Source organism: Algoriphagus terrigena DSM 22685 (genome assembly GCF_000429445.1).
Taxonomy (GTDB): Bacteria; Bacteroidota; Bacteroidia; order Cytophagales; family Cyclobacteriaceae; genus Algoriphagus; species Algoriphagus terrigena.
This window is the reverse complement of record NZ_AUBW01000004.1, coordinates 230,686-345,520: the sequence shown is the minus strand read 5'-3', so window position 1 is coordinate 345,520 and position 114,835 is coordinate 230,686. Positions and strand designations below refer to the sequence as shown.

The window sequence follows — 114,835 nt, the reverse complement described above, 5'->3', positions numbered from 1 at the left end:
ACGCGCGGACCTAGATACTGGTAGAGATCGTACCTCAGACCATAGGAAAACCCGAGTTTTTCGCCCAGCTCAAATTCATGCTGGAAGTGGGAGCTATATTCTTTTCCAAATTCATCCTGCACTTTCTTTGGGAGGATTTCCTCCTGCCCAGAAGGGATCAATTCTCCCGGCTGAATCTCGATTTGTTTGAAGGAACCTCCTGCCGAGAGCTTGTTGGTCGGGCTGAAATTGTAGGAGAAATAGAGCTTTCCCCCCAGGTCCTTGATATTTGAATCGATCGTGAAATCATTGATCCCAGACTCATTGAAGATTCCATAGTCGTAGATGGTGTAATATCCCAAGGCCTCCAGGCTGAGTTTTTCGCTCAGCTTGCTCTTCCACTGGAGCGAATGGGCGGTATTTTTCCAAGAAATGGTGGTGTCTGAGGAAAAAGCAAAATCATCGTAACTGGTGTAGTAGCTGTAGGTGAACTCGTTGTTGTCGGACACCGGAGCATTGATGATCAGATTCCCGTCGTAAAAGTTGGCGTTGGAATTTTTGACGGTAGGATTGCTGAGTGTCTGAAGAAACCAATTAATGTAGGATATTCTGAATCCTCCCAAGATTGACACTTTGTCTTTGATCAGCGGCCCGTTCACCGACACTTTTCCGGAAAAATTACTCACCATCAGGTCTGCTCCCCACTTGTCCACGCTCCCGGCTTTGGGCAGGATGTCAAGAATAGAAGAACTCCGGCCACCATATCGGCTTGGTACCACCGCCTTGTAAAGCGTGACATCATTGACCATTTCGGCATTGAAAGCCGTGAAAAGGCCAAACATGTGAGACGGATTGTAGATCGGTGCTCCACCAAATTGAATCAGATTTTGGTCTACTCCACCACCACGGACATTGAGCCCCGAGGAAGCTTCTCCGACTTGGCTGACTCCGGGGAGTGTGGCGAGGGACCGCACGATATCGACTTCTCCAAGAAATGGAGGCAGCTCCTTGATGGTATTCATGCTCAGCGTGACCGCGCCGATGTCGGTGGATCGGATGTTTTTTTCAGGATCTCTCCCAAAGATCACCACATCGTCCAGCTGAAAATCTTCCTGAATCATCCGGATAGAGACCCTGCCGTCTCCTACCGCAGTGATTGGGTATTCGATGGTTTCGTAGCCGACGTATCGGAATTGGAGGTTGTATTCGGCCCGATCGAGCGTGAGCTCAAATCCCCCGTTGGGATCTGTGACCCGGGTCAGGTTCAGTTCGGGAACGGTGATCGTGGCGCCGACCAAGCCTTCTCCGGTGATCTCGTCGATGATCCTGCCTGAGATTTTGATGCCTTTGAGCTGACCGACGTCCCGCCCGACCACTTCCCGCTTGCTGGGAGTGACGGTCTGAGCCCAGCCTGCTTGTGCGCACAAAAAGAGAAAAAGGAGTAGAATTTTTTTCATAGGCGAGGTCTTAGAACCCATCGGGTTCAAATCGATAAAACTCCATCGGGGCTCCAGGGACGGTCTTCTCCGGCGTGCGTAACAGATATAGTTGGTCTTGATACACGAAGGCCCCGGCGTTTAGGCTCGCTGCTAAGCCAGGAATCGGGTTTTTGGTTTTCCAGGTTTTTGTTTTCATGTCGAGCTCGCGCAAAACAGTGGAGCGGCTAAACAAACCGATATATACCTTGTCACCGATGACCTGCGCGATTCCAAATGCAGTCCCAACGGAGCTGGGCATCTCGGTAAACTTGCTCCAAGAGTCAGATACAGGCTCGTATTCCCATATCAGGTTGAGCGAATCCATGAAGTAGGCTTTGTTTTGATAGGTGAACGTGGTCATGTTGGACTCGAATTCAATAGGAGAGACGGATGATGTGCTCCATGCATTGGTCCTTGGGTCATACTTATGAATGGCGCGAGGGTCATTGCCCCCGCCGGCATAAAACAGCTGACCGTTAGCTTCAAAGGCGAGAGAGTGAAAACTTTCCGTTGGAATGTCCGCCAAGCGTTCGAAGGCGTTTCCGTTTAGTTTCCAAAAGTCTCTTTTGTATTTGAAGGAAGCTTGGGCGACATCAGCGCCTCCACCGATATATCCCCCGGCGGAGAAACCGCCTTTTCTCGTTTCACCGGGAAAATCCATGCTCGACAAAATGCCGGTTTGTGGATCAAATCGTCGAAAACTCGTTAGCGAAGCACCGCTCTTAAGGCTTCCCAAGCCGAAATAGAAGGAATTTTGGTCTTGGAAATAAATATTGTCGTAGATCCTTTCAGCATCGGGAAATTGCGCCAGCAGCGTGTATTTGCCAGTTTGATATTCGAAAGACTGGGTCGATTCTAAGCGTTCATTCTGGGATAATACAATCAGCGGAGTCAAGACTTTTCCCCCAAATTCAGGGATACGTACCGTCAGGCGCGATTCAAAATCCATGTCCAAAATCGTGGCCTCCACATCTCCAAAAAACACCCGGGTATCCGCTGTGAAGTTTCGCCCGATGATTGTCAATTCCTCTCCGGGGCCGGAAAGCAGCGGGCTAAACGAATCAATTGAAGGACTCAGCGTTTCCGTGGCGATCGTTTGCCCAAAGAGTTCGACGCCGTCTACATTGACAAAGGCTCTGACGAAGTAGTTGCGGCTGATCGCCAGACCGTCTGTCTCACCGATAAATCGGCCCGGGCCGTCTTTTTCTCCCAGAGAGATGATCGTCGGATTGGAGAAACTTTCGCTCTCCGAGAGTTGGAATCCGTGATCAGTGGCTTGGAGAGCTTGATTGGTAATCAGCCTGCCTACAACGCGGATCTTTTCTCCGCTTACAAAAATCACTTCTTCTGTAGCGACCACGGTGATTTCCTCACCGTCTTGGGTACAGGACCAGCTTGCCAATAGCATCAGGGAAATGCATAAAACGAGCAGCCGTTGCATAAAGGGCGGAGGAAGGTGGGACTAAAAATATATAAAGGCAGACAATAGACAACCGCTATTAGCCAAAGTGCTCCTTTTTTTCTTCAAAAATCAAAAAAATATACCCTTGACTTTCAGTATCCGAGCAGAAATCCTGAAAGTATCGTGGAATAAGCAGGCGTATAGGTCAGGTTCTCATCTTTTAAAATAAGCTCAACTTCGATCTTGGAAGTGTTAGAAAAAGAGAATCCGCCGATCTCCCGATAGATTGGTTTTTGGGGATTGTCTCTAACCTTGATTTTTTCAAAAAGGAAAAGCTCGGACTTTTCTGCCAAAATCTCCAAATCCTGCATCTGCCTCGGAGGTAGGATTACCCAAAAAGATCCCAAAGGAGACAGCAAAAGCGCTGCCTTTGCGATCAGCTCCTCAAATGACAATTCATCGGTGTGAAGCGCCTTGTTGCGTTTTGAATCCTTTGATTTGAGATGATCCGGGAAAAAAGGCGGGTTACTGACGATCAGGTCGAAGCTTTTGTCGATCGGGAAATCCTGAAATCGACCTTGAAAAAGGCTCAATCTCTCTGCAAATGGGCTTTCACTGAAATTATCCCTAGCCTGACTCGCAGCATCTGAGTCGATCTCAATTGCGGTGACGGCCGACTCCGAAAATCGTTGCGCGAGCATCAATGCGATGACGCCTGTACCGGTTCCGATATCCAGAATTTTTGAAGGAGATTCTGCTTTTGTCAGAGTTGCGAGGAGCACTGCATCGGTGCTGATCTTCATGGCACAACGATCCTGCTGAATGCGAAACTGCTGGAATTGAAACCAGGAATTGCCCATTAATTTCGGGCTTTGCTGAAGAATTTGCTTCTGAAGCCAGAGCGGTCTTCCATGGTGTTCAGATCATCTTCAGACACTCTTTTCACGCTTTCTATGGTGTAGAAGGCTTTTTCGTCAACTTCTTTTACTTTGGAGATGAACTCATGGAGCGTATCGCGCTTCATAACGGTAAAGAGTAAGTTTACCTTGCCGAATCGGCCTTCTCCACCGACGTTGGTGAATCGGTAGTTTTTCTCCTTCATAAACTCCAGCAAATCCGGATGCGGCTCGGGGGTAATCACCCGGACCAGCACACGGCCGATGGCGAGCTTTTCCTCTAGAGTCATCCCGACATAGGTTCCTGTGGCGAAGCCTCCGGCATAGGCGAGATAGGAAATCGGATTGTCGACATTTTGAAAAATCTGTCCAATTGCCAGTAGCCAGATCAAGGCCTCAAAAAATCCCAAAAGAGGAACGATGCTTTTCTTTCCGTTCATCATAAACATGATACGGAGGGTATTCATTGACACGTCGCCGATGCGGGCCACAAAGATCAACAGCGGCATCAGCACGTAGTTGAGGAGGTTGTCGGAGATTCCCAGAGAGTTAAACAGGTCTTGCATGAGGCGTCAAAAATTAAAGACAAATTTACCGTTTTCTTTTGGGAAGAGGAAGCGTCTGACCCATCTCATGACGCCTAAATTATACTCATCAGGGTGTGTAGTTTTCTTTTACTAAACATATAATATTCTGCAAATATTAAAAAACATATCATTTGACGATTAAATGCTTGATTTTATAAAACAATATTCTTACAATTGGTAATTCCAGGCGATGAAGTGCTTTTCGCGTTTTTTGTAAGAAAGCCCAAGGGTAATGATCCACAGATCATTTTTTTAATCAGTAAGGAAAGAGGTTTTTATCTAAGTTTTTGAATTTCAGTTGAGGCGATGCAGCGCTTTTCATTGTATGTCATGCGACAAATGAGCGGCTCGCGATTTTAGTTTTTGATCGAATTCGATTTTTCCACCTATAACTCATAGTACCATGTTAAACTCAAAAACAGTTTTCTATTTGCGCACCGAAAACAAGGAATTGTTTGACGGTGCCGAGACCGGCAATTCGGTCAGGCTGCTCGGGACGATAGACCAGACAGCAAAAGAAAATGAATTCCAAGTCAAAAAGGGCTTTATCGACATCGGGAAGATACCGGCGCTCGAGAAAAGTGACTCATTTACACTTGAAGCTACCATCCAGCCCAAGAAAGTGCAGGGAAGCAGACAGAACATCTTGGAGTCACAGGCTCCTCCCGTCGCCGTCTTTCTTGACGAATCGGGAAAGCTAAACGGAAGTGTCCATACCGCAAAGGGTTGGCAAGTGATCACCTCTCCTACTCCGCTTCCGCAGAACAAATCCTTCAGCATACGCTTTTCCCGCTCTTCCAAAGGCAAAAACACGTTGGAAGTAGACGACAAAGAGGTGGTGTCAGCCGTGATTCCAGGACCTCTGGTGCCGGTGGGTAGTTTGGGTTTCAGAGCTGCAGGAGGCATGGACGGCAGGGCTTTTCAATTCGAGGGAAAGATAGCGGAGATCCAAATCAAGAATGGCCTGGCTTCCGGTTCGGAAATACAAAAGCGGGTGATAGATGCCGCTAAGCTTGAGAAAGCAATCCAGACCAAAATCGGCGCGCGGGCCAAAGTAAGAGTAGTCCCAAGCATGGATGAAAGCCACGCCAGACTACTGCCGATCAAGGATATCATGAATGCGGTTGGCGTCGAGAAGCTGAGTGACTTGGATCAATTGAAGATCAGCACGCCGACCAACATCAGCCGGGGGAAAGTGATCGTCGCTTCGCGAAAAAGAGATAGACTGGTGGTGAACTGGGATCTGGTGGCCAAAGATTTTTCGAAGATGAAATCTGACGAAAAGAAGATCCAACTGGCCAAGTTTCTACCAAATCGCAACAGCAGCCAGGTGATCTTGGCCTCTGCCCAAAAGGCAACGACGGCTGCATCAAGCGCTTCAAAACCAGTGGTAAGCGCGGCTGCCACTCCAAAAACTACAGTCTTGAAGGTCAGCACAGCAGGTAGTATTCTGTTGGCAAACCGAAATTTGGGAACCCGGCTGGACATCTTAACTTCGGATGCAAGAACCGGGGTGAGAATTCCCAAGGCGGTGATCGCTTCAAGTCCCACATTGGAAGCAAGTCGGGTTTCACAGCCTATCGGTGCGGCTGTCGAGCTCGATACCAAGCTTCTGGCGGTCAAAGATCCCGAGGTTGCGAGTCGTCTGGTGAGCAAAAAGCCCCAAAACTGGCCCGTTTTGAGTAATCAGGTTCAAGTAATGTCCCTGACCACCCTTCCCGTGAATCAATCCGTCATCATCGCCGGAACGCTGGATCTGACCAATATCCGGCTGAGTGTGGATGCAAATGTGGAAAAGCTGATCATCATCGCTGAGCAAATCATATGCGGGGCAAATGCGGAGATTACCTGGAAGAAGCCCGGCGGCTCTACGCCAGGCCGGTTGGGGGACCCAGCACTGGACGGCCGAGGATGGTCGGGAATCCGCACCAACGGTGATAACCGACACGGCCTAAACGGCGAAGATGCCAGATCCGGTACAGCAGGGATAGGCGGAGCCAATGGACTCCACGCTCCAGAGCTGGAGATTTGGGTGAAAAACTTGACCAATATCCCGAAAATCAACCTGAGTGGAGAAGACGGAATCATCGGAGGAAAAGGTCAAAACGGTGGACGTGGAGGCGACGGCGCAGACGGAGAAGGCGGTAAATGGGCTTGGTTTTTTGGAAAACACTGTGTGTCTGATCCAGGAGATGGCGGAGACGGTGGAGATGGGGGACGAGGAGGAAATGGTGGCCGGGGCGGTAACGGCGGCAATGGTGGAAAGATCGTGATAGGAGTCTTGGATGGGACGCTAGCCCAGACTGTCACCGCCAATGCTTTTCGATTAAAGAATGAAGGCGGCCGGGCTGGAAGAGGAGGGCCTGGAGGAAATGGCGGCTTTGGCGGAAGCGGCGGAAGAAGCGGAAATGGAGAAGTTTGTCATGACGCCCGAAATGGGACGAACGGTGCCCAAGGTCAACCTGGAGCGGTTGGTCAGGATGGGACCAGAGGAGGGATCGACGCTACCAACGAGTTTTTTCAATTTAGCGAGGATGCCTGGGACGAATTGCTGACGCGACCTTTCATCACAGAGCTTAATCCGGTGGAGGTTTTTCCAGGCAATACGATTACGATCCGAGGAAGTCGGTTTGCAAACAACGACCGAGTGGTGATAGAGGGCGGAATTACGCTGGTTCCTACCATCAATGCAGATGAGAGCATCTCCGTGACCATCCCGAGCACCATTCCCGGTGGTCAAAAGTCTCTTTTCCTTCGAAGAGCCTTTGACAATACCGAAAGCAACAGATTGCTTATCCGAGTCAAGCCACAACTGGATAATCTGCCGGCTGTTCTTCCGCCGATGACCACAGTCGAGATCACCGGAAAAGCATTCATCAATGGAGCTTCCGCCATCGTCGATGGGAAGGCGGCGCCGGGTACTTTTATTTCCCAAAACAAAATAAGCTTTGTGATGCCCGGTACAAACGGAACGGGCTCAGCTGGAGGCAGTGTCTCTATTCAGGTGAGAAACCCCGATGGACTACTCAGCAATTCAAGAACTGCCACCAAACCCAGAATCTTGGAGATTCCATTTACTTACGGCGTTCACAACCTACCCTTCGACAATTTCACAGATGGGATTCCATCCTGGGATACTTTTGAAGATACCTTCGGGGCTGCCGAGGTATGGCATGAGCTTTTGGATCCGGTATTTGGGCATCCGATCTTGACGGGAGCGTTCTATATCTTTTATGAGCATTTTCTGAAAGGGGAGGCGAATGGCGGCCTTGCTACCGGATTTTGCACCTCGCTGGCTAGTGTCGTGGCTGATAAGCTTTGGACCGGAGATACTAACGCAATCACTACATCCAAGGCCAGTATTCACAAGATGCTGACGGCGATTCACGGCAGACTTCTCAGCCGGGAGAGCCTGATCCATTTCCACGACCAAAGCCGGGAGGGGATTCCAAGAGTGGAAAAGACGGCCCGGGCGATCGAGCGGATCTTCATGACCGGTTGTGATCGGCACAATGCACCACTCTTGTTTTTTATCCCAGCGGGAGCTATCTGGGATGCAGGATACATGGACGGACTCAGCTCCTCGCATTGTCTCATGCCATACCGGTTTGTCTATCCCGAAGGGCACACCGGGCCACAGCTGCATCCTCTCGGCACCACGACAATCTCCAGCTTGGACGGAGTAGAGATGTACTGCTGGGATTGCAACAAAGCCGACAATGCGAATTGCAGGCTCAAGTTCAAGCTGATCGGAGGCGTGCTCCACTACGACTATTTCAATGGAGGCGACTCCATTCAGTTTTGCAGCGAGGACAATGTATCTCTCGGGATCATGACCAATGGGGACTATCTGCTCTCGGATCACGATTTGCCGTTCAGTGGGCCGTTTGGCTTGACGAGCTTTATTCTGGATTTCCTCCTTAGCCCGGCCGAACTGGAAATTACGGATGAGAATGGTCTGCGGGTGGGGACATTCGATGATAAGATCTTCAGCGAAGTGCCTGATTCACATCCTTGCTATTTGGTCAAAGGAGCGTATTTGCTGCCGCTCAACCGAAATTACACCAGACGAATCGTCGGCAATGGTGCCGGAAAATACTCCTACAACAGTATCATGCCAGATGGAACGACCATTCGTGTGGAAGGCGTCGATACCCAGCCCGGTCAGGTTGATACGCTGATTGTCAATGCGGATGCAAGTTTGATCCGGTTTACTCCACAGATCGAGAAGCAGTTTACCATGACCTTCTCAAGATTTGTAGGCAACCAGGTCCGGTCCCTGTCCTTCAGTGGCATAGGAGGTGGTCCCGACGCGGAGACCGATATCACGGTCAGTCCGGATTTGAGTATCCTTCGGTTGGGAAATAGGTCGACACTAAAAAATGTGCAGGTAAAAGCCTTCTCGGTTGACAAGTCGACCAACAATCCGATTACGACGAGTTCGTCCATCCAGCTTCCTCAAAATCACGATTTGATCGTGACTGTTGCCAACTGGAACAATGCCCAAATGGATCTTTCCACCTTGGATTTTTGATTCGATCCAACTTTTCAAAAAGACTGTTTCATTTTTTGGAGCAGTCTTTTTTTTGCCCTTCGGGGAAAATTCGCCGAGAGTCAGCTTGCCTACTGGATTTTTTTGTCTCTGCCGGCAGGCAGTCCGAAGAAAAGGAACTGAACTGTCATGAGCAGCAAAAACCAGATCAGAAAATTCCAGTTGCCAAACATGTCCATGGAAATGCCAAAGATCAGCGGTCCCAAAGCAGCCAAAACATACCCTGCCGACTGAACCATTCCGGAGAGCTTGGCAGTGGTCAGATCCTCCGCAGAGCGAAGTGAAATCAACGTGTAAGCGATGCTCAAGCTGGCGCCGCTACCGATCCCGATGATCGTTAACGCTGCGAAAGTGATCACTTCATTTTGGATGAAAAGTGCGCCATATCCGAAGATGTACCCGATGCCGACGATCAGAATCACGTTGGATTGTTCCTTGAGTCGGATCAATAAGCCGGGGATAAAAAACGTCCCAATCAGTGAAATCAACTGCATGTAAGAAAGCGAGATTCCGGCTTTGACAGGGGTCATTCCTCTGGCGATCAGCATATCGGGCAGCCAGGTGATCATGGTAAAATACATGACTGACTGAGCGCCCATAAAAAGTGTCACTTGCCAAGCCAGTCGTGATTTCCAGACATTTTTTGCGGGAAGGAGTTTAATCTGATTGCCCGATTGATGGGGTCTCAGTTGCGGAATCCAGGCCACCAGTGCCAAAATCATCAAAATGCTCCAAGATGCAAGCGAACCCCTCCATCCCCAGTCTAAGTCTACTGCCATTGGCACGCTGATTCCCGATGCGATAGCAGCGAAAAGCGACATGCCGGTGGTTAGGATCGCAGTCATCAGGCCAATCTTTTCGGGGATTCGGGCTTTGAAAAATGGAATCATCAGCACGTTGGCGATGACAATGCCAATCCCGGTCAGCGCGGTGCCGAAGTAGAGAAGCTCAATTCCCCCAAGAACGCGGATGATCACGCCAATCACCAAGAGAAAGATCCCCAGAAAGATGGCTTTTCCATGTCCCAGCCGCTTTCCAATCGAAGGCGCAAAGAGAGAGAAAATGGCAAATGTCAGCAGGGAAAGCGTCGTCAGAAATCCCGCCAGACCATTGGAGATTCCCAGATCTTCCCGGATGAAAGGGATCAGCGGCCCCACCGAAGCAATCGACGTCCGAAGGTTTATCGATACTAGGATGATGCCGAGGATGAGGAGCGTTTGACGGGAGGACTTGGACACTTGTAAAGAAGTATTGAGACGCTAGATACAAGAATTTAGACTGGAGAATCCAACGCGGTTAAAGTCCACAGCACCGATTCCTCAATTTCGAATTTTGGATCAGGAAGACCTTGACTCCACCAGGTTCTTCACACATTCCACCCAGGTATCTTCAGAGTTTAAGCTAGGTATCAGGTCCCATTCTTCTCCTCCCGCTTCCAAGAATTTGTCCCGGTATTCACCAGCCACTTCGACGGTTGTTTCCAGGCAATCGGCGACAAACGCCGGAGAAAATGCCAGCACCTTTTTGACGCCCTGAGCCGCTAATTCAGTGATGACTTCGTCTGTATAAGGCTTTACCCAAGGGTCTTTGCCAAGTCTGGATTGGAAACAATTGACGGTTTTTTCTTCCGGAATGCCCATCTCAGCTGCGATCAATCGGGTCGTCTCGAAGCACTGTGCCCGGTAGCAGTAAGTATTCGAGGGGCCATATTTATTGCAGCAGGCCCCGAGCTGACAATATCCGCCAACCGAACCTTTGAGAATCTGCCGCTCGGGCAATCCGTGGTAGGAAAACAGGATTTTGTCGTAGTCTTTCTCCTTGATGAGCGCGTTGCCGCGCTCAGCCCATGCGGCTATAAATTGCGGATGATCCAGGAAATTGCTGATGAAAGAAAACTCCGGAATGATTTGCCAGCCTTGCGCAATCTCCATCACTTTGTCGATCACTGAGCCGGTAGAAGCGGAGGCATATTGAGGGAAAAGAGGCAATACGATGATTTTGCTGACCTTTTCTTTTCGCAGTTCTTCCAATCCTGATTCTATGGATGGGCTTTGATAGCGCATCCCGATGCTGACGACATACTTTTTGGGATCGAGTTTTTCAGTCAGTTTTTCACGGAGATCCACGGTATGAAAAAGCAAAGGGGAACCTCGATCAGTCCAAAGTTTGCGGTATTCGTGGGCAGATTTTGGGGCTCTAAAAGGCGCAATGACGAAGTTGATCAGCAACCATCTGGACAGAAAAGGAATGTCGATCACCCGGGGATCCATCAGGAACTCCCGAAGGTATTTTCTCACATCACCTGTCTCCGTGCTGTCTGGAGTCCCTAGATTCACCAGCAAGACGCCGGTTTTCGCTTTTTTCAATGCCATGGATTGCTTTCAGATTTCCTTTGGAAAGCCCAAAAATAGCGGCTTTGTTTATATTCTCCCGATTGATCTTTTCAAAGGCCGATTGAAAGGAAAGGCGGCCAAAGAAATCTTGGCGAAAACTGGTGAAGGAAAACGCTATCCGGGACTCTTTCGCAGGGACCATTTCATCAGCGGTCCGGAGGTCATCGAAGTGACCAAGGCCATCACGACCAGTGCGACAAAGAGCGTTTCGTTAATCAGTCCGTTGTCCAAAGCGATCAGGCCAAGGATAATCTCCATCGCACCACGTGCATTCATGCCGAATCCGATGGCCATTGCGTCTTTTTTTGCAAAGCCGGAGCGGAGCGCGCCAAAACCGCTGCCGATGATTTTGCCCGCAAAAGAGATAACAATGATGGCCAACACCAGCCAAAGGTCGAAGTTGGTGAAGAAGTTGATCTTTAGACCGATGGAAACAAAGAAGAGCGGAGCGAAGATGTTGTTGATGAACTGATGGATGATTTCTTTGGCCTTTTCGGACAGGTGATCTGAATCTCCCAAAGCCACGCCAAACAAGAATGCGCCGAAGATGGCATGGATTCCGAGCCATTCGGTAAACGCCGCCAGCAGGAAGCAGAAGGCCATGGACAAGGACAAAAGTCCACCCGGCCAGGCCAGATTTTTATTGATCCAGGGAAGAACTCTATTAAGCAGGCCTTTGCCCAGTGTCAGCATAAAAACCGTGAAAAGCAGCGTAATTCCGATGGTGCTCATCAGAGATAGGTTACCGCTCTTGCCCATAAAGGACAGAATCACGGAGAAAATCAACCAGCCTATGATGTCATTGACCATGGCTCCCGCCACGATGACCATTCCCATCTTGGTCTTGAAGAGGTTCATATCCATCAGGATACGGACGACCACGGGTAGGGCTGTAATCGACATCGCCGTGCCCATGAAGAGTGAAAATAGGATCTTGTCCCCATCTGCCAGTCCAAAAAACGTCGGAAAGAAATAGGGGAAGGTAAAGCCAAGCACAAACGGCACCACCAATCCCATCAGACTGATGTTGATGGCAGACTTGCCCTGCGCCCATACCAGGTGGAGTTCGACCTCTAGACCGGCGATGAAGAGCAGGAGGATGACGGCCATCTGGACGATTCCATCCAGCGCGAGATTTGCTGAGGGATTGCTTTGGAACAGATAGGTAAACGAGTCTGGGCTGATCATGCCCAAGATGGTGGGTCCCAATACAATGCCTGCAAGAATCTCCCCAACTACGGCCGGTTGCTTGAATTTCTGCGCGATTTCGGCAAACACCCGCGCCGAGAGCAGCATGGCGGCCAGTTGCAGAAGTAAGTTGATAACTTCTTTGTGTTCTAGGCTTTCCATGTCTTACTTGACGATTAAAAGATTGCAGGGGAGATCCGAAAGAATCTCCTCGAGATCGTGGGGAAAGAGCCGGTCAATGAAGGTGTAGCCGTGTTCATCTCCCATCACCAGGATATCAGCATTGATCGCTTCACAATACCTCACGAGCTCTATTGCCCATTTTCCAGCGGTGACTTTGATGTTGATCTTCAGACCACTTTGATCCAGGCCGTCTAGGATTTCTTGGACGTATTTGATTTCGTCCTGCACGAGTTTTCTCCGGGTTAGGTTGACTTCATCTTCTGAGCCTTCACCTGCTGTCGCCATTTGCAGCCCATACAACTTGATTTCGTTGAGAATATGGATTTGCTGAGCTCCCTCTGCCTGGCAAAATTTCAGACCTTGGGCGATCACTTTGGGAGTGACCTCCAGTTGGGTTCCATTGATGACGACTTTTGAGAATTTTGTGGGAGTCGCCTGTGGATCTATCAAGGTCAGCACGGAGCAATGCGCCTTTCGGATCACTTTCCTGGCGACCGATCCGAGGTAATAGGTGAAGATGCCCTCCTTTTTCAAAGCTCCCAGCATGAGTAAATCTACCTTTTCTTCTTCGCATGCTTGGAGGATCATTTTCGCAGGTTTTCCCTCTTTCCAGATGGTCTTTACCGGGGTCGTTTTCAGTCCCTTGGCCTCAAGAATTTCGGAAAGTTTTGCTTCGAGCTCGGGTTGTTTTAACCCCACATGGATCAATACGAGCTCGGATTCAAAGATCTCGATCAATCTCTTGGCTTCGGCTATCAAGGCTTCCATCCTGGGGGAGAAAGCGATGGCAAGGGCAATTTTCTGATACATGGGAACCTGCTTATTTTTCTGAAATACGCGAATTTTTGTCAAAGGGCAAACCTAAATCTGAATCCACGCCGCTTGTCCAACGCGGTATCCGCTTGAGGCTGATTTCTTTTTCCAAAAAAATCCAGCCTTAAAGTCTTACCTTTTTTCGCTAAACTTCCCTACAGTTTTCAATCCATTTGTTCAGTAAAAACCCGAACCATTCCTTATGAGAAAATTCTTACTCACAGGACTGTTGTTGGGGAGTTTGATTTGCGGCAATGCCTTTGCGCAAGCAGACTATCCCACAGGCAGTCAGATCACCCAAAGGCTCCAAAAACTCGGCGGCAACGCCTCCGTAGAGCTGAAATCACTCACCAAGACAGCTGGTGGCAAAGACATCTACGTACTCAAGATAGGCAGCGGTGCCAAAGATGAGAAACCAGCAATCGCCGTAGTCGGTGGTGTCGAGGGATTTCATGTCTTGAGCGTCGAGCTGGTGCTGCAGTTTGCTGAAAAGCTCGTGACCGAAAATGCCGCCGCGCTGGAGAAGACGACGTTTTACATCTTTCCCAACATGTCGCCGGATGCCTATGAGCAGTACCACGCTGCACTGAAGTATGAGCGCCGCGGCAATGCCGTATCCATGGATCATGACCGTGACGGCAAAGCTGGCGAAAGCGGCTACTCCGATCTCAATGGAGACGGGATGATCACTTGGATGCGTGTCGAAGACCCGATGGGAGACTGGATCGCTTCCATAGAAGACGAACGGGTGCTGGTCAAAGCTGATCGGGCTAAAGGGGAAGCGGGGAAATACAGCCTCTACAAGGAAAGCAAGGATGATGACAAAGACGGCAAATTCGCAGAGGATCTGAAGGAAGGTGTGGCCTTCAATAAGTCTCTGACTTACAAGTTTCCGGTTTTTGAGCCTTTCGCTGGCGACTTGGCGGTGTCTCAGGCGGAAAGCCGGGCGATGCTCGACTACCTGTTTGAGCAGTGGAATATCTTTGCATTCGTCACTTTCTCCCCTTCCAACAACCTCTCGAGTCCCCTAAAATACAGCGCGGGAGATGCCAAGAAGCGCGTGGTCACTTCCATCTTGGAAAAAGACCAGGCGATCAACGCGATGGTTTCGGAGATTTATAATGAGACAGTTCCAGCAAAAGCTTTTCAGCAAACCAATCAGGGAACGGACGGCGACTTCTTCCAGTGGGCTTACTTCCATTTTGCCCGATTAAGCTTCTCGACGCCGGGCTATTGGACGCCTGAGTTCAAGGGAAAAACCAACGCCGAGGCCAATTTGCTCGCTTGGTCAGATTCTTTGGGGCAAGAGTCTTTCGTGCCCTGGACTGAGGTGAAGCATCCGGATTTTCCCAACCAAAAAGTAGAAGTGGGCGGTATCAAGCCATTTTTGACCACCAATCCAGCTTTCGACAAAGTTGATTCGATCGCCATCGCGCAAACGACTTTTATCCTAAAACTGGCCGAAATCCAGCCGAAATTGGAGTTTCACAACCTCAAGACCGAATCTTTGGGAAATGGACTGACCAGGGTGACGGTTGATCTGTACAACAATTCACCGCTTCCGACCCATTCGGAGATGGGCGCCAGATCCCGCTGGCTGAGAAAAATCCGGATAGATTTGGACGCTTCCGCGGACAAGATCGTCTCCGGTGACAAGATCAAATTGGTGGATTCAATAGATGCATTTGGAAAGGAAACTTTCAGTTGGATCGTCCGAGGGACTGGATCGGTGACGATCAAAGCCGGAGCTGCCCACGCAGGATTTGCCACTCAAACTGTAAAACTCTAAGCCATGAATACTATGAAAACCAAAAATCTGATTGTAGCCCTGGCTTTGGGAGCAAGTAGTTTGTTTGCAATAGATGCCCATGGCCAGCAGGAAAATTACTTCCGCGCCATCGGTTCGCCGCATAAACCAAAAGTCGAAATCGCTTGGAACCGCTATTACAGCGCCGAAGGACTTTGGGACTGGATGAAAAAAATCGCCGCTGCACATCCCGATTTGGCCAAGGTCGAGTCTATCGGTAAGTCTGTGGAAGGCCGGGAAATCCTGACCTTGACGATCACGGATTTTTCCGCAGGAAAAGACACCGATAAGCCAGCCATGTGGATCGACGGAAACATCCACTCCAATGAGGTTCAAGGGGGCGAATTTTCGCTCTACGTGGCGTGGTACCTGACCGAGATGCACGCTGACAACGAGTTTGTGAAGCAGTTGCTGAAGGACAAGACCTTCTACATCACGCCGACGATTAATCCTGACGCCAGAAACAACTTTTTCAAAGAGCCAAACACGGCCAACTCTCCGAGATCAGGCATGCTGGTCCTGGATAACGACGGAGATGGGCAGAACGGGGAAGACATGATGGATGATCTCGACGGCGATGGTAACATCACGATGATGATCCGTCAGTCTCCGACCGGTAGGTTTATCAAAGATCCGTTGGATCCGCGCAAACTGATCGCTGTGGGGCCAAATCAGGTCGGCGCCTACGAAATGCTCGGTCAGGAAGGAACGGATAACGACGGCGACGGCCAAGTCAATGACGATGGCATTGGCTACTATGATCCCAACCGGGATTGGGGATGGAACTGGCAGCCGGACTACATCCAAAGAGGTGCGCTGAAATATCCATTTACCCTGCCGGAAAACCGCTCGGTAATGGAATTTGTGATGAAGCATCCGAATATTGCGGGGGCGCAGAGTTTCCACAATTCAGGCGGGATGATCCTTCGTGGGCCAGGCGCCGAGGAGGATTTGAATACATACAACCAAAATGACATCCGGATCTATGACGCGATCGCCAAGAAAGGTGAAGAGATGATTCCCGGCTATCGCTATCTGACGGTTTACAAGGATCTATATTCTGTGTTTGGCGGGGAGTTGGACTGGTTCTATGGCAACCGCGGTGTCTTCACGTATTCCAACGAACTGATGGTTTCCTACCTGTATTTTCATCAACAATCCGGCGGAAGAGGCGCCCAGGATGAACAATACAAGGTGGACGAACTACTGACTTTTGGAGATGCGTTTGTCAACTGGAAGGAGTTTTCGCATCCACAATTCGGGGCGGTAGAGATCGGTGGGTTTAAGAAGACCTTTGGTCGCGCTCACCCTGGATTCTTGCTGGAACAGGATGCGCATCGAAACGCTGCCTTCTCAATCTATCACGCCTATCACACTCCGAAGCTTTCGGTCAGGGATGTGAAAGAGGAGGATCTCGGAGGAGGATTGAAGTCGATCACAGCGACGATCTTCAACGAGCGGATGATGCCGACCCACGCCAGCCAAGACTTGAAATACAAGATCGAGCGTCCAGACTACGTGACGATTTCCGGGGCCAAAGTGGTAGCTGGATTTATCGTAGAGGATGCGGATATGAAGAAGTTCAGCGAGCAAAAAAACTCTCCTGACCGCATCGCTGTCGAAAATATTCCCGGCATGAGTGCGGTGAAAGTGAAGTGGATTGTGTCTTCTGGTTCCGGATACAGCATCACGGTAGACTCTGCTAAAGGCGGCAAAGCCAGCTGGAAGAAGTAATCGAATAGGATCTGTTCAGTCCAACAATCCCGCTGAGATTTCTCAGCGGGTTTTTTTTGAAGTTTGACAGAGGTGTAGGCGGTAGCCTTAATTGATCTTGTGATTGGAGAATCTAAAATCAGAGCTTTTGCAGCCAAAACATTGGAAATATTATTAAAACTGGCTGCAAATGAATTTGGTTGCAGCCAGAAACGGATATTTATATCAATTTCTGGCTGCAAAATATTTTATTTACAGCCAAAAAGAGTATTTTTAATATAGTTTTGGCTGTAATCAAATAAATTATGGAAAATCCAAATCTGATCGGGCGAAAGAAACCAAAGGAGCGATTCCAGAAATTGTTGGAAAGCAAGAAGTCTGAGTTTCTGGCAGTGTACGGACGGAGACGGGTCGGAAAGACCTATCTTATCAAGGAATATTTTAGCTATCAGTTTGATTTTTTTATCACTGGAATGGCTAACGCGACTACCGCGCAGCAACTTTTCAATTTCGATACGGAGATGAATCGGCAGTCAAATCTTGTTTTCGATTCCCCTTCGGCGAATTGGCTGGAGGCTGTCCAACGTTTGCGGGAGCATTTGGAAAGTAAAAAGAAAGAGGGAAAACTAGTCATTTTCATAGACGAACTGCCATGGATGCATACGCATGGCTCTGATTTTTTGATGGCTTTGGAGCATTTTTGGAATGCGTGGGCCACGCATCGCAAGGACGTTTTGCTGATAGTATGCGGTTCTGCCGCTTCCTGGATGCTGACCGAAGTCATCAACAGCACCGGAGGTCTTCACAATAGGGTCACTGGCCAAATGAAAATTGAACCCTTTACTTTAGGGGAAGCTGAGGAACTGTTGAAATCAAACAACTGTCACCTCGATCGGTACCAACTCATCCAGCTGTACATGTGTATGGGTGGAGTGCCTTACTATTTGGATGCGGTGGAACCTGGGAAAAGTGCTGCTCAAAATATCCAGGATGTGTTTTTTGAGAAAAGTGGCCTGCTTCGCAATGAGTTTCACAACCTTTATCGGGCGCTGTTCAAGCGACACGAAGTGTATGAAAAGGTTGTGGAGGTGCTTTCGACCAAACCCTACGGGATGGCAAGAAATGATGTCATCAAATCTTCCGGATTGCAGTCAGGTGGAACCTTGAGCAAAGTGTTGATCGATCTGGAGGAAAGTGGATTCATCACTTCATATCCGGCATTGGACAGAAAGAATAAAAACACTATTTACCGTCTTTCAGACTATTTTACGGCTTTTTACTTCCGCTTTCTTCAGAAGCCCCAAGGAAGTGACTGGCTTCAGTTGATCGATCAGCCCACACATCGGGCTTGGCAAGGATTTACTTTTGAGCAGGTATGCCTGGATCACGTCCCTCAAATCAAAAAAGCCTTGGGGATAAGCGGGATACAAGCTGAGCAAGCGGCCTGGCGAGGTGCTACTGAAGACAAAGGAGCCCAGATCGACCTACTCATCGACCGGCGGGATCATGTCATCACGATCTGTGAATGCAAATTTCCCTTGGACACTTATACCATTAACAAGGAATATGCGGATCAGTTGAGGGCAAAGCTCTCCGTTTTCAAAGAAGTTTCAAAAACCAAAAAGGCGGTTCATCTGGCATTTGTAAGCAGCTATGGTTTGCATCACAATTCCTATAGCGACCTGCTGGTGCAAAACCAGGTGACGATGGATGCCTTGTTTGATGAAGTTTGAGCGGATATATATTTGAGTTTGGACTGAAATTGTCCTGAGTGGATTCCTTCGCAGTATTTTATTTTTCCATCGGAAAGAGTACATTGGTAGAACTCTGATTTTCAAATTTTTAACAATCCTTTCCAAATTTCAATCAACCTTCGTATGGAACAAACCGAAATCAACAAAGAACTACTAACCAAGAAATGGAGTGGATCGAGTGTCAGTGAGCGTGAAGGTCAGGCCTGGGACAAGAAAAAGGAGATGGACTTCACCTATACCAACATTGACAAGTTTATCCGAAGCAGTCTGGGTGAAAATGCCGTGTTCAGTAATGCGATGTACGAAGGCGATTTTTCCCTCACACTCGAAGAAGCCCAGCGGAGAAAGCATGAATTTGTCGCGAAGGATTTGGGGATCAAGAAAGGAAGCCGGGTGCTGGACTTGGGATGTGGCTGGGGAGGCTGGCTCAAATACCTGAGAGATGTGGTCGGGGCGGATGGGATCGGCGTCAACCTATCCGATGGCCAGGTGAATGCCTGCCGGGAAAACGGCCTCAATGCCTACATCAAAGATGCGAGGTTCGTGAAGCCGGAAGATTTTGGGACATTCGATGCCGTGACTGCTTTTGGAAGCTTTGAGCATGTCTCGTCTGTCAAAGACTACTTGGAAGGCAGGCAAGATGAGGTGTATGAAGACTATTTCCGTCATGTGGCCAACCTGCTTAAACCCGGCGGAAAGTTCTACATGCAAACCATGACTTTCGAAAAGAATGTGATGCCATTTGATCAGATTGACATCAATGCGCCAAAAGATTCCGACAGCTATTTTCTGGCGCTTTTGCTCAAGCATAACCCTGATTCTTGGGTGCCTTATGGCTATGAGCATGTCGTACGTACGGCCAGCCCATTCTTCAAAAACACCTACTACAGCGATGGAAGGTTGGATTATGTGAAAACCAACCGGGAGTGGACGAAGCTTTTCTATAAGTTTAGCTGGTCAAAATACCTGTGGTTTGCGTCGCTGGTTCCGAAGTTATTCACCGACAAAGAATTCAGACACCAACTTGCCATCCTCCGCGTGCGTCCTAACAGGGTCTGCTTCGAAAGAGAGATCATGGGGCATGCTAGATTGGTTTTTGAGAAGCTTTAATAATTATCCGCAGCGAAGTCAGTAACGCTTTAATTGAAATGAGCTGGAGGAATAAAACCCTTGGAGTCGTGAAGACTTCAAGGGTTTTTGCTTTTCAAACCTAAGCCCCAATCCAGATAGTCTCCGGAATGGATGGTTTGAGGTTAAGATTTCGGCAGCGGTGGTTCTCTCATATCTAAATCTGGATTGGTGTAAGGCGGCTGGTCAGCTATGGAAAGGGGACTTTCTTGCTTTGCAAAGAATCGGAAATGATGAATTGTACCCAATAGCGCTGCGCTTCTTAAATATTCCACCAATACGTGAATTTCAGCACCAGTGATCTGTTTTTCACATTGAAAGGGTCCGGCAGGTAGTTGTCGGTATAGACCAGATAGATGTCCGAGGCTGGCTTGAATCGCCACTGAAAGCGGGTGTTCAAGTTGATGTTGTCGATCTGCTCATTGTACTGGACAAAGGCTGTGAAGAACAACGTATTGGTCATCGTGACGTCTATCCTCGGGCCGATCAAGAGGTAATCTGTGGTGCCCCAAGGCTCGGAAAGCACGATCTTGTTGTAAGTCGTACTCAGTGCGAGACTCACATAGGGCTGAAAGCGATAACCCAAATCTGTCGTCAGCGTGTACAATTCCCCGTCAGCGTAATAGCCTCCGAGTCTGGTCGTAAAGCCGTAAGTAAATACACTTTGCGGTTTGGAGATGTACTCGGTTCTCCAGCTGAATGCATAGTGATCGGATCCCACGGGAAGTTTCTCATTGCCGGAATTGGTCGGGTCAAAAGGGGCCTGAAGCTTCACAAAGTCGTAAATCAGATAACTTGAAAGGTTGCTCTGGCTTCGGAAGCGGACGTTATAAGAGATGAAAGAGTTGTTGTCGGTGTGAACACCCTTCGTGTTGTAGAAAAGAGTCATGCTCGCATCAGGCCCGTGACTGAGGATTTTTTGACTTTTCGGAAACCAACGATAGCCAACAAAAGGATTGACTTTGTAGAAACCCCGGCGTGGGACATAACCGACTTCGGCGGTGTAGTTTTCGGACACATACTCGTGTTGCCAGCTCCAGGTCAGGTTTCCGGCGGTGTATTTGAGGTTGGCGGCATGGACGAAGCCATTGCCGGAATTGTCCGGAGCGAAGCTTTGGAGCATCATGGCCTTGCCAGTCCAGATGTTGTTGGCCGAAGCAAGATTATATTCCAGTCCGACGTTTCTGTTGAACTGGGAGTAGACTGGGTTTTCTGAAGTCGTGTCGGGATTGTAGTTGAGAGACTGCTTGTTGACAAAGATCGCCCCGATGTTGGATCTCGCGCCGACCTGCCGCTGGAGGGCCATCACGGTGAAGTTTTGGGAAGGTAAAGCGGTCTCTTCGACATCACCGGTCTGCATGTTCATCGCGCCGATTCGCCAATCTTTGTTAATCTTACCACTTAGCCTCGCCCCAAATTGGATTGGGGCATTCAGCCCGATTCTCCTGGAGAAAAAAGGCCTGATCGTCGTGTATCCGAAACCCGCGAACAGGTCCCCATTTTCCAGGAAAAACTGCCTTCGCTCGGGGAAGAACAGCTCAAAACGGTCCAGATTCGTCACTTGTCGATCAACTTCTACCTGGGAAAAATCTGGATTTACGGTCAGATCCAAATTGAGCGAGGAGGTCAGGGAGATCTTTGCATCTACGCCGACTTCGCCACGGGTATCTGTTGAACCTCCGTTTTGAAAGTCTTTGCTCACGCCACCCAGAGCATAGGGAATGATTGAGATATTTGCTCCGGCATCTGGCGGAGAATTGTCCCAGACGAGTGTGCCAGTGTAAGCCAAGGAGGCGGATGGAAATTGACGAGGGACCGGTGCCCAGCCGGATTTTTCAGTGGTCTTCAGATCAAGTCTGGAAAAGTTGATGCCCCACTCGGTGATCCCTTTTTTGTAGCGAATGGACTTGAAAGGAATTGAAGCTTCGAAAACCCACTTGTCTTCGTAGTTTTTGACTTTAGATGTCCACTTGTTGTCCCAGCTGAGGTCGACCGAACCGCCGTTGTACATCTGTCCGTCCCACTGCGCGCCGGCCGCATTCGCGCCGAAGGAAAACCCATTGGTGAGATCATCGAAGGGGTCCATGAAGAGGAGGAAGTTGTCATTTTTTCCGAAAGAAAAATCTCTTCGCAAGGACTCCACCATGTACGGACCTTCCATCGCGTGATGGTTGACCACGATCAAGTACAGATTTTCGTCGTCGTAGCTCATACGCACATCTGTCTTCACCCGTGCAAAGCTGGTATCCATCGGCGTGATCATGAAAAAATCGGTCGCCACGTCTGCTTCTTCCCAGGCTTTTTCATCTAAAACACCATCAATCAGGATCGGCGAACTCGCTTTTTGGATGGTCAATCGGTATCCCGCATTGATTTTTTGTGCGGAAAGCGTGCAGGCCAGCCCGAGAAACAGAAGGGAAAAAAGAAGGGCTGAACGCATGGGTGGAATTACGCTTTCGGAGTCAAAGAAAACCAGTCAAGAATCGGATGGCCTGGGCTACAAGATAGACTATTGCTTGATCCTGTAGGCAAAAGTCAAGTTGGTTTGTCTTCGCAGCATTTGCGATTCGCCTTCGGTGAAGAAGTTGTATCCTTCGGAGATGAAGCGGTTGATACGTGAATTGAAGATGTCCGTGACATTCAGGACGAGCGTTCCCCGGTCTTCGAGAATCCGCTTGCTGGCGGACAGATCCATGAAGAAGATCCCTTTTCTGAAGCCCTGAGCGGTTTTTTGCTTCGCGTCGTAGTTGGCACGGACTTGAATGTCCCAACCTTTGCCAAAGGTAAATCTGGAAGTCTGGCGGAAGAGCCAAGAGTAGGTTTTTCTCAGTTCGGTTTGTCCGATGTTACTGGCGTCGATTCGGGCATGGAAGAAGTTGGCGTTGAAGTCCAGCTTCCACCAATCCTTGATGCGATAGTCCCCGCTGAACTCAACACCGACGGACTCTTCGCCGGTCAGATTGTAAGGAGCGGTCACCGAAAATCCGTCTTCGTTGACTTGGCGGATCCGCTCGATCTTGTCCACGGTATTTCTGAAATAGACGGTGGAAAATAGGGTCGCTTTGTCGAAGTATTTAATATACCCCAACTCAAAGGCGTCGGTGTATTCGGGATTCAGATCGGGATTGCCGCTGAAGAAGTTCCGCTGATCTGAGAAGGTCACATACGGGCTCAGATCGTTGTAGACAGGCCTTCTGATCCTTCGGCTGTAGCTCAGCTGCAAGGCATTTTCCTCGGAGACATTATAGGTCAGATGTGCTGATGGGAAGAAATTAAGATAGTCCCGCGGGTTGTCTTCGTTGGTTTCGACAAGGATAGTCTCTACGTCCGTGTGCTCGGCGCGAAGGCCACCTTGGTAGCTCCATTTCCCGGTTTCGTTGCCGACGATGGCATAGGCCGCCAGGATGTTTTCATTGTACAAGAAGATGTTGTCCAAGCCCGGAATGGTCACGAAGTCGCCCGATTCGTCCTCCTCCTGCACCAGGTAGTCGTTTTCCATCTCTCTGAAGCTAGTTCTGAGACCGGTTTCTATCTTTCCCTTGGTAGCAAAAGGCTTGACGTAGTCCATCTGGAGCAAATACTGGTTTTCGTATTCGTCGTTGAGGGACGTCTGGACGAGGTCTTCAGCCGGCTCGGGTGTGCCTTCGGGAGTGAATGAACTTTGGGTAAAGAGCTGATTGGATCTTTCCCAATAGTTGAGATAGGTGAATGATGCCGTGAACTCGTGGCCTTTCTGGGCAAAAGTGCGCTTGTAGTTGAGGATTGCTTCCTTGTTTGGTTCGTCTTCAGTCTCGTCTTGGCGACGGAGTGAATAGCCCAAGTAGTTATCAAAGCTATTGAGGTAGTCGTTGTATCTGATATCTGTAATCCGGTGCGCATCGCTTCTTCTCCAAAGGTACGAAGCGGTCAGGATGCTGTTTTCGTTGAAATAATAATCCAAGCCACCCCGCAGGTTGTTGTTCAATCCAGTGACGGTGGAGGAGTTGTTTTGGCTCAGGATCGACGTTGTCCCGTCTTCATTGTACACCTCCTGATAGAGTTCGCTCACGCCCGGTTGCTCACGGTAAGACAAGCCGTAGTTGACAAACCAGTTGATCCGGTTGTGGCGGTAGTTGAGATTGGCGGTGAATCCTGTATTCAGCGGGTATCCGGCGATGACTTCGAATGACCCGTTAAATCCCTGCTTGCTGTCTTTTTTAAGGATGATGTTGATGACGCCGGCCATGCCTTCTGCCTCGTATCGTGCCGACGGATTGGTGATGACTTCCACACGCTCGACCATGTTTGCCGGAAGCTGACGGAGCCCGGCGCTTCCCTTGAAGCTTACGAGGCCGGAAGGCTTGCCGTCGATCAGAATCCGGACGTTAGACGAACCACGCAGGCGGACATTTCCATCCGGATCCACGGCCACGGAAGGCAAGTTCATCAAGATGTCAGAAGCATTACCGCCAGCATTGGCGAGGTCTTTTCCCACATTGAAAATCCGCTTGTCGAGCGATAGCTCCATGACCGTCTTTTCGCCCTGAACTACCACTTCATTGAGATCGGAAGCGGTCGTGGAAAGCTCCGTTTGGCCTAGATCCAGGTTTTGTTCCTCTCTGGAGAGTGTGAAAACTTTTGTTTTTTGGGATTCAAAACCCATAAACTCGATCAAAGCGTAGAATTTCCCGAAAGGGAGATCCACGGAGTATTTGCCATTTTCGTCAGAAATGCCGCCGCCGACCAAGCTGTCTTTTTCAGTATAAACCCCGATTGTCGAAAAAGGGAGCGGCTCAGAATTGGATTGGTCGAGGATTGTCCCTCTGATTTTGCCTTTGTTTTGCTGCGCAAAAGAGCATGTAGCAGCAAACAGGCAGAATAGAATCGAAAGAACAAAAAGGTTTTTTTGGGTAAAAGGCATGATAGGTTTGGGTTATTGGGGCAAATCAAAAATTAATTCGAGATCACCGTTGGAAATTTAGAATGAATCCAAGTTTGGAGCACGCTTAATTTGACAAATGGCAAAAAAAATGGTTTCCGCTGTGGAAACCATTTGATTTTGAGTGTGGTATCGTTTAGAGTTCCGCGCTCACCAGATAGCCGGTGTACCCGAGATATACGACCAACAGTAGTATTGCTTCCCAGCGGTCCAATCGGTGTCGCTTGCCGGTAAACATCGCTAAAAAGAGAAAAATCGTGCCGCCTGCCAAAATGTACAAGTCGGTATTGAAACTCGCATTGTAGGCCAAGGGGCGAATCAATCCGCTGACTCCCAAGATGAGAAAGATGTTGAAGATGTTTGATCCAATGATGTTTCCGATGGCGATATCAGTGTTTTTGCGCATGGCTGCCACCACGGAAGTGGCGAGTTCTGGCAGGGAAGTACCCGCAGCGACGATCGTGAGTCCGATGATTTTTTCACTGACTCCCAAGGACTGAGCCATGGCGACGGCATTGTCTACGACGAGTTTCCCGCCGCCGACCAATCCAGCCAGTCCGAGGAATATCAGAACCCATATCTTCAGAGTGGAGTAGTCTTTCACCTCGAGGATCTCAGCGCTGGGATCGGTTTTGAGCTGAGTGGCCACGTAGTAGAGGAATACCAAGAAGAGACCCAGAAGTATCGCCGCATCCAGTCTGGATAGTCCCTCGGAATTGCCGATGAGATAGTTGTTGGCTAGGAAAAAAATCAGGATGGCTGCGAAAAGCGAGTAGGGAATTTCTTTCCAGACGGTGCTGGACTGCACCGAAAGCGGAATGATCAATCCGGAAATTCCCAAGATAATGAACAGGTTGAAGTTGTTGGATCCGATGATGTTGCCAAAGACAATGTCAGGATAGTTGCCAGATGCGGCGACGGCATTGACGACCAGTTCTGGGGCAGAGGTACCGAAGGCCACGATGGTCAATCCGATGGCCAAGTCAGAGACATTTTTCTTTTTTGCCAAAACGGAGGCGCCATCCACGAGCCAGTCCGCACCTTTGACTAACAGCACCAAGCCGACTAAAAGAAGAGCAATTTGAATGATCATAAAGTGTATATGTTCAGGATTTGGTAGGTTTTTCTCTCAAAATTCTTCAAAAGTAGCCCTAAAAATGGTGCCCAGAGGGCTTCAATGAGGGAATATTTTTTTAATAACGGATAAAGGATTAAAGAGATGGGTAGTTCATCAAGTCCAGTCAACGGGACAAAACCGATATTTCTCACAGCTGAGCGAAAGGGCAGCGATCTGATTGTCAGAATTTATTTTGTACTTGGAGTATCAATCCAACCTAACAGACCTTATGAAAAACCTTTTGTTCTTTTTTAGTTTCCTGCTGATCTCGAACCTCGGGATGGCCCAAATGACCATGCCCGCTCACATCAAGGAAAAGATGACGTATCCGGTCTTGGATTTTGCGCCGTGGGTGGGAGTGGTGCCGATTTCCAATGCAGTGATGCCTTATGATCCGAGTCTGACTTACAAGATTGCGATCGATGTGTACGGCAGCTTAAAGGACTCCACCAAGATCCATGAACCCTTTACCGAAATTGCCCGGACCTACAATCTTTTCATTGCCAACGGCGTGCCCGCTGACAAAATCAAGATTGCAGCGGTCATTCATGGGGGGCTTTCCAAGGCTGTGGTCAACAATGAGGCCTACCGAAAGAAATATGGCGTCGATAACCCGACCCTTCTGGCTCTTCAGGAGTTGAAAAAAGTCGGCGTCGAATTTTATCTCTGTGGCCAAAGCATGTCTTTTCTACAGATTCTACAAGAAGATGTCACTCCTGAAGTGAAATTGGCTCTTTCGGCCAAGACCACGTTCGTCGCGCTGGATCAGATGGGCTACAGCTTCTTGGATGTGAGTGGAAACTAGCGAGTCAAGGAAATCTATATCAAGGAAAAAGCCCCAAAAACATCGCGTTTTTGGGGCTTTTTCTTTTCTAGTCAATTTTTGTAGGCTCGTCTAGCTTTGGTAGCGTTCCGGGATCTTCCCCTTTGAGATAGGTCGGAAGATTAAGCCCGGCCATGTTGAAGAGGTCATTGAGCGGAGGGACGGTTTTCATCATGCCCGAGACGAAGTTGGCTGTGGAGTTATTTCCATTTTCGCCTTGTCCGGAATCCCATACCGTGATCTTGTCGATCTTGATGTTTTTGACAGCTTCCACCTGTGTTTTGACCAGTTCCGGCAGCTTCTCGATCAATAGGAGCTGGAAGGCTTTGGTCGGATCACCCCCTGCAGCGCTGACCACCTCGCGATAGCCTTCTGCCTGCTTGGTCAGGATTTCGTAGAGACCCTTTGCCTCGGCTTCCATCTTGGCAAAGATCGCGTCCGCTTCTCCTTTTGCCTGCTCACGGATTCGTTCTGCCTCAGCCTGAGCTTCGATGATTGCTCGTTGCTTGGCGATTTGGGCAGGGATTACGATGTTGGCGTTTTGGGTAGAGCGCTCTCTTTCCGCGCGGGCGGTTTCGGCTTTTTGCTCGGCTAGGTAGGCTTCTTCCAGCGCTCTGGCTTGTTGGACTTTTTCGGAGGCGAGGGCGGTTCTCAGAGCTTCCGCTTCTTTCTCTCTTCGAAGGGCGTCCGACTGTGCGATGGAGATTTTTGCTTCATTTTCCCCTCTGATCGCTATTGCGTTTGCTTCGGAGGTCTTGACACGTGTGTCCCGCTGGGCTTCTGCTTTTCCAATACTTTCTTCTTTTTGTGCCAGGGCTATACTCACTTCCCGATCCTTGAGAGTCACGGCGATTTTCACGTCCCGTTCCCGCTGGGTGTCGGCGATTTGCACATCTTTTTCCCGGTCGGCCAGGGCCTTTCCGGTTTCCCCGATTTTCTCCTGCTCAGCTACAGAGATTTTGGCTTCGTTGATGGCCTTTGCTGCAGCTTCTTTGCCCAATGCCTCGATGTAACCTGACTCATCTTTGATGTCGGTGACGTTGACGTTGATCAACTTCAAGCCGATCTTCTTCAGTTCGGTATCTACGTTTTTCGAGATATTGTCCAAAAATTTGTCCCGATCGGAGTTGATTTCTTCGATGGTCATCGTGGCAATCACCAGACGCAGCTGACCAAAAAGGATGTCCTTTGCCAACTCCTGAATCTGCTCGTGAACTAATCCCAGCAAACGCTCGGCAGCGGTATTCATCGTATCTGCATCGGTGGAGATTGCGATGGTAAATCGGCAAGGCACATCCACGCGGATGTTTTGCTTGGAGAGTGCATTGGTCAGGTTGGCGTCAATGGAGATGGGCTTCAGGTCCAGAAAAGCATAGTCCTGGATTACCGGCCAGATGAATGCGCCTCCTCCGTGGATACAGTTGGCAGAGGTGCCACCGGTTTTGCCATAGATGACGAGGATTTTGTCCGAAGGACACCGCTTGTATCTGGAGATCAGCGCGATGATCGTCACAAAGACCACAAAGGCTCCTGCCAGGATGAGAATTAAAGGATCCATAAAAGAAATAGAGGTTAGATTTTTTCGACGATTAAGAGGTTTCCTCCTTCGATTCCGATCACCTTGACAGCGGCACCTGTTTCGATTCGCTCTGAGAGAGAGATTGCGCTGAGTTCCTTTTGCGAACCCTTCACGCTGATGGAGATTTTGCCCGCGCCTTCTTTATGGCCCGGAACGGATAGGTAAACAGTACCCGATTTGTGTAGCGTGTCCTCGAGCTTAAAGGTGTTGTTTTCGGCCAGTTTGACGATCTGCTTGATGATGAAAAAGAACAACCACACAAAGCCCAAGCCCACGCAGGTGGCAATCATGAGTAGAAGTGTGTAACTGCCGATGGAGTGGTAAAAGGTAATCGCGGTCCAGCTGAAGCCCAACAGGAAATTGATCAGATTGCGCAGTGTGAAGAGCTGAAAAGGCGCCTCGGCTCCCTCCAAGTTTCCGTCAAAATCTGCGTTGATCCCATCTCCAGAATCAGAGCCTATGAAGGTCAAGATCGTCTGAAGGAGGAAGATCAGCGAGGTAGGTAGGGCGATGTACCAAAGCGCCCGAAGCGAGGGTTCCATTTCTGCCAAAAATTCCATATCGGGATCCTTTAGTTAAGTAGCCTGTAATTGTAAAGCAGTATATCCTTAATTTTTAAGAATAGCAAAACCACTAGCTATCGCGTTGTGATTTTCCGTATGATCGAGTGACTGAGGATGGTTTTTTAAAAAAAAAATCCCCCGATTTTTTCGCTCGGGGGATTTCTTATCGGCCATAAGGCACCTCACTCTTTATCTGCTATTCATCAAATCAGAATGCCCGCTCGTCCAAGTGATCTCCCAACTGGAGTCTCGGAACCCCCTTGGTCATCCAGTCCGGAGCAGCTTCACCTTTCAGATGGTGGTCAAAGAATTCCATCATCCGCACGGAATAGTCTTTTCGGTTTTCAATTTTCCCCAAACCATGGTTTTCACCAAGGTATTGAACCATAATGACCGGTTTTTTCAACCTGCGGAGTGCGTTGTAGTATTCTACGCCTTGAGTGAAATCCACCGCTCCGTCTTTGTCATTGTGGAGCAACAGGAGCGGAGTTTGGACGTTTTTCACATGATAGATCGGGCTGTTTCGCTCATAGGCTTCCCAATTTTCCCAAGGGGCTCCACGGAATCTTCCCTGAGAAGCCTCGAAGATGGACATGTTTCCACCGCCTGAATTCCAGTAGATCAAATCATACATGGAGATCATGTTGGTCAGCGGGGCTCCGGCAGCCGCAGCCTTGAACCGGTTGGTCTGAGTGATCAGGAAAGAGGTCTGATAACCTCCCCAGCTGTGTCCGTGGATGCCCATCTTGCCTTCGTCGATCACGCCGGTTTTGAGCGCGGCGTCTACGGCGGGAAGTACCGCCCAGACGGCAGACATGCCTGGATCGTCCATCTTGTACACGATATCCGGGATCAAAACCGCGTAGCCGTTGCTGGTGTACAAGGAAGGATTCCATCCGGTGCCACCGTAGCCTGGATTAGCCCAGCTGTGTAGCGTCTGGGAAAGCTTCTCGTAATAGTAGATGACGGTCGGGTACTTTTGACCCTCCACATAGTTAGCGGGAAGGAAGAGAGCCGCCTGCAGCGAGTCTCCTTTGTCAGTCACGTAGTCCACCAATTTTGCACCGGATGACCATGCGAATTTCCCGGCGTCGGGAGCATTCTCGGTGACCTTTTTGGCATTGGCCAAGGTGGCGTCAGCCAAATAAACCTGGGTCGGCTCGTTGGATTTCTCTTTTGTAAAGGTGTAAGTCTCTGCTTTTTCGGCTTTTCCAAGTCCAGAGATCATCGCGTCTTCCCAGAGTAAGACTTTCGCTCCCGGAGCCAGTCCGCCTTTTTTAGCGGGAGTCAAAGTTGCAATCCCACTTTTCTTGGTGTTTTCACCATAGAGCCGGATGTAGTTCGTTTTGCTCAGGTCGATGCCCTTTTCCTCCGGATCCAGTATGAATCGGTATTGGTAGCGGATCTTTTCTGCTCTGCCGTTTTGGGTCAGGTTGACCGCGCTTTCTTTTCCTACCAAGGGAATCTGCCAAATATCCCACTCATCCCGAAGCAGCACATATTTGCTGTCGCTGCTCCAGCCCAACGGGCTCATGAGTGGTTTGGTCACGTTGTGATCATCCTCCGTGTCGACAAAAGTTACCGGAAGCCCTTCAGTGAGGTTGGTGTGGGTCTTGGCCACGATGTCATAGACGTAGAAGTGGCCGTCTTTGCCATAGAGCAGCTTCGTGCCGTCCGTCGAAGGTCGCGGATATGACCCGAAAGAAGGCTGATAGAAATTCTCAAAAAGTGATGTTTTCGCCCCGGACTTCAAGTCTAGGATGTAAAAATCCCGATAGGATTGCCCATCCAGATTGCCTTGCAGCTCATACTTTTGGATATCAGAGCCCAATGCGTACAGTTGATGTGGCAAGATGCCCAAGTCCCTCATTGTGCTGTCCTGAAGTGCGACATGCTTCTTGGACACGATGTCGTACATGGCGCGGAAGCTGAAGTTTTTGTCCATGTTTTCCAGCACCTGTTGGCGGGACTGGAGTCTGCTGTCATTCCAATGCCAGATGGTCATTTCGGGCTTTTTGGACTCATTTTTCTTGGCAGCGGCTTTGGCGGTATCCAGCTTGGCGATGGCTTTTTGAAGGTCAGAGATCGATTTGATCGTGGTGTCGGCCATGATCTTGGTGAGTTTCTCCGAATCGGCCAATGCCAGAGAGTCTTTGTTGACTTCTTTCTTTGGAGTTTCTTTTTCTGCCAAGACCAGCGGATGGATGCCGTAGAAAATCCTCGTCAGGTCATCACTCCACTCCGGCTTGCGGTTGGGGCTGATGGTGTATTTCTGATCGAATCCTGTCGAATCTTTGGCAGGCTCGTAAAGTGTCACCTGCGGGTTAGAGAGGTTTTTTACGCCTAGCACAGTTCCGAGTTCTTGCTTGTACTTTTTGTCTTTTTTTAGCTTCAGCGCAGCAAAGGCGTCACCCTTTTCTGTCCAGCCGATGCTCTGATACCCTGCTTCGTCTGAGTCCAACACTTGCGTGGAGTTGTTGGCCAAAGTCAGGAGGTAAAGGCCATTCCCTTGGGAATTGGCAGCATCCACGGTGTAGGCGACATGCGTTCCGGCCTTGTTGACGGCGTGCTCCCGGACATTGCCGAGGTTTTGGGCTTTGCCGGACGCGAGATGGTAGATCAGTAGATCCGATCCTTTGATATCGGCATTTCCTTCCTTGGGCAGATTGATGATGAGGTGGGAGGAAGCATCGGCGTTGAAGCTGAATCCGCCTGCGTTTTCGAAAGCCTTCTTGTCGTCGGTTCCAAGCTTTATCAAGTGAACTTTTTCCTTCAGAGGTTTGCCCTTGGACTTCTCGTTGGCCTGTTTTTCTGAGAACTTTGGAGACTCCTTAAAGGCGAGCCACTGGCCGTTTTCACTGAATTCAAAGCTTGGGAAATTGGTGTTTCCAATTGGAAAGGTCTTTTTGCTGTCCGGGTCGGAGACTTTCTGTAAAATCAGCTCTCCGTCGGCTTCGAGACCGATGATGCCGTAGGCGAGCCATTGGCCATCCGGAGAAAGCTTGAAGCTGCCGTTGGGCATGTATTTCCAGGTGGCGACATCCTTCCAGGACATGGGTTTGGTGTCCTGGGCTTGAGCTACCAGTGTAGCCAGGCAAAACAGCCAAATTAGGAGTAACGATTTTCTCATGAGTTAAAAGTTTATTGGGGAGGGAAAATAGGGAAAAAACACGAAGTCTACGGTTGCTAGTTGTTCAGCCTTGCTTGGAGTAACCTAATGGCAAAGACCTTCGAGGTTTCGTTAAAACCTCAAAGGTCGGTGAACTGCCTACCGCTACTGAGCGCTGTAAACGATTTTTCCTCCGACTACCGTCATCGTGACTTTGGTTTGCAAGATGTCATTCTCAGGAATCTCCATGATATTTTTGTCAAAAACGGTGAAATCAGCAGCTTTTCCCACCTCGATGGAACCTTTGAAATCTTCTTCAAATTCGGCAAAAGCGCCATCCAAGGTGTAGGATTTCAAGGCCTGCTCACGGGTCATTTTTTGATCGCCTTCATATCCGCCTTCCGGTAAGCCTTGCAGGGTTTTGCGAGTTACGGAAGCATAAAAAGATGGAATCGGATCGACTGGTTCGACGGGAGCATCAGTTCCGTTGGTGACAATTGCGCCGGTCTTGATGAGACTTTGCCATACATAGGCGCCGTCGATGATGCGTTTTTCTCCCAATCTATCAATCGCCCAGGGACGATCCGAACTCAAGTGAATCGCCTGCATTGCGGCAATTACGCCCAGCTCACCAAATCTTGGGATGTCATCCGGGTGGATATGCTGCGCATGCTCAATGCGGAAACGGAGGTTTTTGGAGTCTGGAAATTTGCCAAAAGCTGTCTCATATCGATCCAAAATCTCCTGATTGGCGCGGTCGCCAATGGCGTGAGAGCAAACCTGAAAACCTGCCGGAATGGCTTTTTCCGAAACTTCCGATACGACTGACATCGGCAAAGTCTCATGGCCACGATGCCCCGGACGATCTGAATAATCCTCCAAAAGCCAAGCTCCGCGGGAACCCAAGGCTCCGTCACAATTGAGCTTGATGGCGCGGACGGTCAGCATGTGATCCGCTGTGTCGATCATCGGACCTTTTTGATACCATTCTTCCAAAAGTGCCGGCTGCGTGCCGGTCAGCATCACATACTGGCGAACGGTCAGCTTGTCTTCATCCTTGAATTTTTGAATCAGATCGATGGTGCTTTGGGGTGCTCCCGCATCGTGAAAGCTGGTGATGCCTTTCTCGTTGAGTTCTTTCAGCGCTAAAGTCAAGGCTTCTGCAGCCCGCTCCGGCGTCTCGGCCGGGATCAATCTTGAAACCAGGCCGGAGGCTTTTTCAGCAAGGATTCCGGTTGGGTTGCCGAGGTCATCGACGAGGATCTCACCGCCCGTCACTTCTGTGGGTCTTTCTCCTTTTAAATTGCTGATTCCTGCCAGTTCGAGCGCTTTTTGGTTTACAAAAGAAGCGTGACCTGAAGCGTGGGCAAGATAGACCGGATTGTCGGGTGTGACTGCACTGAGGGCTTCGTGCGTCGGGAATCCCTGGACAGTTTCCTTCGGCATTTCGATCCATTTGTCCTGATGCCAGCCACGGCCCGTGATCCAGTCACCAGGCTTTGCTTTGGCGGCGGCCTCAGCCACTTTTGCGACCAGCTCGTCGTAGGTTTTGACATACATGAGGTCGAGCTCCAGCTTGTTGTAGCCAATTCCCATCAGGTGAGCGTGGGATTCGATCAAGCCGGGAGTCATGGTCTTGCCCTGAAGGTCGATCACCTCTGTGGCTTCGCCGACATAGCCTTGGATTTCCGCAGAGGTGCCGACTGCGAGAATCAGCCCGTCTTTGACTGCGACTGCTTCGACTTTTGGATTTCCGTCGTCAACCGTGTACACGATTCCATTGAGGTAAACCTGATCGGCGGGATTTTCAGGGCCTTTGGTACAGGCGAAAAGCAAGGCGACAAGGCCTAGGAAGTAAAGTGATCTCATGAGCTTCGGTTTATTGACCGAAACTACCGGTTTTCCTTCAGAGGTACAAAACCGGTCCTGTAATCAGCGAATGAGGATTTTTTTGGTCAAAACCTCCCGGTTTTCCGACTCCAATTGTAGAATGTAAACGCCGGGGCTGAGGGTTTGGGCTTGGATTTCCACCACCTGATTGGCGGGGATTTCAATTTCTTCCAGGATGATTTGTCCCAAAGTGGAGATCAAGCGTCCGGTAGCAGGAAAATTGGAAACTACAGAAAAAGGTCCTGACGTTGGATTGGGGTAGATTTTGGTCTGAAATCCGTCAGCATCCGGCTGGTCCGAAGAAGCGGACTTGAGATAAAGAATCCCTCCGCCCCGACTGCCCAAGATCAAGTCCACCTGACTGCCGAGGGCAGGATTGACGGTCGTGATCCAGGTATTTCTTCCCAGTTGTAGAGTGAGGTTTTGATCTCCGATTTTAACCAATACTTCTTCGCGGGTTTCTGAATTCATAAAATCCTGAATCAGGAAAATCCTTCCGGTCTGATCTGCGGAATAGAGATCGGGTTTGTCACCCAAAGTGACCGCTACGCTGAGATTTCGATTCGCTGGATTGTCTTGGAAATCGAGAAAATTGGCTGTTTTCAGCGTTGCATTGAGGTTTTTCAGATCTACTTCGTACAGTGTCAGACTTCCGTTTTGCGCAGCGACGAGCAAGTGGTCTTTTCCTTCAAAAGGAAAGAAAGTCAACTGATCGCCAACCCGGAGCGTCAATCCTGCCAAGGAAAATTCAGCCAGATTCGCGCCTTGGACTCGATAGATTATCGGAGTTGGAACGCTGTTTAGCGTTTTGGTACCCGAAGCCAGTTGAAAATGCGGACCCTGGCGGCTGGTGTAGTCGATGAGCTGAATGTCCAACAAGCCGAGGGAAGAAAGTCCTAGAAAATCGGTATCGAAGAGTGTGAAGGTCTCGCCGGAAAACCCTAATCGCGTGGCCTGACCGAGGACGTCGGTGCTGGTCTTTAGATTGGATGCCAGCCACAATTCGCCTGAAAGGGAATTTCCCTGAAAGAGCGGGCGCACATTTTCTCCCAAATCAAACAGTTGGTCCTGGAGAATCGGACTCGACCCGCTTCCATTTGCGTCCATCGTAGCCACCGAATGAGCGAAATCGATGCCGTAATTCGCCGAGGCTTCGTTGGTGTTCAGACTGATTACGAGTTGCTCATCAATCAGCTGTCCGATATGGAATCTCGGGAAGTTGGGAAGCTCGCCGAAGGAAGGTAAGCTGGTAGAAAATTCGGTGAATTTGGGTTGGTCGGAAGTACCCGAGTTTGGCAGAAAATAGAGCGTGTTGCACTCGTCACGGCCCAGAAGCAAGTCAGGAATGCCGTCTCCTGAAAAATCCCGATACAGGATGCTATGACCCCCAGCGTGTAGGATTCGGTCATTTTCGTCAGGGTTTATTCTAAAATCGATCGGGCTTTCGTCGCATCGTTTGCCAAAGGCAAAGTCGCCACAGCCACAGAAAACGAAGTCCCCCCAGTAGTCCACCGGAAAAGCAAAACCATCGATATCCGGCGTTCCCTTTCTCTCCACGGAAGTGTTGCGGAAAAACTCTAAAAAGTCCCCTTGGGCAAAATTGAAAAGCACCAGATCCAGATCTCCGTCGCCGTCGAGGTCCTGAAGCAGCGGCGTGTCCAGATTATTTGCGGGGATGTTGTTGGCACCATCCAGTTTGAGGAAGTTTTGCGCCAAAGTCCAAGAGATTTGGCTGCCTTGGGAGGTGTTTCGATATGCCCTGATGCCGAGCGGTGTGGAGGTGAAGAGATCCTTTTTGCCGTCCCCATCAAAGTCGACCAAAACCAGAAAGCCGCTGACTTCCGCTGGGAAATAGTAGGCCAATTCGGGTAGAATCTGAAAGCTTTCACCTTCTTTGGCGAAGACTTGAAGCTGTCCGGAATTTATGTCCCAGATCACCCATTCTTCCTTTCCGTCCCCGGTCAGGTCGATGGTTTGGATCTGGGCAGAGTTGATTCCCTGAGAAAAGGGAATGGAGACGGGACCGCCGTTGACTTGAATTGATTTTTCCGAATCCAGCTTGAAAACCGCCTGAGAAAAGGCTTGGGAGAAAATCAGCGTAAAAAGTAGCGTAAGGGTTTTGGACATGGAAGGTGGATCAAACACCAAAATAAAACGAAACAAGCGTCCCAAAGATGTAGATCATTGCGTTATTTTGGGTACAAATTTTCGGCAAAAAATGAATTTGGATATTCTTTACCAGCTCTTCCTCAAAAGTACCGGCGTCAGCACAGACACGCGGAAAATCAATCCCGGCAATCTCTTTTTTGCACTGAAAGGACCGAGCTTCAATGCGAATGACTTCGCCGCCAAGGCTTTGGAGATGGGTGCATCCGCGGTGGTGATCGATGAAGCGGCGTATTTTGTCGAGGACGATGAGCGGTATTTTATCTGCGAAGATGTCCTGACGACCTTGCAGCGGCTGGCCAATCACCATCGCCGACAGCTGAATATTCCTGTGATTGGACTGACCGGATCAAATGGAAAAACCACCTCCAAGGAACTTTTGAATGCAGTTTTGAAGCAAAAGTTCAAAACAGTCGCCACCGTTGGTAATCTGAATAATCATATCGGCGTGCCGCTGACTTTGCTTACGATTGGAACAGATGCTGAGATCGCGATCATTGAGATGGGAGCCAACAAACCCGGAGACATAAAGGAGCTGTGCGATATAGCCGAGCCGACTCATGGATTTATCACCAATATTGGTCGGGCGCATCTTGAGGGAATGGGAGGGCCGGAGGGAGTCCTACGCACCAAGACGGAGTTGTTTCAGTTTTTGAGAGAGAATCAGGGGACGGTTTTCATCAATTCTCAGGATCCGATCCTGGCCAATCTTGCGAAGCGATTTGAAAAGCCGATACTTTATCCAGCCAAGGGAGACTTTTGCGAAGTCACTTTTGTCGAAGCTAACCCTTTTGTGAAGCTTGTTGCCGAAGGGGTAGACGGTGAGCAATTGACTTCTCTGATCGGAGCTTACAACTTTGGGAATATCGCCTCTGCGTTGACTATAGGCAAGTTTTTTGGTGTGCCAATGGAAAAAGCTGTTCAGGCAATCATCGACTACAAGCCGGCAAATATGCGCTCTCAGTTGGTCGAAAAGCGGAGCAATCTGATTATACTGGATGCCTATAATGCAAATCCATCCAGCATGGAAGTGGCGATTCGGACTTTCGGACAGATGACCGGGAAAAAGCACAAGATGCTCATCTTGGGCGATATGTTTGAGCTCGGAGATCATGCAGAAGCGGAGCATCGTCGGCTTGGCGAGATCGTCAGCGAATACCCGATCGACAAGGTTTGTTTCACCGGAAAGCTGATGGTTTCTGCTTTGGACAAGGCCCCAAAAGCCCTGTATTTCCCTGATCCTTTTTCCCTGAGAAACTGGCTCGAAGACAGCAAGCTGGAGGATTATTTAATCCTGATCAAGGGCAGCCGCGGGATGAAACTAGAGGGTTTGGTGGATTTTATTTGAAAAGCGCCAAGAAAGATTCCGGAGTGTAAATTGCCAGTTGAGATTTTCGGTAATCGGCGGTGTTTCGGGTGATGATGCCTTTGATTTGCGGTTCCTGCAAAGCTGTGAAATGTTGGACGGCATCCTCGAAATCGGGAAAACCACTTTTCATTGCAGAGAAGATTTCTTTTTCTCCTACTGAAAGAATTTTAACCAAATCTGTCAACTCCTCTAATAGAAGTAGGCTTTCTTCTTTGCCGACTGCCTTCGTACACATGTAATGCACATTGGCAATTGCCAAAGACGATACAAAAACTTTTACTCGGTTGTTGAAAGACAGTTGGAAAATCTGTTTGGCACCAATGTTAAATGGCGCTCTTTTCAACAAAAAGTCTAAGATGATATCAGAGTCTAAAAAATAACTATCGGCCATATTTTTCCATCAAGGCCTTGGTAAGTTCTTCTTTGTAATCAAACTCTTCGCCTTCCTTTTTTAAGATTCCTTCAAACCGGAGGAAACTTTCGGGGAGAGGCTTTAGATCCTTTTTTTGTAAAGGCTCCTTATCGATCATGGAAAGATGCTTGAAATAATTCTCCACCAACGAGGAAAGACTTTGACCCTGTCTCGCTGCAAATTCTTTGGCCTTTTCAATCACATCTTTTTCGAGGGTAAGTGTTAATTTCGTATTCATCGCACGTGTAGGTTTTCCAATTTCAACACGTGTAAAATAGAGAAAAAGTTCAACATTGCGGTCAGTTTTGTCGCTGTTTTTTACCAGGATCTAAACTCCCTTCGATTTTATGGGGTTAGATAGATTCATTAATTTCCAATTCATAATTCTCAATTCCCTATGCGCCCCTACCTCGCCTTTCTCTCCGCCCTCGCCGAACACAATTCCAAAGAATGGATGGATGCCAATAAGAAATGGTATTTGGACACGAAGGAGGAGTTGCTGGAAGACGTGGCGACGATGCTGAAACAACTCTCCGAGATGGAGCCGGAGCTGTTGGCTTTCAAGCCTAAGGATTGTGTCTTTCGTCAGAACCGGGATGTTCGCTTTTCTGCAAATAAAAATCCGTACAAAACCAACTTCGGGATGTATTTTGCCCCAGGAGGGAAGAAGTCTCTTGGGCCGGGATATTACGTGCAGATCCAGCCTGGCAATTCATTTTTGGCGGGAGGGATCTGGATGCCGGAAGCAGATACGCTGAAGAAAATCCGCAAGGAAATCGACTATAGCGGAGCAGAGCTGGAGCAAATCGAAAATGATCCCCAGTTTAAAAAGCTGTTTTCAAAAATCGAGGGAGAAAAACTCAAAACAAGTCCCAGAGACTACGAAGCGGATCATCCGTATATCGAATACCTCAAACTCAAAAGCTACACCGTCTCGCATCCGATCTCCGACAAGGCAATTGATTCGGGCGTTTTTATCCAGTTTGCGCTAGACGGCTTTCGCAAGATGAAGCCCTTCAATGATTTCTTAAGTCGGGCGATTGAAGAAGTAGAGGACGGTTCCGGGATTTTGTAAGATTCGAGACCTTAGAATCAAGAGACAGCCCTTCGACTCCGCTCAGGACGACAATCGTGTCAGACTGAGCAGAGTCGAAGTTGATCACAAAAAACCTCAAATCTCGACGCTCAAACTCAGGATCCGCTCCAGGGTTGCAGCTACTCCATCTTCTTTGTGGTGCAGCGTGACCTCTTTGGCTACCGCTTTTACTTCCGCTCGGGCATTACCGACGGCGACTCCCCAACCCACGCTTTGGAGCAAGTCGATGTCGTTGTAGTTGTCACCAAAAGCAATGACCGACTCCATGCCGAAGTCGTATTCATGGGCAAGGATTTTTCGCAGACCGGTAGCTTTGGAAATCGCCCTCGGAGCGATTTCGAGATAAGTGTCGCTGGAACGATACAGGTGCAAATCCTTCGCGTGCTCGAAGTGAAGTTCACCAAACAGCCAGGCGATTTCATTGGAATCTCCCATGCACATTACCTTGTGAGCGCCAGAGTTGCCCTTAGACCATAGGCTGAGGACGTCCTCAGCCCGCATCCAGGTATAGTTTACTTTGGTGTGTTTCACTTCACGCTGCGACCAATAGTCGTCCTTCTCCTCGTACCAGTTTTCCCCCTGATAGAGGCTGATGTGAATGTCCGTGCCTTTGGTGATTTTCAGGATTTTGGCGACCAAATCTACCGGGATGCTCACGTCCTCCAAAACTTCTCCCGTCGAGCTCAGCACAAACCCGCCATTGTAGCTGATCAGCGGTTGTGAGCTGCGCCCCAGATCTCTCACCAAATGCCGCATGGCGTCGGGCATGCGCGAGCTGGCCAAGATTACAGGTGTCTGAATGGGGAACTGGCCGACGATAGATTTGATTCTCGGAGAAAGATCCCGGATGGAGTTGAGGAGAGTTCCGTCGATATCGGAACAGAAAGCTTTAAAATTCATCAGTTTAGGGAATGCAAATGATAGGGTAATCAAAGGCTAAGTAAAAGGGGCTGACTTTATTGCAATTCATGCCAGAATCAAAAATCTTTTACATCAAACGTATATTCTTGCATCGCGATATTTTTCGGATCGGAAGGATCGGATTGAAGAAATTGGATGGTGATTTTTTGATATTCAGCGGAGTTCTCGAAGTCTTTGAGATAAAGCTCGGCACATTTCCGCGCCAAGATCTCGGGCTGATTTCCCAAAATGGCAGGATCGCCGTTTTCTAACTTCAGGAAAATTGTACTCTCGACTTCTTCATCAGTGGTCGACTGGCTTAGGTTTACGCTCATCCCCTGAAATCGCCCGATTGCCCGAATTTCCTCTGAGGGCATAAATCCGGCGCCCATGACAGTCTCCATTCCTTTGAAAGCAAAAGAAGCAATATCTTCCGGCTCACAGGAGCAAGAGGTGAAAGCCAAGGTGACAAGAATCGTGAAAAGTCGGTTTCGCATGGTGGAAGTAGATCATGCGAAAATAAGAATTCTCAGTTAGATCTTTTGGAAATCAGCAAAATGGCTCGCTGGGCTTGCGACTGGTCCGGATTGGAAGAATCGGGGTAGGGAAGTACGTCGATCAGCTTTACGGTATATTCTGCCGTAGAAAATTGCCCCGGGAATCCACTTGCGCTTTGATTGGTGCTGAGCTTGAGGTCAAAATCTTCGGCTTCGATCTTAAGTTTCCCCTCAATCACGATCATCCCACCCCAAATGCAAATTAGATCCGCTGGACACCGGGAGTCCTCAATTTTCAAAAGCGTAACAGAGATGTTTTTGGGGCAATTTTCCAGGGTTTCGTTCAATCCGATCTTAAACTCTTCTCCGATTTTGAATCCACGGCATTCGTCATCACACGAAGTGAGGAAAGAAACAAGCAAGAGGAAAAGCAAAAAGTGTTTCGTTCGAATTAGATCAGGATCCATATTAGAAAAGCTGCGAAAACGAAGTCAAGACGGATTGGAGGTTTAGAATGCTACTGAGGGGCATAACATTGATGTAAAGGCGCTCTAGCCGCCGAAAATTCTAAAAAGAAAAGGGCCTGCATCTCTGCAAACCTTTGAAAGTGGAGGATAACGGATTCGAACTGATAGACTTCCCGCTCGCTAGCGGGACGCCCTAGGCAACTAAGTTGGGGAGGGATGGAATGAAAAAAGCCTCACATTGCTGTGAAGCTTTCAAGTGGAGGATAACGGATTCGAACCGATAGCCTGTCCCGACGAATGAAGGGAACTTTCCGGAATGCCTTCGAGAAGCTCTAGCCAACTGATCCAGTTGAAGAAATGAGCCACTCGATGTATTTCCGACTTTTTTTGCGCTTGATTTCGAGTTCCCTTTTGAGAGCCAAGGACCGGTTTTCAAGTGTTTGGGAGTATTTGATGGTCCATTCGGGCGCGCCGGCTTTGGTGGAAGGAGTAAGCCCGGAGTTGTGGTGTCTTAGTCGGGAATCAAGATTTTCGGCTGATCCGACGTAGTAGTTTCCTGTTTTAGAAGAAAAAAGGATGTAGACAAAATACATGGCCCAGACTACAAAAGGTCAAAAAAAGAAAGGCAGTCCGAAAACTGCCTTCGAAGTGGAGGATAACGGATTCGAACCGATGACCTCTACACTGCCAGTGTAGCGCTCTAGCCAACTGAGCTAATCCCCCATGTATGTCAATTTCTACGGATTCGAAGCGATAATCTCCCCGAATGCCTTCGGGACGCTCTAGCCAACTGAGCTAATCCCCCTTGTCCGTTCAGGGCTTTTCCTGAATCGGAGTGCAAATATAGAACGGGAATGGTTCCTCGCAAATAAATCTTTTAATCCTGAGCGTAATTTATTCTTGTCAGGATACTTCTGCCGAGCGTAACCTCGTCTGTAAACTCCAATTCTCCGCCTACGGGGATGCCTCTGGCGATCGTACTTACTTTGACGCCGCTTTCTTTCATCCTTTTGCACAAATAGAAAGACGTGGTGTCGCCCTCCATGGTCGCGGAGAGCGCCAAGATAATTTCTGAAACTTCCCCCTGCGAAATTCGGTCCAGCAGTGTTTCAATTTTTAGTTCTTCCGGCCCAATGCCCTGAATCGGAGAAATCACCCCGCCCAGCACATGATAAAGCCCCTGATATTGGTTCGTGTTTTCGATGGCTAGGACGTCGCGTATATCCTCTACGACACAGATGATGGCCCGGTCTCTCCGGTGGCTTTTGCAGATGCTGCATTCCTCCTGATCGGAAATATTATGGCAGTGCTTACAATAGCGGATCTCGTCCCGCATCCGGGTCAGTGAGAGCGCCAGTGCCTCGGTGACGACTTCATTTTGCTTCAACAGATGGAGCGCCAAGCGCAAAGCAGTCTTTTTTCCGATTCCCGGTAGGCGGGAGATCTCGGTGACAGCATCTTCAATTAACTTGGAGGGGAAATTCAACTGACTTGAAATTAAAGTATTGCTGCCTGGATTCCGGCGTCAAGGATGGCTTCACACATGGGTTTGAGTTCTTCCTTTGAGCCTCTTTTTACCGCACATTTTCCTCGATAGTGGATTAGCAGCGTGCATTGTTCGGCTTGTTCATGGGAATGCTTGCAGACTTTCATCAGCACCGCGGTGACATGCTCGAAGGTATTAAAATCGTCATTAAAGACCACCAGATCAAGAGCTTCCTGATCGAGTAAATCCTCCAGAAGGATTTCCGACTCCTCAATGTAAGGGAGGGATATGCTAAGTTGATTCATTTTGCAAAATTAAGAATATTGGACAACTTAGCGACCCACTCGCTGCTCTTTATGAATCCCCAAGTCGTTTTGTTGGTCATTTCGGCCTATTTTATTTTACTTTTTTTGATTTCCTGGTACACGTCGCGCAAAGTAACCGCTGAAACGTTCTTTACCGGTGACCGTCAATCGCCTTGGTTTTTGGTGGCCTTTGGGATGATCGGAGCTTCCTTGTCGGGAGTGACTTTCATCTCCGTCCCAGGTGAGGTGGGAAACACAAATTTTTACTATTTCCAGGTGGTGCTCGGGTATATCGTGGGGTACTTTACGATTGCCAAGGTCTTACTTCCGCTTTATTATCGGCTAAATCTGATTTCGATCTATTCTTACCTCGAGGACCGCTTTGGCTTTTGGTCGTACAAGACAGGTGCTTTCTTCTTCATTCTATCCCGTGCTTTGGGCTCTTCGCTTCGGCTGTATCTGGTTGCCAGCGTCCTGCAGTTGATTCTTTTTGATTCGCTGGGTGTTCCTTTTTGGGTGTCAGTGTTGATCACGGTCGGATTGATCTGGCTTTACACGTTTAGAGGAGGGATCAAAACCGTGGTATGGACGGACACACTTCAGACCGCGTTTATGCTGGCTGCGGTCGTGATCACTATTTTCTTCATCGGCAACGAACTCGGGCTGAAAAGCCTCGGAGATTACATTTCGTCAGTGGCGGACGACAGCCGATCGGAGATTTTCAACTGGGACTGGAAAGCCGGCACCAACTTCTTCAAGCAGTTCGTCTCGGGAGCATTCATCACCATCGTCATGACCGGCTTGGATCAGGACATGATGCAGAAAAACCTGACCTGCAAAAACATCGGAGACGCACAGAAGAATATGTTCTGGTTCACGATCATCTTGGTGATTGTCAACTTGCTGTTTCTTTCACTCGGAGTCATGCTTTACTTGTACGCGGAAAGCAAGGGGATTTCACTTCCAGCCAAGACAGACCAGCTTTTTCCATTATTGGCGACCGAACATTTCTCAGCTTTTACGGCGATCATTTTTGTCTTGGGGATTATTGCGGCGGCATATTCCAGCGCGGATTCCACGCTGACTGCGCTGACCACTACCTTTTGCATTGATTTTCTGGAAATTGAAAGGAAGTACGCGCCCGAAAAGCGGGTGCAAATCCGCAAAAAAGTACACATCGCGTTTACCGCTTTGTTTTACCTGCTGATCTTGGCGTTCTACTGGCTCAACGATCAAAGTGTGATCAACTCGGTTTTCATCATCGCAGGATACACTTACGGGCCACTTTTGGGACTTTATGCTTTTGGTCTTTTCACGAAGTGGAAAGTCAAAGACAAGTGGGTGCCTTATCTCGCGGTGCTGGCTCCACTGCTGACTTTTGCTGTCGCTTCTAATTCCGAAAGATGGCTATGGGGGTACAAATTCGGCTTTGAAGCGCTGATTTTGAATGGGTTGCTGATGTTTATCGGGTTGTATCTCCTGAGGAGAAAAGACTAAATCCCCAGCTCCTTATCCGGATCCCAGAAGACCTTGTCAAAGTCCTGAACCCGGTCGTTTTCGACCCGCACTCCATCCGCTTCCAAGAGCTCCTGCATCTTCGTGGGCGTTTCAAAGTGTGCCTTCCCTGTCAAGAGCCCCTGTCGGTTGACCACGCGCTGGGCAGGCACGTCGGGCATTGTGTGAGCGGCATTCATGGCATATCCGACCATCCTGGCGCCGCTTTTTAGCCCCAGATAATGCGCGATGGTGCCGTAGCTGGTCACTCTTCCTCTGGGGATCTCTCTCACCACCTGATAGACCAGGTCAAAATAGTTAGGCTTTTCGTTGCTCATGGGTCCAGTCGATCAGGGCTTGGTTGATTTCTTTTTTAAGTGAGATCTCTGCTGCTTTCTCTCCCGTTTTGATTGGGAACTGGAATCTCACCAGCACGGTGTCGGCTTTTCGTTCCAACACATTCAGCTGTGCGCCTTCCGGGCGGGCGGTGTCTTTTGATTTCTGGAGAATGGATACGAGTTTTTCTTCCAATGGCCCCAGATGGATTTCATTGATTGCTGACATCTCTACGTCGAAGATGACCTGATGTGTATTGTTTTTGGAAAAGTTGACTACATCCGAAGTCAAAGCCATGTTATTTGGGATCAGGATAATTTCGCCCGAGTCACTTTTCAACACGAGATTGATTAAGGTGATGTCGCGGATAAAACCGGTGTGTCGACCTACCTGGATTTTGTCCCCGATCTCGAGTTGATCCGAAAACATCATGATCAGTCCATTGACGATGTTGGTGATGTAGTCTTTTGTCAACAGTGCAATCGCAGCTGCGACGATCGTGATGCTGGTGAGAAACTCAAGTGGGCGAATCCCAAAGGCGAGCATCAAGCTGATCAAAAGCGCGATGCTGTTGAGTATTCCCGCTATCCGATCCACGCCAAGAATGAAGTTTGGCTGTAGTTTGTAGTCGTCCCGCTTTCGCAGGTAAATCCTCAGCGTGAGGAATCCCCCAAGGGAAACGATCAGGTTGGCGCTGAGCAGGAAAATGAGTGCTCGGATGATGTGATTCAGTGATGTGTACTCATCCAATATGGGTCTCATGATGGTTTCTCCACCGTAGAGAAATCCCAAACCGAGCAACAGAATAAGTTTTATTGCAAAATTCCTTCTGCGGACATTCTCCTTGTCCTGAATACTGCTTTTGAGGTGATTCATGTTCCAATCGAAAAATAAAACCTAATTTTAGCAATTATCGGAATGAAATCAGACCATACATGAGTAGAAATATTATTGTGACGGGTGCTGCTGGAGGTCTTGGCAGGGCAGTGGTAGACAAATTCAAGCGGGAGGGATATCATGTAATTGCGTTGCTGAGACCCGGACATGAGGAGGCGGTGGAGGAAGCCGACGCCAACTATGAAGTCGACGTGACCAGCGAAGAAGCTGTGGCTGAGTTTGTTCGGGAATACCAGATGCAGTATGGCGAGCTGGATGCGATAGCGATGCTGGTTGGCGGATTTGCGATGGGCAATGTGGAACAAACCACGCAAACGGAGCTGACTAAGATGTTTCAGCTGAATTTTTTCAGCGCTTTTCAGATGGTTCAGGGATTTTTGCCGTTGGTGAAGAAACAGCAAAAGGGAACGTTCCTTTTTGTCGGTGCCAGACCAGCACTTCAGCTGCAGGATGCTACCGGCTCTTTGGCTTATGCGTTAAGTAAAAAGATGGTGATCTCTCTGTCGGAGATTTTGGCCGAAGAGATAAAAGGCACCGACATCCGTACCCACGTATTTGTGCCAAGCATCATTGATACTCCGGCTAACCGGGAAAGCATGCCCGATGCGGATTTTGGCAAATGGGTGAGTCCTGCCGAGATCGCCGAAGCAATGCACTACGCGGTGAATACACCTTCGCTGCGAAATATGACCTTTAAACTCTATGGAGGAGTCTGAGCTATGAAAAAGACAATCCTGTTATCAGTAATTTTGTGCTGCGTGCTTTGTTTTTCCGCATTTTCGCAGTCGGAAGAGAAAGAAGTGGAAGCCGTGATCAAAAGTTTGTTTGACGGCATGCGGGCAAAAAATGCCGAACAGGTTGCAGCGGCGTTTTCAGCCGATGCAATCATGCAGACCATCATCTCCAAGCCGGAAGGCAATTCGGTCGGTACCAACTCAGTGGGTGATTTTGCCAAAAGAATCGGATCTACTCCGGCGGAAACGCAACTTGATGAGCGAATCTCCGACTATCAAATCAAAGTCGATGGCGCGATGGCCACAGCCTGGACTCCCTACAGATTTTACCTCAACGGAAATTTCAGCCATTGCGGAGTCAATTCCTTCCAGCTGGTGAAAATGGCCGATGGCTGGAAGATCGTGTACATCATCGACACCAGAAGAAAAGAACCTTGTGAAGAGTAAATTTTATGAATGAATTCAAAGCCAAAGTCTATCAGACGGCAATTACCCAGTTGAAGGACAAAGAAGCCCTTCTCAGTACGGAGCGCAAAAACATCATCGAAAGCATCCTCGAAGATGAGAAAAGCAGCGCCGGAGACAAATTTGAGACGGGGAGAGAAACCATGACCCAAGATCTCAACACCATCGAAGGACAGATCAAGCAGGGAAAAAATGACCTGGAGGAGCTCTACAGATTACACACGATCAAAGACACTCCGGCAAGTGTCCAGGAAGGCGCTTTGGTCAAGCTTGGAGCGGATTGGTTTCTGATCGCTGTAAGCATTGGAGCGGTCAAAGTGGACGACTCCAAAGTGTTTTTGATGAGTAAAAATTCCCCCTTGGGAGAATTGTTGATCGGCAAGAAAAAGAAAGATCAGGTGAATTTCCGTGGGAAAACGCACCTGATCGAGGAATTGGTCTGATCCGATTCTAATCTATTTTGGGAGAAAAGCTCATCAGCTCGGTGGTTCCATCCATCAGGATGAGCTTTTCTTTTTCAAGCTTGAAATTCTTGGCTTTTTCAAATTCAGCTAAAAATTCATTCTCTCCATTTCCCGGACAGGCTTTTCTGGTCATCGCACCTGGGTCAAGTTTGATCGCACTCGGTTCTCCCAGCTCAAACTCTCCCGAGAAGTTGTTGCATCCAGCAAAACCGGAAAGCCTGCCACCGTCCAGAAAGCTCAACGTCGGAACTCCCGCGCTGAACTTGCCGAGGTCAGGTTCAGCACCCAAAAAGGAGGAAAGCACCCAGGGTTTAGCTGTAAGAGTGGAGAGTGGATTTAGGTTTGCGGTACTGCCGCATCCGCTAAAAAATAGGATCAAGAGACCCAGTAAAATACCATGGAACTGTTTCATAAGAATAGGATTAGCCTTTCTGGAAGTTAACGAAATCCTCCGAAAATCGACTAGCCGCCATTGAGGCAAAGGTTGTCGTCTGCAGACGAGCACATTGTCAAAAGGTTAAATTTTCACTACTAACAATGAATAAATTCTATAAAAATCGACAAAGTCTGTGGTTTTGTTTGGTCAAACGGTTTTTTCGCTGTAACCTTGCCACGTCAACTATCCACCCATGGTACTTGCAGCTAATTCATTTTTATTCGATAAAACACGTTCCCAAAAAGGAATGTGGGCTGCTGTTTTTTTTACCACGACTACCGGTATGACCACGATGATTACGGGGTGACCCGTTATAATCATTAGTGCTCGCTCCCCGAGGCCTATATTTGGGCCAGTTTTAAGTTTCCAGAATTTATTCCAGTCTTTTATGAAATCCAGCATGAAGCAAGTTAATTCCAGTGAGATGGTTTTAAATCATGCGAGATTCTCCCGATCCGCCTCGGCGCACGGGACAGGCAATGAGACCCTAAAAAATATTTTAAACACATGAAAATCATCAAGTTTGGAGGTTCATCCGTAGCGAACCCCGAGAATATCCGAAAGGTATTTGCAATCCTTCAGGACAAGCTGAAGCATCACGAAATAGCCGTCGTTTTTTCAGCTTTTGGCGGAGTCACGGAAAGCCTCCTGACGATTGCAAGACTGGCGCGGGAGGGCGACCAAGCCTACCGGGATCTGCTCCAGACTTTGGAAGAGAAGCACCTGGACATCGTGCGCCAGCTGATCTCTGTGCAAAATCACTCTTCGGTGATGACCTATGTCAAGGTGAGGTTCAAGGAGTTGGAAGACCTCTTTCACGGCATTTTCCTGATCAAAGAAAATTCAGCCCGGACGCTGGATTATGTTGCCAGCTTCGGAGAGCGTCTTTCGGCATTCATTCTTTCGGAAGCCATGGCTGGCAAAGGCATCAAAACGCAGTTTGTCGATGCGCGTGACCTGATCCGTACCAACGACCGCTTTGGTCAAGCCAGAGTCGACTATGAGGTGACCAACTCGCAGATCAAAGAATACTTTTCGAAGAATGACGGGGTGAAAGTCATTACCGGCTTTATCGCCTCGACTGTCAAAGGCGAAACGACCACCCTGGGCCGATCTGGCTCGGATTACACCGCTGCCATCTTCGCTGCTGCTCTAGAAGCGCAGGATCTAGAAATTTGGACAGATGTGTCGGGGGTTTTGACCTCCGATCCGAAGCTCGTTTACACCGCTTTTACCATTCCTCAGCTGAGCTACAACGAGGCGATGGAGCTTTCGCACTTTGGTGCCAAAGTGATCTTCCCCGCCACCATGCAGCCGGCGATGAAGAAGAGCATCCCGATCTACATCAAAAATACATTCGAGCCGGAAAACCCCGGAACACTCATCAATGGCGAAGTAAGCCATGGAGCTCTGATCAAAGGGATCAGTTCCATGTCCAACATTTCAATCGTGACCGTCCAAGGTGCAGGATTGATTGAGGGTGGAGCCACGGTGAGCCGCGTTTTCAAAGCCTTGGCAGAGGCCAAAGTTAACATTGTATTGATTTCCCAGGCCTCCTCAGAGCACAGCATTTGCCTGGCCATCAAGACTCACGAGGCCTATCTGGCCAAAGAGGCGATCGAAAAGGAATTCTACTACGAGATCAAATCCGGGGAGATGGATCAGGTTTCTCTGCTTCAAGGTCTGGCCACGATTGCTGTGGTGGGAGAAAACATGAAGCAAAACCCAGGCGCTTCCGGACGGATGTTCCGCGCTTTGGGAAGAAACAATGTCAATGTAGCAGCGATTGCACAGGGAAGTTCCGAGTTGAATATCTCAGCGGTAATTCCCCAGGTTGACTTGCAAAAGGCTCTCAACGCGCTCCACGAGGCATTTTTTCTTTCAGAAAACAAAGTATTGCACGTCTTCTTGGTAGGTACCGGACTCATCGGTCAGGCGCTGATGAAGATGATCGCTTCGCAGCAACACAAGTTGCTGAAGGACAACGAGCTCGATGTACAGATTCACGGCTTGGCCAACAGTCGTTTTATGGCTTTCCATGAAGATGGGTTTGACTTGAAAAATCCGCATCAGTTGAGCGAGGTAGACGAGCCAACGAACCTGGAGAAATTTGTCCAGAAGATGGAAGAGATGAACTTCTCCAACTCGGTATTTGTCGACTGTACGGCGAGTCAGGAAGTGGCGGATGCCTATTCCAGAGTGTTGGAAGCCAAAGTCGCTATCGTGACGCCAAACAAAAAGGCAAACTCCAGCTCGATGGAGCAGTATCGTGCGCTGAAAAAGATTGCGAAGCGCCGCGGAGTCAAATTTCTCTATGAAACCAATGTCGCCGCAGGACTTCCGGTGATCAATACCCTTCAGGATCTGATGCTTTCTGGCGACAAAGTGATCCGAATCGAAGCGGTGCTGAGCGGCTCGATGAACTTTATTTTCTCAGAACTCGAAAACGGAGCGCCGTTCTCTGAGGTCGTGAAAATCGCCAAAGAAAAAGGCTACACTGAACCCGATCCAAGGGACGATCTGTCTGGGATGGACGTCGCGAGAAAGATCCTGATTCTCGGCCGTGAAGCTGAGCAGGAGCTGGAGTTTAGCCACATTACCATCCAGAGCATGGTGCCGGAGGATTGCCAGGAGATGCCATCTGTTGATGTCTTTTTTGAAAAACTTCAAGGTCATGATGCGGATTTTGCCAGGCTTTTGGCAGATGCCAAAGCCAAAGGCGAGAAGCTCCGATTTATGGCCACGCTGGAAGATGGTGTTGCCAAAGTGGGGCTGAAGTCTCTACCGGAATCACATCCTTTCTCCAGCTTGAAAGGTTCTGACAATATGATCCTGCTGACTACCGATCGCTATCATGACCGCCCGATGATCATCCGTGGCCCGGGTGCCGGAGCCGACGTGACCGCCGCCGGTGTGTTTGCAGATGTGATCCGAATCGGTAACTATACCCGGGAGTGATGCAGTCAGTCAGAGCGTTTGCGCCAGCCACCGTTGCCAACGTGTCCTGCGGATTCGATATTCTCGGATTTGCGATCGATGCGATGGGCGACGAGGTGGAGATTCGACTAAAAGACGAGCCGGGACTGGTCGTGATTTCTATCGAAGGAGATCACGGGAGACTTCCCTATGAGGTGGAGAAAAACACCTGTGCCGTAGCCATTCAGTCCATGCTCGACGAAATGGACAAGCAGGTGGGAATGGAGATTTACCTGAAAAAGGGCCTTCCCTTAGGTTCAGGCATGGGCTCCAGTGCAGCGAGTGCTGTGGCCGCTTTGGTGGCTGCCAATCGGCTGTTGGGCGAACCTTTCGAAAAGAAGGGCCTGCTTCCATTTGCCATGGCTGCTGAAAAAGTCGCCTGTGGAGCGGGACATGCGGACAATGTTGCCCCGAGTTTACTCGGAGGTTTTGTGTTGATTCGCGACTATCATCCTCTGGACGTGATCAAATTGCACGTGCCGGAAGGCCTGCATTGCACGCTTTTGCATCCGCACTTTGAGTTGAAAACCTCGGATTCCCGGTCTGTTTTGCGTGACAATGTCTCACTGAAGCATTCCACCATCCAGTCTGGAAATGTGGCGGGACTAATCGCCGGTTTGTTTCAGGAGGATTTCGAATTGATCGGCCGCTCGCTCAGAGACGTGATCGCTGAGCCGTATCGGGCGACTTTGATTCCTGGTTTTTATGAAACAAAAGAAGCAGTGAAACTAGCTGGGGCGCTGGGAATGGGGATTTCGGGTTCTGGTCCCACGATGTTTACGCTTTCCAAAGGCGAAGAAAAATCCCAGGCTATCATCCAGGCTGCTCAGCAGGTCTATGACTCGATCGGACTTGGAGTCGATGCCTACCATTCTGCGATCAATACCCGCGGAGCCTATATTCTTGAAGAAAAATAAGTCATGCAGTACTTCAGTACCAATAACCCCAACCATAAAGTTTCGCTTTCTCAAGCAGTCATCAAAGGTCTCGCGCCGGACAACGGCCTGTACATGCCGGAGCGAATTCCGGTTTTGTCGCAGGAGCTGATCGAAAGCTTCTCCGACAAGAGCTTCCAAGAGATCGGCTATGATGTGATTGGGGCGCTCTTTTCGGAGGATTTGAGCGAAAGCCAGATCAAAGAACTGGTCGATCATACGCTGACTTTTGATGCGCCGCTGGTGCAAGTGGAGGAGGGTGTGTACAGCTTAGAACTTTTTCACGGGCCGACTTTGGCGTTCAAGGATTTCGGGGCGAGGTTTTGCTCCAAGCTGATGAGCATGCTGCACGGTAAAAATGACAAAACCGTGCGAGTTCTCGTTGCGACTTCTGGAGATACAGGAAGTGCGGTGGCGAATGGATTTCTCGGAGTGGATGGAGTTGAGGTGATTATTCTGTTTCCGAAAGGCAAAGTCAGTCTGCTTCAGGAAAAGCAGTTTACTACCTTGGGACAAAACATCACAGCCCTGGAAGTAGAAGGAGTTTTTGATGACTGTCAGATTCTGGTTAAACAGGCTTTTTTAGATCCGGAATTGAATCAGAAACTATTGCTGACCTCAGCGAATTCCATAAACATCGCCCGCTGGATTCCCCAGTGTCTGTATTATTTCTATGCGTATTCCCGATTGCCGAAAGACGGGAAAAAGGTCGTTTTTGCAGTGCCAAGCGGGAATTTTGGAAATGTTGGCGCGGGGATTTTGGCGCAGCAGATGGGCCTACCGATCGATCGCTTTGTGGCGGCAACCAATGTGAACAAGGTCGTGCCCGACTATCTAAAGGGCGAAGCTTTTGAAGCAAAGCCGTCGATTCAGACGGTTTCCAACAGCATGGACGTGGGCAATCCAAGTAATTTTCCCCGCCTACTTGCGCTCTATGGAGGCGACGAAGCCAAGTTCCGGGAGAACGTCAGGGGCTATTTCTACGCCGACGAAGAGACCGTCCAGGCCATTCAGGCTGTCAAGCCATTAGGCTATACCCTGGATCCGCACGGGGCAGTGGGATATTTAGGCCTGAAAGACTTTATGTCTGAGAATCCGGATTATGTGGGCGTATTTTTAGAAACTGCTCATCCTGGCAAATTTCGGGATGTGGTTGAAGAAGCCTTGGGCGAGGAACTGGTCTTGCCGGAGCGATTGGCGGCTTTCCTCGATGGAGAGAAGAGCGTGATCCCGATGGGAAAAAGTTTCGAGGGGTTTAAGGGGTTTTTGGAGGGGTTGGATTAAGAAGGTTATTGATGATAGTATCATATGATAATATTATCAAACCACCTCCCATGGCTCAAAAACAGCGACTTGACTAGACTTAAAATCTTTCTTGTTCCTCGTGATGATTCCTTCAAGTCCGGCAATGCTGGAAGCACAAAAATGTTGGACACCATCTTCCAAGTCTTTAAAATCCGAAAGTAAGGCTTGTTCGATGTGAGCTTTTCGAGTCGGTTGAATTTCCAGAAAATTGAGAAGACGAGTGATTTTGGCTCTACTCTCGCTTTCCCCGATTTCTTTGGAAATGATATAATAGCTGGTCAAAATCGAATTGTCCGAAGTCCAAAGCTGCCATTCCCTTACTCTGGATTTATCTAGGATTTCTAAGGCATATTTTCCAAAAGGTAGACGGTTGCCCAAAAAGTCCAGGAGAATATTGGTATCTAAAAAGTACTGCTTCATCCGAGGTGTTTTTCACTTAGAATTTTTCTAATCGCCTCTTTTTCATTTAAATCTGAGGATAATTTGACTGAACCAAAAAGCCCTCTGAACTCTACAGGAAGTTTGGACTTCTCTATTTCTTGTGCGGCAAGTTCTTTTTTTAGATAGGATTCTACCAAATCCGAGAGACTTTTCCCCGAATTACTTGCGAATTCCTTGGCTTTCTCAATGGTCGATTTTTCTATGGTAAGAGTAAGCTTGGTTTTCATCACACGTGTATTTATTCTAAATATACGTGCAATTCCACTTTTTAGGTTTTTTCAAATAGAATTTTTGAAAATTATGGGAGTTAACTATATGTCTTTTTGACCAAAAACTGAATCTCCCGATTGATTTCAGCTACTTTTTCTTCAGCTTCCTCCATCGACAGCCCTTCTGGAATTCCCGGCCTTTGATGACCTGTTTTGCTCAGCCAAGCCAGTTTCAGAATCTCCTGACGCTGTTCGATTAAGTCTAAAACCTGCTTGCCATTGGGGAAAGGTGCAAGCAGTTCTTCAATGGTCTTTGCTTCGGTCACTTGTTCGCCAAGGCCCAGAAGGATGATTTTGGCAATCAAAAAGTGTCCAGCATCGTCGGGATGAACTCCATCTTTGGCAAAGGCAAATTCAGGATCGATCTCCCGCAGGTCTTCCAGCTGCTTTTTCATTGGAAAATGAAGGTCAATCACTCGCCAGTCGGCTGTGTAGCAACGGCTGATCAACCAATCCGAATAGAGATCCAACACGTTGGCGTAGGCCGCGCCTTTTATTTCGTCATAGATAGGCGGCGTCACGTGGGTGATCTCTGCCCCTGAGTTTTCGACCGCTTGATGCAGCCAATCCATCCCAGCTTTGAACTGGTCAAAACGTTCCTCGTCAAACGGCAGATAGATCCCGTCGTTCATGCCATAATTGGCGATCACCAAATCCGGCTTGAGCTGAACCAAAACCCGCTGAAGCCGCTCGCGAAGGTCTGGCCGGGGGAATTTGCCATCGGCATGATTGGGTTCGGATAAGCCTGAGACTGTCTCGCTGGGCAGGCCTAGATTGATGATTTCCAGCTTCCTTTCTGGATAGCGAAGTGTCAGGTAGGCATCGACGTAGGCGACAAATTTACCGCTGTAGGTGATGCTGTTGCCCAGAAAGACAATGCGCTCCGTTTCTTCGGGTATGGCATAATTTTGTGCGAAGCTCAGGGTATTTAGCAGCGTGGCAAGTAAAAAAACAGGTATGTATTTAACCATGATAGGATTTAAAGCCTTGTGGATCATGCTCTTGTTTAATGTAAATATTCCTGTCAAAGTCAGGAGATTATTTTGATTTTGAAATAAATCTGTCCTTTTATTACTTAATTTGATCAAAAACCTAATCTAACTCTACCTATTATTCTATGAAAATCCCAACTCAAAGAACCCTGTTTTTTGGACTCTTGATCGCTTTGCCGCTGGCTTGCTCTGCTCCAAAACAGGAGGAAGTTGCAGAAAAACCAGCAGAAGACACCGTTGCTGGGAAGTACAATCATCAGCCTCTGGTCACGGATCTTTACACCGCCGATCCGTCCGCCCATGTTTTTGATGGGAAGATCTACATCTATCCCTCACATGACATCAAAACAGACGTGGCTCAGGATGACATGGGATCACATTTTGACATGAAGGACTACCATGTCTATTCCATGGAAAAACCAGGAGGACCGCTGACCGATCACGGCGTGGTGTTGAAGTTGGAGGATATTCCATGGGCTGGGAAACAGCTTTGGGCACTGGACGCAGCAGAAAAAGACGGGAAATACTATCTCTATTTTCCTGCTAAGGACAAGGAAGGCATCTTCAAGATCGGGGTTGCTTCCTCAGACAAGCCCAGCGGGCCATTTCAGCCGGAAGCAGAGCCTATCCAGGGTACCTTCAGCATCGATCCGAGTGTGTTTCAAGAGGGGGCCGACTATTACTTAATGTGGGGCGGCATCTGGGGTGGACAGTTGCAGTGGTATGAGGATCAAAAACTCGTGCCGGGGAGAGACGGCCAACTCAGCGGATTGCCAGAAGGCGATGCGCCAGCATTGGTTCCCTACATGGCAAAGCTAGGCGGAGACATGAAGTCACTCTCCGAAACACCAAGAGAACTGGTGATTCTCGATGAAAAAGGTGATCGGTTAAAGGCCAGTGATAACGACCGACGGTTTTTCGAAGCTGCGTGGATGCACAAACTTGGCGATACTTACTATTTGTCTTACTCTACCGGCGACACGCACTATATCGCCTACGCCACCGGCGACAATCCTTACGGTCCGTTTACCTATCGGGGCAATGTGCTGAATCCGGTCGAAGGTTGGACCAACCATCATTCTATAGTCGAATTTGGAGGTAAATGGTACTTGTTTTATCACGACACTCAGTTGTCTGGGGATACTCCGCTCCGAAATATTAAGATGGCTGAGCTGACTCACAATCCAGATGGGACGATTCAGACCATCGATGCGATCAAAAAATAAAAAAGTAAACCCGTCAGATTCTTGGCGGGTTTATTTTTTTCGCTCGATCGTGTAGCTCACCAAGTCGCTGAGCGAGGTCCGATAATCTGACTCAGGAAACCCCTTCAAAATGTCCAAGGCCTCTTGGTAGAATCCGTCCATTTTTTCTTTGGCGTAATCCAACCCACCACTTTTCTTGACAAAATCAATCACTTCATTCACCGCTTTTTTGTCTTCGGAGCGATTGCGGATGAGGTAAATAATCTTCTTTTTAGTTAGCCAATCAGAGTTTCTCAGGGCATAGATCAGCGGGAGCGTCATCTTTTTTTCCTTGATGTCGATGCCCACCGGCTTGCCGATCTCGTCGTCGCCAAAGTCAAACAAGTCGTCCTTGATCTGGAATGCCATTCCGACTTTTTCTCCAAAAAGCCGCATTTTCTCGATGGTTTGGACGCTATTTCCCGCGCTGGAGGCCCCAACGGAGCAGCAGGAAGCGATCAGACTTGCTGTCTTTTTGCGGATAATATCATAGTACACTTCCTCGTCCACGTCCAGCTTCCGGGCTTTGTAGCTTTGCAGCAGTTCGCCTTCAGACATTTCCTTGACGGCATTGGAGACGATGCGGAGTAGGTCAAAGTCTCCGTTGTCCACACTCAAAAGTAAACCACGGGAAAGAAGGTAGTCACCGACCAGGACGGCAATCTTGTTTTTCCAAAGCGCATTTACGGAGAAAAAGCCCCTGCGGTAATTGGCGTCGTCCACCACATCATCGTGCACCAGCGTGGCGGTATGCAGTAGCTCGATCAAAGCGGCTCCGCGATGGGTAGATTCGTTGATTTGTCCACAGACTCCTGCCGTCAAAAAAACGAACATCGGCCGCATCTGCTTGCCTTTGCGCTTGACGATGTAGTTGGTGATGTGGTCGAGGAGCTTGACCTTACTTTTCATAAAGTCCCTAAACTTGTGCTCGAAGACAGCCATCTCGGCCTCAATGGGGACTTGAATTTGTTTTAGGTCTGGTTTCATCAGGTAACGCTGGCGTAAAAATAATACCCTTTAGCTCATGGGCAAATGATTCTCTGTCTGGCGGGTAATCAAACGGCCAATCGGCGGATCGTTTTGATGCTTTTTGTGTATTTTGTATGAGTTGCAGTTTTGTCAAACTCAAAAACAAGCCACGAGCTATGAAAAACGTCAGAATCGAAATCAAATGGGGTGTGCTGTTTATCCTGGTCGGACTGATTTGGATGGTCGTCGAGAAGACGATGGGCTGGCATGATGTACACATCGATAAGCATGCAACTTACAGCATGATCTTCGCCCCGATTGCCATTGCGATCTACGTTTTTGCGCTGATTGACAAAAAGAGAAACTTCTACGGTGGGCGGATGAGTTTTAGTCAGGGATTCATTGCCGGGCTGGTTATGACCCTTGTGGTCGTGATTCTGAGTCCACTCAGCCAATATATTACGAGTACTTATATTACACCCGATTATTTCGGCAATGTCATCGCGTATTCCGTTTCCTCCGGCGCGATGGAGCAACTTGCTGCTGAGGAATATTTCAACCTGAAAAGCTACATCATCCAATCGACCATCTTTGCGGCTGTGATGGGTTTGATCACCTCGGCAGTGGTGGCTTTTTTTCTCCGTTCAAAATGAGGAAGACCCACGCGATCCAATGTTTCGCATTCGAGAGGGCATTTTTCCTATCTTTGAGATCTTTTTAAAAACCAGGTTTCCACTTTGGAAGAGAAATACATCAAGCACCGGTACGATCCGATCATCCCCAGCAAGAATGAATGGCCGGTGGTGAAACTGGCTCGCGAGCGAAGGGAATTTGTGAAGAAAGTGGCTGATCTGGCGGAATCCAGAGTCTTGGGACTGACGGGCAAGAACCCTGAGATTCTAAAGGAGGAACTGGAGACGACACTTTACAGGGAAAAACTTCGAATCAAGCAAAATCCCTGGGCGGTAGATCCGAAGGACGAAGACTCGTTTTGGAACGAGGTGAAAACCTCTTTGCTCCAAATCAATACCGATACAGCCTTGGACAAAGGCAAAAGGTTTCAGGCCTATCAGGGAGTGTTGCATCGAATTACCTCGCGCTATGCGGAGGAGATTGCATCCAATTTCAAGGCCTCCCACTATAAGTTCACCCGAAGGATGGTGACTTACGGGTTTGCCCGCCTGCTTAACGCAGCACGGGTAAAAGGCATCAAGTCTATCTTCAGTACGCAGTACACGCTGCAGGATAAGATCCAGATTACCGGGCAGACCGACCAGATCCGTGACTTGGCGACCAAGGGGACGATCGTCATGGTGCCGACGCACTTTTCCAATCTGGACAGCGTGCTGATTGGTTGGATCATTTCGGTGCTCGGAATGCCGCCGTTCATCTATGGAGCGGGTTTAAACCTTTTCAACATCTCCATCTTTGCGTACTTCATGAATGCGCTCGGAGCGTACAAAGTAGACCGCAGAAAGAAGAATTTAATGTACTTGGAGACGCTCAAGACGTACTCCAAAGAGGCAATTCAGTTCGGTTGCCACAGCTTGTTCTTTCCGGGAGGCACGCGCTCCCGAAGCGGGATGATTGAGTCCAGGCTGAAGCTGGGGCTGTTGAGTACGGCTATTGAAGCGCAGCGGGCAAACTTCCAAAATGGGCTCAACGATATCTCAGGCAAGGTTTTCATCGTCCCGGTGACGATCAACTATCACTTTGTGCTCGAAGCACCGATCTTGATTCAGGAACATCTCAGTGCTACGGGACAAGAGCGATACTACAAGGAAAACGACGAGTTTTCCAACTCCTATAAGATCTCCAAGTTTCTCTTCAAGTTCTTCACTAAGGGCTCGGACATCTCCGTGTCGGTAGGTCGGGCGATGGACGTGCTTGGAAATTATGTGGATGCCGAGGGGAATAGCCTGGACAAGCGGGGAAGAAAGATTGACACCCGGGACTATTTTCTTTCCGACGGAAAAGTGACCATCGATCACCAGCGTGAAGAAGAATATACCAATATGCTCGGCAAGCGGATCGTGGAGGAATTTCATATTATCAACCGCGTATTTAGCTCCCATTTAGTGTCGTTTGTGGCCTTTGAGATCATCAAGCAAAAGAACAGCAAGCTGGATTTATTTGATTTGATCCGATTGCCGGAGGAGGAGATTTCCATTCCTTATCAGGAATTTAAGGCGGCCTGTGAGCTGGTTTTGGCCAGGATTTTTGAGCTGAAAGCTCAGGGGAAAATCGACGCGGCGCCTCACCTGAAGCGGACCATGGATGAGATCATCGCGCATGGGATTGACAACGTCGGGATGTACCACGCCAAGCATCCGCTTGTCAGGGATAAGGCTGGGGACATCGCGACCGAGGATATGAGTTTACTTTATTTTTATCACAATAGACTGCACGGATATGGCCTTGAAAAACTCTTCTAAGAGCAAGAAAATCGGCGTAGTCGGCGTGGGAAGTTTCGGGGCTGCGATTGCCAATATGCTTGCAGAAAAAAGCGAGGTGATGGTCTATGCCCGCAAGGAAGAAGTCGTAGCCGAAATCAATACTTTCCATACCTTATCTGGACGGGAGTTTAATCCGACGATCCGCGCGACCACTGATCCGAGTGGGCTGTGCCGGGACTGCGACATTCTGTTTTTTATGGTGCCCTCTTCAGGGTTTTTGGAAGTGGTGAGAAATTTCGCCCCATTCCTCTATCCCTACCATGTGATTATTCACGGCACGAAGGGTCTTGCCCTCAATCTTGGAAAGGGCGAAAGTCTGGATACCGTCCAGAAACTAAAGCGCAGCCAGATCTTGACCATGAGCGAGGTGATCCTGCAAGAGACAGTTGCTGTCCGGGTTGGCTGTCTTGCCGGCCCAAATATCTCCAAGGAGCTCAGCCTCGGTCATCCGGCAGCGACCGTGATTGCAAGCAAATACAACGAGGTGATCCTGGAAGGCCAGCGCTTGCTGCGCTCTGAGCGATTCCAGGTGTATGGCAATTCCGACATCATCGGCGTGGAACTGAGCGGAGTATTGAAAAATATCATTGCTATCGCGTCCGGAGCTTTAGCGGGTTTGGGATTGGGAGAAAATGCCAAAGGCCTCTTGATCTCAAGAGGAATGGTAGAGATGGTTCACCTGAGCAAAGCACTTGGTGGCAGCGTCCAATCGGTGATGGGGCTGGCGGGAGTCGGCGACTTGGTGACGACTTGTAATTCGGTGGATTCGAGAAACTTCACTGTTGGGTTTCGCTTGGCAAAGGGAGAAACCTTGGATCAGATCTTGGCAACCATGGACGAAGTAGCCGAAGGAATCAACACCGTGCGAATCGTCGATGCCTTCATCAAAACGGCTGGAATCCGTGCGCCGATCACCGAAAACCTTCACCGTGTGCTGTTTGAGGACCTTTCTATCTCCGAAGCACTTCAGGCTTTGATGAAGTATCCGTTCAGTGTGGACGTGGATTTTGTGTAGAGTTCAAGGTGTTTTTTTTGAGAAAAAATCTAAATTCAGGATATGGAGATTCGGTTTTTGACTAAAGAAGAAAGCAACAAAATCAGAGAGCAAGAGTTTTTGCTACTTTCTCCTGCTGATAGATTAATGGGGTTTTTGGCTCTCAGTCGAAAGATCCTGAGAGATTTTCCCAGCGAGTCAACGTTCGAGGAAAGATCAAAAAGCAATTTCGTCTTGATTAAAAAATGAAAGCTCCCCGTTTTGGAGAGCTTTCTGTGTTTTAGTTCACTGGGATAATTTTTATCAGTAGTCCCGTTCCTTCTGTGATGGCGTAGATATAGCCATCGGGACTTTCGGCAATCTGGCGTACCCTGCCGATGCCAGGAAGTAATTTCTCTTCAACTGCGAGTTTGTTGTCTTTCAACACCACTCTGGCGATGTGCTGCTTGGCAAGCGCGCCGACCAAGATGTTGCCTTTCCATCCCGGATATTTATCAGAGTTCACCACGATCATGCCGGCGGTAGCTATAGACGGAACCCAGTAATGGATTGGCTGCTCCATGCCTTCCTTTTCAGCTGATTCAGCGAGGATGGTTCCGTTGTAGTTGATGCCGTAAGTGATGATCGGCCAGCCATAGTTCTTGCCTTTTTCGATGACGTTCAATTCGTCACCACCTTTAGGACCGTGCTCCGTTTCCCAAAGTACATTGCTCGCTTTGTCAAAGTAAAGTCCTTGCGGGTTTCTGTTACCATAGGTCCAGATGGAAGTCACATTGCCCAGCGAATCAGTGAAGGGGTTGTCGGTTGGGATCGTGCCGTCATCCTTGATTCGGTGGATTTTTCCGTGGGCGTTGTTCAGGTTTTGAGCCTTCATCGGGATCTTTGATTTTTCTCCGTTGGAGAAAAAGAGATAGCCGTCATTGTCAAATACAATCCTTCCACCAAAGTGCTGGCCGCCTTTCCAAGGAGGCCCGGCAGAGATCAAATCCTGTTTTTCCACTGCCGTGTTGCCATCCAGCTTGAATCGCATGATCGTAGTCGCAGCCGCGCTATCCTCAAACATCTTGGCGTAGGCGATGTAGATCCAGCCGTTTTCATCATACTTCGGATGAGCCACTACATCAAATAGTCCAGCCTGGCTTACTGCAAATACTTCAGGCAGACCCTGGATGGTGTCACCGGTAAGCTTGTCGTCTTTGAAGACCAAAATTTTGCCTTTCTTCTCCGTGACAAGCATCCTTCCATCGGAAATCCAGGTAAGTCCCCAAGGGGATTTCAGTTGATCGGATAGCGTGTCGACCTTGAAGACCAACTTTTCACTTTGCGTAGCAAAAGTCTCTTCAACTGGCTCCACGGCAGGCTCCTTGGGCGCGCAGGAAGTCCAAAGAGACACGGCACCCGCCAGAAAGAGAATAGGTAAATAATGTTTGTTTGAGGACATATTAGATGGGTTTTTCAGCAGGTAAGTTAAGCTGAAAGATTCTAATTCAGAATAAAATCTTGTTTAGTGGCTGATTCCGGTGATTTCAGATTCTGATACTCGGATCACCTGCTCAGCTTCCTCCACCAGCTGTGCCGAGCCGATCAGGAGCGGGGTTCTCTGGTGGAGACTCTCCGGCTGGATATCCAATATTCTCCTTTGTCCGTCACTGGCTCTTCCCCCGGCTTGTTCGATGATAAATGCCAAAGCATTCGCTTCGTACAGGAGACGAAGCTTGCCATTTGGATTCTTCTGAGTGGCGGGATAGAGGTAAATGCCGCCTTTGAGGAGGTTTCTGTGGAAGTCAGCCACAAGACTCCCGATGTAGCGGGCTTGAAATTTCCGCTCCTTGCAGCCACGGACATAGGAGGATATACCCGGCTGCCACTCCAGTTCCAGCCCTTCGTTGATAGAGTAGATCATTCCGCTTTCCGGCGCTTGAATATTGGAATGGGAAAGAAAAAACTCACCCAAACTTGCCTCATAAGTGAACCCGTTGGTGCCGAATCCAGTCGTGTACACAAGCATCGTCGACGATCCGTACAGCACATATCCTGCCGCAACCTGTTGATTTCCAGGCTGCATGATGTCAGCGGTGGTGATCGGACTTCCTATTGGGGTCTTTCTCCGATAGATCGAAAAAATCGTCCCGATGCTGATGTTGACATCGATATTGGAGCTGCCGTCCAACGGATCGATCGCGACCACATATTTGCCGGATTTGTTTTGCAGGTCGATCACTTCGTCTTCCTCTTCGGAAATAATGGCACAGACTTCGCCTCCCTTGCTGAGCGCGCGCGTAAATCGGATATTGGCGATGACGTCGAGTTTTTGCTGCTCCTCGCCTTGGATATTGGTTTGGCCAAAAGCACCGCCGATATTAGAGAGACCGGCACGGTTCGTCTCGCGATTGACAATCTTCGCTGCCAGGGCGATGTCTCTCAGCAGCTGGGACAGTTCCCCGGATGCGAAGGGAAAGTCGCTCTGTTTGAGTTTGATAAATCGGTCTAGCGTAACCCCGACCGAGTAGGCCAGGTTACTTTGATCAGGTTGATACGGGGATGTTTTCATTCTAGGAAAAGTACAATATTTGGGTTTTACCCATGAAAATTAAGAATAAATCTCAATGGCAAAAACTTTGATTTACAAATTTGGCGGTGCTTCAGTCAAAGATAGCAATGCGATCAAAAACTTAACTGAAATTCTCCGTAATCGATTGCGTAGTCGACAGGTAATTGTGGTTTCAGCGATGGGGAAGACGACCAACGGATTGGAATCCATCCTTTCAAAAAAGCTCGCTGGGGAATATTTTTCTGAGAATAGTTCAATTCTGAAAGCTTATCATTTAGAGATTTGTCAGAAACTGTTTCCCGAGGGCCATTCCGTTTTCGCGATGCTGGAAAATTTGTTTCTCCAATTAAGCAATCAGCTGGAGCAAAAACTCACTCGGGAAAATTACGATGAGTTCTATGATAGTATTGTGGGTTTTGGGGAGCTGATTTCCTCCCGGATTGTCGCGGAATACTTGTGCGCCCAAGGCTTGATCGTACTGTGGCAAGACGCCAGGGACGTCATCCACACCAATTCAGACTTTCGCTTCGCAAAGATCGATTGGGAGAAAACCAGAAAATCCTGCCAATCCAACTGGAAGCCGGTCCTTGAGAATTTTCCTATTCTGACACAGGGGTTTATCGGTTCGGATCCCAAAGGCCGCCCGACGACGCTGGGAAGGGAAGGCTCAGATTTCACGGCGGCGATTCTTGGGACGGGTCTGGGTGCCGCCTCAGTGACAATCTGGAAGGATGTCCCTGGCGTGCTCAATGCTGACCCCAAGATTTTTCCAAACACCAAGAAGTTTGACGAACTCGGCTATCGGGAAGCGGCGGAGATGACCTATTTCGGCGCTTCGGTCATTCATCCTAAGACCATCAAGCCTCTGGCAAATGCAGGAATTCCGCTTTTCGTAAAGTCCTTTCTCGATCCCGAGTCGACGGGTACGAAGATCCACGAGAATGCTGCCGCACACGAGGTGCCGACGATTGTGCTGAAAAAAGACCAGATTCTGGTCAGCTTCAAAGTCACGGATTTTACCTTCATCGAGGAGATGCACATTCATCGGGTTTATGAGCAGCTTCAGGCGTTGAAACTTCGCGTAAATATGCTCCAACTGTCAGCGATTAGTATTTCGATCGTCATTGACGCACAGCTTTTCAAATTGGAACAGCTGCTTGACAGTCTGAAATCCGAATTTGAGATCCGCTACAATGACGGCTTGGAGCTGCTGACTATTCTACAGGCAAAGCAAGATGAGATCCCTGCTTTGCTTGAAGGTTACGAAGTGCTGCTGGAGCAGGCTTCCAGAAATACCTTCCAGGTGGTCAGGCGGAAAGTTTAATCCCTAGTCCCCCTTTATTTAGGTGCTGTGGTTATTCCCTTCGATATTTTTTTAAATTCAAGAAATCAAAACCCTCTAACCTATCAAACCGATGAGCACCCGAAGAATTTTTCTCAAAAGAGTGGGACTTTCCACATTAGCCTTGGGCATCCCGATGGCTGAAACACTAAAAGCTATGGAGAACACAAAGGAAGATAAGGTCCTTCGAGTCGCCATCATGGGACTCGGAAGCTATGGAACCCGTGTGGCCGATGCCATGAAGGACTGTAAACGGGCGAAATTAGTAGGGGTGGTCAGCGGCACACCGTCCAAGATCACCGACTGGCAGAGCAAGTATGACATTCCTGCCAAGAACTGCTATAACTACGAAAACTTCGACCAGATCAAAGATAATCCGGACATCGATATAGTCTACATGACTACACCAAACTCCCTGCACAAGCCCCATTGCCTCCGTATCGCAGCGGCTGGCAAGCATGTGATCAGCGAAAAGCCGATGGCACTCAACGCGGCCGAAGGCCGGGAAATGGTTGCCGCATGTAAGAAGGCGGGAGTTCATTTGATGGTTGGTTACCGCATGCACTTTGAGCTGAAAACGCTCGAAGTCGTTCGTATGCAACGTGCCGGAGAATTGGGTAAAACCTTGTTTTTTCAAGGACTGAGCGGATTTATCATCGGTGATCCGACACAGTGGAGGCTAGATCCCGCACTTGCAGGAGGCGGCGCCATGATGGACATCGGAGTCTATTCGATCAATGGGGCGCGGTATATGTTGGGCGAAGAGCCGACTTGGATTACCGCTCAGGAGGTGAAAAATGACCCCGTGAAATTCAAAGAAGGCGTGGACGAGACGATCACGTTTCAGATGGGCTTCCCTTCCGGAGCGGTCGCATCCTGTCTGTCAACTTACAGCCTAAATAATCTGGATAAGTTTTTCCTGAACGGCACCAAAGGCTTTGCTGAGATGCAGCCATCCACCGGCTATGGGCCGATCAAGGCCTGGACAAACAAAGGCCCGATCGAGCGGGAGCACGTGACCCACCAGACGGTGCAGATGGACGAAATGGCTGCCATTATCCTGGACGGGAAAAAGCCCATGATTCCTGTGGACGGAGAGGAAGGTCTGAAGGATCTGGTGATCGTGGATGCGATCTACGAAGCAGTGAAGACGGGACAAAAAGTAACGTTGAGCTAGGACACTGGTCTAGACCTTGGTGGCAGAATTACCGTTTCTCCACCGAGGTCAACTCCAGTTGCATAAAGACCAGGGTCAGCCATTTGTTGAACTTGAAGGCGACGTTCGGAAAGCGGGCGACTTCTTTGAATCCCAATCTTTCGTGAAAGCGATAGCTGCTGAGATTTTCCGAATCCAGCCCAGCAATCATCACATGGTGGCCGCGGTCTCTTGCCATGCCGATCAGTTGAGACATAAACTTCCCGCCTAGTCCTTGGTTCTGGGCGGCTTTGGTTAGGTAGATGGAGTGCTCCACGGTACCGTCATAGCCAGGTTTGGCCCGGAACTTTCCAAAGGTTGCATAGCCAGCCAAGATCCCATCGCTTTCGGCAATCAAGACAGGGAAACCATCCCTGATTTTCGCAGCAAAGAGCGCGATGACGTCCTCCAACGTCTTCGGATCGTAGTCATAATTATGGAACGTATTCAGGATCGAGTCATTGATAATGTCTCGGATAGCAGGCGCATCTGACTCTTGGTAAGGACGGATCTGAAAGTTCATTATTGAAAGTGTTTGACGATTTTTTCGATTCCCGGCAGGTAAGCTGTGCCAAATAAATTCAAGTGAACCAGCAAGGGATAGAGATTGTAGATGCCCATCCTGCTGTCAAAATCCGGCTCCAGCGGCACGATGGACTCGTAGGCGTCATAGAACCTGGAATCGAATCCGCCAAACAGCTTGGAGAAGGCCAGATCCATCTCCCGATGTCCGTAATAAACCGCCGGATCGATAAGACAAGGTTGGCCTTCTTTGTCGCAGATCACATTACCCGACCAAAGGTCCCCATGAAGTAAGGCTGGACGTTCTTTTGGAAAGATGGAAGCAAGTTTTGAATAGATGGATTGGAATTTTTTCAAAAAATCCAACGGGATCAGTCGGTCAAAATAGGCTTTTCCCAGCATCGGCTCCAGCCGCTGCTCGATGAAAAAGTCCGGCCAGTTGTCGAATTGATGGTTTTTTTGATGAAGTGACGCAATGTAGTTGTCGGACTCGAAGCCGAACTGCTTGGAGGTATTGAGGTGCAGTTGAGCCAATCCGAGTCCGAGATTTTCCCAATAGTCGAGTTGCTGTCGGGAGGAGGGAACGAACTCAGAAAGCAGGTAGTTGTAGTCCCCGATTCTTCCGTGTCCGTGAGTAAGCGGGACTTTGAGAAATGTGCATTTTCGAAGTTTCTGAAGACCTTCGGCTTCCTTTGCCAGGATGCTTCTCTCGTGATCGAAGTTAAGCTTAAGAAAGAAAATGCCGGCTGAAGTTTCCAGGCGAATGCCCTGATTGTGATTGCCGGCAGCGACTAAACTGGCAGATTTCAACTCGGCCATGGGGCCCAGAGTTTCTGAAACTACCTGCTCGTAGAGCTCGTGCTGGTCAGGCATAGAGTTGATGGGCTTCCTGGATTTTGGTTAAAAAATTATTGATTGATTCATCCAGGATCTGGAAAATCTCGTCAAATCCCTCTTCTCCTCCATAATAAGGATCTGGCACGGGAAGTCCTTCGCAGCCGGGCACGAAATCCCGCATCAAATAGATCTCTTTGCCTGCGAATTTGTATTTGTCCCTCAGAGTTTGGAGGTTTTTCTGATTGCTGTCGTCCATCGCAATGATGTAATCGAAATCCCTGAAATCGGTGCGGTTTACCTGCCTTCCCCGATGACTTATTTTGAGCCCTTTCCGCTGGGCACATTGGATGGATCGCTCGTCGGGAAGCTCGCCAATGTGGTAGTCTGAAGTGCCTGCACTGTCTGATTTGAACTTGCGTGACAATCCCATGGCCTGGACCTTGTGGTTAAAAATGGCCTCGGCAAGCGGAGAACGACAGATATTACCCAAACAGACAAATAAAACTTTAATCATAGGTAAAGAGCAACTTGGGCTGTTCGAAGGTTGGTGATTAAACAGGACAGCATTGAAATTAAATATTTTTCAGGGTTTTTGCACGGACGAAATTTCAATTTTATCGACTTTTTTGCGCATTGGATTTTTTATGTCCCTCCTGATTAAGAAAAAAAGAGGATTTGGGATTGAATGGCTATTTTTGAAGATGAATTTACTTTACCGCCTGTTTTTCTTTTTGATTCCGGGTATTTTGTTTCTCATCAAGCCATTTTCGGCCAAGCTCAGTCATTTTTTGGAAGGGAGAAAATTTGGCTTTACAAAGTTGGGAAAATTTCGTGATTCCTACCCAGGTGCATTGGCGTGGTTTCATGTGGCGTCTTTGGGAGAATACGAACAGGCCCGCCCTGTCATCGCTTCCTTGAAAGCGAAAAGGCCTGATTTGGGTATTGTGGTCAGTTTTTTTAGCCCTTCAGGTTACGACAACGTAGTCAAAAAAGCCCAGCCTCACATCGATTTCATTACTTACATTCCACTGGATCGAAAGCGTTGGGCGGAAAAGTTCGTAGCCCTTCTCAGGCCAGAGCTTACATTCTTTGTCAAGTATGACCTTTGGTTCCATCATATTCAAGCGTTAAAAGCACAGGGGAAGCCGGTCTTTCTGATTTCGGCGAGCTTACGGGAGGATCAAAGTTTCTTTGGGCCTTTTGGGGCTTTTTTCCGCCAAAATCTTTTTGCGATGGACTGGATTTTCACACAAAACCAAAAGAGCCTAGAGCTACTCAAGGGGATTGGATATTCCAATGCCTCGCAGGCTGGAGACACGCGTTTTGACCGGGTTGCGGCGACCGCCAACGCCCCCAAGGTTTTACCTGAAATCAGAGAATGGGTGGGAGATGCGCCGACAGTTGTCGTGGGTTCCGCCTGGGATGAAGACATGGACTTGCTGATTCCCCTGATCAATTCCCGGCCAAACTACCGCTGGATCATCGCTCCGCATGACTTGAGTCCCGAGCCGATGGAGCGCTGGAGTGCAAGGATAGCGCTGGAGTCGAGGCGGTTTTCCAAGTGGAATTCCTCGGACACCAACTCAGTTCTGTTTATCGACAACATCGGGATGCTTTCCTCCTTGTATCAGTTCGCCGGGATCGCTTATGTGGGCGGAGCCTTTGGCAAGGGCCTTCACAATATCCTGGAGCCGCTGGGTTTTGGGGTGCCGGTGATCTTTGGAAAGGTGAAACGGGCGTCGCGATTTCCTGAAGCGGAGCAAAGCCAATTGGAAGGTTGCGGTTTTTCTATTGAAGATGGAAAGGCACTTTTCGAGACATTCGGGAAGTTGGAGCAGGTTGATTTTTACAATAAATCAGCCGAATCTGCCCGAAATTGGGTAAAATCAAACCTTGGCGCGGCAGACAGAATCGTAGAAAAAGTCGCCCAACTAATCCCTTTAAAATGAAAGGCAGAGTCATCAAATCAACCGGAAGCTGGTACGTCGTTCAAGTCGGAGAAAAGGTCGTCTCTGCCCGGCTGAAGGGTAAGTTTAAGCAAGAAGAGCTGAAGCTGACCAACCCCATCGCGGTCGGGGATTGGGTAGAGATGGAAGAGGAAGCGGGTCAGGCGACTGCGGTGATCTCGGAGATTCTTCCCCGGGAAAACTATGTGATCCGTAAATCCACCAGAAACCAGCATTTTTCCCACATCATCGCCAGCAATCTCGATCAGGCGATCTTGGTCATCACCATGAAAAAGCCGAGAACCTCGCTGGGATTTATTGATCGGTTTTTGGTCAGCACGGAGAGTTTTCGGATCCCTGCGATCCTGGTCGTCAACAAGATGGATCAGCTGGACGGCGCGGTGGAGGAGGAATGGCTTCAGGATGTGCATGAGATCTATGAGCCCCTTGGATATACGGTATTGGAGGTTTCCGCTTTGACAGAGCAGGGTTTGATAGAAAAGTTTTTGCCCCTGATCCGCGGCAAATCAAGTTTGATCGCCGGGCACTCAGGTGTGGGAAAATCCACGCTGCTGAATGCGCTGATACCCGCAGCCCGGCAGGAAACGAAGGAAATCTCGGGGTACAGTGCAAAGGGTGTCCATACGACGACTTTTGCGGAGCTTTTCGCCCTTCCTGAGGGGGGCGACTTGATAGATACGCCGGGGATCAAGGAATTTGGGATTTTGGATGTAGAGGAGAATGAACTTTCGCATTACTTTCCTGAGATGAGGAAGTATCTCGGGCAATGCAAATACAACAACTGCACCCATATCAATGAGCCGGGCTGTGTGGTCCTTCAGAAAATGGAAAAGGGCTACATCCATCCCTACAGATACCAGAGCTACGTGAATATTCTTCATGAGGAAGACAGTCACCGTTGATCGGCTTTGAATCCAAGCCAAATTGGCCTAATTTTCATTTTTCAAAATCATCCTATGAGCGAAGTACTCAATCATAAGCAAGTCGGGCAGAAAATCACCCGAATGGCTTTCGAAATCTATGAGCGTAATCTGAATTCAGCCGGAGTCGTATTTGCCGGAATCACCGGGATGGGCATGACGCTGGCCAAGCTTTTGGCCGATGAGCTGAGACGGATCTCTCCCATCGAGGTGGACGTGCTGGAGGTGATTTTGGATAAAAAAGACGTCGCCAAGTCTGAGATTGAGCTTTCGCAAGCGATAAATCTGAGCAGCAAAAACATTATTTTGGTGGATGACGTCCTGAACACCGGCAAGACGCTGGTCTATGCCATGAAGCCATTTCTCGATCGGGAGATCCAAAAGATGGAAATCGCCGTGCTGGTCAATCGAAGCCATGGACTCTTTCCGCTCAGACCGGACTACACCGGCTTTGAGCTTTCGACCACGTTCAACGAGCACATCAAAGTCGATGTCTCAGGTTCCCACCATTCCGTCCAGCTACACTAAGTCCATGTCTGTACACTCTTCTGCGAATATCAAGCGCATCACGACACATACCCTTCAGGAGATGAAACTCCGCGGGGAAAAAATCTCCATGCTCACCGCCTACGATTACTCGATGGCGAGGATCGTGGACGAAGGCGGTATTGACATTATCTTGGTCGGAGACTCGGCTTCCAATGTGATGGCGGGTCATGAGACGACGCTGCCGATCACACTGGATCAGATGATCTACCACGCGTCCTCTGTCGTAAGGGGCGTGAAGCGTGCTTTTGTGGTAGTGGATCTACCTTTTGGAAACTACCAAGGGAATAGCTCTGAGGCGCTGCGATCTGCCATCCGCATCATGAAGGAGTCAGGCGCACATTCTGTCAAAGTCGAAGGAGGCTCTGAAATTAGGGAATCCGTGACACGGATTTTGAGTGCAGGCGTCCCGGTGATGGGACACTTGGGGCTTACTCCCCAGTCGATCTATAAATTTGGAACCTACACCGTCCGGGCTAAGGAAGAAGCGGAAGCGCAAAAGCTCCTCGAAGACGCGAAGGTGCTGGAAGAGTGCGGATGCTACGCCATTGTCTTGGAGAAAATTCCTGCTGCCTTGGCCAAAAAAGTCGCTGAGACGATATCCATCCCGGTGATTGGAATCGGAGCAGGCGGAGGAGTGGACGGTCAGGTCTTGGTGGTACACGACATGCTGGGAATCACTCAGGAATTTAAACCCCGCTTTTTGCGCCAATATGCCGACTTGCAGTCGGTGATGAAGGACGCAGTCAGAGGCTATGTCGCCGATGTCAAAGCCAAGGACTTTCCCAACGAGTCGGAGAGCTATTGAATAGATGCTACCATCATTTCTAAGCGCACCTTTTCGGAGGTGCTTTTTTTGTTCCCACAAATACGGCAAACGACGTATTCCCTCCAGTCTGTGAGGAAGGTAGTTTTGATGAAAAATATTTTTCTCATGAAAACACTAACAAAACTCACTCAGATGGTGATGCTCATCGGCCTCCTGGCGATGGCTTCGGCGGCCGCGTACAATCAGGGATATGTTGGAAATAACACTTCTTTGGGTAAGCAATACGGCAATCAGCGGGAGTTTTTCGAAGATATGTCCGGAGCTTTTGGCGATGTGGCAAATCAACGGTTCAAAGCCTCAATGAATAGGGGCGTCTATTCCTTCATCCTGACCGATGTAGGAGAGGGTGTGGGCTTGGTCAAAGTAGACAAGGTGAGCGGCAAAGAGGAAGGCAAAATTGTACTGAATGACAAAGAGCCGATCTACGATTCAGATCCTGAGAATGGAATGATCTTCTACAAGCCGACCAAGAAGGAAGTCTTTGGTTACGTTTTCTAATCCCAGATATTTCTAAACAAAAAAATCCCAGTCACTGGGATTTTTTTGTTTAGAAATTTTCAGCTTCAAAAGCCATCCACACAGCTGTTTTTCAGCTCTGGAGTTCTGATTTTTTTTGCTTTACCCGGAGCATGAAGTCGCTGAGTACATTCATGAAATTGATGAATGCATCGTAAGGCGTGTCGTACGGGCTGAAGTATTCGTGAACAGATCCGTCAGAGAAGAACTTGGTACACATGTAGTAGAAGTGATCCGAGGTCTGGAGGTAACCCCAGTCACGTTTGATTTCCGGATCATCCAGGTCTTTGACGAGTTTTTCCAGTTCATACAATCGGTCAAAAGCTTCATCTTGCATGTCATTTCCCAGCCAGGCGGTCAAATCCCGCTCTTCATCAGCCCAGGATATCGGCACCGGCACGTGGATCTTGCTCACTGCCGCCGCATTTGCAGCTACTTCTGATGGCGTAGAAAAGCCGAAGTTGGAATGATTTAGAACCGCATCCGGAAGGTGTCGCATAAATTCGAAAATCCCGGTCTCTGCCCATTGGTGCTCCCCGAAGGTTTCATAATCCATAAACAGATTCAGGACTTGCTCTTCCTTGGGAATGGCATTGATCCACTTTACGAACTTCTCAGTCGTCAGCGGATAGTCAGCCCAAGTCTTATTGCTAAACCGGAAGGCGATGTCATCGGATAGCAGGAAGTTTTTGAGCAAAACTTTCAGCTTCGGTTCGATGGCGTTGGAGTAGACGTAGTTCGGGCTTTTCCAACCCAAAACGTGTTTTGCCCCTTCGGTCAACACTGCCTCATATCCGAGTTCGGCCACCATTGCGCCGATCTGATCGGAGTAGATCAATTCGGTGTTTCGAAAGACTTTTGGGGTATAGCCATTGAAGAGTTCTTTGATGCGGTCTTGGTGCTTTTTCACCAGCGCGTGAAATTCCTCCTTGCTCTTCAGCGCCGCCAGCGAGTGGGTGTAGGTCTCATTGAGCAATTCTACCTGGCCGGTCGCGACGAGCTTTTGGAAGCTTTCGAGCACATCCGGAGCATAAGCTTCCATCTGATCTAGAAAGGTGCCGGAGAGCGAAAAGGCAACTTTGAATTTGCCATTGTACTGATGGATGAGATCCAGCAGGAGGGCATTCATAGGCAAATAGCACTTCTGGGCTACTTTGCGGATCACATTTCGATTTAAGAAATCATCCCAATAGTGGTGGTCTTCTCCAATATCAAAAAATCGGTACGGTTTCAATCGAAAAGGCTGATGCACCTGAAAGTAAAAGCAGATGGTTCTCATGATCGTTCGGCTAAAGTTTTTTCATAAACAGTTACAAGCTTGGCAGCGACATGCTCCCACTTTAATTTTTTGAGTTCCTCGCTTCCCAGCTCTTTGAACATTCGGGAGATCCCATCGTAATGAAGCAGCGCAAAAATCGCATCTGCCATCGAATCGACATCCCAGAAATCCACCTTGATGGCATTTCTCAGCACTTCGGCGACGCCTGATTGCTTGGAGATGATCACTGGAGTATTATGCCTCACTGCCTCCAGAGGTGCAATGCCGAAAGGCTCCGACACGGATGGCATCACGTACACGTCAGAGATCGCATACATGTGATCCACATCGTCTCCTTTGAGAAATCCCGTGAAGTGAAATCGTGTGGCCATGCGCAGTTCCGCGACCCGATCAATCATCCTGTTGAGAAGATCGCCCGAGCCAGCCATGACAAACCGGACATTCGGATCGCGATCAATCACTTTTTTTGCGGCTTCGACGAAGTATTCAGGGCCTTTTTGGAAGGTGATCCTTCCCAGGAAAGTGACGATTTTCTCAGGTACTTTCTTCTCGTATGCTGACTTGATGATGCTGGCGTCGAGCACTGCATTGTGAAGTACGGTGACTTTACTGGCGGGAATCCCGTATTTCCGGATGATGATGTTTTTGGTCAGCTGGCTTACTGCCACGATATGGTCGGCCGCATGCATTCCCGCACGCTCGATGTCATAGACCGGTTGATTGACGGTCTCGCCAGACCGGTCAAACTCAGTCGCGTGGACGTGGACTACGAGTGGTTTTCCACTGATTTCTTTGGCTGCAATGCCAGCAGGGAATGCCAGCCAGTCGTGCGCATGGATGATGTCGAAGCTGTTTTTGTCCCGGGCGATCTGAGCGGCGACCAAGGCATACCGCGAGACTTCCTCCATGAGATTTTTGCCGTATTTGCCACTGAATTCAAACTTGTTGGAAAAGATACTCTCGTCCACGTCCGTACGGTCATGGATGGCATAGTCGGTGAATTTCTTGAATTCTTCAGGGCCTAAGTAGGGCACCAGAAAGCTGCTGACTTCTAGATAGGTAAGGTTTTTCCAGAATTTCTTAAAGCGTTTTTCCCGATAGTCTATCCTGACGTCACTTGCATTGACGAAGTCGGCCAAAGGCTCCTCATCACCCCAAAGTTTGGGCACCACAAAGATGACCTCCTGGTTATGGTGGTTCATTCCTTTGACCAAACCATAGCAGGCTGTGCCTAGTCCCCCGGAAATATGCGGCGGGAATTCCCACCCAAACATTAACACTTTCATAAAAAAGTCATTTTATATCCTGTTGACTAAGTCCATCATTCTGAGCAGTTCTGCTACGCTCCAAGCTTGGGAAATGGAGCCCTTGGGTCGGTGAGGAGGATCGCCGTCGTATATCTCTGCCACCGTTCCTACACCATATTGAGTCATGACATCGTCAAAACCTTTGATTATTTTCTGGACGAAGTTTTTGGAGGCTTTTCCATGCAGCTTTAGATAGCCTTCGGCAAAATGGCCCAGAAGCCAGGCCCAAACTGTGCCGTTGTGATACGCTTGATCTCTGCTGTTTTGATTTCCAAAATAATAGCCTTTGTATCCCGGGTCGTCTGGAGAAAGCGACCGAAGTCCTCGTGTGGTCAATAGTTTCGATTTGACGATCTCCAGGATTTTGTCGTTTTTCTCCTCACTTAGCATCATGTAAGGAAGTGAGGTCGCAAAGAGCATGTTAGGTCGGATTGACCAGTCTTTTTCCTCCCCGTTGACGACGTCCGCCAGATAGCCTTCGTCCTCGCACCAAAACTCCCGGTCAAACGACTCTTTCACTTGTGAAGCTAAGGCAGCATAAGCCCCCTCTCCCGTCAGTTCATGGAAGAAGCACAGCGCATTGTACCAAAGTGCCTGAATCTCTACCGGGCAGCCGATACGTGGAGTCACGGGGCCGTCCGAAGTGATTGCATCCATCCAGGTCAGGGCGACATCTGGACGGCCTCCCCAGATCAGACCGTCCGCCTGCATGTGAATATTGTAGTCAGTTCCTCGCTTGTACCCCTCGATGATCCCGCGGAGCTTTTCCAGATAGCGGTCTTGAATGGTTTTCTTGTCACCTGTGTAGACGATGTATTGCTGCAAGGTCCAAAAGAACCAAAGCGGAGCGTCTATTGAGGTCATGTTAGTGAAGTCGCCGCTGCCGATGTTTGGGAAAAGTGGTCCCTGCAGGTCTCTGGCCATAGTATCCATGATCTCCAGAAAAGTCGCCGTGTCGCCTCCCGACAGCGTCAGTCCCGGTGCCGCAAGAAAGGTATCTCTTCCCCACCAGCCAAACCAAGGATATCCGGCGATGATCCGGGTGTCTCCATCCCGACGGCGGATAAACTGTCCTGCGGAGTTTCTCAGGCAGTTTTCAAAATTATTTCTGGGGATTCTTCTGGAAATTTCTTTGTCAAAGGCATTTTGGCGGGTCGAAGGATCCGCTTCTGTCAGACCTGCTGAAAATATGACAGACTCGCCTTTTTCTATGTCAAATTCAAAGTAGCCCGGTACAAAAAGGTCTTCTTGGTAATCGTAGCCCCGTTCACGTTCCTGGATGTACTCAATATTGTGATACCATTCGGGCTTAGAGATGAACTCACCCTTTTTGGAGAGCTGGAGAAACAGCGGGTCATATTGTGGGTACAGCTTGAAACTCACGCCATTTGGCGCTTTCGCAAAATTCTTGTCGATCCGGTCGTTTTCTTTTATCAGACTGTGATAGCCTCTGAAAGCAAGGAATGGCTGGATCCGGACTTTAGTTTTGGAATTGGCCTCCAACAGGGTGTACCGGAGCATCACTCTGTCGCGGTTGGTGTCGAGGATCAGCTCTTTCTGCAGCACGACCCCTCCGACGCGATAGGTCAGTTTTGGAATCGGCTCCGAGTCGAAATCCTCCAAATACTTGTGCCCTCTGGGAGAGTAGTTGCCCGGAAACTTGCTGATGCCGAGGTTAAAGCTCGCGCCGTGCTGGATGACCGTCTCATGGACGGTAGACAGCATGACGTGGTTTTGCGAATCGATCTGCGGCTGCGGCACGACGAGGAGGCCGTGGTACTTTCGTGTGTTACATCCGATAATAGTAGTACTGGTGTAGGCACCTGACCGATTCGTCCGAATTGTCTCCCTCTCAAGAGAGTAATTCAGATTGATTAATTGGGTTTTATCAAAGTGGATATAACTCATAGGGGAAAAATTGTAAGAATTTAAAAATAGAGCTTTGCATCGATAAGAAAAATTATGCGGAAAAAATAAAAGGTTATGTTTCCATAACCTTTCCTAATGCAGAAGTAAAATGTTTCAGGAGTGAATCGCTTCCCGCTGGATTTCTTCAAAAATCCTGAGCGATTCTTCAAATTTCACGAAATAATTGTGGACGAGCCGGATATTTACGGGCTTCACCACCGGGAATTTGGGGGAGGATTTGTACAAAGTAAACATCTGAGTGTGGTTTAGTTTTTTCTGTTTTGTCAAATGCTGTGCCAACTTGCACCTAGTATAAAAAGCAAAAACCCCTCTATAAGAGGGGTTTGGGTGAAAGACCGGGTTCGAACCGGCGACCTCTGGATCCACAAACCAGCGCTCTAACCAGCTGAGCTACAATCACCGTGTGGACTATTTGAAAAGGTTATTCTCAAATGGTCTGCAAAAGTAATAATTATGACTACTTGGCGCAATACCAGTTTCAATTATTTCTCGAAAAAGTGATTCTTTCCCCTTTCTTTTCCTCGTGAAACTCGCCCTCTTCGTACACCAGATGTCCGGAAACGATCGTGTGGGTGACTTTGGAGCGGAAAGTGTGCCCCTCGAAGGGTGACCAACCGCATTTCGAGAGGATGTTTTCCTTCGAAACGGTCCAGGGAGAATCGAGATCTACGAGCACTAAGTCCGCAAAATAGTTTTCGCGGATGTAGCCTCTTTCACGGATTTGAAAAAGGACGGCCAGATTATGAGCCATTTTCTGGGCGATTTTCTCCAGGCTGATTTTTCCTTTTTGATAGAAATCCAGCATCGCTACCAAGCTGTGTTGATTCAAGGGGCCGCCGGAAGGAGCTTTCAAGTACGAAAGGGATTTCTCCTCCAAGGTATGAGGCGCGTGATCCGTTGCAATCACGTCGATCCGGTCGTCGAGCATGGCCTGAAAGATTTGATCCCGGTCATTTGCCGTTTTGACAGCGGGATTCCATTTGATCAGATTGCCTTTGGTGGTGTAGTCCTCCTCCGAAAACCACATGTGGTGGATGCAGGCTTCTGCTGTTACGCGTTTTTCTTCCAGAGGAATGGAATTGTCAAAAAGCTCCAGTTCCTTGGCAGTGCTGATGTGGAGGATATGAAGCTTGGTTCCGTACTTTTTGGCCATGGCTACCGCACGGCTGGAGGCATCGTAGCAAGCCTCTTCCGATCGGATTTTTGGGTGGAATTTAACCGGGATGTCCTCGCCGTAGATCGCTTTGAACTCTTCGAGGTTGGCCTTAATGATGTTGTCATTTTCGCTGTGGATGGCGATGAGCGTTTTGCATTCCTTGAAGATCTGCTCCAAAACCTCTGGATTGTCCACCAGCATATTGCCGGTCGAGGAGCCTTGAAAGATCTTTACTCCACAGACGTTTTCGGCGTCCACTTTCAAAATTTCTTCGAGATTGTCATTGGTGGCGCCAAAGAAGAATGAATAATTAGCAAGTGACACTTCGGATGCGCGGGTGTATTTTTGCTCCAAGAGATCGATCGTCACCGACTGCGGCACCGTGTTGGGCATCTCCATGAAGGTAGTCGTCCCACCGGCAACTCCGGCTTTGGCCTCCGTATAGATCTCAGCTTTATGTGTCAGGCCGGGCTCGCGGAAGTGTACCTGATCATCGATCACGCCTGGGAAAAGGTGTTTGCCCCGTCCATCAATGTGGATGTCAGCAGATTCGCTGCTCAGGTCTGCTCCGATCTTTGCAATCCGGCCATCCCTGACCAAAACATCGCCCGGGCTAATCCGGCCTTCATTGACTATATTTGCGCCGGTGATCAGGATACTTTTCATCGTTTCTTTCTTTTTCGATTACAGATTTCTCTCCAAAAATAACAATCATGAGTGATGAGGCCTTAGGTTTTGATGCTTTTAAGCTAAACAAGCAATTGCTGGATGCGGTGGCTTCTGCGGGCTATACCGTTCCGACACCGATTCAGCAGAAAGCCATTCCTCTGGCTTTGGCCGGACACGACGTGCTCGGTGTAGCACAAACCGGGACCGGGAAGACCGCTGCGTACATTTTGCCACTCCTGATGAAAGTGAAGTATGCGCAAGGACAACATCCCCGCGCGTTAATCTTAGCGCCGACCAGAGAGCTGGTGATGCAGATCGAGGAAGTTGCCAAGCAATTGGCTCAGAACACAGACCTCAGGATCGTCAGCCTATATGGAGGATTGGGGCCCAAGACTCAGATTGAGAATATCACTGCCGGCGTAGATATCATCATTTCTACCCCGGGCAGGTTTATGGATTTGTACCGAAAAGGGAATATCCTGCCCAAGGAGATCAAGACTATGGTCTTGGATGAGGCGGACAAGATCATGGACATGGGTTTTATGCCTCAGATCCGGTCGATCTTGGAAGTCATCCCGAGCAAACGACAAAACCTGCTTTTCTCCGCAACCTTCAGTGCCCGAGTCGAAACCCTCTCTGCCGAGTTTTTGGAGTTTCCTGAAAAAGTGGAAGTCACTCCCTCTGCGACCACTGCAGAAACGATTGCTCAGGTCAAATACCACGTGCCCAACATCAAGACCAAGATCAATCTTTTAGCTCATTTGTTGGAAAATGAAGAGATCAACCGCGCGATAATTTTTACCAGAAGCCGGAAAAATGCCGAGTCCGTGTTTAGCTTTTTGGAAAGAAAGAACATGGGCGAGATCCGCGTAATTCACGCCAACAAGGGCCAAAATACCCGGATCAACTCCATGGAGGATTTCAAAGGCGGCGAAGTCAGGATCTTGGTGGCAACCGACGTCGCCTCGAGAGGACTGGACGTGACGATGGTCTCCCACGTGATCAATTTTGACGTGCCGCTAATCTATGAGGATTATGTTCACCGAATCGGTCGAACCGGCCGTGCAGAGAATGAAGGCAAGGCCATCACTTTTGTCAATCCTGCCGAGATTTATCACTTTGAATGCATCGAAGATATGATCCGGATGCAGGTAGACCTGTTGCCGATTCCTGGCAAGGTGGACGTCCCTGAGACTCCTTTTGAAGAAAAGCAAGGCTACGCGAGAGAACTCGATCGACTGAAGCAGCGGGACAATCCGGATTACAAAGGGGCATTTCATGAGAAAAAGGCGATCCCCCCAAAAGCTAATATTGGCAAAGGAGAAAAAGTGAAAGCCAAAAAACACACGAAGAAGCCGAACAGAAACCAGCTGAAGACGAAGAATCAGAAGAATAAAGGCAAATAGAAAAGGCTCCCGTAATCATTCGGGAGCCTTTTTTTGTTATCTGTCTGTTCTTGTATTACTGCCGTCCACAGGAGGTTTTTGCTCGCGGTTGGCGAGATCCCAAGTGGTGTGGAAGATCAGCTGCGCCCGCTTGGTCATCAGCGGAAACTCGATCTTGTCCACCGTGTCAGTCACCTGGTGGTAGTCGTCGTGCACGCCGTTGAAGAAGAAGATCACGGGGATGTTGTGCTTCGCAAAGTTGTAGTGATCTGAGCGGTAGTAGAATCTGTTCGGATCGTCTGCAGCATCGTAGCGGTAGTCCAAGGTCAGGTTGGTGTAAGTGATGTTGTTGTATTCGTTGATTTTCTTGAGGTGAGAAGAAAGCATCTCAGAGCCGATCACGTACACGTAGTCTTTGTTTTCCTCTTTGTCGTATTCGTAGTCGATACGGCCGACCATGTCGATGTTGATATTCGTCACGGTGTTTGCCAGCGGGTAGATCGGGTTTTCTGAATAGTATTCCGATCCTAAAAGGCCTTTTTCTTCACCGGTCACATTCAGGAAGAGGATGCTTCTTCTTGGTTTGACGCCATCTTTGGCAGCCAAAGCAAATGCCTCAGCAATCTCCGTTACGGAGACTGTGCCGGAGCCATCGTCATCTGCACCGTTGAAGACTTCGCCTTCGCTGCTCACGCCCACATGATCGTAGTGCGAGGAGATGACGATTACTTCGTCTTTTTTGTCAGTTCCTTCGAGATAGCCCATCACGTTGTAAGCCTCCACCGGAGTTTTGGTTTTCACCACTTGGTAGGTAGCTTTTTGCGAAGCGATGGTTTCAGGAGTTGATTTGGCGGCTTCTTTTAGCGTCTCCACTGGAGTTCCAAAAAGCTGGCCCATCTTATCTGAGCTGACCATGTAGATTGGTCTTTGCTTGGTTTCCTCATCGAATCCGATTCTGCCTTTGTCTGACAAGGTCTTGTATCTGCCGGCGATCCGGTCAAAGTTGGCCTGGCCTTCCATCGATACGATCACGATGCCGGCAGCACCTGCGTCCATCACTTTGGTGACCAGATCATTGCTGCGGACACCGACAGCCCAAAGGCCGACAAGTTTGCCTTTGATATCTACTTTTGCCAGATTTTCATCGGTCACAAGTCCTAAAAAGACCAATTCGGTTTTTGCGGCTTTGGCCATATCTCCGTCGCCTACAAACACGAAATCTTGGTTTTCAACCAGTTTCGCTTTGCCGACTTGAAGGGTGACTTTCGTGTATTTGGAGCTTACCAAAGGAACAGCTTGAAGGTAACTGCCATTGACAGGCGCTGCAAACCCGAGGCTTTTATAGAAGTCGGCAAGGTAGTTTGCTGCAATCTTCCCCTCTTCCGAACCGGTATCGCGGCCTTTCATTTCGTCGGAGGCGAGATAGGTCAGTCTTTTGGTCAGATCTTCCACGGTGATCGTGTTGGCATACTTCACTTGCGCTGGTGCCTGGGCAAAGCTTGGCAGAGCCAATCCTACCGCCAAAGCGCCACTTAGAATTAATCCTTTGTTCATACAATTTTGTGATTAGGGCGCTAAACTAGGTAAATTTTTAACCCTTGGAAAAACCGCCCGTCAATAAGGTGTCGGACACAGGAAAATATTAGCCTGCCTCAAAGGCTTTTGCTTGGAGAAATCGTACCTTTGCGCTCTTAAAATCAGGATGATTTCAAACCCAAATACGTCACTCTACCCAAACGTACTTTATGCAGATCAATCTTTCTAACGCTGTCAAATTTGAGAACAGACACAACGGCCCGACAGAAGCGGAAATCGCTGAAATGTTGGAGAAAATCGGAGCCTCTTCCCTTGAGGAATTAATTAACCAGACCGTCCCGGAATCGATTCAATCCAAGCGTCCACTGGACCTTCCGAAGGCGAAGCTGGAGTCCGAGTTTTTGGCTGATTTCAAGAAACTGGCTTCCAAAAACAAGGTCTTCAAATCATTCATCGGTTTGGGCTACTACGACACCATCGTACCTGGGGTCGTGCTTAGAAACGTATTGGAAAATCCAGGATGGTACACAGCATATACGCCTTATCAGGCCGAAATCGCCCAAGGTCGTTTGGAAGCGCTGATCAACTTCCAGACTGTGGTCATGGAATTGACCGGAATGCAACTCGCGAATGCCTCGCTTTTAGATGAAGGAACCGCTGCTGCAGAAGCGATGAACATGCTTCATGCGGTCAAGCCGAGAGAGAAGAAAAATGCCCATAAGTTTTTCGTCGACGAAAAGGTATTCCCTCAGACCAAGGCTGTATTGTCTACCAGAGCGGAGCCGATCGGAATTGAGCTGGTTGTTGGATCATTGGCCGATTTGGATTTGACCGATCCCGAGTTGTACGGGATCTTGATCCAGTATCCCAACTCTGACGGAGCTGTTTCCGACTACTCGGCCTTGGTAGCTTCCGCAAAAGAGAACAAAGTCACTACCGCATTTGCGGCGGATTTGTTGGCCTTGACATTGCTGACCGCTCCGGGAGAAATGGGAGCAGACGTGGTCGTAGGTTCAGCGCAGCGATTTGGCGTACCGATGGGCTATGGCGGACCGCATGCTGGATTTTTCGCAACCAAAGACGACTACAAAAGACAGATTCCGGGCAGAATTATCGGGGTTTCCCTCGACCGTGCCGGAAACAAAGCTTATAGAATGGCTCTCCAGACTCGGGAGCAGCACATCAAAAGAGAAAAAGCAACCTCCAACATCTGTACCGCTCAGGTTCTTTTGAGCGTGATGGCGAGCTTCTACGCGGTTTATCACGGGCCTCAGGGATTGAAGAATATCGCCCTTAGAGCACACGGTTTGGCTAAATTGACCGCTCAGGCGCTCAAGCAAGTTGGTCTCAATGTGGCTGAACAAAGCTTCTTCGATACTATTCAAGTGAAGATGAGCGATGTCGCTAGAGAGCGGGTGAGAGGCTTGGCGCTTGGCGCAAAGATGAATTTCCGATACGACACGGATTCTGTATTCATCACCTTTGATGAGACCAAGAGTTTGGAGGATGTCAAAACCATTGTGAATATTTTCGCAGCAGAAGAAGGCAAGCATACGTTGGATCTGAATGAACTGGTGGCAAACCTGGAGTTGGAGCTTCCCGAAGGCCTGAAGAGAAAGTCAGACTACCTCACGCATCCGGTCTTCAACAGCTACCACTCCGAGCATGAAATGCTTCGATACATCAAGCGATTGGAGAATAAGGATCTTTCACTGGTGCACTCCATGATTTCCTTGGGTTCTTGTACCATGAAGCTGAATGCAACTGCGGAGATGATCCCAGTGACCTGGCCGGAATTCGGTCAGCTTCACCCGTTTGCTCCGATGGACCAGACGCTGGGTTACCAGGAGCTTTTCACTAACCTCAGAACTTGGCTGACTGAGATCACCGGTTTTGCCGATACTTCCCTTCAGCCAAACTCTGGCGCGCAGGGAGAGTATGCTGGCCTGATGGTCATCCGAGCATATCATATGAGCCGCGGCGAAGGCCACAGAAATGTGTCTCTCATTCCTACCTCCGCTCACGGGACTAACCCTGCTTCTGCTGTCATGGCGGGAATGAAAGTGGTGTTGGTGATGTGCGACGAAAAGGGAAACATCGATATCGACGACTTGAGAGCAAAAGCAGCTGAACACGCCAATGATCTATCCTGCCTGATGGTGACTTACCCTTCTACTCACGGCGTCTTCGAAGAGGGAATCCGCGAGATCTGCGGTATCATCCACGAAAACGGCGGCCAAGTCTACATGGACGGCGCGAACATGAATGCGCAGGTCGGATTGACTTCCCCAGGAGGCATCGGCGCTGACGTCTGTCACCTAAACCTGCACAAGACTTTCTGTATTCCTCACGGTGGTGGTGGACCTGGCATGGGCCCAATCTGTGTGGCTAGCCACTTGGCACCTTTCCTTCCCGGAAACCCGATCGTGAAAACAGGCGGAGAGTTTGCGGTTTCAGCTATTTCATCAGCGCCTTACGGCAGCGCGAGCATCTTGCCAATATCGTACGCCTACATCGCGATGATGGGCGGAGACGGCCTGACCAATGCGACCAAGATGGCAATCTTGAACGCGAACTACATTAAGGAAAGATTGAGTGGACATTTCCCGATTCTCTACACGGGAACCAAAGGCCGCGCTGCACACGAGATGATCGTGGATTGCAGAGCTTTCAAGGAAGTGGGAGTTGAGGTCGAAGATATCGCCAAGCGACTGATGGATTATGGCTTCCACGCGCCGACAGTTTCTTTTCCTGTTGCTGGGACCTTGATGATCGAGCCGACCGAATCAGAGACCAAGGCTGAACTGGATAAGTTCTGTGATGCGCTGCTGTCTATCCGTGCGGAGATCCAAGAGATCGAAGATGGAAAAGCTGACAGGGTTGAAAACGTGTTGAAAAATGCGCCACACACCGCTACGATGGTACTGACCGGCGAGTGGACTCTTCCTTACACCAGAGAGAAAGCAGTGTTCCCATTGAGCTATGTGAAAGAAAACAAGTTTTGGCCAACTGTGCGAAGAATCGATTCTGCCTACGGTGACAGAAATCTCGTTTGTAGCTGCATTCCAGTCGAGGAATACGCAGAGACATCGGAGCTAGCTTAAGGATTTGTTCCCAAAAAAAATGCAAGAGGCTGCCATCGGCGGCCTCTTGTCGTTTTAGTCGGCCGGTATTTGGTTGGGTTCGGAAAGTTCGATTTCCAGTCCGCCAAATTTTTTAGCGACAAAATTATAGATTGCCGCTCCCAAGGCGCCGATGACAAACCCGACTACGCCGTAAAAGATTGGAATTATGATCAGCATAGCAATTCCAAGTCCACCCGAATCTGATAAGGGCAATCCATCGCCTAATCCTCCTATAAGAGAGAACATAAGCGCATAAATTATCCCGATAAAAATGCCCAATAAGCCTAACGTGAGGCCATAAACTTTGGCGGCTGAACCGACTCCTATTCTGTTGACTACTTGCATATTATGTCGTGTAAGATGTTTAGTTGGAAAAATATAAGCATAAAAAAAGCTCGTTGCAAAACGAGCTTTTAAATTTTTTTGCTGATTTAGACGTTTACGTGCCTCTCTGCATGGTAGGAGGATCGCACCAATGGCCCGGATTCAACGTATTTTAATCCTCTTGCCAACCCCTCTTCTCTATATTCTGCGAAGAGATCTGGATGGATAAATTCCGCCACCTCGATGTGCATCTTGGTTGGCTGGAGATATTGTCCCAAAGTCAGGATGTCACAGCCGTTTGCCGCCAAATCATCCATCGCTTTCAGGACTTCTTCCTTTTGCTCTCCCAAACCGAGCATGATGCCCGTCTTAGTTCGCTTGCCAAATTCTTTGGTCAGCTTGATCTGCTCCAGAGAGCGCTCATATTTAGCTTGAGGTCTCACTCTCCGGTAAAGGCTTCCGACCGTTTCCATGTTGTGAGAGACGACTTCCTGGCCTCCTTCGATCATTCTGTATAGAGCGTCCCAATTGGACTTAACATCCGGAATGAGTGTTTCGATGGTGGTGGCGGGAGAAAGCTCTTTGGTCTGAACGACCGTTTGGTACCAGATTTCAGCTCCTTTGTCTTTCAATTCATCTCTGTTTACCGAGGTAATGACGGCATGCTTCACGCCCATGAGCTTGATAGCTTCAGCCACTCGTCTTGGCTCATCGGTATCATACTCCGGCGGTCTTCCCGTCGCTACTGCACAGAAGGAGCAAGAGCGCGTACAGACATTTCCCAAGATCATGAAAGTCGCTGTCCCGGCTCCCCAGCATTCTCCCATGTTTGGGCAGTTGCCGCTTTCACAGATGGTGTGGAGTTTATGCTCGTCGACAAGTTTTCTGACTTTGGCGTATTCTTTTCCGACAGGCAGCTTCACTCGCAGCCAATCTGGCTTTTTGCGACGGGTTGCCTCTTCGGATATTACGGGTAATTCAATCATCACTTTCGGATTTGTTGCAAAGGTAATTCAGGCAGGCCCAAATCCCAATTTCATTTACTTCCGGAAACCGTAGAAGAACGTGAAATAGGCAGATTGGAAGATCTGGTTGTTCTCAGTGGTTGGAATTAGAGGGATCTCTTTGTTGTATCCTTCCAGCATATAGCCCAGTTCCAATCCCGAGGCACTGCTTCGGAACACTCCAAACTCAAACATCAGAGCTGCTTTTAAAGTTGCACCAAATGCCACTTCCGATTGCCCGATTCCTTCTAGGAGACTGCCGGTTCCCAAGATATTTCCTCGTTGATGAATTTCCGGGTCAAATTGTACAGTCACTGTTTCCACTCTATTGACATAATATTCGATGTAATAGGGTGCTATAATTCCAACGGTAGGCCCTACAGCGGCAAGGGCGCTGACTTGAACTCCCTGATTGGGGGCTTTTTTGAAAAGGACTATCTCTCGTCCATAGTGAGGGCGGATCGCATATAGGTAGTTGGACTTTCCAAAAATAAAGCTGTTTCCGAGGGGAGTTCGGTATCGGGCCTCTTTCGGGTTTTTCACATTCGAAAGCTCGATTCCCCAAAAAGAAAACTGTGAGTCGTCAATTCGTGTACCGGCTTTGAACACAAAGCCCCCAATCAACCCCCCGTTTGTGTTTTTATTGATGCCAAAAAGATATTCTTTGTCATATTCATAGTTGCCGACGTCTTCGCGCTGCGCAAAAACAGTGGTAAACGAAAACAGAAAGAAAAGAGAGGAGAGTAATTTCAGCTTGCCCATTCGAATTGGTCGAAAATATTGCCCTATTTTTGGCTTAAAGTATTTAACTGAATTTTAAAAGTAAGAGTTTATGCCCACTATAAAAAGTTCGTATTTAGGGAATTTGAGAACCCAATCTGAGCATCTCCAGTCCGGTACAAAAATAATCTCAGACGCACCAGTGGACAACAACGGTAAGGGAGAGGCGTTTTCTCCTACCGACTTGGTGTCAAGTGCATTAGCGAGTTGCATGGTGACCATCATGGGGATCGTGGCAGCGAGAGACGGGGTAGATCTGGAAGGGCTTTCGTGGGAAGTGACCAAGATCATGCAGGCTTCACCCAGAAAGATTCAGGAGATTGTGGTGGATTTTCATTGGGATAGTCCAGTGTCTGACTCCGCTTTGATCCAAAAGCTTAAAAACGCTGCCCGTACTTGTCCCGTGGCATTAAGCTTGGATCCTGCGATTCTGCAGACGGTTAATTTCAACTTTTGAGAGGAGCGATTTCCTTGACCGATTACTTCTACATCTATAAACCCAAGTATGTATGTCCTATCTTTTTGAAAGCTTCAAGGGCTGGAAACAGTATTGCGAGAGTGCTGACGTCAGCCTCGTCCAATCGGTCATAGAGTATGAGGTAGATCAGAAAGATTCCTCGGAGGAAAAAATAATGACTGGTCTTCAGCACGCATACACAGTGATGAAAGAGGCCGTCAAAACTGGCTTAGAGGACGAAATGACGTCGCGATCGGGCATGATCAACAATGGGGCGAAAAAGGTTTACAATCATCCCTTGGCCGTGCTTTCTCCTGAATTTCAAAAATTGATTTCAAGAGCCCTCGCCGCCAAAGAGGTCAATTCCTGTATGGGTAGGGTGGTCGCCGCACCTACAGCGGGGGCTTCCGGGATTCTCCCGGGTACAATGGTGACGCTACAGGAAATCCACGGCTTGCCGGATTCCAAAATCTTGGAAGGTCTGCTGATCGGAGCGGGTATCGCATTGATTATCGAGGAAAAAGCAAGCTTGGCAGGAGCCGTGGGCGGATGTCAGGCAGAGACAGGTTCAGCGGCGGCGATGGCTGCCGGGGCGATCGTTTATGCTCTCGAGGGGACCGTGGACCAGATCTTCAACGCCGTAGCGATCACGATTCAGTGCATGCTTGGGCTGGTGTGTGATCCAGTAGCCGGCTTGGTAGAAGTGCCCTGTGTGGTGCGAAATGCCAGTGCCGCTGCTATTGCCTTCAGCTCGGCGCAGATCGCCTTGGCAAATGTGAATGCCGTGATCCCGGTGGATGAGTGTATCGAAGCGATGGGGGAAATTGGGTCGTCCATGGAAAGTAGGTACAAAGAAACAGCCATGGGAGGGCTTGCCGCTACTTTGACCGGACAGGAAATTGCAAACCGGGTTTTGATTCAGGATATAGAGATTCTACCCGATGAAAGTCTACCCGAATAGCCGACTAAAGAAGGGAATCTGAAGAATCTTATCAATAGTAAGTCCAAATACTGTTGACCACAAAAGGGCGCTCCACAGCATATGGAAGTATATTTTTCGTTTCTTGGTGCCAAAGGAAACCAAGATGAGTGTCCCGCCGATGGGAGTCAGTAGGATTGGGGTGACAAAAGCAATTCCTATCTCGCCGTATTTTGCCCAAAGTCGGACAATAGCTCGATTTTTTTTTGAGAAAATCGGGCTTTTCTTTTTTGTGTTGAGAGCCAGGATTCTTTTGAACTGAATGCCTAAGAGCGTGAAAATAAACACACTGGTCATCATACCCGAAACGGTAACCAAGACGATTTTCCAGATGCTATACCCGGCTGCATTGCCCAGCAAAGGACCAGCGATGAATTTGAACATACTCAGAAAATAGATCCCAAAGAAGGTGATCAAGGACTCGTTCATAGCAGGAAAACCAAATATGCGATATAGGCAATGAGAAGTATCAGACCCTCGACCTTGGATATACGCATTTTTGTCTTCATCAGAGGAAAAAGAAGAATTGAAATCCCAATCATCCAAAGGTAATCCGACTGGATAAACGCATCGGAGATATAGATCGGCTTTATGATTCCAGTTAACCCTATGATAGATAGGATGTTCATAATATTACTTCCCAGTATATTACCCAAAGCTAAATCGGTCCGTTTGAACAGAGCTGCTATTATAGAGGTAATCAACTCTGGAAGGCTGGTGCCAATTGCGATGATTGTGACCCCGATGACCCGTTCGGAAACGCCAAATTCCCTTGAGATCGCCACAGCGTTATTTACCAGGAGCTCTGATCCAAAATATAGCCCTACGATGCCGCCAACAAAAAGCCCAATGGATCCCATCCAAGAGTAGTTCTTAACCTCCTCTATTTCTTCTTCGACTAGTTCGTTTTCCGGCTGAATTCCCTTGCCGATATTTTTAAAGAGGTAGGCGTTGAATCCTACAAATGCAACAAAAAGGATACTTCCTTCGATTCGGGAGATTTTTAAATCCAAGCTCAAAAAGTAAAAGACTAGGGTTACTAGCACCATCATGGCGTATTCAAAACGAACATGGCTTTTTCGGATGACGATCGGATAGAAAAGGCCGCTGATTCCTAGTACTAGGCCGATATTTGCAATGTTGGACCCGACCACGTTTCCAATAGCGATCTCGCTGTTCCCTTTAAGAGCTGCCGTTAGACTCACCAAAAGTTCGGGCGCGGAAGTGCCAAACGCTACTACTGTCAGTCCAATTAACCCCGTACTCATTCCGAGTTTTAGAGCGATCGACGAAGCTCCGTCGACTAGGATTTTTCCACCGAAGAGGAGAATGATTAGACCTAAAGCCAGCAAAAGATAAACCGTCATTTGATCATAGTTTTTCCCCGAAAGCCAAGTCCCCTGCATCACCCAAGCCGGGGACAATGTAGGACCGTTCGTTGAGCGAGAGGTCAATAGAACCGATCCAGAACTTATAAGGTACCTGAATATGTTTTTGGATGTATTCTATTCCTTCCGGTGATGCGATCGCGGCAGCGATGTGAATGATCTCCGGAGTTCCATGTGAGAGAATTGTTTCAATAGTCCGGACAAATGACTTCCCTGTTGCAAGCATTGGATCGGCCAAGATCAGAATCCTTCCTTCAAGATTTGGACTGGCGTGATAGCCTAGGTTGATTTTGATTTCTCCAAGTCCTTCTTCACGGAAAGCACCGATAAATCCGCTGTCTGCTTGATCAAAGAAATTTAGGAATCCATTGTAAAAAGGGAGCGAAGCTCTCAAAACTGCGACAATTACCGGATTGGCCGCCGGAATTTTTACAGTTGTTTGCGCTAGGGGTGTTTGTATGTCTTTGACTCGGAAAGGAAGACTTTTGGAGATTTCATAGGCTAAAATTTCTCCGACTCGCTCCAGATTTTTGCGAAATCGCAACCGGTCTCCTTGGATGGTTACGTCCCGGAGTTCGGCGATAAACTGATTTCCGACCGAGTTGAATTCTGTTAGAACAAACATTCACAAGTATAAAGAAAAAGCCCGGCTGTTGAAAACCGGGCTTTATACTGACATTTATTTGATCTCGAAACTCGTCCTCCGGGCCATTTGACGTGCGTCGGGTGAGGATTTGTCTACGCTGGTATCTTCTCCATATCCTTTGTAGCTGAGCCTTGATGAGTCCACTCCGGCAGAGATCAATAGGTCGTAGACTGCTTTTGCCCGTTTTTCGGACAGCTTTATGTTGTAGTTTTCCTCCCCCAGTTCATCAGCAAAGCCTTTGACCTCGAGGTTTATTCCCGGGTTTTTTTGAAGAAAATTTGCTACAAAAGCCGCGGACGAATTGGAATATGACAAAGGCTTGGAGCTGTCGAACCCAAAGTACACATTGACATATCCTTCTTCAATCGCTTTTCTGAGATAGTCTGCCTGCTCGGTGATTTCTTCAACCGGGCAGCCTCCGGTAGAGCTGGGGCCTGGGAGAAACGGACACTTGTCCAAATGGTCCGCAGTACCATCCTGATCTGAGTCAAGTGTCATTCCATTGAAACTAACTCGCGCGCCTGTCGGCGTATTGGGCTCTTTGTCGAGGTAATCTGACACGCCATCTCCGTCAGAATCCTTCAGCATATCTTTGATACCATCGATAGCTTCTGCGAGTTCCACTTTTGTGGCGTATTTATCGGCGGCAATATACCAATCGGCGTGCTGCTCGGCTTTTCCAAGATAGAAGTTCAGGCCAAGAGTTCCGGTCCACCACGTGCCGGTGGCATGAACGTAGGGATTTTGGAGAGGATCCGGTTGAACATCAGCATTGTATGCGTTACCGTCAAAGGTGTAAGTCTGTCGACCATTTACATTCACTGATATGTCTCCTGAGAGAGAAATTCTATCGCTCAATCGGAAAAGAGGGGTTATGCCAGAGGTAATGATATAGTAGTAGTCGTCTTCTGTAGTTCTAACTTGCTTTTCGAAGCTCATTTTTCCGCCGCCTGCCCCGAGATGAGCTAACAGCGTAAACTTTTTTGAGAATGATTCGAAATTCATCATTCTCCCAACATTCCCGACACCCTGCGCGGTCAAAGTCAGATATTTGGTAGTGAATTCGGGGCTCTCTCCATTCACTTCGTGAAAGCTCCCTAATCCAAGGTTACCTTTGAACCCGAAATACTCGTTGACCATGTGCCGGGCTCCTAGATCAATATGGCCGATGTTTAACGTCGGAGAGAGATACCCGGGAGTCAGTGGACCCATTGCCTTATTGAATCCTCCATTTACTTCCAGAGACCATCGATTGAAATCTTTTTGGGCAAAAGTAAGCGAAGCCACTCCCAAAAGGAGTGTGGATAATATTAGTTTTCTCATTTTGGTAATCAGGGTGAAATGTGGATGACTCGCCAAAATTATTAAAAATCAGAGACTTTCGCCAAAGGGCATAAAAAAAGCCCGATCAAACTGATCGGGCTCTTGATATTTGAGTTGTTGACTCTTATTTGATTTCGAAGCTTGCTCTTCTTGCCATTTGGCGAGCATCTGCAGAAGCTTTGTCCACTGAAGTATCTTCGCCATATCCTTTGTAAGAAAGTCTTGAAGCATCCACTCCAGAAGCGACTAGGAGATCGTATACCGCTTTTGCTCTTGATTCAGACAACTTGATGTTGTAGTCTTCAGGGCCCAATTCGTCAGCATAACCTTTGATTTCCACTTTAACTCCAGGATTTCTTTTCAGGAAGTTTGACACGTACTGTGCAGCACTTACAGAGTATCCAAGTGGTTTGGAGCTGTCGAATGCGTAGTAAACGTTTACATAACCGTCATTGATGGCCTTCTTCATGTAGTCGATTTCCTCACGGATTTCCTCAACTGGGCAACCTCCTGTAGAAGCAGGGCCAGGAAGGAATGGACACTTGTCTACGTGATCAGGCGAGCCATCGCCATCAGAATCAAGAGTAGTACCAGACGAGTTTACTCTAGCTCCCACTGGAGTGTTTGGTTCTTTATCCAAATAATCTGGAACGCCGTCACCGTCAGAATCCTTCAGCATATCCTTGATGCCGTTGATCTGAGTAGCAAGCTCCTCTTTAGTAGCATATTTATCTGCGGCGATATACCAGTCAGCATGCTGTTCTGCTTTTCCAAGATAGAAGTTCAAGCCAAGTGTACCTGACCACCAAGTACCGTTAGCACCGTATGGATAAGAATCCAAAGAATTTCCATCAAAAGAAACGGACTGACGACCGTTAAGAACGGTGGAAATATCCCCAACTAATGCTACTCGGTTGCCTAGTTTTACCTGGGGAGTAATACCGAAAATTATCGTATAAACATCGTCTTTGAAATCATTGAATGTGCCTTCTTGAGGGCTTACTTTTCCGATACCGGCACCACCATGCATCAACAATCCAAATGATCTGGTGAATGATTCAAAGTTCATGATTCGGCCGATGTTGGCGACACCTTGAAGATCAAGTCTGTTGTACTTGGTTTCAAAAGAAGGGCTTTCTCCTTCTACCTCTTTGAAAGATCCGAGTCCGTAATCCAACTTTACACCGAATTTCTCATTGAACATGTAACGCACGCCGAAATCCACGTGGCCAAGGTTCAGGGTTGGAGAAAGATAGCCCGTAGTCATTGGAGCCATCGGTTTGTTGAATCCACCAGTGGCCTCAAGGGACCACTTGTTGAAGTCCTGGCCGTTAGCAGCTACTGCCAAGGCGCCAGCCATAATTGTAGATAGTATTAGTTTTTTCATGAGGAAAAAAATTTGTTCAGTTTATTTAAGTGATTGATCGATGTGAATAGCAAATTTATAAACTTTTAACTTACTGCAAACCTAGATGAATAATTTAATTCTCTATTGCCGTTTTGAACTGGATCGTCGTTTTTTGCAGAAATCTTTAAATTAATGTACATAATTAATGCCAAAATGGAAACTTTTATTTGATATTCTTGGAATTCCAAGTGTATCGGGAGATGAATTTTTGATTAGCCAAACTATTCATAAGTACATCTTGCAACGGATGGATGCTTGGAGGGTTTCTCCGGAAATCTATTATGGCGAAGAATTTCACGACTGTATTCTGCTCAAATTTGGTAGTCCCGCGACAGCGATTTTTGCCCACGTGGATACTATCGGCTTTATGTCTCGATATGAAAATCAACTAGTTACGATTGGTGGTCCTGAGTTGATATCCGGTGTAAAACTGTTAGGAAGCGATAGCTTGGGGGAGATTAGGTGTGGGTTAATAGTGGACGAGGATTTGGTGTTTCACGATTTTCCCAGGGGGATTGATCCCGGCACCAGGCTTTCATTTGAGCAAAATATCCGGTTGGACGAGGAATTTATCCAAGCAGCCTACTTAGACAACCGTCTGGGTGTCTTTTCAGCGCTGAAGGTCTGTGAAACTTTAGAAAATGGTTGGGTAGTTTTTTCCACATACGAAGAGCATGGTGGGGGAAGCATGCCGCACCTTTTGAGATTTATTCAAGAAAATGCGCCGATTAAGCAGGCTTTGATCTCTGACATCACGTGGATCACCGAGGGCATCAGGCATCACCAAGGTGTGGTTTTGTCCATTCGCGATAAGTATATTCCAAGAAAAGCATTTTTGGACAGGGTGATTAGTATTGCGAAATCGAGCGGGATTCCCTTTCAGCTAGAGGTTGAAGCCTATGGTGGGAGTGATGGACGGGAAGTCCAGTTTTCGCCTTATGCCATCGACTGGTGTTTTGTCGGGGCGGCGGAAGATCACGTCCATACGCCAAACGAGAAGGTCTCGCTGTTTGACATTGAGTGTATGATCCAGATGCACCGGGTACTGATGGAAAAGCTTTAATTTGAGGATATGAAAAATGTAGTCGTTAAAGATCTCCCGTTTGAGTTATTGATTTCCGCCGAAGAGATACAAAGCCGTTTGGCGGATTTGGGTAAGGAAATCGCAGGCGATTTCTTTGGACAGGACCTAGTTCTTTTAGGCGTTTTGAACGGGTCATTTATAGTATTGGCGGATTTGGCAAGAGCGATTGATCTTCCTTTAACTGTCGAATTTTTGAAAATTTCCTCCTATGCTGGGACGATGACCACCGGCGAGGTGAAGTCTCTGCTAGGATTATCTGCCGATCTTGCCGGGAAAAATGTGGTAATAGTTGAAGATATCGTAGATACCGGGATAAGCATGAAATATTTGATTTCAGAGCTTTCCAAGCACAATCCGAAGTGTCTCCGCATCGCTACTTTGTTGTTCAAGAAGGAAGCATTCAGGTTTAATTACCGGTTGGATTATGTGGGTTTTGAAATTCCCAATAAATTTGTCATCGGCTACGGGCTGGATTATGATGGGTTTGGACGAAACTTACCCGACCTGTATCAATTGAGTAAAATATAAAAATGACCTCTGGAATGCTGAATATAGTTCTGTTTGGACCTCCGGGTGCGGGTAAAGGCACTCAAAGTGAAAAGTTAATTCAGAAATACGGGCTGACTCATCTATCTACCGGAGATCTCTTCCGAAAACATTTGGGCGAAGGGACTGAACTGGGCAAGCTCGCGCGAACTTACATGGATCAGGGCCATCTTGTGCCTGATGAAGTGGTGATCGGTATGGTGGAGGACAAAATCGCCAACTCGAAAGATAGCAAGGGTTTTATTTTTGACGGGTTTCCTAGAACTACCGCACAGGCTGAGGCGCTGGGTGCCATGCTCTCCAAGAATGGCATGAGAATATCAGGAATGATCGCCTTGGAGGTTCCGCACGACGTTTTGCGGGAGCGAATCAAGGAAAGAGGAAAAACTTCGAACCGCGTCGACGATCAGGATGAGGAGAAAATCAACACACGAATAAAGGTGTATCTGGATGAGACGTTGCCAGTGGCAAAATACTACGAAAATCAAGGTAAATTTAAGAATGTCAACGGAGTAGGGGAGATTGAGGAGATTTTTAATGAGATATCAAGCGTTATTGATAGCTACTGATTCACTTCAAATTCCTAATTTTGCATCACCAAGACTTGGCTAGGCTTTCGGGCTTAGCCTTTTTCTTTCTCATACAATGGCAGATTCCAACTTCATCGATTACGTAAAATTCTGTTCCCGATCCGGTGCCGGAGGGGCAGGTTCGGTTCACTTCAGACGTGAAAAACACGTCCCGAAAGGGGGACCGGATGGAGGCGACGGCGGTCGTGGCGGACATATTATCGTCCGGGGAAATGCCCAACACTGGACACTTTTACACCTTAAATATAAGAAGCACGTCATCGCCGAATCAGGCAAAGGTGGCGAAGGTGGCCGTAGAACCGGTGCCGAAGGCAAGGATGTGATCTTGGATGTTCCCCTCGGCACGATTGCCAAAGACGCAGAAACCGGCGAAAAGCGCTTCGAGATCACCGAAGACGGACAGGAAGTCATCCTGACTCTGGGCGGAAGAGGCGGACTTGGGAATGACCATTTCAAATCGGCCACGAATCAAGCGCCACATTTTGCCCAGACCGGCGAACCGGGCATTGAAGAGTGGATTATTCTGGAGCTGAAGCTATTGGCTGACGTCGGCTTGGTTGGGTTCCCCAATGCAGGCAAATCTACGCTGCTATCCTCGATTTCGGCCGCAAGACCAGAGATTGGCGATTATCCTTTTACGACGCTTGTTCCCAATTTGGGCGTGGTCGCTTATCGGGGCGATGCTTCATTTGTGATGGCCGACATTCCTGGGATCATCGAGGGCGCTGCGGAAGGCAAAGGGCTCGGAATTCGGTTTTTGAGACACATCGAGCGCAATTCCATCTTGCTGTTCATGATCCCGGCGGACGCTCCCAGCATTCGGGAGCAATATCGGATCCTGCTCGGAGAGCTGGAGAAATACAACCCTGAACTGTTGGATAAAAAGCGGATTCTGGCCATCTCCAAGGCAGATATGCTAGACGAGGATCTGATGAGGGAAATGGAGCAGGAAGTTCCTAAGGATTTACCGTTCGTATTTATTTCGTCAGTGAGCCAATACAATCTGGACAAGCTTAAGGATCTGATCTGGCAGTCAATTCACGCTTGACAAGTGTCACTTTGGCAGAAAATCCGTTCTGGCAAAGTCATTGAGATGCTCGACACACCAACTATTGCCTAATTTCTATGAAAAATAAAGAACAAGTGGATCAAGAATTAAACAATGAATCCGAGGAACAACTTCTGGAAGCGACGCCGCAAAATGGAGGTGAGACCTCTATGGACGCCGAAATCAAAGAGGCTAAACTTGAGGCAGAGGTTGCAGAATTGAAAGACAAATACCTCAGACTATATTCTGATTTCGAAAATTTCAGGAAGCGAACCTCAAAAGAACGCCTCGACCTGATCACGACCGCGTCCGAAGACGTATTGAAAGACCTCATTCCGGTAGTGGACGATTTTGAAAGGGCTTTCAAAGCTTCTGAAGGAGAAACCGATCTCGCCAAAATCAGCGAGGGAAATCAGCTGATTTTTCATAAACTGGTCAGAATCCTTGAAGCAAAAGGACTGAAGGTCATGGGAGATTTGGTTGGAAAACCTTTCAACCCCGATACGCAGGAGGCGATTACGCAGATACCAGCCCCATCGGAAGAAATGAAAGGAAAAGTGATAGACGTGATAGAAAAAGGCTACACGCTCGGCGAAAAGGTCGTGAGATACGCCAAGGTGGTAACCGGAGCATAACAATATTATGGCAAAAAGAGATTACTACGAGATTCTGGGCGTTTCCAAATCTGCGAGCGCGGAGGAAATCAAAAAGGCCTATCGAAAGATGGCAATCCAGTATCACCCGGATAAAAATCCAGACAATCCTGAAGCTGAAGATAAATTTAAGGAAGCTGCTGAGGCATACGAGGTGCTGAGCAATGCCGACAAAAAAGCCAGATACGATCAGTTCGGTCACCAAGGGCTTGGAGGCAACGGCGGATACAGCGGTGGCGGTATGAACATGGAGGATATCTTCTCCCAGTTCGGAGACATCTTCGGTGGCGGCGGATTTGGATCTTTCTTTGGCGGTGGAGGCGGTGGTCGACGCACTAAAAAAGGAACTAACCTACGTGTCAAACTGAAGCTGAATCTTCAGGAAATCGCCAATGGCGTAGAGAAAAAAATCAAAGTCAAGCGACATATCGTTGCCGCTGGCGTTACCTTCAAAACCTGCTCAGCCTGCCAAGGTTCCGGTCAGGTGAAGAAAGTCGTCAACACGATGCTCGGTCAAATGGTCTCCGCGAGCACATGCGCAGTATGCGGTGGCAACGGACAGATCGTGGACAAGAAGCCAGCTGAGGCGGACTCACGGGGATTGATTGTGAAAGAGGAAGTAATCTCCATCAATATTCCCGGAGGCGTGGGCGAAGGTATGCAGCTGAGCATGTCTGGCAAAGGAAATGAAACTCCCGGCGGGATTCCCGGTGATTTGCTTATCGTGATCGAGGAAGCCGAGGACGAAGTGCTGCAGCGTGAAGGAAATAACGTGATTTATGATCTGCATGTATCCTTCGTAGATGCGGCATTGGGCGCATCCATCGAAGTGCCTACGATCGATGGCAAGGTGAAAATCAAAATCGATCCAGGTACCCAAGGTGGAAAAATGCTCCGTCTGAAGGGAAAGGGAATTAAAGATATCAACGGATACACCCGTGGAGACCAATTGATCATGGTGAACATTTGGACACCAACGGAGCTTTCCAGGGAAGAAAAGAATGTGCTCGAGTCGTTGAGAGCCTCCGAGAACTTCAAGCCCGATCCGGGGAAACAGGACAAGTCATTCTTCGATAAGATGAAGGAGTTTTTCTAAAAAGCTGAAAGCCGGAAGTGATTCCGGCTTTTTTTATATTTTTAAAAAACCTTTTGAAAGGCCCCGCGTAACCTATCCGTATGCTTAAAAAACTGTGTCTGCTCATATTCTGGATCACGGTGGAGACGATTCCCGCTCAGGCACAGTTTGTAAAAGAGTATAAAGTGACCGAGCGAAAAGGCTATGAGATGGTCTATCTCAACTTTTCTTCCTACAAAAGTCTCACCCAGCTCAAGCGGGTGGTTTCTTCCGACCCGATTTACATCCATGGACACCTGCTGAAGTCCAATATTCTCCCGGATTTCAAATATTCCATCCATCACAATATGCTCGATGCCAAGCTGGTGCATAAGAATGTGGAGTCAGACAATCTCGGCAAAAGCATCACTTCCAAACTTTTCTCGGACAACACCGACTTTGACCATTCTTGGGACCTGGGTTTGTCTTCTAACTTTTTATACGATCTCGATTTCAATTTAGGAGTCGGAAATTCAAACTTTGACCTAGCCCAGATCGCGGTTTCGAAGCTCAAAGTAAAGAGCGCCAGCGCGGATGTGAAGATCCACTACGGAATATCGGTCCCCAATCAGGTGGAGATGGATACCCTACTGGTGACTTTGAATATGGGTGTGGTTGAAATCGTGGATGCCAACTATACCAACTCCCGCAAGATGATCATCGAGGTCAACTACGGGAAGATCAAGCTGAACTACAGTGACGGCTTGGCAAACTCCTGCCAGGTGATTGCCGCAGTGAGTGGCGGAAGCATTCACCTGACGCTTCCTCCTGAGTCTACTCCTGTCAAGATCAGGATGAAAACCACCCCGATGTGCCGAACCGTTTTTCCCAAACATCTCAGATCAATCGACAAGGAAACCTACGTCACCAAAGGATACAAGGCGTCAGACCCCAGGCTATTGGAGCTGATTTTGGACGTGGGAGTCGGCTCGATCACCATCGAATAAACCAGCAATGCTTCAGATTACTCAGATAAACAAATCCTACGAAAATCACAGGGCATTAACCGACGTCGATCTTTTTGTGCCAAAGGGAAAGATTTTCGGACTTTTGGGACCAAACGGCGCCGGCAAGACTACCCTCATCCGCATCGTCAATCAAATCATTGAACAAGACAGTGGATCGGTCGAATTGGATGGTAAAAAGCTCTCCCCCGATGATATCCGAAAAATCGGGTATCTACCCGAGGAGCGCGGTCTTTATAAAAAAATGAAGGTTTGGGATCAGCTGATCTACTTTTCCAGGCTCAAAGGATTAGGAGAAAGTGAAGCCAAGATCCAAATCAAACATTGGTTGGAAAAGCTGGATATCGCCTCCTGGGGTGACAAAAAGATCGAAGACCTGTCCAAAGGCATGGCGCAAAAAGTGCAGTTCATTTCCACGATCGTGCACAGGCCGTCACTGGTGATTTTGGATGAGCCGTTTTCGGGATTTGATCCGGTAAATGCAGAAATCATCAAAAACGAGATTTTGGAACTGAGGGAAAAGGGGACCACAATCATCCTGAGTACGCACCGGATGGAGTCCGTGGAGTTGCTCTGCGACCAAGTCGCCATGATCAATCGGTCGCGGAAGATTCTGGACGGTACGATCAGAGAAGTGAAGATGAGTTTCCGCCCGGAGGTTTTCAAGGTGGCGCTATCCCATGTCAAGAAAGACCTGCCCCAGGAGTGGATTCCAAGATACTCAGATGAGGCTTGGGAGTTTACCTTGCCGCTGTCTGGCAAGACGCCGAATCAGTTGCTCTCCGAGTTGATGGAATACGGGGAAGTCATGTTGTTCAAAGAGTTGATTCCCAGCATGGAGGAGATTTTTATTCATCAGGTAAAAGCGTCAGCAAATGGGTAAGATTTTACTGGTCATTCAACGCGAGTATCTGGCTCGCGTCAAAAAGAAATCATTTTTGATCGCCACGATTTTGACCCCTTTGATTTTCCCGGCCATTATGGGCGTATTTGTCTGGATTGCTGTGGAAGAAAAAGACAGCCAGTCGCTTCGAATCATCGAAGTGATCGATGAGACAGATCTGTTTTTCATGGAGAGTTCGGAGCAGTACGCCTTCACCTCGTCGGTCGATGACCCGGAGATTGCCAAGAAAATGGTTCAGGACGGGGAGCGCTACGGCTTTCTGCATATCCCCAAGATAGATATCAAGAGTCCAGAGGGAATTCAGTTTTACGGAGTAGAGAATCCCAGCCTGACCCTGATGGGGTATCTGGAGGGGGCCTTAAAGCGGAAAATTGAAGATCAAAAGCTCTTTGCTCAGGGAATTGACCCCAAGGTATTGAAGGAGATCCGCACGGATGTGTCGATTCAATCGATCACTTTGGGTGAAGAAGGAGAGGAAAAAATCAACAATGCCAACGTCAACTACGCGATTGGGTTCCTCGCCGGAATTCTAATCTACATCTTCATCTTCGTCTATGGCAATCAGATCATGCAGGGTGTGATCGAAGAGAAGTCGACGCGGATCGTCGAGATCCTGATTTCATCCTTGAAGCCATTCCAGCTGATGATGGGCAAGATCGTCGGCATCGGAGCAGTGGGATTGACGCAGTTTTTGATTTGGGTGGTGCTGATCGGGACGCTCTCGTCGATCGTGATGGGTGTGTTGGGCATGCAGATGCCGCAGCAGCAGGCCATGGAGATGGCCAATCCCGAGTTTGCCCAAGCCGCGCCTGATTCCAGTGAGTTGGCGGATATAATGGCTGTGATCAGCGGGATAGACTTTGTGGCTTTGGTAGCATGTTTTGTCATTTATTTCCTCGGAGGGTTCTTGCTTTATGGATCGCTGTTTGCCGCGATAGGATCTGCAGTGGATTCGCCGTCCGATGCGCAGCAGTTCATGTTTCCGATCACGATTCCTTTGATTGTGGCCTATATGGGCTTGTTTGTATTTGTGCTGCAAGATCCCACCAGTACCACGTCATTTTGGCTTTCCGTGATTCCGCTGACTTCGCCGATAGCGATGATGGGGCGGATAAGTTACGGAGTTCCGTTTTGGGAGTTGGCGCTGTCGATGGGACTGCTGATCGGCGGGTTTTTGTTCACCACTTGGTTGGCTGGGAAGATATACCGAATAGGAATCCTCATGCACGGAACGAAGCCAACGTACAAGATCCTTTGGAAATGGATCAAAACTAGCCAGTGAAAAATATCAAATCTTTGTCCTTGGCTTTGAAAGCAAAAAAAATCCCGGTCTTGGCCGGGATTTTTATCTTATCGCAAGTATGCCGAAAGCATCCAGACGACTTTTTCTTTTTCGGTGATAAAGTCACTCATCAGGGAGACCGTGCCTTCATCACCTGCTTCACCGGCAGCTTCGAGGATCTTTCGCTCCAGGCCGAGCAGATCATTTTGATTGTTGCGGATGATTTCTACCATTTTCACAGCTTCTTTCACCTCTTTTGCTTCCTTGATGTCCGAATTCTCGATGTATTCGGCATAGGAAGAATAGGGTCTTTCGCCCAAAGTCAGAATTCTCTCGGCGATCGAATCGACCGCGAGATTGCCCGAAGTGTAGAGCTCTTCAAACTTGGCGTGAAGTTCGAAGAAATTTGGGCCGGCGACGTTCCAGTGGAAATTTCTCAGATTTTGATAGTAAATCTGATAGTTGGCCAGAAGCCCATTGAGTTTTTTGACCAAAGGCTTGGATTCTTTTATTTCTAATCCGATGTCGTTTGTTTTCATATGATTATTATTTGATTTTAGAGGCCCTTCTGATCACACCGGAAAGAATCCCACATGGGAGATACTCATTCCTTGTGTGATGTCCCAGTCACGGTTGATTTCATAGTATTCCTGCGTGATTGAACCTAAATTTACCGAATGCGGAGGGGAAAGGCTAACTGATAAAATCTATTTCCCACTCATACTATCAATGAAAAATAGGAGTTACTATCTCGGGAAACTCCCCCAAGTTGAATGAAAAAGCGATTCCAGGATCTTACAACCATCGATTTTTACCAGAATAGAAAACAAGTCAAGTGGCTGGTGTTTCTGGTTTCCTTTTTGATCGGTTCCGGATCGATCTGGTACACCAGCTTGTTGGTGGACGAATTGCGGGAAAGAGAAAGCCGGCAAATCCAGCTCTTGTCGGCAGCCTTGGAATATGCCGCCACGACATCAGAAAATCTGACTTTTATTAATCAGGAGATCATCCAGCAGAATCACTCGATTCCCATTATCATGGTGGATTCGGAAGGCACCCCCCTTGAATTCAGAAATATCAAATTCAAGAACAACGCCGATGGAGTCGATTCGCTGAAAACCCTGGATCGGGAACTTCTCGAAATGCAGGACGAGTACGAGCCGATCTATCTCCGGGAAGCTGACGTGCGGGTTTTCTATCGCAATTCTGAGTTGTTGACCAATCTTCGCTATTATCCTTACGTCCAACTTGCGGTGATTCTCGTATTTGGAGCTCTGGCGTACGCGCTGTTCAACCAAAGCAAGATCGCCGAGCAAAACCGCGTGTGGGCTGGACTGACCAAAGAAACCGCACACCAACTCGGCACGCCGATCGCTTCACTGATGGCTTGGATCGATTACTTGAGAAACTCTCCTGTATGGGAGGAAAATAAGGAAATCATCCAGGAAATGGACAAGGACGTGGTGAAGCTCCGGATGGTGACGGAGCGTTTCAGCAGTATCGGCAGCAAGCCGGTCATCCAACCGGGAAATCTCTACGAGGTGATCGAGGAGACAATTACTTACCTCCGGCCTAGGATTTCCACCAAAGTGGAACTGAATATCACTGCGGATTCCAAAGATCTGGACGCACTGATGAACAAGCCGCTCTTGGAATGGGTCATCGAGAATATCTGCAAAAATGCCGTTGACGCGATGAAGGGAAAGGGCGTCATCACCATCAATGTGCTGCAGGACAGCGACAAATTTGTGATCGTGGACATCACGGATACCGGCAAAGGGATCGAGAAAAAAAACCTGAAGAAAGTGTTTTACCCGGGCTTTTCAACGCGTCAGCGAGGATGGGGACTTGGCTTGACACTGGCGAAGCGCATCATCGAGGGCTATCACGGGGGGAGGATTTTTGTCAAAAGCTCTGAGCTGGGCAAAGGCACCACCTTCCGGATCATGCTTCTGGGCAATCTCGAAGACGCCTCGCAGTTTATTACAGAGGGAATACTAGAGTATTGATATTTGCGATTTTGAATTGCGATTTATGACGTCTCTCAGAACGTCCAGGCTGTTTGTATATACTTTGTGTTTCGGGAGATGCCGTAACTCTTTTTTCTAGGGTCTGGAAAAACGCTGAACTATAACGGAGCGTGCATTCATTCCATGCCCTCGTAAATCGTACTTCGTAAATCAAAACGCTGCCGTTGTTGACACGTTCCAACTTGCAACTTTACGGCCGTGTCACCCATTTTTTTCCTACCTTTGCCCGCTGAAAATCAATACCCATGAGTTTGACCGAAGAGATCAAAAAACGCAGAACCTTTGCCATCATTGCCCACCCGGATGCCGGGAAGACCACTTTGACCGAGAAGCTCTTGCTGTTTGGCGGTGCGATCCAGACTGCCGGAGCCGTGAAATCCAACAAGATCGACACGGCAACCAAGTCGGACTGGATGGAGATCGAGAAGCAACGGGGGATCTCTGTTGCTACTTCTGTCATGGGTTTTGAATACAAAGACATCAAGATCAACCTCCTCGATACGCCCGGTCACCAGGATTTCGCGGAGGATACCTATCGAACCCTGACCGCGGTCGATTCGGTGATCATGGTCATTGACTGCGTCAAAGGTGTCGAGATCCAGACCGAAAAACTGATGGAAGTCTGCCGAATGCGGAATACGCCCGTGATCTGCTTTATCAACAAACTCGACCGTGAAGGCCGCGATCCCTACGATCTACTCGATGAAGTAGAGACAAAGCTGGGAATCAGCGTGCGTCCACTTTCCTGGCCTATCGGCATGGGCAAAGGCTTCAAAGGCGTGTACAATCTCTACGAGAAAAGACTAAATCTCTTCACTCCGTCCCAGCGCAAGCTCAGCGATGACCGGCAGGAGTTTGAAAATCTCGATGATCCTCAGTTGGATGGACTGATCGGTCCGGGAAATGCTAAACAGCTTCGGGAGGACGTGGACTTGATCGAAGGAGTGTATCCGGATTTTGATGTCAACGAGTACCTGGAAGGCAAGATCGCTCCGGTGTTCTTTGGCTCGGCTGTAAATAATTTCGGGATCAATGAGATGCTCGATACGTTCATCAAGATCGCTCCCACGCCCAAAAGCCGTGAGACGGACATCCGTGAAGTGATGCCGGAGGAGAAGAAGTTCTCTGGATTTGTCTTCAAGATCCACGCAAACATGGATCCGAATCACCGGAACCGTATCGCTTTCTTGCGAATCTGCTCGGGCACTTTTGAGCGAAATAAGGCCTACAATCACGTTCGTGGACCCAAGCCTTTGCGCTTTTCCAACGTGACTCAATTTATGGCGCAGGACAAAGAAATCATCGACGAGGCATTTCCCGGAGATATTGTAGGACTTTATGATACCGGTAATCTGAAGATCGGCGATACCCTTACCGAAGGAGAAAACATGGTGTTCACGGGGATTCCAAGCTTTTCTCCAGAGATCTTCCGCGAGGTGATCAATAAGGACGCGATGAAGACCAAGCAGCTGGAGAAAGGCCTGAAGCAACTGATGGAGGAAGGCGTGGCACAGCTTTTTACCTTTGACATCGGTTCCCGAAAAGTAGTCGGCACCGTCGGCCAGCTCCAGTTTGAGGTCATCCAGTTCCGTCTGAAAAACGAATACAACGCCACGGTAGAGTTTCACCCGATGAACCTTTACAAAGCCTGCTGGATCAGCAGTACCGACAAAAAGCAGCTCGATGAATTTGTTCGCTCCAAGAGCCGCTACATCGCCAGGGACCGAAATGACAAGCTCGTCTTTATGGCTGAGTCAAAGTCCTGGCTTCAGATGGTGCAGGATAACTACCCGGATATTGAGTTTCACTTTACTTCGGAGTATTAGAGAGAAAACCCTCCAAGAGTTCGAAACTCTTGGAGGGTTTAATTTTTATCCTGTTCCCGAATTCCCGGCATTTTGCAGTTTTAGCCGCTCGTCTTCCCATCCATGGTCGATGTACTCCCATGAAAAATTCTCTCCTTGTACTTTGATCTGCACAAAGCCTTCCTTGGTGTTGTGTCTTCTTCCTTTCCATCCATTTCCTGCGATGGATCCTCCGGTGAGAAATTCAAACCGGTCATTGACCATGCCGTATTCCTTCCAGTGGATGTGGCCCTGCAGCACCAACTTTAAGTTGTGGTTTTCCAGCAATCGGAATATTTCCGGGGCGTTCTCTACTCCCACATTTCCCTGCTGCCCCTTCAGTTGCCAATGCGTACTGAGTACAGGAATATGCGTGGTGACCACAATGGGGGTATTTGGATCAGTTTTTTTGACATCGCCCGCCAGCCAATCCAGTTGTTCTGTATGGAATACACCCTTATACCCTTTGTCCTCCGTGACATCCAGGGAGTTGAGGACGATGAAATGCCAGCCCTTGTGGTCAAAGGAATAGTAGGTTCTTCCAAAATACCGCTCCCACATTCCATACTTGTAATCCGGATGATCATCGCCCTCTGGACTCTCTTCATAGATCGCAAACAGATCATGGTTTCCGATACAATTGTATACCGGCATATTAAATCCTTTGCTCATCTTCTCATAGAGGTCAAATAGCATCTCGCTTCGGGCATAATCCCCGCGCATCACATCATAGACTAGATCTCCTCCCGTAATTACAAAATCAGGATTCAATGCATTCACCTTATCGATTGCCATCTGAAAACCCAAAGGAGCGTTCATCTCGGGTTTGAGGTGAATGTCCGTCAAAAAGGAAAATTCAAAGGAGGTGTCCTTGGAGTCTTCTATTTGTTTCTCTGTCGACTTTTGGGAAGAGAACGAAAAAAATGGCATGCTGGCCATCGCCATTCCTGATGTCTGGATAAACTGTCTCCGGTTCAGGTTTTCAGGTTTTTCTTTTGCCATGGTTCGCTAGTTTTTATGGGTAGTCGTCTAAGTTCTACCCTCAAATGCTTCGGGAAAGGCCAGTCTTTTTACCATTTATTTTTTCACGAGATAAAAATATCCACAAACTCAAACCGCTGCCCATCAAACAATCCCTTATCACTCAGCTTCAATTTCGGAATGACCAGCAGCGCCATAAAGCTTAAAGTCATAAAAGGGGAATTAAGCGTGGAGCCCATTTCTTTGGCCATGCGGTCAATGCTCGTGTAAGCGGCTGCTACCTCATAGCCATCGGACGCGGACATGATTCCTCCGATTGGAAGGGGAAGAACTTCCTCCCGATCTCTGGAGACAGCAGATACGCCCCCTTTGGCTGCAATGATCAGGTTGACAGCTTTGCAGATGGATTCGTCATCCACGCCAACCGCAATTATATTGTGGGAATCATGGCCGACGGAAGAAGCAATTGCTCCCGTTTTTAGGCCAAAGTTTTTGATGAAAGCCACTGCTGGCGGCGCGTCTTGGTACCGATTGACGACGGTGATTTTTAAGAGGTCCTCGGCTGGATTTGATTCTGCGAGGCCATCTTTAATCAGTATTTCGCCTGAGATTTCCGGCGTGATCAGTTGCCCGTCCAGCGCTTCGATCACTCTGACTGTGGTGCCTTTCGCTTTAATCTGAAAGTCTTCCGGCTTTTTTATCTCGCAATTGAAATTGTTGATGAGGCCGTTTTTGATCCGCTGAATGAGTGTCTTTCCATCTTTAGCTACTTTCTCTCCATCGATATAGGTAGCGATGACTTGGAAGTCTTTCAGATCTTTGACCAGAATAAAATCAGCCGGATCTCTAACTTTTAGCTGGCCGACCGGAAGTGAATAATGGGCAATCGGATTCAGGCAAGCGGCCTGAAGTACCTTGAAGACGTCTTTGCCTTTTGCGACAGCTCGGGCAGCGAGTTCGTTGATATGCGAGACGGCGAGATTGTCCGGATGCTTATCGTCCGAGCAGAACATTATCATCCCGGGATATTCATCGATCAAATCGATCAGGGCTTCGAAGTTTTTGGCAGCGGAACCTTCACGGATGGAGATCTTCATGCCAAGCTTGATCTTGCCGAGCGCTTCGTCGTAAGTGAAGCATTCATGATCGGTGCTTGGACCTGCGGAGACGTATTTTTCTGCCAATTCTCCTTTCAAGCCAGGTGCGTGTCCATCGATGGGCTTGCCATGCTTCTGCGAAATCCGGATTTTCTCCATTACCTGAGGATCTCGGTTGACAGTGCCCGGCCAGTTCATCATCTCTGCCAAATAGAGAACTTCCGGCCGAGCTATCAAATTTTCAATGTCAGCAGCGTTGATCTCTCCACCCGCTGTCTCAAATGGAGTCGCAGGCACGCAGGATGGGGCTCCAAAGAAAAACTTAAAAGGAACCTGCCTTCCGTTTTCGATCATGTACTCGATGCCAGCCATGCCGCAGACGTTGGCGATCTCGTGCGGATCGGAGACGGTGGCCACGGTGCCGTGTACGACCGCCAGCCTAGCAAATTCGGATGGAACGAGCATCGAACTCTCCACATGGACATGCGCGTCGATAAAACCAGGCATGAGAAAGGGCAAGGCTGCATCAGGCTGGATTTCTTGAATTTGACCGATTTTTCCGTCTGCTATTTCAATGGACGCAGCATAAATTCTTCTGTTGGGAATGTCTACTAGATTTCCTTGGATCTTCATGGGAGGAGGAATAAAAATCTGTGAGGTTTGGAGCGATTAGCGGCCCCTCTATTCACGTATGGGGGAACGGTTTGGATTAAAACTACTATATTTGCCCAAAATTAAGCATCAAACCAATACAGGTTTTTTGGATGGGCAAAATCGTCATTGCTATAGATGGGTATTCAGGTTGTGGGAAGAGCTCGACAGCTAAAGCCGTAGCCAAGGATTTAGGTTTCACTTACATAGATTCGGGCGCCATGTATCGTGCAGCCACGTTACATTTTTTGAACCACTACCTCTCACCAGCCAATCCACACGATGTGGAAAAAGGGCTTAAGTCAATGGAGATTTCCTTTCACTTCAATCCGGAAACCCATCGGCAAGAAACCTATCTCAACGGCCTGAACGTGGAGGATGAAATCCGAACCATGCGGGTGTCGGAGCACGTGAGCGAAATAGCGACGATCAAAGAAATCCGTAAAGAGCTCGTGGCCCAACAACAGCGGCTGGGTAAGAAAAAAGGGGTCGTCATGGACGGCCGCGATATCGGATCGGTGGTTTTCCCAGATGCAGAACTGAAAGTATTTATGACTGCTGACTTGGAAACCAGAGCCGAAAGAAGACAACAGGAATTGTTCGAAAAAGGGGAACTGGTGGAATTGGAAGCAATAAAAACCAACTTGGCTGAGCGGGATCGCATCGATTCCTCCAGAGCCGAAAGTCCCCTCAAGAAAGTGCCGGATGCCATGGAAATCGACACGAGCAATCTCACTTTTGAGGCTCAGGTAGCGATGATTGTCCAGCTGGCAAATGAGGTCATCCAAAAGGAAAAAGACTATGCAGGTAACCATTGATAAGAATTCAGGGTACTGTTTCGGAGTCGAATTTGCCATTAAGATGGCTGAGGACGAAATGGAGAACAGCGAGCAGCTGTATTGCTTAGGCGATATCGTTCACAACGATATGGAGGTATCGCGACTGAGGGCCAAGGGTCTGGTGATCATCGACCGTGAGCAGCTGGCTGAGCTTCGCGACTGCAAAGTGCTGATCAGAGCCCATGGAGAGCCACCGGAAACTTACAAAACAGCCATCGAAAACAACATCGAGCTCATTGATGCTTCCTGTCCGGTCGTGCTTAAACTCCAGCATCGGGTCAAGAATGCCTTCGACAAGATGGAGCGTGAAGAAGGCCAGATCGTGATCTATGGTAAAAAAGGCCATGCCGAAGTCATCGGACTCACCGGTCAGACGCTGGAGAAGGCGATTGTGGTAATGGAAGAGGCTGATTTGGAAAAGATCGACTACACCCGACCGGTCACTCTTTTCAGCCAAACCACCAAAAGTACCAAGGGCTTTTACCAGCTTTCCCAGAAAATCGAAGATAGAATCAAGTTGGCCAAGGGAGAGGTCAATGAGGTGGATTTCAATGCCAACGATTCGATCTGCCGACAAGTGTCCAACAGAGAGCCTCAGCTTCAGCGCTTTGCGCGGGAGAATGACGTGATCCTCTTTGTCTCTGGGAAGAAAAGCTCCAATGGAAAGGCGCTGTATCAAGTTTGCCAAATCGAAAATCCAAGGAGCTATTTCATCGAAAATGAGACAGAATTGGATCCTGAATGGCTGAAACCAGACGACAAGGTCGGGATTTGCGGTGCCACGTCAACTCCCATGTGGCTCATGGAGCAGGTCAAAACCCATGTGGAAGGACTGGGAGAAATCATGCTTCATGCCTGAAATTCACCGCCTGTCCACCTATTCAAATGTTCGAACAATTAATGTGACATACACTCCAATTCAAAAGGTTTTTCTTTAGATTTGGGGCGTTTTTCAAAAGCTCATAGTTCAAAAATAGATATGTCTAAAATAGTGAAGCTTAAGAAAGGATTCGATATGAAGCTGGTTGGAAAGGCTCCTCTGGAGATCGCCAACTTGGCGGCTTCGCAGACCTTCGCAATTAAGCCGACAGACTTCCCGGGGATTCAACGTCCCAAAGTCCTTGTCAATGAAGGGGATACGGTCAAAGCCGGTACGCCCATCCTGATCGACAAAGCCATGGATCAGGTGATCTATGCAGCGCCGGTTTCCGGTGAGATTGTAGAAATCAAAAGAGGAGAGAAAAGAAAGCTTCTTGAGATTAAGATTCTCGCTGACCAGACGATCACCCATGAAAATTTTGGAAAAATTGACCTTAACCAGGATCGCGACGCCCTAGCTGCCAAGCTGGCTTCAACTGGAGTTTGGCCAAATATCATCCAGAGACCTTTTGGGATCGTGGCAAATCCGGCAGACAGTCCGAAAGCTATTTTCATCTCTGCTTTTGACACGCATCCTTTGGCTCCTGATTATGGATTCACACTTCAGGGACAGGAGAGTTTCTTCCAAGCGGGAATTGATGCGTTGGCGAAATTAACCAAAGGCAAAGTTCATCTCAATGTGGATGGGGCTAAGCCCGCGGCGGCTGTATTTTCCGGAGTGAAGAATGCGCAGATCAACCAGTTTTCCGGCCCTCACCCGGCAGGTAACGTCGGCGTGCAGATCCACCACTTGGACCCAATCAACAAAGGCGACTTGGTTTGGACGGTAAGTCCAGCTGGAGTAGTTCAGATTGGCAAGGCCGTGCTGCAAGGAATCTATGATGCTTCGAAGACGATTGCATTGACCGGTTCGGAGCTTACGAAGGCAGGATACGTGAAGACCTTCGTCGGCGCCAATGTCGCTTCTTTTGTCAAAGGAAATCTGAATTCAGGCCACGTTCGAGTGATCTCCGGCAACGTGTTGACTGGCGAGAAAATCAATCTCGATGGACACCTTGGCTTCTATCACAATCAAATCACGGTCATCCCTGAGGGTGACTACGAGGAATTCCTCGGATGGATCAAGCCTTCCACTGCCAAACTGAGCTTTCACAAGGCCTTGGGGATGTTTTCCTTTCTCAACAAAGGAGAGTTCAAGGTCGATACCAATACACACGGCGAAGAGAGACCGTTCGTAGTCTCCGGGGTATTTGAAAAAGTACTTCCGATGGATATCCTACCTACCTACCTTTTCAAAGCCATTGTCGCAGAAGACTTTGACGAAATGGAGGAACTGGGTCTGTATGAGCTCGTGGAGGAAGATGTAGCACTTTGCGAATTTGTGGATCCTTCTAAGAATGAGATACAGGGGTTGGTAAGACACGGGATTGAATTATTAATGTATAGTTAAGATATGAAGGCATTAAAAGACCTCTTTGATAACCTAAAGCCAAACTTTGAAAAGGGCGGTAAATGGGAAAAGTATCATACCCTGTATGAAGGGCATAGAACCATCGTTTTTGCTCCTGACTTGACGACTAAAGCGAAAGGTGCTCAGATTAAAGATGCGACCGATCTGAAGCGTGTGATGATCACGGTGGTGATTGCGATGATCCCGACCTTGTTGTTTGGGATACTGAATGTAGGCGAGCAGCATTTCTTGGCAGTAGGCGAGGAAGCTACTTGGATGGACAAAGCACTCTTTGGCGCCATGTCAGTGTTGCCAATCTTGATCGTTTCTTACGGTGTCGGATTGCTGACTGAATTCATCTTCTGCGTGGTGCGCAATCACCCGATTAGTGAAGGATACTTGGTTTCCGGGATGTTGATCGCCTTGGTGATGCCTCCTCACGTGCCGCTTTGGCAGGTAGCGCTGGCGACGATCTTTGCGGTAGTCATCGGTAAGGAAGTATTTGGCGGCACAGGGATGAACATCCTCAACGTAGCAATGACAGCCAGAGCATTCCTTTATTTCGCGTATCCAGCGGATATTTCAGGAGACCAAGTGTGGACTTATTTTGCTGACAAAGCACCGGTTGACGGATTCTCCGGAGCGACGGCGCTTTCAGTTGTGTACGACGCGGGAGTTAGAGAAGTAAATGCTGTCGAAGCTCTAAATGAACACAATTCGATCATAGGCGATGGGTTATATAGCTTGTCAAATATGTTTATGGGCTGGATCCCAGGATCTATCGGGGAGACTTCGACTTTGATGTGCTTGATCGGTGCGGTGATCTTGATCGCGACTGGTGTCGGAAGCTGGAAGATCATTGTTTCTGGTTTTGCAGGAGCATATGTGATGGGTTTGGTAATGAACCTCTTGGCAGTGAATGAATACATGGCCCTGCCCCCAGAGTACCATTGGGTAATGGGTGGTTTGGCATTTGGTATTGTCTTTATGGCTACTGATCCAGTGTCTGCCGCTCAGACTGAGACAGGAAAGTGGATTTACGGATTCCTGATCGGTGTATTCACGATCATCATCCGTGTCACCAACCCCGCCTACCCTGAGGGGATCATGCTGGCCGTTCTGTTTATGAACGTCGTGGCGCCATTGATCGATTATTATGTAGTAAAAGCAAATAAAACAAGGAGGTTACAACGTGCGACAGTCTAATACTTATGTAATTGTTTATTCCGCAGTTTTGACCGTTATCCTGGGACTTTTGCTCTCAGGTTCGGCTCAGATCTTGGGTCCAAGACAGCAGGAAGCCATCGCTTTGGACAAGAAGAAGCAGATATTGGGTGCGGTGATCAGTGCGGAAGAAATTGCCGCGATGACGCCCGATCAGGTAAACGAATTCTATTCGAAAAGAATCGCCTCCAGCGTAGTGGACATCAACGGTCAGGAGATTACTGAGGGTGGTGTAACTGCGGAGAAAGTGGAAATCGCAAAAGACTATAAAAAACCGGCTGACCAGAGAGCGTATCCGGTGTTTATCTACCACGCAGACGGCAATCCTGACGATGTGGAGTCCTACATTTTCCCTCTTTACGGAGCGGGTCTTTGGGATGCGATCTGGGGATATATCGCCTTGGACACAGATATGAATACCATCGGGGGCATCACCTTGGCTCACGCTGGGGAAACTCCGGGTTTGGGTGCTAGAATCACCGAAGGTGAAGTCCAGTCCAGGTATGTTGGTAAGAAGATCTTTGACGAATCGGGTGAGCTGGTTGCCGTGCAGATGATGAAAGGCGAAGGCAAGGATTATTCTTCCGACGAGCATAAAGTAGACGGAATGTCGGGAGCGACGATAACCGGAAACGGAGTCAACAATATGCTCAAAGCATACCTTGGTCACTACGAAGCCTACATCAAAGCGAAGTCTTCCTCTACAGCTGTAGCTGGTCTTTAAATCATTTTCAACTCAACTAATTCAAATAAAATGAGTGCTGAAACTTTAGAAAAAGCGATCGCGAAGAAGCCGGCGGAAGCGCTGCTTTCCAAGCGAAGAAAGAAATTGGTAGCTGATCCTTTGGTAGATGAAAACCCAATTACCATTCAGGTTCTGGGAATTTGTTCTGCCTTGGCGGTGACTACACAGATGCAGCCGACCTTGGTTATGGCGATTTCTGTAACCTTCGTTGTGGCATTGTCCAACTTCGTGATCTCCTTGATGAGAAATACGATCCCCTCCCGAGTTAGAATCATCGTCCAGTTGGCAGTCGTTGCGACTTTGGTGACTTTGGTAAGTGAGGTGCTGAAGGCGTTCGCCTACGACATGTACAAAGAGCTATCCGTATTCATCGGCTTGATCATCACCAACTGTATCGTAATGGGACGTTTGGAGGCTTTTGCCATGGGTAATAAGCCTTACGATTCCATGTTGGATGGATTGGGCTCTGCTTTGGGTTATTCTTGGATCATCTTGACTGTAGCATTCTTTAGAGAGCTTTGGGGTTCAGGATCGGTATTTGGAATCAAGGTATTTGACTTCCTTTCCGGCTTGATTGGCCCCGATTTCCACTTGGCAACCAATGGACTGATGGTTACTCCGGTGGGCGCATTTATCATTCTTGGACTGATCGTCTGGGTACAGCGTACCAAAACAGGCTATGTCGAACATTAATTAAGGAATAGAAAGATGGAATTATTTAGCCTTGGTATTCGGTCGATCTTTATCGACAATATGATTTTCGCTTACTTCCTTGGAATGTGCTCTTTTTTGGCCGTTTCCAAAAAGGTAAGTACGGCGATTGGTCTTGGTGCTGCAGTAGTATTCGTACTCGGCGTGACCGTCCCGTTCAACTGGATTTTGAATGAGTTTGTACTGAAAGAAGGTGCTTTGACGTGGGTTTCGGCAAGTATGGCCACCATTGATTTGTCATTTCTGAGATTCATCATGTTCATCGCTATCATTGCCGGTATCGTGCAGTTGGTAGAGATGATTGTAGAGAAATTCTCTCCGGCACTTTACGGACAGCTGGGTATTTTCCTGCCTTTGATTGCGGTAAACTGCGCGATTCTTGGAGGTTGTCTGTTCATGGCTCAAAGAGACTATACCCTTGCCGAATCAGCTGTTTACGGTTTTGGCTCCGGTGCAGGATTTATGCTGGCGATCGTGCTGCTCGCAGCTATCCGTGAGAAGTTGAAGTATTCAGCGGTGCCCAATGGTCTGAAAGGACTTGGGATCACCATGCTGTTGACAGGATTGATGGGCATAGCCTTCATGTCTTTCATGGGAATCGACCTTTGATCGAATGTTTTCTCAAGAAAAGGCTCTGGAGTTGTCACTTCAGGGCCTTTTTCTTTTCAACGGTAGAAACCATTTAGCATAGACTCTCTATCTTAAAGTCTCAATAACCTAGAACCCATAACTCATGAAAAAACTAATTGCATTATTTGTCCTTTGCTCTATCTCACTTGCCACTTTTGCTCAGGAAGGCGAATGGGTGGAACTTTTCAACGGGAAAAACCTGGACGGATGGAAATTGACTACGGACAGTCCTTCGTCTTTCACAGTGGAAGATGGAGTGATCAAGGTGGCAGGCCCTAGAGCCCATGCTTTTTATGATGGTGCTGTGGGCAACCACGACTTCAAAAACTTTGAAGTGATCGCTGAAGTGAAGACGATGCCTGGAGCTAATTCCGGTATTTTCGTCCATACACAATACCAGGCAGATGGCTGGCCAAATATAGGCTACGAAATCCAAGTAAATCAGAGCCATACGGACTGGAGAAAGACCGGTAGCGTCTATTCCTTCCAGGATGTAAAAGATGTCTATGTGAAAGACGGAGAATGGTACACCGAGCATATCATTATCAAAGACAACGTGGTGACCGTCAAGATCAACGGAGAAACAGTCAATGTGTATGACCAGTCCAAAGATGAGAATCGCAAAGGTGATCTGGGTACCAAGAAGGCTGATCACGGAACGATTGCGCTTCAAGCGCATGATCCAAAAAGCGTGATCTACTACAGAAGTGTCAAAGTGAAGGTTTTGGATTAATTTCCCGTCAATCCACAATAAAATGCCTGATCTTTGGATCGGGCATTTTTTTTGTCCAAATGTGCAAAATCACCAATTATGAAATTTACCTACAACCGCGTTTTATCCTACTTTTTTAGAGGTCTTCTCGTATTGACACCCCTCGCCGTCACTTGCTATGTGATCTATTCGATTTTCTTTTTTCTGGATGGACTGATACCTGTTCCCTTTCCCGGCATCGGGATTTTGATGGTCGTCGGACTGATCACTTTTGTGGGTTATCTGGCGAGCTTGTTCTTTGCAAAACCAGTGTTCGAGTGGTTTGAACGGGGGCTTTTCAAAATTCCACTCGTCAATTTGCTGTACACGAGCATCAAGGATTTGATGAGCGCTTTTGTCGGAGATAAGAAGAAATTCAGCTCCCCAGTGATCGTCCAAATCAGCGAGACGGTGTCAAGGCTTGGATTTCTTACCCAGGAAGATTTGAACATCATTGGCAAGCCGGATCTAGTGGCAGTGTATTTTCCCCATAGCTACAACGTCTCGGGAAATGTATTCCTTGTCAAGCGCGAGCTCGTGACTGCGTTGACAGGAGTGAAAAGCTCCGACGTGATGAAGTTTATGGTTTCTGGTGGGGTGTCTCCTCTGGAACACTAGGCGACTTCTACGACGAAATCTCCTTTGTCCACTAATCTGCCGATTTCCCAGCTAGGTTGATTGTGGAGATTCATCGTTTCTTCAAACCAAGCTTTATTTTCTTCGGCCACGGCTATCAATAGACCGCCGCTGGTCTGGGGATCGCAGAGTTTGACCAAGTCCATTCCGACGACTCCTTTGGTCTTCGCGCTGTAGCCATTCCAGTTGCGATACGTGTTGTCCGGGAAGATAAACTGGTTGATGTATTCCTGGATCCCTTCTATGAGCGGGAGTTTGGCAATTTCCAGTTGTGCGGAAAGTCC

104 protein-coding genes and 2 tRNA genes (2 of these 106 running past the window's edge) are annotated in these 114,835 nt (G+C 48.5%); 50 read left to right on the top strand and 56 right to left on the bottom strand.

Features of this window, described 5'->3' with window-relative positions; translation table 11 throughout:
* The 4 genes from G459_RS0103910 to G459_RS0103895 form a co-directional block, all read right to left on the bottom strand.
* Positions 1-1,436, bottom strand: partial view of a TonB-dependent receptor gene (locus tag G459_RS0103910; RefSeq protein ID WP_026966473.1) — the 5' portion only. It extends 964 nt beyond the left edge of the window; the window shows 1,436 of its 2,400 coding nt (coding positions 1-1,436); it begins with the start codon at positions 1,434-1,436; its stop codon lies beyond the left edge, outside the window.
* A gap of 10 nt (positions 1,437-1,446) precedes the next feature.
* Entirely contained in the window at positions 1,447-2,898 is a 1,452-nt protein-coding gene (locus tag G459_RS0103905; RefSeq protein WP_026966472.1) for an IPT/TIG domain-containing protein, read from the bottom strand.
* 113 nt (positions 2,899-3,011) lie between these two features.
* Positions 3,012-3,719 (bottom strand): tRNA1(Val) (adenine(37)-N6)-methyltransferase, encoded by a 708-nt coding sequence (locus G459_RS0103900; protein ID WP_026966471.1) that lies wholly within the window; start codon positions 3,717-3,719, stop codon positions 3,012-3,014.
* Entirely contained in the window at positions 3,719-4,321 is a 603-nt protein-coding gene (locus G459_RS0103895) for a DUF2179 domain-containing protein (RefSeq protein ID WP_026966470.1), read from the bottom strand. The genes G459_RS0103900 and G459_RS0103895 overlap by 1 nt, the downstream gene beginning before the upstream one ends.
* 424 nt (positions 4,322-4,745) lie before the next feature.
* On the opposite strand from G459_RS0103895, the gene G459_RS30530 reads away from it, so the two are divergent.
* Positions 4,746-8,876 (top strand): IPT/TIG domain-containing protein, encoded by a 4,131-nt coding sequence (locus tag G459_RS30530; protein WP_051315052.1) that lies wholly within the window; start codon positions 4,746-4,748, stop codon positions 8,874-8,876.
* Positions 8,877-8,965: 89 nt separating this feature from the next.
* Here G459_RS30530 and G459_RS0103880 read toward each other — a convergent pair whose 3' ends face one another.
* The 4 genes from G459_RS0103880 to G459_RS0103865 form a co-directional block, all read right to left on the bottom strand.
* Positions 8,966-10,132, bottom strand: coding sequence for a CynX/NimT family MFS transporter (locus G459_RS0103880; protein WP_026966469.1), 1,167 nt, complete (start codon positions 10,130-10,132; stop codon positions 8,966-8,968).
* A gap of 99 nt (positions 10,133-10,231) precedes the next feature.
* Complete coding sequence (gene hemH, locus G459_RS0103875) at positions 10,232-11,266, bottom strand: ferrochelatase (RefSeq protein ID WP_026966468.1); 1,035 nt, start codon at positions 11,264-11,266, stop codon at positions 10,232-10,234.
* 135 nt (positions 11,267-11,401) lie between these two features.
* A complete protein-coding gene (locus tag G459_RS0103870; protein WP_026966467.1) occupies positions 11,402-12,637 on the bottom strand; it encodes a cation:proton antiporter in 1,236 nt (411 codons plus the stop codon).
* A 3-nt stretch (positions 12,638-12,640) separates the two neighbouring features.
* On the bottom strand, positions 12,641-13,468 hold the full coding sequence (locus G459_RS0103865; protein WP_026966466.1) for a universal stress protein: 828 nt from the start codon (positions 13,466-13,468) through the stop codon (positions 12,641-12,643).
* Positions 13,469-13,673: 205 nt separating this feature from the next.
* On the opposite strand from G459_RS0103865, the gene G459_RS0103860 reads away from it, so the two are divergent.
* The 4 genes from G459_RS0103860 (at position 13,674) to G459_RS0103840 (ending at position 19,855) form a co-directional block, all read left to right on the top strand.
* Complete coding sequence (locus G459_RS0103860) at positions 13,674-15,260, top strand: M14 family metallopeptidase (protein WP_026966465.1); 1,587 nt, start codon at positions 13,674-13,676, stop codon at positions 15,258-15,260.
* Between the two features lie 12 nt (positions 15,261-15,272).
* Entirely contained in the window at positions 15,273-17,012 is a 1,740-nt protein-coding gene (locus G459_RS0103855) for a M14 family metallopeptidase (RefSeq protein ID WP_026966464.1), read from the top strand.
* 284 nt (positions 17,013-17,296) lie between these two features.
* On the top strand, positions 17,297-18,724 hold the full coding sequence (locus G459_RS0103845) for an AAA family ATPase (protein ID WP_035455094.1): 1,428 nt from the start codon (positions 17,297-17,299) through the stop codon (positions 18,722-18,724).
* 144 nt (positions 18,725-18,868) lie between these two features.
* A complete protein-coding gene (locus tag G459_RS0103840) occupies positions 18,869-19,855 on the top strand; it encodes an SAM-dependent methyltransferase (protein WP_084454333.1) in 987 nt (328 codons plus the stop codon).
* Between the two features lie 280 nt (positions 19,856-20,135).
* On the opposite strand, the gene G459_RS0103835 is transcribed toward G459_RS0103840, so the two are convergent.
* From G459_RS0103835 to G459_RS0103825, 3 genes are all read right to left on the bottom strand, one after another.
* On the bottom strand, positions 20,136-22,313 hold the full coding sequence (locus G459_RS0103835) for a DUF5916 domain-containing protein (RefSeq protein ID WP_026966461.1): 2,178 nt from the start codon (positions 22,311-22,313) through the stop codon (positions 20,136-20,138).
* A gap of 69 nt (positions 22,314-22,382) precedes the next feature.
* A complete protein-coding gene (locus G459_RS0103830) occupies positions 22,383-24,773 on the bottom strand; it encodes a TonB-dependent receptor (protein WP_026966460.1) in 2,391 nt (796 codons plus the stop codon).
* A gap of 154 nt (positions 24,774-24,927) precedes the next feature.
* Positions 24,928-25,884, bottom strand: a complete 957-nt coding sequence (locus G459_RS0103825) for a calcium/sodium antiporter (protein ID WP_026966459.1) — start codon at positions 25,882-25,884, stop codon at positions 24,928-24,930.
* A gap of 253 nt (positions 25,885-26,137) precedes the next feature.
* Between G459_RS0103825 and G459_RS28790 the strand changes: the two genes are divergently transcribed.
* Positions 26,138-26,713 (top strand): DsrE family protein, encoded by a 576-nt coding sequence (locus G459_RS28790; RefSeq protein ID WP_051315051.1) that lies wholly within the window; start codon positions 26,138-26,140, stop codon positions 26,711-26,713.
* Positions 26,714-26,780: 67 nt separating this feature from the next.
* On the opposite strand, the gene G459_RS0103815 is transcribed toward G459_RS28790, so the two are convergent.
* From G459_RS0103815 to G459_RS0103790, 5 genes are all read right to left on the bottom strand, one after another.
* Complete coding sequence (locus G459_RS0103815) at positions 26,781-28,289, bottom strand: flotillin family protein (RefSeq protein WP_026966458.1); 1,509 nt, start codon at positions 28,287-28,289, stop codon at positions 26,781-26,783.
* A 14-nt stretch (positions 28,290-28,303) separates the two neighbouring features.
* Positions 28,304-28,852, bottom strand: a complete 549-nt coding sequence (locus tag G459_RS0103810; RefSeq protein ID WP_245588119.1) for an NfeD family protein — start codon at positions 28,850-28,852, stop codon at positions 28,304-28,306.
* A gap of 229 nt (positions 28,853-29,081) precedes the next feature.
* A complete protein-coding gene (locus tag G459_RS0103800) occupies positions 29,082-32,003 on the bottom strand; it encodes a S9 family peptidase (RefSeq protein ID WP_026966456.1) in 2,922 nt (973 codons plus the stop codon).
* 144 nt (positions 32,004-32,147) lie between these two features.
* Positions 32,148-33,851 carry an amidohydrolase gene (locus G459_RS0103795; protein WP_026966455.1) on the bottom strand — a complete coding sequence of 568 codons (1,704 nt, stop codon included), beginning with the start codon at positions 33,849-33,851 and terminating at the stop codon, positions 32,148-32,150.
* Between the two features lie 63 nt (positions 33,852-33,914).
* Positions 33,915-35,999 carry an FG-GAP-like repeat-containing protein gene (locus G459_RS0103790; protein WP_026966454.1) on the bottom strand — a complete coding sequence of 695 codons (2,085 nt, stop codon included), beginning with the start codon at positions 35,997-35,999 and terminating at the stop codon, positions 33,915-33,917.
* 91 nt (positions 36,000-36,090) lie between these two features.
* Here G459_RS0103790 and G459_RS0103785 point away from each other — a divergent pair, with 91 nt between their 5' ends.
* On the top strand, positions 36,091-37,386 hold the full coding sequence (locus G459_RS0103785) for a UDP-N-acetylmuramoyl-tripeptide--D-alanyl-D-alanine ligase (protein ID WP_026966453.1): 1,296 nt from the start codon (positions 36,091-36,093) through the stop codon (positions 37,384-37,386).
* Here the strand turns inward: G459_RS0103785 and G459_RS0103780 are convergent.
* Together G459_RS0103780 and G459_RS0103775 are read right to left on the bottom strand one after the other, a co-directional pair.
* Complete coding sequence (locus G459_RS0103780) at positions 37,379-37,798, bottom strand: PIN domain-containing protein (protein WP_026966452.1); 420 nt, start codon at positions 37,796-37,798, stop codon at positions 37,379-37,381. The genes G459_RS0103785 and G459_RS0103780 overlap by 8 nt on opposite strands.
* Positions 37,788-38,057, bottom strand: coding sequence for a DUF6364 family protein (locus tag G459_RS0103775; RefSeq protein ID WP_026966451.1), 270 nt, complete (start codon positions 38,055-38,057; stop codon positions 37,788-37,790). Before G459_RS0103775 ends, G459_RS0103780 begins: the two co-directional genes overlap by 11 nt.
* A 159-nt stretch (positions 38,058-38,216) precedes the next feature.
* Between G459_RS0103775 and G459_RS0103770 the strand changes: the two genes are divergently transcribed.
* Positions 38,217-38,894 carry a DUF2461 domain-containing protein gene (locus tag G459_RS0103770; RefSeq protein WP_026966450.1) on the top strand — a complete coding sequence of 226 codons (678 nt, stop codon included), beginning with the start codon at positions 38,217-38,219 and terminating at the stop codon, positions 38,892-38,894.
* A 96-nt stretch (positions 38,895-38,990) separates the two neighbouring features.
* On the opposite strand, the gene G459_RS0103765 is transcribed toward G459_RS0103770, so the two are convergent.
* The 7 genes from G459_RS0103765 to G459_RS0103735 form a co-directional block, all read right to left on the bottom strand.
* The gene (locus G459_RS0103765; protein ID WP_026966449.1) at positions 38,991-39,815 is read right to left on the bottom strand and encodes a Cof-type HAD-IIB family hydrolase; all 825 of its coding nucleotides are present in this window, start codon (positions 39,813-39,815) and stop codon (positions 38,991-38,993) included.
* Positions 39,816-39,892: 77 nt separating this feature from the next.
* A complete protein-coding gene (locus G459_RS0103760; RefSeq protein WP_026966448.1) occupies positions 39,893-40,312 on the bottom strand; it encodes a hypothetical protein in 420 nt (139 codons plus the stop codon).
* A 32-nt stretch (positions 40,313-40,344) separates the two neighbouring features.
* On the bottom strand, positions 40,345-40,557 hold the full coding sequence (locus G459_RS29770) for a hypothetical protein (protein ID WP_157373266.1): 213 nt from the start codon (positions 40,555-40,557) through the stop codon (positions 40,345-40,347).
* 554 nt (positions 40,558-41,111) lie between these two features.
* Positions 41,112-41,372 (bottom strand): GIY-YIG nuclease family protein, encoded by a 261-nt coding sequence (locus tag G459_RS0103750; RefSeq protein ID WP_026966446.1) that lies wholly within the window; start codon positions 41,370-41,372, stop codon positions 41,112-41,114.
* 56 nt (positions 41,373-41,428) lie between these two features.
* A tRNA-Ala gene (locus tag G459_RS0103745) sits at positions 41,429-41,502 on the bottom strand.
* 154 nt (positions 41,503-41,656) lie between these two features.
* Positions 41,657-42,265, bottom strand: coding sequence for a recombination mediator RecR (gene recR, locus G459_RS0103740; protein ID WP_026966445.1), 609 nt, complete (start codon positions 42,263-42,265; stop codon positions 41,657-41,659).
* An 11-nt stretch (positions 42,266-42,276) separates the two neighbouring features.
* The gene (locus tag G459_RS0103735) at positions 42,277-42,570 is read right to left on the bottom strand and encodes an ATP-dependent Clp protease adaptor ClpS (protein WP_026966444.1); all 294 of its coding nucleotides are present in this window, start codon (positions 42,568-42,570) and stop codon (positions 42,277-42,279) included.
* Between the two features lie 51 nt (positions 42,571-42,621).
* Between G459_RS0103735 and G459_RS0103730 the strand changes: the two genes are divergently transcribed.
* Positions 42,622-44,067, top strand: coding sequence for a sodium:solute symporter (locus G459_RS0103730; protein ID WP_026966443.1), 1,446 nt, complete (start codon positions 42,622-42,624; stop codon positions 44,065-44,067).
* Here G459_RS0103730 and G459_RS0103725 read toward each other — a convergent pair.
* Positions 44,064-44,402, bottom strand: coding sequence for an MGMT family protein (locus G459_RS0103725; RefSeq protein WP_026966442.1), 339 nt, complete (start codon positions 44,400-44,402; stop codon positions 44,064-44,066). The two genes, G459_RS0103730 and G459_RS0103725, sit on opposite strands and share 4 nt — an antisense overlap.
* Positions 44,383-45,276, bottom strand: a complete 894-nt coding sequence (locus G459_RS0103720) for a mechanosensitive ion channel family protein (RefSeq protein ID WP_026966441.1) — start codon at positions 45,274-45,276, stop codon at positions 44,383-44,385. Before G459_RS0103720 ends, G459_RS0103725 begins: the two co-directional genes overlap by 20 nt.
* Before the next feature lie 59 nt (positions 45,277-45,335).
* Here G459_RS0103720 and G459_RS0103715 point away from each other — a divergent pair, with 59 nt between their 5' ends.
* Genes G459_RS0103715 through G459_RS0103705 form a run of 3 tightly spaced genes read left to right on the top strand, consistent with a single transcriptional unit; the run spans position 45,336 to position 46,939 of the window.
* The gene (locus G459_RS0103715) at positions 45,336-46,013 is read left to right on the top strand and encodes an SDR family NAD(P)-dependent oxidoreductase (protein ID WP_026966440.1); all 678 of its coding nucleotides are present in this window, start codon (positions 45,336-45,338) and stop codon (positions 46,011-46,013) included.
* Between the two features lie 3 nt (positions 46,014-46,016).
* The gene (locus G459_RS0103710) at positions 46,017-46,478 is read left to right on the top strand and encodes a nuclear transport factor 2 family protein (RefSeq protein WP_026966439.1); all 462 of its coding nucleotides are present in this window, start codon (positions 46,017-46,019) and stop codon (positions 46,476-46,478) included.
* Positions 46,479-46,483: 5 nt separating this feature from the next.
* Entirely contained in the window at positions 46,484-46,939 is a 456-nt protein-coding gene (locus G459_RS0103705) for a hypothetical protein (RefSeq protein WP_026966438.1), read from the top strand.
* 7 nt (positions 46,940-46,946) lie between these two features.
* Here the strand turns inward: G459_RS0103705 and G459_RS0103700 are convergent, their stop codons facing one another.
* Positions 46,947-47,372, bottom strand: coding sequence for an META domain-containing protein (locus G459_RS0103700; protein ID WP_026966437.1), 426 nt, complete (start codon positions 47,370-47,372; stop codon positions 46,947-46,949).
* Positions 47,373-47,903: 531 nt separating this feature from the next.
* Here G459_RS0103700 and thrA point away from each other — a divergent pair.
* Genes thrA through thrC form a run of 3 tightly spaced genes read left to right on the top strand, consistent with a single transcriptional unit; the run spans position 47,904 to position 52,591 of the window.
* Positions 47,904-50,354: a bifunctional aspartate kinase/homoserine dehydrogenase I gene (gene thrA, locus G459_RS0103690; RefSeq protein ID WP_026966435.1), complete on the top strand. Its 2,451-nt coding sequence runs from the start codon at positions 47,904-47,906 to the stop codon at positions 50,352-50,354.
* Positions 50,354-51,289 carry a homoserine kinase gene (locus G459_RS0103685; protein ID WP_026966434.1) on the top strand — a complete coding sequence of 312 codons (936 nt, stop codon included), beginning with the start codon at positions 50,354-50,356 and terminating at the stop codon, positions 51,287-51,289. Before thrA ends, G459_RS0103685 begins: the two co-directional genes overlap by 1 nt.
* A 3-nt stretch (positions 51,290-51,292) precedes the next feature.
* Positions 51,293-52,591 (top strand): threonine synthase, encoded by a 1,299-nt coding sequence (gene thrC, locus G459_RS0103680; protein ID WP_026966433.1) that lies wholly within the window; start codon positions 51,293-51,295, stop codon positions 52,589-52,591.
* A gap of 36 nt (positions 52,592-52,627) precedes the next feature.
* Here thrC and G459_RS0103675 read toward each other — a convergent pair whose 3' ends face one another.
* The 3 genes from G459_RS0103675 to G459_RS0103665 form a co-directional block, all read right to left on the bottom strand.
* Positions 52,628-53,032 (bottom strand): type II toxin-antitoxin system VapC family toxin, encoded by a 405-nt coding sequence (locus G459_RS0103675; RefSeq protein ID WP_026966432.1) that lies wholly within the window; start codon positions 53,030-53,032, stop codon positions 52,628-52,630.
* Entirely contained in the window at positions 53,029-53,280 is a 252-nt protein-coding gene (locus G459_RS0103670; RefSeq protein ID WP_026966431.1) for a DUF6364 family protein, read from the bottom strand. The genes G459_RS0103675 and G459_RS0103670 overlap by 4 nt, the downstream gene beginning before the upstream one ends.
* Positions 53,281-53,360: 80 nt before the next feature.
* The gene (locus G459_RS0103665) at positions 53,361-54,293 is read right to left on the bottom strand and encodes an SGNH/GDSL hydrolase family protein (protein WP_035455141.1); all 933 of its coding nucleotides are present in this window, start codon (positions 54,291-54,293) and stop codon (positions 53,361-53,363) included.
* Positions 54,294-54,439: 146 nt separating this feature from the next.
* Here G459_RS0103665 and G459_RS0103660 point away from each other — a divergent pair, with 146 nt between their 5' ends.
* Entirely contained in the window at positions 54,440-55,540 is a 1,101-nt protein-coding gene (locus G459_RS0103660) for a glycoside hydrolase family 43 protein (protein ID WP_026966429.1), read from the top strand.
* Positions 55,541-55,570: 30 nt separating this feature from the next.
* Here G459_RS0103660 and G459_RS0103655 read toward each other — a convergent pair whose 3' ends face one another.
* On the bottom strand, positions 55,571-56,545 hold the full coding sequence (locus tag G459_RS0103655; protein ID WP_026966428.1) for a polyprenyl synthetase family protein: 975 nt from the start codon (positions 56,543-56,545) through the stop codon (positions 55,571-55,573).
* Between the two features lie 158 nt (positions 56,546-56,703).
* Between G459_RS0103655 and G459_RS0103650 the strand changes: the two genes are divergently transcribed.
* The 3 genes from G459_RS0103650 to G459_RS0103640 all read left to right on the top strand — a co-directional run bounded on the left by G459_RS0103650 (position 56,704) and on the right by G459_RS0103640 (position 59,998).
* Complete coding sequence (locus G459_RS0103650) at positions 56,704-57,180, top strand: DUF4199 domain-containing protein (protein WP_026966427.1); 477 nt, start codon at positions 56,704-56,706, stop codon at positions 57,178-57,180.
* 84 nt (positions 57,181-57,264) lie between these two features.
* On the top strand, positions 57,265-58,962 hold the full coding sequence (locus G459_RS0103645) for a 1-acyl-sn-glycerol-3-phosphate acyltransferase (RefSeq protein ID WP_026966426.1): 1,698 nt from the start codon (positions 57,265-57,267) through the stop codon (positions 58,960-58,962).
* Complete coding sequence (locus G459_RS0103640) at positions 58,940-59,998, top strand: NAD(P)H-dependent glycerol-3-phosphate dehydrogenase (RefSeq protein ID WP_026966425.1); 1,059 nt, start codon at positions 58,940-58,942, stop codon at positions 59,996-59,998. The genes G459_RS0103645 and G459_RS0103640 overlap by 23 nt, the downstream gene beginning before the upstream one ends.
* A gap of 259 nt (positions 59,999-60,257) precedes the next feature.
* Here G459_RS0103640 and G459_RS0103630 read toward each other — a convergent pair whose 3' ends face one another.
* Both G459_RS0103630 and fbp read right to left on the bottom strand, forming a co-directional pair.
* Positions 60,258-61,418 carry a PQQ-dependent sugar dehydrogenase gene (locus G459_RS0103630; protein WP_026966424.1) on the bottom strand — a complete coding sequence of 387 codons (1,161 nt, stop codon included), beginning with the start codon at positions 61,416-61,418 and terminating at the stop codon, positions 60,258-60,260.
* Positions 61,419-61,481: 63 nt separating this feature from the next.
* Positions 61,482-62,528, bottom strand: a complete 1,047-nt coding sequence (gene fbp, locus G459_RS0103625) for a class 1 fructose-bisphosphatase (protein ID WP_026966423.1) — start codon at positions 62,526-62,528, stop codon at positions 61,482-61,484.
* A gap of 55 nt (positions 62,529-62,583) precedes the next feature.
* Here fbp and G459_RS0103620 point away from each other — a divergent pair, with 55 nt between their 5' ends.
* Both G459_RS0103620 and G459_RS0103615 read left to right on the top strand, forming a co-directional pair.
* Entirely contained in the window at positions 62,584-63,852 is a 1,269-nt protein-coding gene (locus tag G459_RS0103620; RefSeq protein ID WP_026966422.1) for an aspartate kinase, read from the top strand.
* Between the two features lie 91 nt (positions 63,853-63,943).
* A complete protein-coding gene (locus G459_RS0103615; protein WP_026966421.1) occupies positions 63,944-65,047 on the top strand; it encodes a Gfo/Idh/MocA family protein in 1,104 nt (367 codons plus the stop codon).
* Between the two features lie 28 nt (positions 65,048-65,075).
* Here G459_RS0103615 and G459_RS0103610 read toward each other — a convergent pair whose 3' ends face one another.
* From G459_RS0103610 to G459_RS0103600, 3 genes are read right to left on the bottom strand one after another with little or no spacing between them, the layout of a single operon-like run.
* Positions 65,076-65,588 carry a GNAT family N-acetyltransferase gene (locus G459_RS0103610; protein WP_035455084.1) on the bottom strand — a complete coding sequence of 171 codons (513 nt, stop codon included), beginning with the start codon at positions 65,586-65,588 and terminating at the stop codon, positions 65,076-65,078.
* Positions 65,588-66,460: a fructosamine kinase family protein gene (locus G459_RS0103605; RefSeq protein WP_026966419.1), complete on the bottom strand. Its 873-nt coding sequence runs from the start codon at positions 66,458-66,460 to the stop codon at positions 65,588-65,590. Before G459_RS0103605 ends, G459_RS0103610 begins: the two co-directional genes overlap by 1 nt.
* Positions 66,453-66,938 carry a low molecular weight protein-tyrosine-phosphatase gene (locus G459_RS0103600; RefSeq protein ID WP_026966418.1) on the bottom strand — a complete coding sequence of 162 codons (486 nt, stop codon included), beginning with the start codon at positions 66,936-66,938 and terminating at the stop codon, positions 66,453-66,455. Before G459_RS0103600 ends, G459_RS0103605 begins: the two co-directional genes overlap by 8 nt.
* Before the next feature lie 187 nt (positions 66,939-67,125).
* Between G459_RS0103600 and G459_RS0103595 the strand changes: the two genes are divergently transcribed.
* From G459_RS0103595 to G459_RS0103575, 5 genes are all read left to right on the top strand, one after another.
* A complete protein-coding gene (locus G459_RS0103595) occupies positions 67,126-68,373 on the top strand; it encodes a 3-deoxy-D-manno-octulosonic acid transferase (protein WP_026966417.1) in 1,248 nt (415 codons plus the stop codon).
* Positions 68,370-69,293, top strand: coding sequence for a ribosome small subunit-dependent GTPase A (gene rsgA / locus G459_RS0103590; RefSeq protein WP_026966416.1), 924 nt, complete (start codon positions 68,370-68,372; stop codon positions 69,291-69,293). Before G459_RS0103595 ends, rsgA begins: the two co-directional genes overlap by 4 nt.
* 54 nt (positions 69,294-69,347) lie before the next feature.
* The gene (locus G459_RS0103585) at positions 69,348-69,839 is read left to right on the top strand and encodes a phosphoribosyltransferase family protein (protein WP_026966415.1); all 492 of its coding nucleotides are present in this window, start codon (positions 69,348-69,350) and stop codon (positions 69,837-69,839) included.
* Positions 69,840-69,843: 4 nt separating this feature from the next.
* The gene (gene panB / locus G459_RS0103580; RefSeq protein ID WP_026966414.1) at positions 69,844-70,665 is read left to right on the top strand and encodes a 3-methyl-2-oxobutanoate hydroxymethyltransferase; all 822 of its coding nucleotides are present in this window, start codon (positions 69,844-69,846) and stop codon (positions 70,663-70,665) included.
* Between the two features lie 126 nt (positions 70,666-70,791).
* A complete protein-coding gene (locus tag G459_RS0103575; RefSeq protein WP_157373265.1) occupies positions 70,792-71,184 on the top strand; it encodes a hypothetical protein in 393 nt (130 codons plus the stop codon).
* 91 nt (positions 71,185-71,275) lie between these two features.
* Here the strand turns inward: G459_RS0103575 and G459_RS0103570 are convergent, their stop codons facing one another.
* From G459_RS0103570 to G459_RS0103545, 6 genes are all read right to left on the bottom strand, one after another.
* Positions 71,276-72,481: a glycoside hydrolase family 57 protein gene (locus G459_RS0103570; protein ID WP_026966412.1), complete on the bottom strand. Its 1,206-nt coding sequence runs from the start codon at positions 72,479-72,481 to the stop codon at positions 71,276-71,278.
* Positions 72,478-73,767 carry a glycosyltransferase family 4 protein gene (locus G459_RS0103565; RefSeq protein WP_026966411.1) on the bottom strand — a complete coding sequence of 430 codons (1,290 nt, stop codon included), beginning with the start codon at positions 73,765-73,767 and terminating at the stop codon, positions 72,478-72,480. The genes G459_RS0103570 and G459_RS0103565 overlap by 4 nt, the downstream gene beginning before the upstream one ends.
* Before the next feature lie 12 nt (positions 73,768-73,779).
* Positions 73,780-75,696, bottom strand: coding sequence for an amylo-alpha-1,6-glucosidase (locus tag G459_RS0103560; protein WP_026966410.1), 1,917 nt, complete (start codon positions 75,694-75,696; stop codon positions 73,780-73,782).
* A gap of 114 nt (positions 75,697-75,810) precedes the next feature.
* On the bottom strand, positions 75,811-75,951 hold the full coding sequence (locus tag G459_RS26715; RefSeq protein WP_157373264.1) for a hypothetical protein: 141 nt from the start codon (positions 75,949-75,951) through the stop codon (positions 75,811-75,813).
* Positions 75,952-76,042: 91 nt separating this feature from the next.
* Positions 76,043-76,118 (bottom strand) — tRNA-His (locus G459_RS0103550).
* 77 nt (positions 76,119-76,195) lie between these two features.
* On the bottom strand, positions 76,196-77,539 hold the full coding sequence (locus tag G459_RS0103545) for a dihydroorotase (RefSeq protein ID WP_026966409.1): 1,344 nt from the start codon (positions 77,537-77,539) through the stop codon (positions 76,196-76,198).
* 47 nt (positions 77,540-77,586) lie between these two features.
* Between G459_RS0103545 and G459_RS0103540 the strand changes: the two genes are divergently transcribed.
* Complete coding sequence (locus tag G459_RS0103540; protein WP_026966408.1) at positions 77,587-78,948, top strand: DEAD/DEAH box helicase; 1,362 nt, start codon at positions 77,587-77,589, stop codon at positions 78,946-78,948.
* A 36-nt stretch (positions 78,949-78,984) separates the two neighbouring features.
* Here G459_RS0103540 and G459_RS0103535 read toward each other — a convergent pair whose 3' ends face one another.
* Complete coding sequence (locus tag G459_RS0103535; RefSeq protein ID WP_026966407.1) at positions 78,985-80,481, bottom strand: M28 family peptidase; 1,497 nt, start codon at positions 80,479-80,481, stop codon at positions 78,985-78,987.
* A gap of 191 nt (positions 80,482-80,672) precedes the next feature.
* On the opposite strand from G459_RS0103535, the gene gcvP reads away from it, so the two are divergent.
* On the top strand, positions 80,673-83,567 hold the full coding sequence (gene gcvP / locus G459_RS0103530; RefSeq protein WP_026966406.1) for an aminomethyl-transferring glycine dehydrogenase: 2,895 nt from the start codon (positions 80,673-80,675) through the stop codon (positions 83,565-83,567).
* 54 nt (positions 83,568-83,621) lie between these two features.
* Here the strand turns inward: gcvP and G459_RS0103525 are convergent, their stop codons facing one another.
* The 3 genes from G459_RS0103525 to G459_RS0103515 form a co-directional block, all read right to left on the bottom strand.
* Complete coding sequence (locus G459_RS0103525; RefSeq protein ID WP_026966405.1) at positions 83,622-83,933, bottom strand: hypothetical protein; 312 nt, start codon at positions 83,931-83,933, stop codon at positions 83,622-83,624.
* An 86-nt stretch (positions 83,934-84,019) separates the two neighbouring features.
* On the bottom strand, positions 84,020-84,898 hold the full coding sequence (gene lipA, locus G459_RS0103520) for a lipoyl synthase (RefSeq protein WP_026966404.1): 879 nt from the start codon (positions 84,896-84,898) through the stop codon (positions 84,020-84,022).
* A 54-nt stretch (positions 84,899-84,952) separates the two neighbouring features.
* Positions 84,953-85,678 carry a hypothetical protein gene (locus G459_RS0103515; protein WP_026966403.1) on the bottom strand — a complete coding sequence of 242 codons (726 nt, stop codon included), beginning with the start codon at positions 85,676-85,678 and terminating at the stop codon, positions 84,953-84,955.
* A 70-nt stretch (positions 85,679-85,748) separates the two neighbouring features.
* On the opposite strand from G459_RS0103515, the gene G459_RS0103510 reads away from it, so the two are divergent.
* Both G459_RS0103510 and sdaAA read left to right on the top strand, forming a co-directional pair.
* Positions 85,749-86,153 (top strand): OsmC family protein, encoded by a 405-nt coding sequence (locus G459_RS0103510; protein WP_026966402.1) that lies wholly within the window; start codon positions 85,749-85,751, stop codon positions 86,151-86,153.
* A 52-nt stretch (positions 86,154-86,205) separates the two neighbouring features.
* On the top strand, positions 86,206-87,114 hold the full coding sequence (gene sdaAA, locus G459_RS0103505) for an L-serine ammonia-lyase, iron-sulfur-dependent, subunit alpha (RefSeq protein ID WP_026966401.1): 909 nt from the start codon (positions 86,206-86,208) through the stop codon (positions 87,112-87,114).
* Here the strand turns inward: sdaAA and G459_RS0103500 are convergent.
* From G459_RS0103500 to G459_RS0103480, 5 genes are all read right to left on the bottom strand, one after another.
* The gene (locus G459_RS0103500) at positions 87,103-87,561 is read right to left on the bottom strand and encodes a hypothetical protein (RefSeq protein ID WP_026966400.1); all 459 of its coding nucleotides are present in this window, start codon (positions 87,559-87,561) and stop codon (positions 87,103-87,105) included. The genes sdaAA and G459_RS0103500 overlap by 12 nt on opposite strands.
* Entirely contained in the window at positions 87,558-88,499 is a 942-nt protein-coding gene (locus G459_RS0103495; protein ID WP_026966399.1) for a calcium/sodium antiporter, read from the bottom strand. The genes G459_RS0103500 and G459_RS0103495 overlap by 4 nt, the downstream gene beginning before the upstream one ends.
* A 4-nt stretch (positions 88,500-88,503) precedes the next feature.
* Positions 88,504-89,145 (bottom strand): uracil phosphoribosyltransferase, encoded by a 642-nt coding sequence (upp, locus tag G459_RS0103490; RefSeq protein ID WP_026966398.1) that lies wholly within the window; start codon positions 89,143-89,145, stop codon positions 88,504-88,506.
* Between the two features lie 54 nt (positions 89,146-89,199).
* Positions 89,200-90,489: an OmpA family protein gene (locus G459_RS0103485; RefSeq protein WP_026966397.1), complete on the bottom strand. Its 1,290-nt coding sequence runs from the start codon at positions 90,487-90,489 to the stop codon at positions 89,200-89,202.
* A gap of 124 nt (positions 90,490-90,613) precedes the next feature.
* Entirely contained in the window at positions 90,614-91,876 is a 1,263-nt protein-coding gene (locus G459_RS0103480; RefSeq protein WP_026966396.1) for an OmpA family protein, read from the bottom strand.
* A gap of 166 nt (positions 91,877-92,042) precedes the next feature.
* Between G459_RS0103480 and G459_RS0103475 the strand changes: the two genes are divergently transcribed.
* From G459_RS0103475 to G459_RS0103435, 9 genes are all read left to right on the top strand, one after another.
* A complete protein-coding gene (locus tag G459_RS0103475; RefSeq protein WP_026966395.1) occupies positions 92,043-92,960 on the top strand; it encodes an aminopeptidase in 918 nt (305 codons plus the stop codon).
* A gap of 9 nt (positions 92,961-92,969) precedes the next feature.
* Positions 92,970-93,509 (top strand): hypoxanthine phosphoribosyltransferase, encoded by a 540-nt coding sequence (gene hpt / locus G459_RS0103470; RefSeq protein ID WP_026966394.1) that lies wholly within the window; start codon positions 92,970-92,972, stop codon positions 93,507-93,509.
* Positions 93,510-93,523: 14 nt separating this feature from the next.
* Positions 93,524-94,096 carry an adenylate kinase gene (locus G459_RS0103465; RefSeq protein WP_026966393.1) on the top strand — a complete coding sequence of 191 codons (573 nt, stop codon included), beginning with the start codon at positions 93,524-93,526 and terminating at the stop codon, positions 94,094-94,096.
* A 76-nt stretch (positions 94,097-94,172) separates the two neighbouring features.
* Positions 94,173-95,165: a GTPase ObgE gene (gene obgE / locus G459_RS0103460; RefSeq protein ID WP_026966392.1), complete on the top strand. Its 993-nt coding sequence runs from the start codon at positions 94,173-94,175 to the stop codon at positions 95,163-95,165.
* Between the two features lie 77 nt (positions 95,166-95,242).
* The gene (locus G459_RS0103455) at positions 95,243-95,800 is read left to right on the top strand and encodes a nucleotide exchange factor GrpE (RefSeq protein WP_026966391.1); all 558 of its coding nucleotides are present in this window, start codon (positions 95,243-95,245) and stop codon (positions 95,798-95,800) included.
* A gap of 7 nt (positions 95,801-95,807) precedes the next feature.
* Entirely contained in the window at positions 95,808-96,914 is a 1,107-nt protein-coding gene (dnaJ, locus tag G459_RS0103450) for a molecular chaperone DnaJ (protein WP_026966390.1), read from the top strand.
* 80 nt (positions 96,915-96,994) lie between these two features.
* Positions 96,995-97,879 carry a hypothetical protein gene (locus G459_RS0103445; protein ID WP_026966389.1) on the top strand — a complete coding sequence of 295 codons (885 nt, stop codon included), beginning with the start codon at positions 96,995-96,997 and terminating at the stop codon, positions 97,877-97,879.
* A 7-nt stretch (positions 97,880-97,886) separates the two neighbouring features.
* On the top strand, positions 97,887-98,780 hold the full coding sequence (locus tag G459_RS0103440) for an ABC transporter ATP-binding protein (protein WP_026966388.1): 894 nt from the start codon (positions 97,887-97,889) through the stop codon (positions 98,778-98,780).
* On the top strand, positions 98,773-100,083 hold the full coding sequence (locus G459_RS0103435; protein ID WP_026966387.1) for an ABC transporter permease: 1,311 nt from the start codon (positions 98,773-98,775) through the stop codon (positions 100,081-100,083). The genes G459_RS0103440 and G459_RS0103435 overlap by 8 nt, the downstream gene beginning before the upstream one ends.
* Before the next feature lie 68 nt (positions 100,084-100,151).
* On the opposite strand, the gene G459_RS0103430 is transcribed toward G459_RS0103435, so the two are convergent.
* Positions 100,152-100,622 carry a Dps family protein gene (locus tag G459_RS0103430; RefSeq protein ID WP_026966386.1) on the bottom strand — a complete coding sequence of 157 codons (471 nt, stop codon included), beginning with the start codon at positions 100,620-100,622 and terminating at the stop codon, positions 100,152-100,154.
* A gap of 234 nt (positions 100,623-100,856) precedes the next feature.
* On the opposite strand from G459_RS0103430, the gene G459_RS0103425 reads away from it, so the two are divergent.
* Both G459_RS0103425 and G459_RS0103420 read left to right on the top strand, forming a co-directional pair.
* Complete coding sequence (locus tag G459_RS0103425) at positions 100,857-102,092, top strand: sensor histidine kinase (protein WP_026966385.1); 1,236 nt, start codon at positions 100,857-100,859, stop codon at positions 102,090-102,092.
* Between the two features lie 266 nt (positions 102,093-102,358).
* Positions 102,359-103,939 (top strand): peptide chain release factor 3, encoded by a 1,581-nt coding sequence (locus G459_RS0103420; protein ID WP_026966384.1) that lies wholly within the window; start codon positions 102,359-102,361, stop codon positions 103,937-103,939.
* Between the two features lie 45 nt (positions 103,940-103,984).
* On the opposite strand, the gene G459_RS26710 is transcribed toward G459_RS0103420, so the two are convergent.
* Both G459_RS26710 and ade read right to left on the bottom strand, forming a co-directional pair.
* Entirely contained in the window at positions 103,985-104,959 is a 975-nt protein-coding gene (locus G459_RS26710) for a metallophosphoesterase family protein (RefSeq protein ID WP_051315050.1), read from the bottom strand.
* 83 nt (positions 104,960-105,042) lie between these two features.
* Positions 105,043-106,668, bottom strand: coding sequence for an adenine deaminase (gene ade, locus G459_RS0103410; protein ID WP_026966383.1), 1,626 nt, complete (start codon positions 106,666-106,668; stop codon positions 105,043-105,045).
* A gap of 131 nt (positions 106,669-106,799) precedes the next feature.
* Between ade and cmk the strand changes: the two genes are divergently transcribed.
* The 9 genes from cmk to G459_RS0103365 all read left to right on the top strand — a co-directional run bounded on the left by cmk (position 106,800) and on the right by G459_RS0103365 (position 114,533).
* On the top strand, positions 106,800-107,504 hold the full coding sequence (gene cmk, locus G459_RS0103405; RefSeq protein WP_026966382.1) for a (d)CMP kinase: 705 nt from the start codon (positions 106,800-106,802) through the stop codon (positions 107,502-107,504).
* Complete coding sequence (locus G459_RS0103400) at positions 107,488-108,384, top strand: 4-hydroxy-3-methylbut-2-enyl diphosphate reductase (RefSeq protein ID WP_026966381.1); 897 nt, start codon at positions 107,488-107,490, stop codon at positions 108,382-108,384. The genes cmk and G459_RS0103400 overlap by 17 nt, the downstream gene beginning before the upstream one ends.
* 120 nt (positions 108,385-108,504) lie before the next feature.
* On the top strand, positions 108,505-109,854 hold the full coding sequence (locus tag G459_RS0103395; RefSeq protein ID WP_026966380.1) for a Na(+)-translocating NADH-quinone reductase subunit A: 1,350 nt from the start codon (positions 108,505-108,507) through the stop codon (positions 109,852-109,854).
* Between the two features lie 3 nt (positions 109,855-109,857).
* Entirely contained in the window at positions 109,858-111,060 is a 1,203-nt protein-coding gene (locus G459_RS0103390; protein WP_026966379.1) for an NADH:ubiquinone reductase (Na(+)-transporting) subunit B, read from the top strand.
* Entirely contained in the window at positions 111,047-111,802 is a 756-nt protein-coding gene (nqrC, locus tag G459_RS0103385) for an NADH:ubiquinone reductase (Na(+)-transporting) subunit C (protein WP_026966378.1), read from the top strand. Before G459_RS0103390 ends, nqrC begins: the two co-directional genes overlap by 14 nt.
* 30 nt (positions 111,803-111,832) lie before the next feature.
* Complete coding sequence (locus G459_RS0103380) at positions 111,833-112,516, top strand: NADH:ubiquinone reductase (Na(+)-transporting) subunit D (RefSeq protein WP_026966377.1); 684 nt, start codon at positions 111,833-111,835, stop codon at positions 112,514-112,516.
* Positions 112,517-112,531: 15 nt separating this feature from the next.
* The gene (nqrE, locus tag G459_RS0103375) at positions 112,532-113,143 is read left to right on the top strand and encodes an NADH:ubiquinone reductase (Na(+)-transporting) subunit E (RefSeq protein WP_026966376.1); all 612 of its coding nucleotides are present in this window, start codon (positions 112,532-112,534) and stop codon (positions 113,141-113,143) included.
* 124 nt (positions 113,144-113,267) lie between these two features.
* Entirely contained in the window at positions 113,268-113,897 is a 630-nt protein-coding gene (locus tag G459_RS0103370; RefSeq protein WP_026966375.1) for a 3-keto-disaccharide hydrolase, read from the top strand.
* Positions 113,898-113,975: 78 nt separating this feature from the next.
* Positions 113,976-114,533, top strand: a complete 558-nt coding sequence (locus G459_RS0103365) for a DUF502 domain-containing protein (protein WP_026966374.1) — start codon at positions 113,976-113,978, stop codon at positions 114,531-114,533.
* Here the strand turns inward: G459_RS0103365 and selD are convergent.
* A protein-coding gene (selD, locus tag G459_RS0103360) for a selenide, water dikinase SelD (protein ID WP_026966373.1) crosses the window boundary here: on the bottom strand, positions 114,530-114,835 show its final stretch. 738 nt of this gene lie beyond the right edge of the window; only the last 306 of its 1,044 coding nucleotides appear in the window; its start codon lies beyond the right edge, outside the window — the gene reads right to left on this strand; the stop codon is at positions 114,530-114,532. The genes G459_RS0103365 and selD overlap by 4 nt on opposite strands.

Bases quoted from the DNA above. Each gene is read 5' to 3' on its own strand.
- G459_RS29770 (WP_157373266.1), bottom strand. From the start codon at position 40,557: ATGATCGTGATTGAGGGGAAACTTAAGATCGAAGCCGAAGATTTTGAC.
- G459_RS0103760 (WP_026966448.1), bottom strand. From the start codon at position 40,312: ATGCGAAACCGACTTTTCACGATTCTTGTCACCTTGGCTTTCACCTCT.
- G459_RS0103780 (WP_026966452.1), bottom strand. From the start codon at position 37,798: ATGGCCGATAGTTATTTTTTAGACTCTGATATCATCTTAGACTTTTTG.
- G459_RS0103710 (WP_026966439.1), top strand. From the start codon at position 46,017: ATGAAAAAGACAATCCTGTTATCAGTAATTTTGTGCTGCGTGCTTTGT.
- G459_RS0103525 (WP_026966405.1), bottom strand. From the start codon at position 83,933: ATGCAAGTAGTCAACAGAATAGGAGTCGGTTCAGCCGCCAAAGTTTAT.
- G459_RS0103800 (WP_026966456.1), bottom strand. From the start codon at position 32,003: ATGAGAAAATCGTTACTCCTAATTTGGCTGTTTTGCCTGGCTACACTG.
- G459_RS0103475 (WP_026966395.1), top strand. From the start codon at position 92,043: ATGCCAAAATGGAAACTTTTATTTGATATTCTTGGAATTCCAAGTGTA.
- G459_RS0103445 (WP_026966389.1), top strand. From the start codon at position 96,995: ATGCTTAAAAAACTGTGTCTGCTCATATTCTGGATCACGGTGGAGACG.
- G459_RS0103630 (WP_026966424.1), bottom strand. From the start codon at position 61,418: ATGTCCTCAAACAAACATTATTTACCTATTCTCTTTCTGGCGGGTGCC.
- G459_RS0103545 (WP_026966409.1), bottom strand. From the start codon at position 77,539: ATGAAAAGTATCCTGATCACCGGCGCAAATATAGTCAATGAAGGCCGG.
- G459_RS0103485 (WP_026966397.1), bottom strand. From the start codon at position 90,489: ATGAGAAAACTAATATTATCCACACTCCTTTTGGGAGTGGCTTCGCTT.
- G459_RS0103430 (WP_026966386.1), bottom strand. From the start codon at position 100,622: ATGAAAACAAACGACATCGGATTAGAAATAAAAGAATCCAAGCCTTTG.
- G459_RS0103370 (WP_026966375.1), top strand. From the start codon at position 113,268: ATGAAAAAACTAATTGCATTATTTGTCCTTTGCTCTATCTCACTTGCC.
- G459_RS0103715 (WP_026966440.1), top strand. From the start codon at position 45,336: ATGAGTAGAAATATTATTGTGACGGGTGCTGCTGGAGGTCTTGGCAGG.
- G459_RS0103395 (WP_026966380.1), top strand. From the start codon at position 108,505: ATGTCTAAAATAGTGAAGCTTAAGAAAGGATTCGATATGAAGCTGGTT.
- G459_RS0103570 (WP_026966412.1), bottom strand. From the start codon at position 72,481: ATGAGAACCATCTGCTTTTACTTTCAGGTGCATCAGCCTTTTCGATTG.
- G459_RS0103815 (WP_026966458.1), bottom strand. From the start codon at position 28,289: ATGGATCCTTTAATTCTCATCCTGGCAGGAGCCTTTGTGGTCTTTGTG.
- G459_RS0103725 (WP_026966442.1), bottom strand. From the start codon at position 44,402: ATGAGCAACGAAAAGCCTAACTATTTTGACCTGGTCTATCAGGTGGTG.
- thrA (WP_026966435.1), top strand. From the start codon at position 47,904: ATGAAAATCATCAAGTTTGGAGGTTCATCCGTAGCGAACCCCGAGAAT.
- G459_RS0103425 (WP_026966385.1), top strand. From the start codon at position 100,857: ATGAAAAAGCGATTCCAGGATCTTACAACCATCGATTTTTACCAGAAT.
- G459_RS0103535 (WP_026966407.1), bottom strand. From the start codon at position 80,481: ATGAACAAAGGATTAATTCTAAGTGGCGCTTTGGCGGTAGGATTGGCT.
- G459_RS0103600 (WP_026966418.1), bottom strand. From the start codon at position 66,938: ATGATTAAAGTTTTATTTGTCTGTTTGGGTAATATCTGTCGTTCTCCG.
- G459_RS0103390 (WP_026966379.1), top strand. From the start codon at position 109,858: ATGAAGGCATTAAAAGACCTCTTTGATAACCTAAAGCCAAACTTTGAA.
- G459_RS0103515 (WP_026966403.1), bottom strand. From the start codon at position 85,678: ATGGGCAAGCTGAAATTACTCTCCTCTCTTTTCTTTCTGTTTTCGTTT.
- G459_RS0103770 (WP_026966450.1), top strand. From the start codon at position 38,217: ATGCGCCCCTACCTCGCCTTTCTCTCCGCCCTCGCCGAACACAATTCC.
- G459_RS0103510 (WP_026966402.1), top strand. From the start codon at position 85,749: ATGCCCACTATAAAAAGTTCGTATTTAGGGAATTTGAGAACCCAATCT.
- G459_RS30530 (WP_051315052.1), top strand. From the start codon at position 4,746: ATGTTAAACTCAAAAACAGTTTTCTATTTGCGCACCGAAAACAAGGAA.
- G459_RS0103665 (WP_035455141.1), bottom strand. From the start codon at position 54,293: ATGGTTAAATACATACCTGTTTTTTTACTTGCCACGCTGCTAAATACC.
- G459_RS0103730 (WP_026966443.1), top strand. From the start codon at position 42,622: ATGAATCCCCAAGTCGTTTTGTTGGTCATTTCGGCCTATTTTATTTTA.
- G459_RS0103365 (WP_026966374.1), top strand. From the start codon at position 113,976: ATGAAATTTACCTACAACCGCGTTTTATCCTACTTTTTTAGAGGTCTT.
- G459_RS0103835 (WP_026966461.1), bottom strand. From the start codon at position 22,313: ATGCGTTCAGCCCTTCTTTTTTCCCTTCTGTTTCTCGGGCTGGCCTGC.
- hpt (WP_026966394.1), top strand. From the start codon at position 92,970: ATGAAAAATGTAGTCGTTAAAGATCTCCCGTTTGAGTTATTGATTTCC.
- G459_RS28790 (WP_051315051.1), top strand. From the start codon at position 26,138: ATGAAAAACCTTTTGTTCTTTTTTAGTTTCCTGCTGATCTCGAACCTC.
- G459_RS0103595 (WP_026966417.1), top strand. From the start codon at position 67,126: ATGAATTTACTTTACCGCCTGTTTTTCTTTTTGATTCCGGGTATTTTG.
- G459_RS0103810 (WP_245588119.1), bottom strand. From the start codon at position 28,852: ATGGAACCCTCGCTTCGGGCGCTTTGGTACATCGCCCTACCTACCTCG.
- upp (WP_026966398.1), bottom strand. From the start codon at position 89,145: ATGTTTGTTCTAACAGAATTCAACTCGGTCGGAAATCAGTTTATCGCC.
- G459_RS0103435 (WP_026966387.1), top strand. From the start codon at position 98,773: ATGGGTAAGATTTTACTGGTCATTCAACGCGAGTATCTGGCTCGCGTC.
- obgE (WP_026966392.1), top strand. From the start codon at position 94,173: ATGGCAGATTCCAACTTCATCGATTACGTAAAATTCTGTTCCCGATCC.
- G459_RS26715 (WP_157373264.1), bottom strand. From the start codon at position 75,951: ATGTTTACTTTGTACAAATCCTCCCCCAAATTCCCGGTGGTGAAGCCC.
- G459_RS0103670 (WP_026966431.1), bottom strand. From the start codon at position 53,280: ATGAAAACCAAGCTTACTCTTACCATAGAAAAATCGACCATTGAGAAA.
- G459_RS0103400 (WP_026966381.1), top strand. From the start codon at position 107,488: ATGCAGGTAACCATTGATAAGAATTCAGGGTACTGTTTCGGAGTCGAA.
- fbp (WP_026966423.1), bottom strand. From the start codon at position 62,528: ATGAAAACATCCCCGTATCAACCTGATCAAAGTAACCTGGCCTACTCG.
- dnaJ (WP_026966390.1), top strand. From the start codon at position 95,808: ATGGCAAAAAGAGATTACTACGAGATTCTGGGCGTTTCCAAATCTGCG.
- G459_RS0103610 (WP_035455084.1), bottom strand. From the start codon at position 65,588: ATGAACTTTCAGATCCGTCCTTACCAAGAGTCAGATGCGCCTGCTATC.
- panB (WP_026966414.1), top strand. From the start codon at position 69,844: ATGTCTGTACACTCTTCTGCGAATATCAAGCGCATCACGACACATACC.
- G459_RS0103440 (WP_026966388.1), top strand. From the start codon at position 97,887: ATGCTTCAGATTACTCAGATAAACAAATCCTACGAAAATCACAGGGCA.
- G459_RS0103500 (WP_026966400.1), bottom strand. From the start codon at position 87,561: ATGAACGAGTCCTTGATCACCTTCTTTGGGATCTATTTTCTGAGTATG.
- G459_RS0103605 (WP_026966419.1), bottom strand. From the start codon at position 66,460: ATGCCTGACCAGCACGAGCTCTACGAGCAGGTAGTTTCAGAAACTCTG.
- G459_RS0103735 (WP_026966444.1), bottom strand. From the start codon at position 42,570: ATGAATCAACTTAGCATATCCCTCCCTTACATTGAGGAGTCGGAAATC.
- G459_RS0103585 (WP_026966415.1), top strand. From the start codon at position 69,348: ATGAGCGAAGTACTCAATCATAAGCAAGTCGGGCAGAAAATCACCCGA.
- G459_RS0103905 (WP_026966472.1), bottom strand. From the start codon at position 2,898: ATGCAACGGCTGCTCGTTTTATGCATTTCCCTGATGCTATTGGCAAGC.
- G459_RS0103705 (WP_026966438.1), top strand. From the start codon at position 46,484: ATGAATGAATTCAAAGCCAAAGTCTATCAGACGGCAATTACCCAGTTG.
- G459_RS0103615 (WP_026966421.1), top strand. From the start codon at position 63,944: ATGAGCACCCGAAGAATTTTTCTCAAAAGAGTGGGACTTTCCACATTA.
- G459_RS0103620 (WP_026966422.1), top strand. From the start codon at position 62,584: ATGGCAAAAACTTTGATTTACAAATTTGGCGGTGCTTCAGTCAAAGAT.
- G459_RS0103700 (WP_026966437.1), bottom strand. From the start codon at position 47,372: ATGAAACAGTTCCATGGTATTTTACTGGGTCTCTTGATCCTATTTTTT.
- G459_RS0103640 (WP_026966425.1), top strand. From the start codon at position 58,940: ATGGCCTTGAAAAACTCTTCTAAGAGCAAGAAAATCGGCGTAGTCGGC.
- G459_RS0103825 (WP_026966459.1), bottom strand. From the start codon at position 25,884: ATGATCATTCAAATTGCTCTTCTTTTAGTCGGCTTGGTGCTGTTAGTC.
- G459_RS0103420 (WP_026966384.1), top strand. From the start codon at position 102,359: ATGAGTTTGACCGAAGAGATCAAAAAACGCAGAACCTTTGCCATCATT.
- nqrE (WP_026966376.1), top strand. From the start codon at position 112,532: ATGGAATTATTTAGCCTTGGTATTCGGTCGATCTTTATCGACAATATG.
- G459_RS0103465 (WP_026966393.1), top strand. From the start codon at position 93,524: ATGCTGAATATAGTTCTGTTTGGACCTCCGGGTGCGGGTAAAGGCACT.
- G459_RS0103455 (WP_026966391.1), top strand. From the start codon at position 95,243: ATGAAAAATAAAGAACAAGTGGATCAAGAATTAAACAATGAATCCGAG.
- G459_RS0103480 (WP_026966396.1), bottom strand. From the start codon at position 91,876: ATGAAAAAACTAATACTATCTACAATTATGGCTGGCGCCTTGGCAGTA.
- G459_RS0103790 (WP_026966454.1), bottom strand. From the start codon at position 35,999: ATGTCCAAAACCCTTACGCTACTTTTTACGCTGATTTTCTCCCAAGCC.
- thrC (WP_026966433.1), top strand. From the start codon at position 51,293: ATGCAGTACTTCAGTACCAATAACCCCAACCATAAAGTTTCGCTTTCT.
- G459_RS0103845 (WP_035455094.1), top strand. From the start codon at position 17,297: ATGGAAAATCCAAATCTGATCGGGCGAAAGAAACCAAAGGAGCGATTC.
- rsgA (WP_026966416.1), top strand. From the start codon at position 68,370: ATGAAAGGCAGAGTCATCAAATCAACCGGAAGCTGGTACGTCGTTCAA.
- G459_RS0103495 (WP_026966399.1), bottom strand. From the start codon at position 88,499: ATGACGGTTTATCTTTTGCTGGCTTTAGGTCTAATCATTCTCCTCTTC.
- hemH (WP_026966468.1), bottom strand. From the start codon at position 11,266: ATGGCATTGAAAAAAGCGAAAACCGGCGTCTTGCTGGTGAATCTAGGG.
- G459_RS26710 (WP_051315050.1), bottom strand. From the start codon at position 104,959: ATGGCAAAAGAAAAACCTGAAAACCTGAACCGGAGACAGTTTATCCAG.
- G459_RS0103775 (WP_026966451.1), bottom strand. From the start codon at position 38,057: ATGAATACGAAATTAACACTTACCCTCGAAAAAGATGTGATTGAAAAG.
- G459_RS0103785 (WP_026966453.1), top strand. From the start codon at position 36,091: ATGAATTTGGATATTCTTTACCAGCTCTTCCTCAAAAGTACCGGCGTC.
- G459_RS0103380 (WP_026966377.1), top strand. From the start codon at position 111,833: ATGAGTGCTGAAACTTTAGAAAAAGCGATCGCGAAGAAGCCGGCGGAA.
- G459_RS0103830 (WP_026966460.1), bottom strand. From the start codon at position 24,773: ATGCCTTTTACCCAAAAAAACCTTTTTGTTCTTTCGATTCTATTCTGC.
- G459_RS0103650 (WP_026966427.1), top strand. From the start codon at position 56,704: ATGAAAAACGTCAGAATCGAAATCAAATGGGGTGTGCTGTTTATCCTG.
- G459_RS0103900 (WP_026966471.1), bottom strand. From the start codon at position 3,719: ATGGGCAATTCCTGGTTTCAATTCCAGCAGTTTCGCATTCAGCAGGAT.
- G459_RS0103575 (WP_157373265.1), top strand. From the start codon at position 70,792: ATGAAAACACTAACAAAACTCACTCAGATGGTGATGCTCATCGGCCTC.
- G459_RS0103860 (WP_026966465.1), top strand. From the start codon at position 13,674: ATGAGAAAATTCTTACTCACAGGACTGTTGTTGGGGAGTTTGATTTGC.
- lipA (WP_026966404.1), bottom strand. From the start codon at position 84,898: ATGATTGAATTACCCGTAATATCCGAAGAGGCAACCCGTCGCAAAAAG.
- G459_RS0103750 (WP_026966446.1), bottom strand. From the start codon at position 41,372: ATGTATTTTGTCTACATCCTTTTTTCTTCTAAAACAGGAAACTACTAC.
- G459_RS0103565 (WP_026966411.1), bottom strand. From the start codon at position 73,767: ATGAAAGTGTTAATGTTTGGGTGGGAATTCCCGCCGCATATTTCCGGG.
- G459_RS0103855 (WP_026966464.1), top strand. From the start codon at position 15,273: ATGAAAACCAAAAATCTGATTGTAGCCCTGGCTTTGGGAGCAAGTAGT.
- G459_RS0103795 (WP_026966455.1), bottom strand. From the start codon at position 33,851: ATGAGATCACTTTACTTCCTAGGCCTTGTCGCCTTGCTTTTCGCCTGT.
- G459_RS0103865 (WP_026966466.1), bottom strand. From the start codon at position 13,468: ATGTATCAGAAAATTGCCCTTGCCATCGCTTTCTCCCCCAGGATGGAA.
- gcvP (WP_026966406.1), top strand. From the start codon at position 80,673: ATGCAGATCAATCTTTCTAACGCTGTCAAATTTGAGAACAGACACAAC.
- G459_RS0103685 (WP_026966434.1), top strand. From the start codon at position 50,354: ATGCAGTCAGTCAGAGCGTTTGCGCCAGCCACCGTTGCCAACGTGTCC.
- G459_RS0103870 (WP_026966467.1), bottom strand. From the start codon at position 12,637: ATGGAAAGCCTAGAACACAAAGAAGTTATCAACTTACTTCTGCAACTG.
- sdaAA (WP_026966401.1), top strand. From the start codon at position 86,206: ATGTCCTATCTTTTTGAAAGCTTCAAGGGCTGGAAACAGTATTGCGAG.
- ade (WP_026966383.1), bottom strand. From the start codon at position 106,668: ATGAAGATCCAAGGAAATCTAGTAGACATTCCCAACAGAAGAATTTAT.
- G459_RS0103660 (WP_026966429.1), top strand. From the start codon at position 54,440: ATGAAAATCCCAACTCAAAGAACCCTGTTTTTTGGACTCTTGATCGCT.
- G459_RS0103720 (WP_026966441.1), bottom strand. From the start codon at position 45,276: ATGAATCACCTCAAAAGCAGTATTCAGGACAAGGAGAATGTCCGCAGA.
- G459_RS0103560 (WP_026966410.1), bottom strand. From the start codon at position 75,696: ATGAGTTATATCCACTTTGATAAAACCCAATTAATCAATCTGAATTAC.
- G459_RS0103675 (WP_026966432.1), bottom strand. From the start codon at position 53,032: ATGAAGCAGTACTTTTTAGATACCAATATTCTCCTGGACTTTTTGGGC.
- G459_RS0103840 (WP_084454333.1), top strand. From the start codon at position 18,869: ATGGAACAAACCGAAATCAACAAAGAACTACTAACCAAGAAATGGAGT.
- G459_RS0103540 (WP_026966408.1), top strand. From the start codon at position 77,587: ATGAGTGATGAGGCCTTAGGTTTTGATGCTTTTAAGCTAAACAAGCAA.
- cmk (WP_026966382.1), top strand. From the start codon at position 106,800: ATGGGCAAAATCGTCATTGCTATAGATGGGTATTCAGGTTGTGGGAAG.
- G459_RS0103655 (WP_026966428.1), bottom strand. From the start codon at position 56,545: ATGAAACCAGACCTAAAACAAATTCAAGTCCCCATTGAGGCCGAGATG.
- G459_RS0103765 (WP_026966449.1), bottom strand. From the start codon at position 39,815: ATGAATTTTAAAGCTTTCTGTTCCGATATCGACGGAACTCTCCTCAAC.
- G459_RS0103895 (WP_026966470.1), bottom strand. From the start codon at position 4,321: ATGCAAGACCTGTTTAACTCTCTGGGAATCTCCGACAACCTCCTCAAC.